The organism is Moraxella sp. CTOTU48841, from assembly GCF_032061225.1.
Classification (GTDB): Bacteria; Pseudomonadota; Gammaproteobacteria; order Pseudomonadales; family Moraxellaceae; genus Faucicola; species Faucicola cinerea.
The window spans coordinates 1-90464 of the sequence record NZ_DAMBFQ010000008.1; the positions used below are offsets into that span (position 1 = coordinate 1).

At 43.9% G+C, this 90464-nt stretch carries 72 protein-coding genes, 2 tRNA genes and 1 other RNA gene; 34 read left to right on the forward strand and 41 right to left on the reverse strand.

Annotated elements, in window-relative coordinates; translation table 11 throughout:
• Positions 1-220: 220 nt before the first annotated feature.
• Positions 221-307: transfer RNA gene (locus RT034_RS08450), tRNA-Leu, on the reverse strand.
• A 245-nt stretch (positions 308-552) separates the two neighbouring features.
• On the opposite strand from RT034_RS08450, the gene modA reads away from it, so the two are divergent.
• The gene (modA, locus tag RT034_RS08455) at positions 553-1494 is read left to right on the forward strand and encodes a molybdate ABC transporter substrate-binding protein (RefSeq protein ID WP_313015961.1); all 942 of its coding nucleotides are present in this window, start codon (positions 553-555) and stop codon (positions 1492-1494) included.
• Between the two features lie 40 nt (positions 1495-1534).
• Here modA and RT034_RS08460 read toward each other — a convergent pair whose 3' ends face one another.
• The 4 genes from RT034_RS08460 to RT034_RS08475 all read right to left on the reverse strand — a co-directional run bounded on the left by RT034_RS08460 (position 1535) and on the right by RT034_RS08475 (position 6017).
• Entirely contained in the window at positions 1535-1954 is a 420-nt protein-coding gene (locus RT034_RS08460) for an HIT family protein (RefSeq protein ID WP_313015962.1), read from the reverse strand.
• Between the two features lie 56 nt (positions 1955-2010).
• The gene (locus RT034_RS08465; RefSeq protein WP_313015963.1) at positions 2011-3369 is read right to left on the reverse strand and encodes a serine hydrolase domain-containing protein; all 1359 of its coding nucleotides are present in this window, start codon (positions 3367-3369) and stop codon (positions 2011-2013) included.
• Positions 3370-3478: 109 nt separating this feature from the next.
• On the reverse strand, positions 3479-4375 hold the full coding sequence (locus RT034_RS08470) for a MaoC family dehydratase (RefSeq protein ID WP_313015964.1): 897 nt from the start codon (positions 4373-4375) through the stop codon (positions 3479-3481).
• Positions 4376-4634: 259 nt separating this feature from the next.
• Positions 4635-6017 (reverse strand): 3-oxoacyl-ACP reductase, encoded by a 1383-nt coding sequence (locus tag RT034_RS08475; RefSeq protein WP_313015965.1) that lies wholly within the window; start codon positions 6015-6017, stop codon positions 4635-4637.
• A gap of 347 nt (positions 6018-6364) precedes the next feature.
• Here RT034_RS08475 and RT034_RS08480 point away from each other — a divergent pair, with 347 nt between their 5' ends.
• Positions 6365-7678 carry an acetyl-CoA C-acetyltransferase gene (locus RT034_RS08480; RefSeq protein ID WP_313015966.1) on the forward strand — a complete coding sequence of 438 codons (1314 nt, stop codon included), beginning with the start codon at positions 6365-6367 and terminating at the stop codon, positions 7676-7678.
• A 74-nt stretch (positions 7679-7752) separates the two neighbouring features.
• On the opposite strand, the gene RT034_RS08485 is transcribed toward RT034_RS08480, so the two are convergent.
• Positions 7753-8043: a YeaC family protein gene (locus RT034_RS08485; RefSeq protein WP_036595824.1), complete on the reverse strand. Its 291-nt coding sequence runs from the start codon at positions 8041-8043 to the stop codon at positions 7753-7755.
• Between the two features lie 357 nt (positions 8044-8400).
• On the opposite strand from RT034_RS08485, the gene RT034_RS08490 reads away from it, so the two are divergent.
• Positions 8401-10350 carry an Lnb N-terminal periplasmic domain-containing protein gene (locus RT034_RS08490; protein WP_313015967.1) on the forward strand — a complete coding sequence of 650 codons (1950 nt, stop codon included), beginning with the start codon at positions 8401-8403 and terminating at the stop codon, positions 10348-10350.
• Between the two features lie 36 nt (positions 10351-10386).
• Here the strand turns inward: RT034_RS08490 and RT034_RS08495 are convergent, their stop codons facing one another.
• The 4 genes from RT034_RS08495 to RT034_RS08510 all read right to left on the reverse strand — a co-directional run bounded on the left by RT034_RS08495 (position 10387) and on the right by RT034_RS08510 (position 14884).
• Positions 10387-11343: an AEC family transporter gene (locus RT034_RS08495; RefSeq protein ID WP_313015968.1), complete on the reverse strand. Its 957-nt coding sequence runs from the start codon at positions 11341-11343 to the stop codon at positions 10387-10389.
• 83 nt (positions 11344-11426) lie between these two features.
• On the reverse strand, positions 11427-13313 hold the full coding sequence (gene mnmG / locus RT034_RS08500) for a tRNA uridine-5-carboxymethylaminomethyl(34) synthesis enzyme MnmG (RefSeq protein ID WP_313015969.1): 1887 nt from the start codon (positions 13311-13313) through the stop codon (positions 11427-11429).
• 194 nt (positions 13314-13507) lie between these two features.
• Positions 13508-13789 carry a hypothetical protein gene (locus RT034_RS08505; protein WP_313015970.1) on the reverse strand — a complete coding sequence of 94 codons (282 nt, stop codon included), beginning with the start codon at positions 13787-13789 and terminating at the stop codon, positions 13508-13510.
• A 174-nt stretch (positions 13790-13963) separates the two neighbouring features.
• Positions 13964-14884 (reverse strand): DUF3025 domain-containing protein, encoded by a 921-nt coding sequence (locus RT034_RS08510; protein WP_313015971.1) that lies wholly within the window; start codon positions 14882-14884, stop codon positions 13964-13966.
• 300 nt (positions 14885-15184) lie between these two features.
• Between RT034_RS08510 and RT034_RS08515 the strand changes: the two genes are divergently transcribed.
• On the forward strand, positions 15185-16129 hold the full coding sequence (locus tag RT034_RS08515) for an RDD family protein (RefSeq protein WP_313015972.1): 945 nt from the start codon (positions 15185-15187) through the stop codon (positions 16127-16129).
• On the opposite strand, the gene RT034_RS08520 is transcribed toward RT034_RS08515, so the two are convergent.
• A complete protein-coding gene (locus tag RT034_RS08520) occupies positions 16126-16764 on the reverse strand; it encodes a methyltransferase domain-containing protein (protein ID WP_313015973.1) in 639 nt (212 codons plus the stop codon). The two genes, RT034_RS08515 and RT034_RS08520, sit on opposite strands and share 4 nt — an antisense overlap.
• A 90-nt stretch (positions 16765-16854) precedes the next feature.
• Here RT034_RS08520 and RT034_RS08525 point away from each other — a divergent pair, with 90 nt between their 5' ends.
• The 3 genes from RT034_RS08525 to RT034_RS08535 all read left to right on the forward strand — a co-directional run bounded on the left by RT034_RS08525 (position 16855) and on the right by RT034_RS08535 (position 19377).
• On the forward strand, positions 16855-17067 hold the full coding sequence (locus RT034_RS08525; RefSeq protein WP_313015974.1) for a DNA gyrase inhibitor YacG: 213 nt from the start codon (positions 16855-16857) through the stop codon (positions 17065-17067).
• Between the two features lie 66 nt (positions 17068-17133).
• Positions 17134-18318, forward strand: a complete 1185-nt coding sequence (locus RT034_RS08530) for an aspartate aminotransferase family protein (protein ID WP_313015975.1) — start codon at positions 17134-17136, stop codon at positions 18316-18318.
• 126 nt (positions 18319-18444) lie between these two features.
• A complete protein-coding gene (locus RT034_RS08535; protein ID WP_313015976.1) occupies positions 18445-19377 on the forward strand; it encodes a manganese-dependent inorganic pyrophosphatase in 933 nt (310 codons plus the stop codon).
• Positions 19378-19439: 62 nt separating this feature from the next.
• Here the strand turns inward: RT034_RS08535 and RT034_RS08540 are convergent, their stop codons facing one another.
• Positions 19440-20411, reverse strand: coding sequence for a TerC family protein (locus tag RT034_RS08540; protein ID WP_313016025.1), 972 nt, complete (start codon positions 20409-20411; stop codon positions 19440-19442).
• 435 nt (positions 20412-20846) lie between these two features.
• On the opposite strand from RT034_RS08540, the gene dinB reads away from it, so the two are divergent.
• The gene (dinB, locus tag RT034_RS08545; RefSeq protein ID WP_313015977.1) at positions 20847-21902 is read left to right on the forward strand and encodes a DNA polymerase IV; all 1056 of its coding nucleotides are present in this window, start codon (positions 20847-20849) and stop codon (positions 21900-21902) included.
• A 162-nt stretch (positions 21903-22064) separates the two neighbouring features.
• On the opposite strand, the gene acnB is transcribed toward dinB, so the two are convergent.
• Positions 22065-24665 carry a bifunctional aconitate hydratase 2/2-methylisocitrate dehydratase gene (gene acnB, locus RT034_RS08550; protein WP_313015978.1) on the reverse strand — a complete coding sequence of 867 codons (2601 nt, stop codon included), beginning with the start codon at positions 24663-24665 and terminating at the stop codon, positions 22065-22067.
• Positions 24666-25055: 390 nt separating this feature from the next.
• On the opposite strand from acnB, the gene lipA reads away from it, so the two are divergent.
• The 5 genes from lipA to RT034_RS08575 all read left to right on the forward strand — a co-directional run bounded on the left by lipA (position 25056) and on the right by RT034_RS08575 (position 29642).
• Complete coding sequence (gene lipA / locus RT034_RS08555) at positions 25056-26144, forward strand: lipoyl synthase (protein WP_313015979.1); 1089 nt, start codon at positions 25056-25058, stop codon at positions 26142-26144.
• Positions 26145-26234: 90 nt separating this feature from the next.
• The gene (locus RT034_RS08560; protein ID WP_313015980.1) at positions 26235-27122 is read left to right on the forward strand and encodes an alpha/beta fold hydrolase; all 888 of its coding nucleotides are present in this window, start codon (positions 26235-26237) and stop codon (positions 27120-27122) included.
• 198 nt (positions 27123-27320) lie between these two features.
• Positions 27321-27755, forward strand: a complete 435-nt coding sequence (locus RT034_RS08565; RefSeq protein WP_036598052.1) for an RNA-binding S4 domain-containing protein — start codon at positions 27321-27323, stop codon at positions 27753-27755.
• A gap of 125 nt (positions 27756-27880) precedes the next feature.
• Positions 27881-28990 carry a UDP-N-acetylmuramate dehydrogenase gene (gene murB / locus RT034_RS08570; protein ID WP_313015981.1) on the forward strand — a complete coding sequence of 370 codons (1110 nt, stop codon included), beginning with the start codon at positions 27881-27883 and terminating at the stop codon, positions 28988-28990.
• On the forward strand, positions 28965-29642 hold the full coding sequence (locus RT034_RS08575) for a YdcF family protein (RefSeq protein WP_313015982.1): 678 nt from the start codon (positions 28965-28967) through the stop codon (positions 29640-29642). Before murB ends, RT034_RS08575 begins: the two co-directional genes overlap by 26 nt.
• 1 nt (position 29643) lies before the next feature.
• Here the strand turns inward: RT034_RS08575 and RT034_RS08580 are convergent, their stop codons facing one another.
• Positions 29644-29967: a rhodanese-like domain-containing protein gene (locus RT034_RS08580; protein ID WP_313015983.1), complete on the reverse strand. Its 324-nt coding sequence runs from the start codon at positions 29965-29967 to the stop codon at positions 29644-29646.
• A 285-nt stretch (positions 29968-30252) separates the two neighbouring features.
• Here RT034_RS08580 and ccoS point away from each other — a divergent pair, with 285 nt between their 5' ends.
• Positions 30253-30483, forward strand: a complete 231-nt coding sequence (gene ccoS / locus RT034_RS08585; protein ID WP_007117308.1) for a cbb3-type cytochrome oxidase assembly protein CcoS — start codon at positions 30253-30255, stop codon at positions 30481-30483.
• 90 nt (positions 30484-30573) lie between these two features.
• The gene (locus tag RT034_RS08590) at positions 30574-31494 is read left to right on the forward strand and encodes a sulfite exporter TauE/SafE family protein (protein WP_313015984.1); all 921 of its coding nucleotides are present in this window, start codon (positions 30574-30576) and stop codon (positions 31492-31494) included.
• 408 nt (positions 31495-31902) lie between these two features.
• On the opposite strand, the gene RT034_RS08595 is transcribed toward RT034_RS08590, so the two are convergent.
• The 4 genes from RT034_RS08595 to RT034_RS08610 all read right to left on the reverse strand — a co-directional run bounded on the left by RT034_RS08595 (position 31903) and on the right by RT034_RS08610 (position 37279).
• A complete protein-coding gene (locus RT034_RS08595; RefSeq protein WP_313015985.1) occupies positions 31903-32106 on the reverse strand; it encodes an oxidoreductase-like domain-containing protein in 204 nt (67 codons plus the stop codon).
• Between the two features lie 69 nt (positions 32107-32175).
• Positions 32176-35673: a transcription-repair coupling factor gene (gene mfd / locus RT034_RS08600; protein ID WP_409566351.1), complete on the reverse strand. Its 3498-nt coding sequence runs from the start codon at positions 35671-35673 to the stop codon at positions 32176-32178.
• A gap of 329 nt (positions 35674-36002) precedes the next feature.
• Positions 36003-36521, reverse strand: coding sequence for a ribonuclease E activity regulator RraA (rraA, locus tag RT034_RS08605; RefSeq protein ID WP_313015987.1), 519 nt, complete (start codon positions 36519-36521; stop codon positions 36003-36005).
• A gap of 44 nt (positions 36522-36565) precedes the next feature.
• A complete protein-coding gene (locus RT034_RS08610) occupies positions 36566-37279 on the reverse strand; it encodes an NAD(P)H-binding protein (RefSeq protein WP_313015988.1) in 714 nt (237 codons plus the stop codon).
• Between the two features lie 351 nt (positions 37280-37630).
• Here RT034_RS08610 and rpsT point away from each other — a divergent pair, with 351 nt between their 5' ends.
• Positions 37631-37900 carry a 30S ribosomal protein S20 gene (gene rpsT, locus RT034_RS08615; RefSeq protein ID WP_065263785.1) on the forward strand — a complete coding sequence of 90 codons (270 nt, stop codon included), beginning with the start codon at positions 37631-37633 and terminating at the stop codon, positions 37898-37900.
• 164 nt (positions 37901-38064) lie between these two features.
• On the opposite strand, the gene adk is transcribed toward rpsT, so the two are convergent.
• The 6 genes from adk to RT034_RS08645 form a co-directional block, all read right to left on the reverse strand.
• Positions 38065-38721, reverse strand: coding sequence for an adenylate kinase (gene adk / locus RT034_RS08620; RefSeq protein WP_313015989.1), 657 nt, complete (start codon positions 38719-38721; stop codon positions 38065-38067).
• 261 nt (positions 38722-38982) lie between these two features.
• A complete protein-coding gene (gene ccmI, locus RT034_RS08625) occupies positions 38983-40263 on the reverse strand; it encodes a c-type cytochrome biogenesis protein CcmI (RefSeq protein WP_313015990.1) in 1281 nt (426 codons plus the stop codon).
• Complete coding sequence (locus tag RT034_RS08630; RefSeq protein ID WP_313015991.1) at positions 40263-40826, reverse strand: cytochrome c-type biogenesis protein; 564 nt, start codon at positions 40824-40826, stop codon at positions 40263-40265. The genes ccmI and RT034_RS08630 overlap by 1 nt, the downstream gene beginning before the upstream one ends.
• Positions 40823-41398: a DsbE family thiol:disulfide interchange protein gene (locus RT034_RS08635; protein WP_313015992.1), complete on the reverse strand. Its 576-nt coding sequence runs from the start codon at positions 41396-41398 to the stop codon at positions 40823-40825. Before RT034_RS08635 ends, RT034_RS08630 begins: the two co-directional genes overlap by 4 nt.
• Positions 41385-43469 carry a heme lyase CcmF/NrfE family subunit gene (locus RT034_RS08640; RefSeq protein ID WP_313015993.1) on the reverse strand — a complete coding sequence of 695 codons (2085 nt, stop codon included), beginning with the start codon at positions 43467-43469 and terminating at the stop codon, positions 41385-41387. The genes RT034_RS08635 and RT034_RS08640 overlap by 14 nt, the downstream gene beginning before the upstream one ends.
• Before the next feature lie 67 nt (positions 43470-43536).
• A complete protein-coding gene (locus RT034_RS08645) occupies positions 43537-44847 on the reverse strand; it encodes a DUF445 domain-containing protein (protein ID WP_313015994.1) in 1311 nt (436 codons plus the stop codon).
• Between the two features lie 461 nt (positions 44848-45308).
• Here RT034_RS08645 and mrdA point away from each other — a divergent pair, with 461 nt between their 5' ends.
• Together mrdA and rsmD are read left to right on the forward strand one after the other, a co-directional pair.
• On the forward strand, positions 45309-47288 hold the full coding sequence (mrdA, locus tag RT034_RS08650; protein ID WP_060994719.1) for a penicillin-binding protein 2: 1980 nt from the start codon (positions 45309-45311) through the stop codon (positions 47286-47288).
• Positions 47289-47323: 35 nt separating this feature from the next.
• On the forward strand, positions 47324-47947 hold the full coding sequence (gene rsmD, locus RT034_RS08655) for a 16S rRNA (guanine(966)-N(2))-methyltransferase RsmD (protein ID WP_313015995.1): 624 nt from the start codon (positions 47324-47326) through the stop codon (positions 47945-47947).
• A 108-nt stretch (positions 47948-48055) separates the two neighbouring features.
• Here rsmD and RT034_RS08660 read toward each other — a convergent pair whose 3' ends face one another.
• The gene (locus tag RT034_RS08660) at positions 48056-48295 is read right to left on the reverse strand and encodes a hypothetical protein (protein WP_313015996.1); all 240 of its coding nucleotides are present in this window, start codon (positions 48293-48295) and stop codon (positions 48056-48058) included.
• A gap of 395 nt (positions 48296-48690) precedes the next feature.
• Between RT034_RS08660 and RT034_RS08665 the strand changes: the two genes are divergently transcribed.
• Together RT034_RS08665 and RT034_RS08670 are read left to right on the forward strand one after the other, a co-directional pair.
• A complete protein-coding gene (locus tag RT034_RS08665) occupies positions 48691-50079 on the forward strand; it encodes a deoxyguanosinetriphosphate triphosphohydrolase (RefSeq protein WP_313015997.1) in 1389 nt (462 codons plus the stop codon).
• Positions 50080-50181: 102 nt separating this feature from the next.
• A complete protein-coding gene (locus RT034_RS08670) occupies positions 50182-50805 on the forward strand; it encodes a TetR family transcriptional regulator (protein WP_313015998.1) in 624 nt (207 codons plus the stop codon).
• Between the two features lie 98 nt (positions 50806-50903).
• On the opposite strand, the gene RT034_RS08675 is transcribed toward RT034_RS08670, so the two are convergent.
• Both RT034_RS08675 and RT034_RS08680 read right to left on the reverse strand, forming a co-directional pair.
• Entirely contained in the window at positions 50904-55697 is a 4794-nt protein-coding gene (locus tag RT034_RS08675) for a translocation/assembly module TamB domain-containing protein (protein ID WP_313015999.1), read from the reverse strand.
• A 166-nt stretch (positions 55698-55863) separates the two neighbouring features.
• Entirely contained in the window at positions 55864-59094 is a 3231-nt protein-coding gene (locus tag RT034_RS08680; protein ID WP_313016000.1) for an autotransporter assembly complex protein TamA, read from the reverse strand.
• A 129-nt stretch (positions 59095-59223) separates the two neighbouring features.
• Between RT034_RS08680 and RT034_RS08685 the strand changes: the two genes are divergently transcribed.
• Together RT034_RS08685 and RT034_RS08690 are read left to right on the forward strand one after the other, a co-directional pair.
• Entirely contained in the window at positions 59224-60546 is a 1323-nt protein-coding gene (locus RT034_RS08685) for an MFS transporter (RefSeq protein ID WP_313016001.1), read from the forward strand.
• A 261-nt stretch (positions 60547-60807) separates the two neighbouring features.
• Positions 60808-61620 carry a peptidoglycan DD-metalloendopeptidase family protein gene (locus RT034_RS08690; protein WP_313016002.1) on the forward strand — a complete coding sequence of 271 codons (813 nt, stop codon included), beginning with the start codon at positions 60808-60810 and terminating at the stop codon, positions 61618-61620.
• An 87-nt stretch (positions 61621-61707) separates the two neighbouring features.
• On the opposite strand, the gene pdxA is transcribed toward RT034_RS08690, so the two are convergent.
• Positions 61708-62760, reverse strand: a complete 1053-nt coding sequence (gene pdxA / locus RT034_RS08695) for a 4-hydroxythreonine-4-phosphate dehydrogenase PdxA (RefSeq protein WP_313016003.1) — start codon at positions 62758-62760, stop codon at positions 61708-61710.
• A gap of 313 nt (positions 62761-63073) precedes the next feature.
• Here pdxA and RT034_RS08700 point away from each other — a divergent pair, with 313 nt between their 5' ends.
• Complete coding sequence (locus RT034_RS08700; protein ID WP_313016004.1) at positions 63074-63475, forward strand: hypothetical protein; 402 nt, start codon at positions 63074-63076, stop codon at positions 63473-63475.
• Between the two features lie 78 nt (positions 63476-63553).
• Here the strand turns inward: RT034_RS08700 and RT034_RS08705 are convergent.
• A tRNA-Arg gene (locus RT034_RS08705) sits at positions 63554-63629 on the reverse strand.
• A 148-nt stretch (positions 63630-63777) separates the two neighbouring features.
• On the opposite strand from RT034_RS08705, the gene dnaE reads away from it, so the two are divergent.
• The 5 genes from dnaE (at position 63778) to cysE (ending at position 70963) form a co-directional block, all read left to right on the forward strand.
• Complete coding sequence (gene dnaE, locus RT034_RS08710; RefSeq protein ID WP_313016005.1) at positions 63778-67347, forward strand: DNA polymerase III subunit alpha; 3570 nt, start codon at positions 63778-63780, stop codon at positions 67345-67347.
• Positions 67348-67519: 172 nt separating this feature from the next.
• Complete coding sequence (locus RT034_RS08715) at positions 67520-67864, forward strand: Hpt domain-containing protein (protein WP_159374874.1); 345 nt, start codon at positions 67520-67522, stop codon at positions 67862-67864.
• 24 nt (positions 67865-67888) lie between these two features.
• Complete coding sequence (locus tag RT034_RS08720; protein ID WP_313016006.1) at positions 67889-68725, forward strand: RNA methyltransferase; 837 nt, start codon at positions 67889-67891, stop codon at positions 68723-68725.
• A gap of 48 nt (positions 68726-68773) precedes the next feature.
• Positions 68774-69922 carry an acyltransferase family protein gene (locus RT034_RS08725; RefSeq protein WP_313016007.1) on the forward strand — a complete coding sequence of 383 codons (1149 nt, stop codon included), beginning with the start codon at positions 68774-68776 and terminating at the stop codon, positions 69920-69922.
• A gap of 72 nt (positions 69923-69994) precedes the next feature.
• Positions 69995-70963 carry a serine O-acetyltransferase gene (cysE, locus tag RT034_RS08730; protein ID WP_313016008.1) on the forward strand — a complete coding sequence of 323 codons (969 nt, stop codon included), beginning with the start codon at positions 69995-69997 and terminating at the stop codon, positions 70961-70963.
• 53 nt (positions 70964-71016) lie between these two features.
• Here cysE and RT034_RS08735 read toward each other — a convergent pair whose 3' ends face one another.
• Complete coding sequence (locus RT034_RS08735; RefSeq protein ID WP_313016009.1) at positions 71017-72534, reverse strand: S41 family peptidase; 1518 nt, start codon at positions 72532-72534, stop codon at positions 71017-71019.
• Positions 72535-72557: 23 nt separating this feature from the next.
• Entirely contained in the window at positions 72558-74180 is a 1623-nt protein-coding gene (gene gpmI, locus RT034_RS08740) for a 2,3-bisphosphoglycerate-independent phosphoglycerate mutase (RefSeq protein WP_313016010.1), read from the reverse strand.
• Positions 74181-74460: 280 nt separating this feature from the next.
• Here gpmI and ssrS point away from each other — a divergent pair.
• Positions 74461-74659, forward strand: a non-coding RNA gene (gene ssrS, locus RT034_RS08745) — 6S RNA.
• 59 nt (positions 74660-74718) lie between these two features.
• Here the strand turns inward: ssrS and RT034_RS08750 are convergent.
• The 8 genes from RT034_RS08750 to hemW form a co-directional block, all read right to left on the reverse strand.
• Positions 74719-76017 carry an NCS2 family permease gene (locus RT034_RS08750; RefSeq protein WP_313016011.1) on the reverse strand — a complete coding sequence of 433 codons (1299 nt, stop codon included), beginning with the start codon at positions 76015-76017 and terminating at the stop codon, positions 74719-74721.
• Positions 76018-76236: 219 nt separating this feature from the next.
• Entirely contained in the window at positions 76237-77379 is a 1143-nt protein-coding gene (gene gspK / locus RT034_RS08755; protein WP_313016012.1) for a type II secretion system minor pseudopilin GspK, read from the reverse strand.
• A gap of 107 nt (positions 77380-77486) precedes the next feature.
• On the reverse strand, positions 77487-78311 hold the full coding sequence (locus RT034_RS08760; RefSeq protein ID WP_313016013.1) for a PulJ/GspJ family protein: 825 nt from the start codon (positions 78309-78311) through the stop codon (positions 77487-77489).
• The gene (gene gspI, locus RT034_RS08765; protein ID WP_313016014.1) at positions 78308-78724 is read right to left on the reverse strand and encodes a type II secretion system minor pseudopilin GspI; all 417 of its coding nucleotides are present in this window, start codon (positions 78722-78724) and stop codon (positions 78308-78310) included. The genes RT034_RS08760 and gspI overlap by 4 nt, the downstream gene beginning before the upstream one ends.
• A gap of 2 nt (positions 78725-78726) precedes the next feature.
• Positions 78727-79389 carry a prepilin-type N-terminal cleavage/methylation domain-containing protein gene (locus RT034_RS08770; RefSeq protein ID WP_313016015.1) on the reverse strand — a complete coding sequence of 221 codons (663 nt, stop codon included), beginning with the start codon at positions 79387-79389 and terminating at the stop codon, positions 78727-78729.
• Positions 79390-79472: 83 nt separating this feature from the next.
• Positions 79473-80174 (reverse strand): TetR/AcrR family transcriptional regulator, encoded by a 702-nt coding sequence (locus tag RT034_RS08775; protein ID WP_313016016.1) that lies wholly within the window; start codon positions 80172-80174, stop codon positions 79473-79475.
• Positions 80175-80420: 246 nt separating this feature from the next.
• Entirely contained in the window at positions 80421-81206 is a 786-nt protein-coding gene (locus tag RT034_RS08780; RefSeq protein WP_144917799.1) for a TatD family hydrolase, read from the reverse strand.
• A 78-nt stretch (positions 81207-81284) separates the two neighbouring features.
• The gene (gene hemW, locus RT034_RS08785; RefSeq protein ID WP_313016017.1) at positions 81285-82433 is read right to left on the reverse strand and encodes a radical SAM family heme chaperone HemW; all 1149 of its coding nucleotides are present in this window, start codon (positions 82431-82433) and stop codon (positions 81285-81287) included.
• Between the two features lie 198 nt (positions 82434-82631).
• Here hemW and RT034_RS08790 point away from each other — a divergent pair, with 198 nt between their 5' ends.
• Together RT034_RS08790 and RT034_RS08795 are read left to right on the forward strand one after the other, a co-directional pair.
• Positions 82632-83672: a hypothetical protein gene (locus tag RT034_RS08790; protein ID WP_313016018.1), complete on the forward strand. Its 1041-nt coding sequence runs from the start codon at positions 82632-82634 to the stop codon at positions 83670-83672.
• 210 nt (positions 83673-83882) lie between these two features.
• Positions 83883-85259, forward strand: a complete 1377-nt coding sequence (locus tag RT034_RS08795) for an MATE family efflux transporter (protein ID WP_313016019.1) — start codon at positions 83883-83885, stop codon at positions 85257-85259.
• 216 nt (positions 85260-85475) lie between these two features.
• On the opposite strand, the gene cysK is transcribed toward RT034_RS08795, so the two are convergent.
• Both cysK and RT034_RS08805 read right to left on the reverse strand, forming a co-directional pair.
• Positions 85476-86492, reverse strand: coding sequence for a cysteine synthase A (gene cysK, locus RT034_RS08800; RefSeq protein WP_313016020.1), 1017 nt, complete (start codon positions 86490-86492; stop codon positions 85476-85478).
• A 198-nt stretch (positions 86493-86690) separates the two neighbouring features.
• A complete protein-coding gene (locus RT034_RS08805; RefSeq protein WP_313016021.1) occupies positions 86691-87590 on the reverse strand; it encodes a LysR family transcriptional regulator in 900 nt (299 codons plus the stop codon).
• A 132-nt stretch (positions 87591-87722) separates the two neighbouring features.
• On the opposite strand from RT034_RS08805, the gene RT034_RS08810 reads away from it, so the two are divergent.
• From RT034_RS08810 to dapD, 3 genes are all read left to right on the forward strand, one after another.
• Positions 87723-88199, forward strand: a complete 477-nt coding sequence (locus RT034_RS08810) for a CidA/LrgA family protein (protein WP_313016022.1) — start codon at positions 87723-87725, stop codon at positions 88197-88199.
• A gap of 58 nt (positions 88200-88257) precedes the next feature.
• A complete protein-coding gene (locus RT034_RS08815; protein WP_313016023.1) occupies positions 88258-88947 on the forward strand; it encodes an LrgB family protein in 690 nt (229 codons plus the stop codon).
• A 170-nt stretch (positions 88948-89117) separates the two neighbouring features.
• Positions 89118-89939, forward strand: a complete 822-nt coding sequence (gene dapD / locus RT034_RS08820; RefSeq protein WP_313016024.1) for a 2,3,4,5-tetrahydropyridine-2,6-dicarboxylate N-succinyltransferase — start codon at positions 89118-89120, stop codon at positions 89937-89939.
• Positions 89940-90464 lie beyond the last annotated feature (525 nt).

Here is a 90464-nt window from a genome sequence, read left to right on the forward strand (position 1 = left end):
TTCTCAAGCTGTCTTTTTTATTTCTATACCAGCATACTTTTCATACCACTACCAATTTTTTTATTAGCCCCTAACAAAAGTATTAGCACTTCTGCTGGTTAACATTTAATCCATTATAGCATTATAGATTTGCTTGATAAACAATTAAACATAATATCTTAATCATTTATATAGCAATTTTAACTCAAAAAAAAAGCCCCTGTTATTAGGAGCTTTAATTTGGTACCAGTGGTCGGACTCGAACCGACACGCTTTTAAAGGCAACGGATTTTGAATCCGTCGTGTCTACCAATTTCACCACACTGGCATAGATAGATGGCTATAGCTTTTTAGTTTATCTCTAATCGGCTATGTGGGGTGGTATTTTAGCAACTTTATTTTTTTTTGCAACAACTTTTTCAGTTATTTCTACCTAAAAACAAAAAATACGTAAAAAATAATTTTTCAATAAAATCGATACGTTTTTTACACACTCACTTACTACTTTGTATAGTATTCTTGCCCGCCACTTAATCATAATATCGCTAAAACTAGGGTAAAATTTGTTAATTTATGACTTTTAATCAACCTGCTTCGATCTTTTTCAATAGGATGCTATGTATTGTCACAGCATTAATGGCGGGTTGTAATTCTTCAAATAACAATCAAAATTCAACGGCGGCCAATAACCAATCTCGCAAAGAACCTGCCAAAGCTATTTCAACCAATGCGCCTGTTGCCTCTTCACCCAAAGCGACAGAAACTCTACGTATCGCCGCTTTTTCCAATCTTCGCATGGTATTGCCTATCTTGGTATCAGATTTTAACCATAATTATCCGAATATAAAGATTCAAATTACTTTTGCGCCTAATACTGCGCTTTATAATACGGTAAATGCCAATCCACAAAACTTTGATATTTATTTATCGGGTAACCAGACTTACCCAAAGCGAATGCTTGCCAGTGTTAACGGTGTTAAATCATCGCCTTTTACTTATACCCGTGGTCAGCTAGTGCTTTATAGTCATAAATACCCCATGGACATTAGCCCTACTACCACGCTCGATCAGTTGATGCTCGACAATAAACCCTTTAGTTTAGCGATAGCCAATCCAGAGAATTTAGCTTATGGCGTGGCAGCAGAAGCCTGGTTGGTCAATCAAAACCTTTATAATAATATCAAGCCTAAGATTGTTTATACCAATGCCCTAGATGAAACTTTTGCGTTAACTGAAAGTGGGAAAGCAGATTTTGGATTTGTAAGCCTCTCGCAAGTATTGAATAAACCCAATAACATTGCCCTGCAAAATGTCAATACACTAAGCAATAACTACTTGATACTGCCTAAAAATAGTTATCCGCCAATTCTGCAAGATGGCATTATTTTGAATCAACCTGACACCAGTCAAATTTTTGTGGATTATCTAAAATCGGCAAAAGCACAAGATGTTTTAACCGATGCGGGTTTTTTGCCGATTTGTACCTCGACAACTATCTTACCTGCTTGCAAATAGGAGGTTGGGTTTTAATTATCCGCTACTTGCAAGTCGCGAATTAATTTGCAATTGCTGATTTTAATTGATTAGCCAGCGCTGCTAGACGCTCATGATCGCCTTGTCTATCTTCATGCAAGCCAAGATGATAAATACTGCTTGGAATCAAATGAACGTGGTAATGAAATACCGATTGTCCTGCCTCCGCATTATTTAACTGCATCTGCACAATACCTTGGCGATTAAATACCTTGCGCTGCGCTGCCATGACTCTTTGCGCGGTGCTAAACACTGCCGCAATGTAATCTGCTGGCATATCCGACAATTCAACGGCTTCACATTTTGGAATCACTAAAACATGCCCTTCTGCCATCGGCATGATATCCATAAAGGCAAGCGTTTTGTCATCTTCATAAACTTTATGGCTAGGAATCTCACCACGAAGAATTTTGGCAAAAATATTTTGATTGTCATACTGCATTGATTACATTCCTTTTATTGTTTAATGAGGCTAAGAAACAAGACTCAGCAATTAGGCTAAGCAAAAAAATCCAATATCGTTTCATTTAAGATAAATTGTCGATCATCACCCAGCATAGTGACATCATAATTATGTACAAAGCTGACTGCTAATGCGCGACTGGGATCACACCAAGCCATAGACCCATTATATCCCATATGTCCAAATGCATCAGACACATCATGGAACAGACTAAACACACGATGATAACCGAGTCGCCATGCCATAACTGCTGGCATGATTTTGTCAAATTGCTCATTATGTATGGTTGAAAGCGCCTTAAAAACAGCAGAATTGATTAGCGTTTTACCTTGCCAAACACCACGATTTGCAAGCATGGCGTAGACGGTAGCCAATGCTATCGCACTGGCGACACCATTTGCGGCAGGAATTTTCGCCTGTAGCGTGATAGGGTGATAATAATTAAATTGTCTGCTACCGATGGGTACTAGTGCTGACTTGTAGTCTTCGATATTGATATTAGCAGGTTGAAAATAGAGCGCGTTAATGGCTTGCGTCGTCAAAGGACTGTCCGATTGAGACAATGTTAACCATGCTGGGTAAAAAGGCAGTGATTGATAAAATTGTAGCGTTAAATCGGCATCTTGAGTGAGTAAAGGCTTAACTTGAGTCTCTTTGGCACGTATTTGACCGGCAACCTGCTCGACTTTGTCTTTGGGTACCCCAAAGTAGACTTGACCGACCAAATTAAGCGGTTGCAATAAATAATATTCTAGGGCTTGCTGCAGCGGTAATTGCGTTACTTTTTCAATCAGCCCACCCAATACCCAGCCTGATACCAAAGCACTATAAGCCGCACTAGAATCCGCATTGGAAGCCGCGCTGGATTCGGTTGATTGATTAACAGGCTGCTTCTTATTAGCTGAGCTATTACCTGAACTCTGCGTATTAGTTGGACTATTTAATGCCATTTGCTCGACGTTACTGAGCATCAATTGCCAATCTAGCATGTCTTTGGCGTGTTCGGTAATACTGACAATATTAAATAATCCTGATTCGTGCGTTAGCATATCACGCAAAGTGACGCTATCTTTGCCATTTTGGGCAAATGCTGGCCAATAGCTAGCCAGAGTTTTGTCATACGCTAAAAGATTTTGACTCACTAAAATATGAATCAACGTAACCAGTATCCCCTTACCTGTCGAAAAATTCAGCGACAAGGTGGATGGCTGCCAAGGGGTGATTTGCTGGTTAGTTTTATCAATATTTGCGATACCGTGAGCCAATTGAGTGACCGCTTTACCTTGATGAAAAATAACCAGACTGCAGCCACCTACCTTTTGATTAAGATCAAATTGTGATAACAGTTGGGCTAGGTGTTGATTGAGCGCTTGATAATCCATTAAATCCTTCATTACTTCAATAGCATCCTAAAAAATCCTGTGCTAAAAAACACCCTGCTAAAAAAATAGCCGCTTAACATTGAACCCTTATTGAAATTTTTCTGTCGCTTTTTTATCGCTATTATTTAGCCTGCGCTTGGGTGATTTTCCCTATCAAATTGGCTTTTGGTGTAGTAGCATCATACACACCAAAATCCACTTGCTCGTCACGATTATCAAATTTTGCGATAAACTCTACTTCAGAGGGCAAAAAAATCGGCAATTTAAACGTCACATCACAGGTAAAGCTCTCTGGCAAATCACCCAACGCACCCAAGCATTTGGCTTTTGTCCACATACCATGGGCAATGGCTTTTGGAAAACCAAATGCTTTGGCGGATAAAGGATGCAAATGAATCAAATTAAAATCCCCAGAAATAAAGGCATAGCGACGCCCAATATCTTCGGGAATTTCCCAAAATTCATGCATATCATTACTATCAAGTGTGGGCTTGGGTTCTACTTGCGTCGTCGATGCTTTGTGAGTCATTTTTTGACGTTTTTGGCGTGATAAATACGTCGAAGTCCCTTCCCACACCAGCTCATCTTTTTCAAAAACTTTAGTGACAAAATCAAATTGCTTACCACGATCGTGGTCGCGCAGGTTAGCAAAGCTTACCGCCATTTTAAAAATTGCGCTATCTTTAATGCGCCGATATTGGGTGACACTGTTTTGCACATGAATCAAGCCGAGCATCGCAAAGGGAAATGGCTCTTTGACCATCATGTTCATCTGTAACGACTGCGACAGCACCGCAAAATACGTCGGCGGCACGTAGCTATTGTTTTCAAAACCACAAATTCTGCGGTAATCGGCTAAGTTATCATGGTCGATTTCAAGCGTATTGACGCTATAAGTAGCATTGGGCAGCACCGCATTGGCTGATTTGTCTTGGTCGCCAATGGGTAAAAAACTTTTGATAATATTGGCATAGGTGGTGTGCGGCTTTGGCAAACGACTAAAATTTTGGTCTGACATACAGACTGTCCTTACTTTTTTACTTTTTAAGCTTGAGCCAAAAAATGGCTATTTGATTAGATAGTATTCGGGGTATATTCCATTACTTTTTATTACCGTCAGATCTCAAAATCTGAGAACTTAGTTTATTATAAACGAATGTCACAATCTAATTGTTGATTTTTTGCATAAAGCTTAGTTTAAGTTTGACTTAGAAAAAATGATGAAAAAAAATCAGTATCGAAAATATCGCTACTGATTTTTTTCAGCCCGTCAATAATTACGCACCCAACACACTTTGACCACAGACGCGGACAATGTTGCCATTGACGCCGCCCGATGCAGGGCAAGCCAGCCAAGCGATAGTTTCAGCCACATCAATCGGCAAACCGCCTTGGCTCATTGAATTCATTCTGCGACCTGCTTCTCGAATCGCAAAAGGTATCGCAGCGGTCATTTGGGTTTCGATAAATCCTGGCGCTACCGCGTTGATGGTAATGCCATTCTTTAACGTAGGCGCAGTCGCTTGTACCGCGCCAATCACGCCAGCTTTGCTCATGGCATAATTGGTCTGTCCCAAATTGCCGGCAATACCGCTAATGGATGATACACATACAATTCTCGCGTTTTCATTGAAACTGTCATGACTGAGTAAATAATCATCAATTTTTTCTTCCGCATTGAGATTGACGTTCATGACGGCATCCCACATGTTATCATCCATTTTTGCCAATGTCTTGTCACGTGTTATGCCTGCATTATGCACAATACCATCTAAGCCGCCACGTTTGGCTGCCGCTGCGGCTATTTTTTCACCAGCATCGTCAGCTGTGATATCTAATGTTAAAGTAGAGCCACCTATCTCACCTGCTACTTTTTGCAAGTCCGATTGCTGTGCAGCTACATCGACACAAATGACATGTGCGCCATCACGCGATAATACCTTTGCGATGGCTTCGCCAATACCTCGGCTCGCGCCAGTCACAACCAGTGTTTTATCTTTTAAAGGTTTTTGCCAATCAACCGTGACTGGGTTGCCTTCACCCACTCTCACCACTTGTCCTGACACATAAGCAGAACGCGGTGAGGCAAAAAAACGTAAAGTAGATTCAAGATTTTGCGCCGCATTTGGGTCTACATAGATAAGCTGGCTTGTAATACCGCGCTTAAATTCTTTACCGACGGATTTAACAAATCCTTCTAAAGCACGCTGGGCTGCTGCCTGTGCGATACTGGTGCATTTTTCAGGTGGCAACCCAATGACGATGACGCGACCTGAGCGGTCAATTGAACGCGCAATCGGATGAAAGAAGTTGTAAACTTGTTTCAGCTCATGGGTTGTGTTGATACCGGAAGCATCGAAAATAGCCACTTTAAAATACTGATTTGCGCCAAACTGCTCGGCTTCAATCTGTGCATTTTGTAAAGCATCACGCGCTGACTCATTGGCGTCTAGATAGACATCGGCTTGCACATTGGCTAATACTTTGGCAATGTCATTTGCCATCACGGCGTTCTCACTGGCCCCAAAAATGACACTGCCGGTAATAGGTGCTTGACCGTCTTTATAACGCTCAAGACTAATTGGCATTGGTAGACCCAAATTTTGGGCAATCTTACGTCCCAATGGATTTTGCACAAATTCTGAATAATGGTCTGACATAAGGACTCCTTTGAATAGTTAGTTTTGCTTAGGCTATTAGATAAGACTGAATTAAAAAGTGAGTTAAACACTCAATTAAACACAGCTGCTAAACATAGATACTGTGTAAATTTTATACCAATCAAACAACATTGAACAGTCATATCAAATAAAATTTTATTGGTTTTGTTCATTTATATAAATTATCGTTATATATATAACTTTAGGCGATATTTTTGTCTGCGTTTTATGGTAACATCACTGCAACTTAAAAAGTTTAGTTATTTTTAAAAGATTTCGTTATTTTTAAAAATTATTTGGTTAAGCTTATCCAATTTTTTTAATTGATTGCTCAAAAGGACTTTTCTATGGACAATTTTCAACACCCAACTCAACAGCCTGCTGGCAAAAAGGTCGCTATTTTAGGTGGCAACCGTATTCCTTTCGCCCGCTCAAATGGTCAATATACCAATGTCAGCAACTCTGAAATGTTGACAGCTGCGCTTAATGGCTTGGTGGAACGCTATAATTTACAAGATAAACGCTTGGGTGAAGTAGTAGCGGGCGCGGTCATTAAATTAAGCCGTGATATCAATCTCACCCGTGAATGTGTGTTAAGCACGGCGTTAAGTCCGCAGACACCTGCTTATGATGTGTCACAGGCGTGTGGTACGGGACTACAAGCCGCTTTCGCGGTGAGCAATAAAATCGCCTTGGGACTCATTGATTCGGGGATTGCAGGCGGTGTCGACACCACCTCTGACGCCCCTTTAGGCATTGGTGATGGGCTGCGTAAAGCGCTGTTAAAACTTAATAATGCCAAAACCAATAAAGATCGCTTGCAAGCGTTATTAAGCATTAATCCAAAAGACTTGATTGATGCACCGCAAAATGGTGAACCTCGTACCAAATTATCGATGGGTGAGCACCAAGCCATCACCGCACTTGAATGGGCGATCACCCGTGAAGCACAAGATGAGTTTACCTTTAATAGCCATAAAAACTTGGCACGAGCGTACGATGAGGGATTTTTTGATGATTTAATCACACCATTTAAGGGCTTAACACGCGATAACAATCTACGTCCTGATATTTCGTTAGAAAAATTGGCGTCATTAAAACCCGTATTTGGTAAGAAAAATGCCAACCCGACTATGACGGCGGGCAACTCAACACCGCTGACCGATGGCGCGTCTTGTGTTTTATTAGGAACGGATGAGTGGGCTGCAGCGAATGGATTAAAACCGCTTGCTTATCTCACCTACCAAGAAACCGCTGCAGTTGATTTTACAGGTAAAAAAGGTGTTAAAGAAGGCCTCTTGATGGCACCTGCGTATGCTGTCCCACGTATGTTGGAACGTGCCGGATTGACGCTGCAAGACTTTGATTATTATGAAATTCATGAAGCATTTGCTTCACAGGTATTGTCTACACTTGCTGCGTGGGAAGACGAAAGTTTTTGTAAAGAACGCTTAGGTCTTGATAAGCCACTTGGCGCAATTGACCGCAGTAAACTTAACGTAAATGGCTCATCACTTGCTGCAGGGCATCCGTTTGCCGCAACCGGTGGTCGCATTCTTGCTAGCACCGCTAAACTACTGGACCAAAAAGGATCGGGTCGTGCGCTGATTTCTATCTGTGCGGCGGGCGGACAAGGTGTGGTCGCCATTTTAGAAAAATAATCAAGTAACTGATAAATAAATACTTAAAAAATAGTGTAAAAAAGGCGAGATAATGCACTCGCCTTTTTTATCGCCTAACTAAATTTAATCGGTTTTTCACCGTCCTCGTCCTGCGGTTTATTTGGGTAGTGATGATCATGACCGATATCACAGTCTTCTGCCGCTTTTTTGGGACGATGAATATAGCCAGTGCGCTCTTCGACGCCCAAAAATTCATGCTCCCACACCATCACCGCTTGCATACAAGTTTGACGCTGTTCCTCCGTCAACTTTCGACCATCTTCCCATTTGCCAAGCGAAATCGCTTGACGAAATTTTTCAACAATTTCAGGCGTTAACGCTGATAAAATCGCTTGTTTATCCATGACTGAATTGTCCTTATACCCTTGAATAAATCACAATAGTTTAAAAAAATTTTGCTAAATAATTAAAAAATTATAGCAAATTAAGCGGCTAAAATCTATTTGGCAAGTTGTCTCATACGAGCCTAGCTGCCTACAATGATATGATTACAAATTGGGCAATGTTAATTTGCACACAGATATTATATGCTTTGCTTATCAAAAGTTGTGAAAACTTACCTTATGAAAATTTACCTTATAAAATAGAGCAATGCTATGAACTCTCTCAAATACAGCTATCATCGACACGCTGTAACCCGTGTTTTTAATCAAAAGAAAATAGTTTTTAATCAAAAGAAAATAGCTTTTAATCAAAAGCAGTTGGCTCAAGCAGCCTTTGTATTAAGCCTAATATCCGCTCAACATTATGCGTTCGCAGCGCCTGTATCGCCTGTATCAACTGCTCCAGTTCAGCAATTTTTGTCAGATACAGCCCCATCTACGCCGACGCCTATTACCGCTACGCAAACGCTGCAAACGGCATTGACATCCGCCCATGAGCAAAACTTAGCTTCGCAAAAAGCGTGGCTGCGGTTGTTGTATTATCCTGAAACAGTCACCACAAAACAGCCCTTTGAAAGTCGGATCAACAATCGTTTTAACTCACAAGCGAGCCAACGACAATTTTTTGCCAGCGCGCAAGGCGCCAAAAATCCCCAAGCAGAACTTGATGAAATGCTCACACAGTTATTTCACCCTACCAAAAAAAATAATGCCTCTGTCCAATGTCGCTTTCCCGCTCGTACACAGTGGCTCATTGAAAACTTAGACATCGATACCTCAAGCCTACCCCATCAACATTGTGATGCGCTCGATTCATGGCTACAAAAAATCAACCCCCAATCCGTCTCATTAATTTTTGCCAGTGAGTATTTAGATAGCCCACCGTCTGCATTTGCCCATAGTTTTTTGCGATTTGATAATGCCGACCTTAGCAATCAATACTATTTAAACTTCACCCCGAAAGTCACCGACGGTGAGCATTTTTTAAAATTTGCTTACAAATCTAGTATCGGTGGCAATGTAGGCGAATTTACCATGACCAATTATCAGCAGGGTATCAAAGAATATTTGCAAGATAATGGGCGCAATGTGTGGCAGTATCAGCTCAATCTTACTGATAAACAAGTTAAACAACTTGCCTATCGAACTTGGGAAATCAAAGACCAAAATTTGCCCTATTATCTGTTATCCGATAACTGTGCCTCTGAAATTTTGGTGTTACTAAACTCTATTTTTCCCGATAAAAATTTTTTAGTGAATGACTCCCCGATGGTTTCCCCTGCCCAAGTGGTACGCATGTTAAACCACGAAAATTTGATTCGCTCTACCAATTTTAGTCCTTCAACACCGACTATTGTGCAAGCGCAATTAAATGCCCGCAACGCGGCAAATCATCCCAAGGCTTTTAACAATACTCATCAAAATCGGGTGTTAAGTTCTCAGATATTGCCATTGCCTAGCCGCGACAATCCTGAACTGGCTAATCCTTTAAGTCGATTTGATATCGGCGTCAGTCAGCAGTCGTTTGGTGGGGTGAGTGGACGACCTAAATTAGACAGCAACCAGGCTGTCACTTTAAATTATCGCATGGTGTATCGTGATGCGTTGGATAAAATTGATGGCTATCCCATAGGCTCACAATTGACGGCATTGAGTATGGGTCTTAGCATCCATGACAACGCCGACCATCGAGATACCGTGCAACTTGAGCAGCTCGGATTATTTGATGTGCGTTCATTGCATCCGATTAATAGCGCAAAAAAAGGTATTTCATGGGGTGGCAATATTGGCTTACAGCGAGTCTTTGATGGTATCAAGGCTATTAACAGAGATGACCACAGCGTTACAGACAATCATTTGGTCGCAAATATCAGCGGTGAATTTGGTAAAAGCGTGGCAATCGGTAACGCCGCCCCAAACACAGGCGATATGCCCGCCAATATTTGCTATGGCTTGGGCACCATTGCAGCGCAGTTTGGTAAGGGCTTATATCATGGTTATCGTGCTGGGCTTGGCGTCAATATTGGGTGCAATGCAGAATTGCGTCCAAATTGGCGTGCGATATCGGAATTAACACTGCCATTTTGGTTAAGTGGCGATAGCGATAACGAAAGCTATTGGCAGCCCAAATTCAGTATTGGTAGTCAATATGATATCAATCAAACCAATGCGATTCGGGTCACCGCTAGCCGTGAATGGTTGCCGAAGTCCGACAGTATCGATAACATTGATGAGGTTGCGCTAAAATGGCTACACTATTTTGAATAATCTACTTTGAAGAATCTACGCCTAGCCAATTTTTTGCTACGCCAAGCCAAAATGGCGCAACAACGCCATGCCGATGGCTAGACTAAACATAGAAAACACGGTGGTAAATCCTAAAATATTGGCCGCTAATATTTCATTGCCGCCCATGCTGCGAGCCATCACATAACTGGCAGCAGCAACAGGCGATGTTACCATAATAAACATCACGCCCATTTGTATCGGTGATAACTGCATCAAGCCACCCACCACAACCGCTGTGATAGGCGCCACGATGATTCGACCGATGCTAGCCTGCATAGACACGCCTGTCATATTGAGCATCGACTTGATATCGAGTGTCGCGCCTGCACAAATCAAAGCCAACGGTAACGCTACGGCCGCCAATAACTCGCCTGTTTTGATGATAAATTCAGGCGGCATCGGCAGCTGCAATAACCGATAAGCAAACGCCGATACCAACGCAATAATTAACGGATTTTGCCCGATTTTTTTGGTCATGGTGATGGCCTTTTTAACCACGCCTTGGCTGCTGTTGTCATTTCTGCTTAGGCTAATCACAGACAACACATTATACACAATGGTTAAAAGACCCATATAAACCGCACCGATACTGACGCCTTGGCTACCATAGGCGTTGGTGACAGTCGCCAGCCCCATAATCGCCATGTTACTGCGAAAGACACCTTGCACAAACACACCTTTATCGCGGCTATCTTTGACAAAAAAATAGGCAAATAGCTCACCGAGAAAAAACAGCCCAAAAGTGACCATCAATCCGGCTTTAATCAAATCCACCTGCTCCGCAAAATGAATGTCACTTTTTAGAATACTAAAAAACAGTAAACATGGCAGGCAATAGTTAAAAACCATATCAGAGGCGATTTCAACAAACGACTGGTTGATGGTTTGTTTTTTTTGCATCATCACCCCCAATAACATCAGCAAGATATTGGGCAAGGTAATTTTTAGAGCAAAGAGAAAGGCAGTTAGCATAATAATTTTTTTGAGTAGAAAATAAAAAAGTCCCAAGTATGGCACATACCAATACCATGGGACTTATGTAGCATGGTCTAAAGTTAAGAGCTTAGCACTTCACGCGCTTTTTTGCTTTTTTTAATCATCATGGCTAAAAGCTGTACCGCAGCTGGCGTGACGCCGCTAATGCGACTGGCTTGGGCAAGCGTCGTTGGGCGCACTTTTTCAAGTTTTTGCACGATTTCATTGGAAAGCCCAGAGATATCATGATAAGTAAAATCGTCTGGAATCAGCGTATGTTCAAGTTTTTTCATCTGACCGATTTCAACTTGCTGACGATCGATATAACCGGCGTATTTGACACCAATTTCAATTTGCTCACCCACTTCAGCAGACACGGGCGATTCGGTCAATTCGCTAATATCATCAAATGATACGTTTGGACGTTTTAACAAATCAAGCGCGTTATTCTCTTTGGTCAGTACTTCGCCGGTTTTATCGATAAATGATTGACCCAGCGTATTAGTGGGCGTTGCCCAAAGCGAGCGTAAACGTGCGGTTTCTTGCTCAATCGCTGTCATTTTATCGCTATACACTTGCCAGCGCGCATCGTCCACCAGTCCTAAGTCACGCCCAATTTCTGTCAAGCGTTGATCGGCATTGTCTTCCCGTAGCAGCAGACGGTATTCGGCACGACTGGTAAACATACGGTACGGCTCTTTGGTGCCATGGGTGATGAGATCATCTACCAACACACCGATATAGGCTTGGTCGCGGCGCGGTGTCCAAGCATCCAGTCCTTGGGTGCGACGTGCAGCATTTAAGCCAGCTAAGATACCTTGCGCAGCGGCTTCTTCATACCCTGTCGTTCCATTGATTTGACCGGCAAAAAATAGGTTATCAATCGATTTGGTCTCAAGGCTTGGTTTAAGATTTTGTGGGTCAAAATAATCGTATTCAATTGCGTAGCCAGGACGCAAGATGTGCGCGTTTTCCAGCCCTTTCATGGAGCGTACTAAAGCCAACTGAATATCAAATGGTAGACTTGTTGAAATCCCATTGGGATAAAGTTCATGGGTGGTCAACCCTTCAGGCTCAATAAAAATCTGATGGCTGTCTTTATCAGCAAATCGATGAATTTTATCTTCAATCGATGGGCAATAACGGGGACCGATGCCTTCAATCACGCCTGAATACATGGGTGAGCGATCCAGCCCGCTGCGGATAATGTCATGGGTGCGTTCATTGGTATGGGTGATATAGCAGTTGATTTGGCGCGGATGCATGGACACATCGCCCAAATACGACATGACGGGCAGTGGTGTATCCCCTGGCTGCACGGTCATGACACTAAAATCTACCGTGCGTGCATCAATGCGTGGTGGCGTGCCTGTTTTGAGACGTCCAACCGGCAGCTTGAGTTCACGCAATCTATCCGCCAAACGGATAGAAGGCGGATCGCCTGCACGTCCACCTTTGTGATTTTCTAACCCAATATGAATAGTACCACCTAAAAAAGTGCCAGAGGTCAACACCACTGCGCCGCAAGCAAATTCAATCCCCGATTGGGTAACCACGGCTACCGCTTTGCCGTTTTCAACCAAAATATCATCCGCCGCTTGTTGGAAAATATCCAAGTTTGGCTGATTCTCTAAGGTGTAGCGAATCGCCGCTTTATATAAAATACGGTCCGCTTGGGCGCGTGTGGCACGGACAGCGGCACCTTTACGGCTATTTAACACACGAAACTGAATCCCTGCTTTGTCGGTTGCAAGCGCCATAGCGCCGCCCAACGCATCGACTTCACGCACCAAATGCGACTTTCCAATCCCGCCAATCGCAGGATTACAGCTCATCTGTCCCAAGGTTTCAATATTATGCGTCAATAACAGCGTCTGCTGACCCATGCGCGCAGCAGCTAGCGCCGCTTCTGTGCCAGCATGACCGCCACCAATCACAATTACGTCGTAGATTTTAGGGTATTTCATCGTGTCACCCATGATTCGCTTGTCAATAAAAACTGACAATTATACCATGCTTAGATGGCTATCGATTATTTTTTTATCAATGCCAATCTTTGAGTATTTAGGGTGATAACTTCGCCTCAACAATCACCAACGACATGACGAAAAAATCCAAGTCATTCGGCTTGGATTTTGATTCATTCACGCATTCATAGTTGTTATGAATCGATTTGGCTATCGCGGATGATTAGTAACTCGTCTTTTAAACTTGTGACTTTAAGTTCGTTGGCATCATTAAACACTTGAATGTTAGCGCCTTTGCTATCTTTATAATCTTTATGACGACGAAAGTTGTGCTCAATTTCAAAACGGACCACCGTCTCAAGCAATGATTGTAATTCTGCTAACGTATAATGTTCCCATTGAATTTCAAGATGGGGGGCTAATTTACCTGTAATCATACGAACTTTATTATCAATTTTGACGACTTTGGTGGTCATGCCGATGCTCCAATATTTTTATTAGTAATTATGACTGTTATCAATAAATGCGGCTGGATGAACTAAAGATTGCTTTAATGCTAACGGATTAACCGGCTTTTATCAAGCAAGATTCATAGACTGGGCAATCACCTCAACCACGCTAGCCACTGTTATAAATTGTCTGGTCACTTATCAGTCATTTAATGAAAAAATAGGCGCGCTAGACGCTCTTGGACGCCTAAAAACAGCCTCATCTTGATAAAATGCTGGTATCACATTGTCATCACTATAGCCAGGGATACCCATCACAGGTAACGGCTGAAAGCTTTTGGATGATAGCTTAACGGCATTATGCGCCAAATCTGGCATTGCCAGTTGGTGAAATAGCTTAGCAATTGCGGTATCAAGCTGGTTTCTCTGACTCGCTATAGATTGCTCAAACCAACCCTCCTCTACTAAAATCAGCAAGGTATGACTGGTGATATTTTTTCTTGGGTTAAGCAATTTTTCAAGCAGGGCATGACCAAATGGAAAAAAGGCAATGGTACGATGTTGACCCAACCAATTTGCTCTATGCGTGACTAAAGCCGTTTGCCATTTAAAGGCTTGTAACTGTTCAAGCAATAGTTTATCTGAGCTCACTACAATGCCGCCATTTTCATCAAATACGGTTAACGCATTACGCAGCGCTGTTCTAGCGTTATGAATACCATGTTGCAAAATATCTTTGGCATGAAGTTCGTTAAATACCGCTTTAGCCTGTGGAAAATTCAGCCAAATTAAACCGTTAAGCAAATCATGGTGATTGTCACGGGTTGGAATTTTACCTGTGTTGGCAATAAAACTCTCATAAGCCTCACCCTCAGGCAGACACGCTTGCTCAACAAAGCGAATGGGTAATTTTTTAAAATTGCCTATACGGCTGGCGTTTACATCTTCATATCTATCTAAACAGGCATTCAAATTTTCAACAATATTGATAGCAGGGGCATGACTATGTGTTGCATGAGGATGTTTTGCGTCAAGCTTCGGAAAATTCGGAAAATAAGTCAAATAGTGATACCAAGGTTTATCAAAATCAATGCTGACATTGGTGGGATGAGTCGATGACATAAATACAATCTGACAATATAAGAATAAGAAAAATAATCGTAGGCTAAACCAAAAATATTAGCACACTTTTGGTTAACCCTATGATAGATAATTACCACCTACCAATCATTACCAGCCAATCATAGATAATGGTTTAGATACTGTTGACCTCAATCCATAAGGATATCGCATTTTTTTGAATAGCATGCCTTGTATAACCTGTTTTGCATAATAAGCGATTTTTAGCACGATGTTGCAAAACATCATATAATAAGATACAGTCATTCAAATTTTACCACCCAGTAGAAGTAGAGTTATTACATGCATATTTTTCTAGCTCGCAATAATGTGCAAGCCGGCCCTTATACCCTTGAACAACTCAATCAAATGCTTGCGACAGGGCAAGTGTTACTCACTGATTTGATGTGGCATCAAGGAATGAATAACTGGAACACGGTCAATGCGATGACGGATGGACAATTTTTTTACCGTCCAACGATTGATGAAAGCTTGCCAGTCGATACCCACCACCGTGAGCAGCCCGCTTCTGATGAAGCCGATTATATTATTAACAACACGCCTAATCCTATATCGCCTTCAGAAGACGCTGAGAATGTTTGGGATCGCTATTCAGCGAATAACCCGCACAAATCTCCTAACCCTACCAAGGTCACATTGACCAAGAAACTTAGCTCGAACCAAGACATTGCCCATGCCAAAAAACAGTTAGACCTTGCCAGCATCGGTAGTCGTATCGCAGCAAAATTGGTAGATACCCTGCTTATGGTATTGGCGTCGTCGCCGCTGTTCATCTCCCTGTACAATAGCCCAAATTTTGATAAGTTACTCAAATGGGCAGAAGCAGGACAAACCCGATTGACGTCTGCCCAGCAGATGGAACTCATGTCAGCGTTACCTGAGCATATATTGTTGTTGACCAATATTTTGGTATGGGGCTTAATGATTGCGCAAGTCCTATTATTGATGCGCCGTGGTCAGACCATCGGTAAGATGATAATGGGCATACGTATTTTGGATCGCCAATCCAATGCCATTCCTGGATTTTTTAACTTAATCATTATGCGTGGGTTATTTACCACATTGGCTTACTCTTTATCGATTTTTGGTTTGGTTGTGTTAGTCGTTGATTTGGTCATGATGCTCACCAGCAAAGAGCGATTAAGCTTACATGATAAAATCGCCAAAACTTATGTGGTACGTGCCGATGACACCCAAACCACGCCCCTTGCGTTAAAACCTGACTAAAGTGAATTAAAATCATCAAACCGTGTGGTATAGCCATGCGGTTTTTTTATGCTCAGTTGCCAACACGCCTCACCACGCGCTAGGTATTTCACCTCAAAATGCGTGCGCTCACTATGATTGGGTACTTGGGTTTTCTCCACCGGTACTTGCCAAACCGTCAGTGCTTTATGCTCGGCTTCATCTATATAACTTTCAATATTACTGGCAAGTATAAGCTCGCCACCTGGTTTTAACCGAGACAGCAACCACTCAAAAAACGGCATGTTAAGCCAGCGTTGGTTGGGATTGTGTGGCTCTGGATTGGGATAAAGAATAAACACCCCTGACAAGCTTTGCGCGGGCACACCATGCGTGACCCAAGCAATGGCATCGGCATGAATAGTCGTTAAATTAGACAACTGCGCTTGATTCGCCATTTTTTGCATGGCTTGATATTTTTCTGCCGTACGTTCAATCGCGATGAGATGGGCATTGGCATTATCGCTGGCAAAACTCAAGGCATGCTTGCCTTTACCTGCACCGATTTCAAGAAAAATGGTGGGTTGCTGCCAAAATGTTGCGGCAAGTGGCTGAAAATCTCTGGGATGACGGATACGATCGGGTTGAAACGGTCTGGTAAATTGATGACTTAGCATGAACAGTCGCTTGATTCGCCCAAAAAAAAGGATTTATAGTATACTATGGCAAATAATCCGATACACCATTTTTAAGAATACCTTTTGTTTATGTCTAAAATCGAGCCCACCCCATCAAATACACCTGTCAAAACCTACTCCTGTCCGCGCTGCGGCAAACCCACCGTTTGGGCAGATAACCCCACCAAGCCATTTTGCAGTGCGCGCTGTAAACTTATTGATTTAGGCGCTTGGGCGAATGAGGACTATAAAGTCGGTGCAGAAGACACCCCGTTTAGTGACGAATTAGACGCTTTTAAATAACATAGATTTGATTGGTTAGTGATTGCGCTAGCTTATGACTCGCTGACTATGATTAAAGGAATCCCCATGAGCTCTTATTTACTCCCCACCTATAAACGCCAGCCCATTAGCTTTGTCAAAGGTCAAGGTAGTTACCTTTATACCGCTGACGGAACGCCGTATTTGGATGCGTTAACAGGGATTGCTGTCTGTGGACTGGGTCATTGTCATCCGCGTGTCACTGCGGCGATTGCCGATCAAGCCGCAACGCTTGTGCATACTAGCAATCTTTTTGGTATTGATTGGCAAGAGCGCGCGGGTGAAAAGTTATGCCAAGTCGCAGGCATGGATAAAGTATTTTTTGCCAATAGCGGCGCCGAAGCCAACGAAGCGGCATTAAAAATGGCGCGACTGTTTGCATCAAATCGTGGGCAAACCCAAGCCAAAGTGATTGTGATGGAAAAATCGTTTCATGGACGCACCTTACTGACCGTATCCGCTACCGCAAATCCAACCGCTAGAGCAGGATTTTTTACCTTAGATGATGATTTTATTCGTGTGCCTTTTGGGGATATTGAAGCCATTAGCCAAGCGATTGCCGATAACGACAATGTTTGCGCTGTGATGCTTGAGCCTATCCAAGGTGAAAGTGGCGTCAATACTGCGGCCAATGGCTTTGATTTTTTAAGCCAAGTTCGCAAAGTTTGTGATGACCATGACTTATTAATGATTTTAGATGAGGTGCAAACGGGCAATGGTCGGACGGGGCAATATTTCGCTTATCAATATTCATCCATCAAACCTGATATTTTGACCACAGCAAAAGGTTTGGGGAATGGTTTTCCTGTGGGTGCGTGCATGACCACGGCAAAAGCCAATGATATTTTTAGCTATGGCTCACACGGCTCAACGTATGGTGGTACGCCGCTTGCTTGCCGTGTGGTTAGCGAAGTGATTGATGTCATTGATGATGAAAATATGATGGCAACTACCCTTAGCAATAGCGCAGCGTTGATTGAACAAATCACCAGCGAGCTGGGTAGCCAAGGGGTTACTGTACGCGGAACAGGCATGATGCTAGGGGTGGTGATGCCACAGGATCGCGGCATTGCATTTGATACTTTAGTCGATAAAGCGCGTGACAATCATCATCTAATCATCAATGTGGCAGGCGGTAATGCCATTCGTTTATTGCCACCGCTCAATATGAGTGCCGATGAAACCGCCCAAATCGGTGAGCGCCTCATTCACCTTATCCAATCAGCCATGTAGTTTTTTTGCACTTAATAGTAAAGTTAGCCGATTAGTCAATATCGGCTTTTTCATCGCAAACTTGCCAGTCAACCGTTTGATTTTGACAAGATGATATAATAGCTGTGTTTATATTGGGGTAATTTTATGACAACCATTGCTGTTTTTGGGCACAAAAAACCAGATACCGATGCTATCGTATCCGCCATCGTCATGACCTATTGGCTCAATCAACAAGGTATAGATGCCAAAAGTTACCGCTTAGATGATATCAATCAAGAAACCAAATTTTTAATTGAACTTGCTAAAGTCCGATTACCAGAATTACTCACTCATCTTGAACCTAACCAACTCGCTGCTTTAGTCGATCATAACGAAAGCCAGCAATCGATTGCCAATCTAGCAGACGCCCATATTTGTTACCTTGTCGACCATCATAAACTTGGTGATTTGACCACTGCCGAACCTGCCTATATTCGATTTGAACCTGTCGGCTCTACCAGCACCATTTTATACCATATGTTTATGGAAAAGAATTTGCTGATTTCTCAGCAAATGGCGACATTGATGGCAGGTGCAATCATTTCTGATACGCTTAATCTGACAGGTCCTACCACTACAGACAGTGACAAGCAAGCGTTACAAGCAGTCATCCACCTTGCAGGGATTCACGATACAAACAGCTTTGCCAATCAATTATTCGATGCAAAAAGCAATATCAGCGACTTAACGGATGATGCGTTAGTCACTACCGATTATAAACAGTTTATGTTCTCAAATAAAAAATGGGCAATCGCTAGTATCGAAACTGTTAATCCTGATGTGGTGTTTTCGCGCATTGAGGGCATCCAACAAGCCAGTGAACTAATCCGCCAAAGAGATGGCTTGGATTATATGTTAGTTATTATTGTTGATATTTTAAAACAGCAATCTTGGGCGGTTGGTAGCAACGATGCACAAAATGAAATCATTGAGCAAGCATTTAATACCAGACTCAATGATAAATTGCTTGATTTGGGTAACTTGGTCAGCCGAAAAAAACAATTTGTGCCTACTTTAGAAGCATTTTATGCCCAATAGTCAGTTTTTAATTTACAAAAAAGGGCTAAATTGTTAGCCCTTTTTTTATTCAAAAATATTTTTTATGCTTCAACTTTACCCAAATTCGGAAACTTTATCGATAAAATCGCTGTCACTGTTAGCACGGCGGCAATAAAGCCTAACGAGATAGCCATCGGCACATGGAATACATCAAGTAGCAGCATTTTCGCGCCAATAAACACCAAGATGACACTAAGCGCATAAGGCAATAAATGGAATTTATCCGCCAAACCCGATAACAAGAAAAACATCGCCCGCAGACCCAAAATAGCCAACAAGTTTGCCGTCAAAACAATAAACGGGTCGGTAGTGACCGCAAAAATTGCAGGAATCGAATCCACCGCAAAAATCACATCCGACAATTCAACCAAGATAAGCACCACCGCTAATGGGGTAAAATACTTAACGCCATTTTTCACCAACACAAATCGCTCTTGACCTGACGCATCATGGCTGTCATCGCTGATTTTCAGATGTTTTTGTAAAAACTTATATAAGCCTGACTGCTTCGGGTCTTCTTGCTCATCGTGGTTTTGCCACATTTTTACACCCGTGTAGAGCAAAAACGCACCGAAAATATATAAAATCCAGCTAAACTCCGTGACAAGCCAAGCGCCTGCAAAAATCATCACCGTACGCATGACAATCGCACCAATCACCCCGTACAGTAAAATCTTCCGTTGCATCGCAGGCGACACCGCAAACGCCGCAAAAATCATCAACCATACAAAAACGTTATCAATGGCGAGCGATTTTTCCAGTAAATATCCTGTAAAAAACTCCCCTACTTTTTGAGTGGCGATAGCACCGCCAAAATTTTGTGCTAGATACCACCATAGACCGCCAGCGAACAGCACAGACACGCCCACCCAAATGGCACTCCAAATACCCGCTTGTTTCATCGAAACCGCTTCACCATTTTTTGGGGTTTTAAAGGTAAAAAAATCAACCAATAACAGTATCGCTACGATAGCAAAGAACACGGCATATAGCATGGGCCTGCCAATGCTCATGGGTTCTGTCATTTGATTTACTGCTGCAAGTAACATTATCGCTCCTTAGTATGCATTTACAAACTATGGTTGGCAATAAGTCAAAGGATTTTGGAAAAACGCTAAGCACAAAAAAACCTTGACTCACACCGACCAAATATGTGGTTGTGTTAAGTCAAGGTCTGGCTTACTATTTGATAATTAGCTCAATATATGGCTAAAAAATAGCTGATTTACCGGTAAGCGGCTACTTACGTAATGACGATAAATCACAAACTACTGAAGTGAGAAGTTACTCCCCTTGATAGCGATAATGTAGCAGATTACAGACTACTTATCAATTGAATTTATCAATCAGTAAATTTTGTATTTATTGGTCATGTTAGCTAGCGTCTTTGTGTTTAACGAGTTAATTAAATACTTTCCCCGTACAGTTAGGATGGTAAACTAACAACCATGCGTAAAATTATTCATATCGATATGGATGCGTTCTTTGCCAGTGTTGAGCAACGGGATAATCCTGAGTTACAAGGTAAACCATTGGTGGTTGGCGGTGATCCCAATGGGCGTGGTGTCGTCGCAGCAGCAAGTTATGAGATACGCAAGTTTGGTGTGCATTCTGCCATGTCATGCTATCGAGCGCGTCAGCTGTGCCCACAAGCAATTTTTGTCAAACCACGCTTTGAGGTGTATCGTGAAGTCAGTGAGCAAATTCGTACCATCATGCACCAATATACGCCACTGGTCGAACCTTTATCACTGGATGAGGCGTATTTGGATGTGACCGATAGCCCGCATGAAAAAAATTCTGCGACACTAATCGCCAATCGCATTCGCCAACAGATTTTGCAACAAACACAACTGACCGCTTCAGCCGGGGTGTCTTACAACAAAATGCTTGCCAAAATCGCGTCAGATTTAAATAAACCCAACGGTATTGCGGTTATCACACCTGAGCAAGGATTGGATTTTATCGCCAATTTACCGGTAAAAAAATTTCACGGGATTGGCAAAGCCACCGTCAAAATGTTGCATGACATGGGTATATTTACAGGATTGGATTTACGCAATACCCCAGCGGACGTATTAAAACAACGCTTTGGCAAACGGGGTGATTTCTTTCACCAGATTGCCCACGGTATTGATAATCGAGAGGTTAAAGCTGAGCGCAAACATAAATCTGTCGGTTCTGAGACAACGTTTTTACAAAATACCATGGATGATAAAGTCATTGTGGCTGCCCTATATCGTGAAAATAGCCAAGCGTTTAAAGATTTACAAAAAAAGCAGCGTTACGCTCGCACCATCACCATTAAAATCAAATACAGCGATTTTAGTGTGATTACCCGCTCTCATAGTATTTCCTCCCACTTTGAACAAGAATCTGATGCCCATTATTGGATTCAATGGTTATATGAGCATACCCCAAAACTTTTACCCGTGCGTTTGGTTGGGGTGACTTATTCAAATTTGCTGCAAGCTGAAGCCTCGCCACAGATGCCATTACTCTAAACCACTATAAGCCAAATTTTGCCAAGATATTTTTTAGCTAAACGTTCAAAAAATTTTATGTAAATGCTAACAACAGCAAAACCCTGCTATATTGCAGGGTCTTACTTTATTGTTATCCTACTTAATTAAAATTAGATGAGCCTAACTTTAATCTAACGATGGTTAGGTAAGCTGTGCTACGTTAATTTTATTTGCTTCTTCAGTATACTCACTCATACGGTCGAAGTTTAAGTATTTGTAGATATCGGCTGACATGCTGTTGAGCTTACCAGCATATTGTTGATATTCTTCGTTGGTAGGTAGCTTACCAAGTACCGCAGCCACCGACGCTAACTCTGCAGAAGCCAAGTACACGTTGGCACCTTGACCTAAACGGTTCGGGAAGTTACGTGTCGAAGTTGATACAGCCGTTGATTTTGGTGCGATACGCGCTTGGTTACCCATACACAGTGAACAACCCGGCATTTCAGTACGTGCGCCCGCTTGTGCATAGACATTGTACAGACCTTCATCCATCAATTGACGTGCATCCATTTTAGTGGGTGGTGCAATCCATAGACGTGTGCTTAAGCTACCCGCAGGTACTTCTTTTAACAACGCGCCCGCTGCACGGAAGTGACCGATGTTGGTCATACATGAACCGATGAATACTTCATCAATCTTGTCGCCGGCAACATCTGCCAAGGTTTTGGCATCATCTGGGTCGTTTGGACAGCAAAGAATCGGTTCTTTGATGGCGCTCATATCGATAGTGATGTCAGCGGCATATTCTGCGTCTGCATCAGCACGTAATAACGTTGGGTTGGCAAGCCAGCTTTCCATACCTTTGATACGGCGTGCAATCGTACGCGCATCGCCATAACCTTCAGAAATCATCCATTTGAGTAGGGTGATGTTTGACGTTAGGTATTCTTTCACCGATTCTTCAGACAGGGTGATAGTACAACCTGCCGCTGAACGTTCGGCAGAGGCATCTGATAATTCGAATGCTTGTTCAACAGTTAAGTCTTCTAAACCTTCGATTTCTAGGATACGGCCGTTAAATACGTTTTTCTTACCGGCTTTCTCAACGGTCAATAAACCTTCTTTGATAGCTTGGTAAGGAATCGCATGTACCAAGTCACGCAAGGTGATACCAGGCTGCATTTCACCGACAAAACGTACACGAACTGATTCTGGCATATCTAATGGCATCACACCGGTTGCTGCAGCAAACGCCACTAGACCTGAACCTGCTGGAAACGAAATACCCATTGGGAAGCGGGTATGTGAGTCACCACCTGTACCAACGGTATCTGGCAATAGCATACGGTTGAGCCATGAGTGAATAATACCATCACCTGGACGTAATGATACACCGCCACGGTTCATGATAAAATCAGGGAGTGTGTGCTGAGTTTCTACATCGATTGGTTTTGGATAAGCTGCGGTATGACAGAATGATTGCATGACCAAATCTGCAGAGAAGCCTAAACAAGCCAAGTCTTTTAATTCGTCACGGGTCATTGGACCTGTGGTATCTTGCGAACCCACGGTTGTCATTTTTGGTTCACAGTAGGCACCCGGACGAATACCTTCAACGCCACAAGCTTTACCGACCATTTTTTGCGCTAAAGTATAGCCTTTACCAGTGTCTGCAGGTTGTTCTGGTTTTGCAAAAATGTCAGACGCGCCCAAACCTAGATATTCACGGGCTTTGTTGGTCAAGCCACGACCTACGATCAATGGAATACGACCACCGGCGCGCACTTCATCGAGCAGCGTTGGTGATTTTAATTCAAAAGTTGCAAGCACTTCGTCAGAATCATGTTTGGTGATTTTGCCGTCATGTGGGTAGATATCAAATACATCACCCATGTTAAGTTTGCTAACATCCACTTCGATAGGTAATGAGCCCGCATCTTCCATGGTGTTGAAGAAAATCGGTGCGATTTTACCACCCAATACCAGGCCGCCAGCACGTTTGTTTGGCACGCCTTGGATGTCGTCACCCATTAACCACAATACCGAGTTAGTCGCTGATTTACGGCTTGAACCGGTACCGACCACATCACCCACATATGCCAATGGAATACCGTCTTTTTTCATCTCTTCGATTTGTTTCATCGGACCAATCACGCCGTCTTGGTCTGGCACAATGCCTTCACGCGCATTTTTTAACATGGCTAATGCGTGTAGGGGGATGTCTGGACGTGACCATGCATCTTGGGCAGGTGACAAATCATCGGTATTGGTTTCACCGGTGACTTTGAAGGTTTTGTAAGTGGCTTTTTTTGGTACTTCTGGACGGCTGGTGAACCATTCGGCGTTTGCCCAAGATTGTAACACTTCTTTGGCTACTTCATTGCCCGCTTCCGCTTTTTCAGTGACATCATTAAAGGCATCAAATACCAATAAGGTTTTTTTCAGCGCGTCGCCCGCAGCTTTCGCCAATTCTTTGTCGTCTAATGCTTGGATTAATGGTTCTACGTTGTAACCACCTTGCATATGACCCAGTAACTCAATCGCTTTTAGTTTTGAAATCAGTGGCGAAGTGGTTTCGCCTTTAACGATGGCCGCTAGAAATGCCGCTTTAACATACGCTGCTTGGTCAACCCCAGGTGGAATACGGTTTTCTAATAAGTCTATAAGTGTTTCTTCTTCACCGGCTGGTGGATTTTTTAATAATTCGACCAAATCAGCCGTTTGCTGTTCGTTAAGTGGCTGTGGCACAATACCCTGTGCCGCACGATTTTCGACGTGTTTACGATAGTTCTCTAGCATGAATCGTCCTCATAGTCATGTAAGATTATTGTGTTAACCATGCGTCTGAAAGCCCTCTTCACAACACAGTTGAATTTTGAAATGGCTACTAGCCAGCATGGCTTTGGCTAAAAAATTTAACCCTTCTAATATACTTGAAATGTGATGAAATGTTAATGAGAAAATACGTTTTTGTTAACATAGCCATTATTTTTTAAAGAAATAGCCCAATAATTTTTAATAAATGCGTTTGAGCCGATTATCGCTTTTTTTACTAAGATGAAAAATAACTTTGGCTCTGTACTTTAAACAACAAAGCTTATCCCAAAATAGTTTAAATTCGTCAGCATAGATTTCTGTTATAATAACCCCCTAAAATCTGCTAAATGAATTTAAGGATTAATCATAGCAATGACCGACACTGTACAAACTTTTGCCCCTTCAACGCCGCACACCGATAGACCCATCGCTCGTGACAAATCAAATTTCGATAAGCCAAAACGTCCTGAAGTGGGTGAAAAACTACGTGGCCATGATAAAGTTGCCCGTATTCCGATTAAAATCATTCCAACGGTAGAAACCCCAAAAAAACCTGACTGGATTCGCGTCAAACTGTCATCGCCGAGTGAAGTAGCGCGCATCAAGTCAACCTTGCGTGAACAAAAGCTGTATACGGTGTGTGAAGAAGCGGCTTGCCCTAACCTTCCCCAATGTTTTGGTGATGGCACCGCGACCTTTATGATTATGGGTGATATTTGTACCCGTCGCTGCCCATTTTGTGATGTGGCGCATGGTCGCCCCAATGCGCTCGATGAGCTTGAGCCGATTCACACCGCTGAGACCATTGCTGGTCTAGGATTAAAATATGCGGTGATTACCTCGGTTGACCGAGATGATTTGCGTGACGGCGGCGCGGAACATTTTGCCAATGTCATTAAAGAATCTCGTCAGTTAAGCCCTAATTGTTTGATTGAGATTTTAGTCCCTGATTTTCGCGGTCGTGAGCAAGTGGCACTTGATATCTTAAGTGACACAGCACCTGATGTATTTAACCACAATATCGAAACCGTGCCACGTTTGTATAAAGCGTTTCGCCCAGGGTCGGATTATCAGCATTCATTACAGCTGTTAAAAGATTACAAAGCGCGTCGACCTGATATTGTCACCAAATGTGGTTTTATGGTGGGTCTTGGCGAGACTGAAGAAGAAGTTTATGCCTTACTTGATGATTTAAAGGCGCATGATGTCGATTTAATTACCATCGGTCAATATTTGCAGCCAAGCAAATCGCACGCCCCAGTTGATAGATTTGTGCATCCTGATGAATTCGACCGTTATACTGCACACGGTAAAAAATTGGGCTTTGCAAATATTTGGGCAGGTCCGATGGTGCGCTCAAGCTATTTTGCCGATCGTCAATACTATGGTGAGCCTTGCCCGCGCCCTACCCGTGGTGCCAATCCGTTATCAGAAGCGGACATGAAAAAATCAGGCTGTTGATTTGTGAATTTGTGCGTTGATTTACAGCCGTCATTAGACGGCTTTTTTATGCTACCCTAATTATAAAATAACACTCACAGGAAATTTGCGATGAATAACAACTACACATTCTATCTGCCTAAGGTGACGCCCGTTGCTACGTTACTAATCGTGCATGGCATGGCAGAACACCAAGGGCGCTACCAAACCTTTGCGCAATTCTTAGCAAATCATGATATTGCGGTGTTGACCTTTGACCATTTAGGTCATGGACAGCAAGCCTATGACAATGGTTGCTTAGGCTATATGGGTAACCCCAATCCTGCTGAGTTGATGATTGACAATGTGATGAACCATGCACAGTTAATCGCTGAAAAATACCCTGATATCCCCCATTTTATCTTGGGTCACAGTATGGGGTCATTTATCGTTCGCTGTATTTTGCAGCGCTATGGTGAGCGATTTGCGGGCGCAGTAATTATGGGTACCTCAGATTTTAATCCATTGGCAAATTTGTTTGTGCCTGTAACCAAAAACCTTAATCACTTTACCACGCGGCGCACCAATCCGGTATTGGATAAAATTTTAAACCAATTTAATAACCTACCCTTTAGAAAAGAACCCGATTTACAAGGGTTTAATTGGCTCAATTCAGATCCCAAGCAAGTAAAAGCCTACCTTGATGACAAGCTTTGCGGCTTTCAGTTTACCAACAATGGCTATTTTGCGCTCATGTCGTTGATGCAAGCAGGCACCAATAAGCATTGGTATCAACAAGTACCCAGGCAGTTGCCGCTGCTATTTGTCAGCGGAAAAGATGACCCTGTTGGGCAGATGGGAAAAGGGATTCCGCGTATTGTCAAACGTTTGCAAAAAAATAATTTTCCCTCGGTTAGCATGCAGCAATATGAAGCGATGCGCCACGAAATCTTGCTAGAGCCTAATCACCAACAAGTGTATGACGATATTTTGACTTGGCTCACTCACCATATCGATTAGCTTAAAAAACCCCTGAGTCTCACTAATGAGTGTGACTTTTCAGTGTTTAAGCAGCGTTTTATAACTGTCATGATGAATAGACTATTAGCCTCGTTTTGACACGCCAGTTGTTTGTTAGAAATATCGATGTGATATATTGAAAGATTTGAAAAAACAACCATTTAATCTAAAGTTATTCATGCAGTTAAGTTATAGGAAATGTCATTGAGTACAACTGATAAAATTAAAGTGCGTTTAGATAAATGGCTATGGGCAGCAAGGTTTTATAAAACTCGCACCCTAGCCAAGGAAGCGATTGAATCGGGACGGGTACACCATTTTGGCAATCGCGTCAAAGTCAGTAAAGAAATAGCGGTGGGTGATGAATTGACCATTCGCCAAGGGTCAGCCAATCATTACACTCAAAAGACGGTCAAGGTGCTGGCGCTGTCCGAAGTGCGCGGCAATGCCACTGCCGCCAGTGTGCTCTATCAAGAGACCGATGCCAGTATCAGTCAACGAGAATTTTTCACCGAACAAAAAAAACTTGCCAATCTTGCCCGCCCCGATCATCGCCCAAATAAAAAACAGCGTCGTCAGCTGAGCCGTTTTAGGGATATCAACCATTTTGGCAGTGATGAAGAAGGTTTTTAATTGGCTGTCATGAGGTCATAAAAATCGCAATTTTCCCTGTCATATTTCGTTATAATAAGCACTTTATCATTGCACTAGTCATTGCACTGGCGATGAGCAACTCTGCCGATTATTAACGATATTTTATGACCAATTTTTTTGAACCTAACCCTGTGCAGGCTAATCCTAGCTATGTGGATATTAGCGCATACAATACCATGGCATTAGCTTGTCAAGCCAAACAATTCATTCGTTTAACTCATCTGTCTGATATTGAGCCGACTTTTAAGCAACTGGCAGCCCATCAACAAGCATTTGTTGTGCTATCTAATGGCAGTAATATCATTTTGCCCGAAGTGTTGGACGCGGTTGTCGTGTCACCCAGTCTTCAAGGTAAAACTGTCCTGTCTGAAGATAGCCAAACGATAACCCTTGAGGTGATGGCTGGCGAGGATTGGCATACGCTCGTGCTAGACACGGTCAATCAAGGTTGGTATGGACTAGAAAATTTGGCGTTAATCCCAAGCTGGGTGGGTGGTAGTCCCGTGCAAAACATCGGTGCCTATGGGGTACAAGCTGAAGATGTGATAGAGAGTGTAAAAGCGTTTCATATACCGAGTTTAACGTGGCATCATCTAAGCAAAGCTGATTGCCAGTTTAGCTACCGTGACAGCCTGTTTAAACAGCAAGCCGGGCAATGGCTCATTACCAGCGTCATTTTTACCCTCAGTAAAACTGCCAAACCCAATACCCAGTACGGCGATGTGGCAAAAGTTGCACAGCACTATGCTAGCCTAGCGGGTCGCAATGAAGTCACACCCGTGGATACCATGAACGCCATCATCGACATTCGTCAAAGTAAACTGCCCGATACCAACGACTTGCCCAATTGTGGCAGCTTTTTTAAAAACCCCATCGTCGCCAAATCTCAAGTTGACCAGTTACTTCAGAGCTATCCCAATCTGGTGCATTATCCTGTCAAAGATGCCCAAGGCAATTTGACTGATTACTGTAAAGTTGCCGCTGGCTGGCTTATTGACCAATCAAGGCTTAAGGGTAAAGGCATTGCACCGATTTTAACGCATGTAAAACAAGCCCTAGTCTTGACTAACCATGCGCCAAAAGTTGCGACGCAGCGTGATGTTGCCAAAACTATGCAATTTATACAGCAGACTGTATTGGATAAATTTGGGATAAAATTGGAAGCTGAACCGGTTTGGATTGAATCTGATGGTAGCATTCGCCAAGCTCGTTAATTATCTTGAGCGATTTTTTTCAACCATCAAACGGATTTTGACCGTTGTGGTATTGGTGGGGTGTTTAATCACACTCAGTTTTTTCACACCCCTGTTTTCTACCATTGTATTGTTTATCTTAGATTGCTATCGCCTGCCAGAATCGGCGGTGAGTGTCAATCCTGCAACGGCGATTGTGGTGTTAGGTGGCGGATTAACCAATAACCAACAAAATGAGATTGTGATTAATCAATTTACCGAAAGTCGATTGATTAAAGCCAGCCAAGTGTATCAGCAGACTGGCTTACCCATCATCGTCAGTGGTAAGGAGGCGCCATGGATGGCAAAATGGCTACAAAAAAAAGGCATTATGTGGGTTGTGGCAGAAAAAAACAGCTTTAACACCTGTCAAAATGCAAAATACACCGCAGAAATGGTCAATGTCAAACAGGCAATTTTGGTGACAGATGCGTATCACATGAACCGCTCAAGACGGCAGTTTGCCATCAATGGCTTGGCAACTATTCCAAGTATCGCCCCCTTACCAAAGGCAAATGATTGGCAGCACTTTGATCAGAACCTGCAGCATTCAAGACGTGCCTCATATGAATTGTTGGCATTCGCTCGCGATCTTGTCAAACCCCAATACGACTGCCAACCGACCAATAAATAAGTTATTTTTGAATCTCTACATTGGTGTAGCCAGCTGATTGTAAGGCAGACTTGGCTTGTTGGGCACGACCGCCTCCACGACTATACACTTTAATGGTATCTGATTTTGCAATGCCTTGCGCCGTTATTTTGGCAAGTAATTCATTGTGTGGAATGTTAATGGCACCTGCGGGATGATTCACAGAATACTCTTCTGGGGTACGTACATCAATGACCACTGTCGCAGCGTTTGCTGTTGGCATCAATAATGCGCCCACCATGACAGCCGCTCCTAAGGCAAGCAACTGTTTCTTTGAAAGCTTAAAGATTTTAGGCATCAACATCATAATTTCCTTGTAGAATTTTGAGTTTTAAAACCAAGTTAAACCTCAATGTTTAACCCACTATAATTATAGCATTCATTGTTCGCACTCAAATCACTGAGTTGCTTTGATTTGCAACCCATGTGTTTGTTTTGTAAGCATACATTCGGCTATTGGATGACTCTTTGATTACTCATGAATTACTCAGGCCACGCTGCGACATTTTGCCGCATTTATTTATGCCAAAATAAGCGTATAATGGTTTTTTTAACTTAATTCGTTTGTTACGCCAAGTAATGGGGATGCACGATGCAAAGCATGTATTTTTTGATTCCTATTAGTCTAGTGCTATTTGTATTGGGTATTTTTGCGATTTATTACGCCATCAAATCACGCCAATTTGACGATTTGGACAATGAATCTCAGCGGGTCATTTTGGATGACAGACAATTTCGCCGCGAACAATTGGGGCAAAATCCCGCCAAGCCTTCATCTTCTCATCCCCCAAAAATACAAGACCCTACTGACGAGCAAAAATAACGCGTTGGTGTTATCTTTCTTCCTGCTGATTTCTTTCTATTGATTTATTTACTTTTTTTGAAAAATTTTTAGACTTTTTTGGAGCATTTTATGACATGGGCATTATTTTTGGCAGCCTTTAGCATGGGGCTGTTTGGCTCACCGCACTGTCTGGGTATGTGCGGTGGCATTGTGACGGCGTTTGGGCTGTCTATGCAGCATGTATCTGATAGCAAAAAAAATGGCTTGATTTTGACGTATCATTTCGGACGCCTCATCAGTTATGCCTTGCTTGGATTGATTGCCAGCGTTGTTGGGGTGGCAATCTTTCAGTCCATTATGAGTAATAGTGCGCCAAGAATTGTACTGGGTGCGGTATTGGTGTTGATTGGGCTTGCGATGCTTGGGTTACCGCTGTTTAATCAGTTAGAAAAGTTCGGGATGCGCTTTTGGCAATCGCTCGCCCCGATACGCAAAAAAGTGTTTCCGATTGATAGCTTTGGTAAAGCTTTGTTTGCTGGCCTGCTTTGGGGGTTTTTGCCGTGTGGATTGGTGTATGGTGCGCTCATGATGGCGATTGCTGGCAACAACATCGCTACAGGGGCGGCTCTGATGTTTGTATTTGGGCTAGGTACGATGCCGATGTTGATTGCCACACAAAAAACTGTGGGGATGCTACAGTCGAGTATTAAAAATTTTCGCCTTCGCCAAATTAATGGGGTGATTATGATGTTGTCTGGGCTTGCGGTGATTTTTATCCCGATGATGATGCACCATAACCATAATCATGGTTCACATAATCAAGGTTCACACAGTCATGCCATGAATGAGACGAGTATGCACCATGATATGTCGACGATGAATCATTCTGCGTCTAATCCTGCTTCGACTACTATGCCTATCAACCATAATATGAGTGATGATATGAACCATAATATGAGCCATAACATGAATCACGACATGCACAATATGCAGGATATGGATAAGCACCATGAGATGGCGATGCCTGCCAGTACCAGTCATAATCACTAGTCACTAATCATTCATTTATATTGCCCAAAAAAAACAAACCTCTTAATCGGTATATTAAGAGGTTATCGGTTGCGAATTTTCACGTTTTACGCCTAACTTGCAGTTTACATTTCTACCGCGTCATCGCCTTCGTCAAGATAGATGATATCGGTTTCATATTCAAACGCTTCATTTAACATATCTAACATTTTTTACTCCTATCCTTCTTTATCCAATATCCCATAGTGGTGGATTTTTTATTAATTTTAGGGCTTCTGCCATTTTTTAGTTGTTTACTTACTATTTTACGTTATCAATGCAACTTCATAACGTCATGATATTTAACGTGAGTTTGATGACATTAGCATGAAATTCATGTGACAGGAATATGAATTTACAAAAAATTACTTTTATTGAAGAATACTCCAGCTATTGAGCAGGTTTGTCGGTGTCGTAAGTAGTTTTAGGCACGCTTTTGAGTCGCTGTTGCTGTCCATCATAGGCTTGTTTTTGAACGCGGTAAATTTCATACACGCATAGTTCTTCGCAGCCGTTGTCGCAACATTCCCAATCTTCAGGATAAGTAGGTTCTTCAATTAGGCGTTCGCCATTAGGTAATTGATTTTCCATCATTTTCTAAATCTTCTTTTTCGCTATAACACGCTTATGATGAGCCAATAATTATTTATTATCAGGTCATCATCACGCTTTTAAAGATAATTTCTCTATGAGATTTTTTACCGCGTCAATCCGTCCTTCTGGTGTGGCAAGGGCTTTGTCATCCATCATTTTTAGCCCTGTCGCGCCATTCATTTTAAATTTTTTCGGATTCGATTGAATAAGCCCAATAATCGTAATCGCTTCTACTGGCGTACTGGGCGAAAACTCAAAGGTGACTTGCCGCTCATTGCCATCAATTTTGCTAATCTCCAGCGCTTCAGCCAGTAAGCGGATTTGGTGAATAGCAAATAAATTTTTGGTCGGCTCCGGCAAACTGCCAAAACGGTCTAGCATTTCGCTGCGAATGCTAATTAGGCTGTCATAGTCTTCAGCATTGGCGATTTTTTTATAAAACAATAACCGCTGATGCACATCACCCAGATAATCCTCAGGAATGAGTGCCGACAAATGCAGATTAATGTCACTGGTTAGCGATAAGGGGGTGTTTAAATCAGGTTGTTTACCTGCTTTGATGGCTTTGGTGGCACGGTTTAACATATCCATATACAGGTTAAAACCAACCGCTTGCATATTGCCGCTTTGGTTTTTGCCCAGCAGCTCGCCTGCCCCACGAATCTCAAGGTCTTCACTGGCAAGCATAAAGCCTGCCCCCAATGTGTTGGCACGGCTGATAGCATCAAGCCGCTTTTGGGCGTCGCTCGTCAAGCCTTTAATAGACGGCACAAGCAGATAACAGTAGGCTTGGTGATGACTACGCCCGACTCGACCCCGCAGTTGGTGAAGCTGGGCTAGCCCAAATTTATCGGCACGGTTAATGATAATGGTGTTGGCATTGGGGATATCAATGCCTGTTTCGATAATGGTAGTACACACTAGCACATTGTGTCTTTTGTGGTAAAACGATTGCATGATTTGCTCAAGCTCTCGTTCTTTCATCTGACCGTGAGCCACTGCCACCCGAGATTCGGGCACAAGCTCTCGCACGGTTTCTGCCATGCGCTCAATGCTCGCCACATCGTTATGTAGTAAAAACACCTGTCCGCCACGCAATAATTCACGCAAAATCGCTTCTTTGAGTAAGTTATCAGATTTTTGCATGACAAAGGTTTTAATTGCCAACCGTCTTGCCGGGGGCGTGGCAATAATCGACATGTTTCTCATACCCGATAACGCCATGTTCAGCGTACGTGGAATGGGTGTTGCGGTCATCGATAGTACGTCAACATCCGATTGCATGGCTTTGATACGCTCTTTATCTCGCACGCCAAAACGGTGTTCTTCATCAACAATCATCAGACCTAAGTTGGCAAACTTGACATCTTCTTGCAAAATACGGTGGGTACCGATGACGATATCCACTTGCCCATTTGCCAAATCTGCTAAAATTTTGTCGTGTTGTTTTTTGGTGCCAAAGCGGGAAAGCGACTCAATACGAATGGGCCAATCGGCAAATCGATCCAAAAAGTTGTCTTCGTGTTGCCCAGCAAGCAGTGTCGTCGGTACTAGCACTGCCACTTGATACCCTGCTTGTACCGCAATAAAAGCGGCACGCATTGCCACTTCGGTTTTACCAAAACCGACATCACCGCACACCAACCTATCCATTGGCTTATTTTGCTTCATATCAAACTTCACCGCCTCAATGGCATTGGCTTGGTCGGGCGTTTCTTCAAACGCAAATTGACTGGCAAATAAGTCATATTGGATTTGGTCAATTGGGAAGTTAATGCCCACTTTGGCATCACGGCGGGCTTGCACGTTGAGCAGTTCCGCCGCCACATCATGAATTTGGCTGAGTGCCTTGGCTTTGGCTTTATCCCATTTACCGCTACCTATGGTATGAAGCGGTGCGGTTGCCGAGTCGCCACCCGCATAACGGCTGATAAGCTGCAGATTTGCCACAGGCACATACACACTGGCATCATCGGCATAGGTGAGATGGATGAACTCTTGCAGTTGTCTATCAATCTCAAGGGTAATCAAGCCTTGATAACGCCCAATACCAAAATCAATATGCACCACAGGGTCGCCGATATTAAGCTCACTGACCGATTTAACCAAAAATTCATCAGACACATCGCTTTGGCGACGGCGGCGAGTCTGTAACACCTGCCGTCCAAACAACTGGGTTTCTGAGACAATCGCAAACTTATCGGGGAGTAACGCGCCTCGTTCAATCGGTGCAATGGTCAAGGCAATCGCAGTACTATGCGACTCATCCATGTTTGCAAGAAAATCGGTCAATCCTGCAACACTTTGTAAATTAAAGCGTTTTTGCAAAAGCTCCGATAAAATCTCACGGCGACCCGCAGTTTCGGCAACCAATAATATCGGTTTATCAAACTGCTCGCGAAATGCCATCAGTCTTTGTAGTGGCTCAGCAAGTTTATGGTCAACGGTTAAATCAGGGGGTGTGTCAACCAATGCATTGATTGCCCCTGCTTTGGTCTCATCGATTGGTTGTTCGCTGGTGATAATGCGAGGATATTGGGCAATTTTTTCGTTAAAGATATGTTCTGCCAGATACAAATCTTGCGGTGCCACAATCGGTTTTTCGATATCGTGCCTGCGGTCATTGTAGCGAGTTTGGATTTGTTGCCAAAAATTTTGGTAAGCCGTCTCTATTTGATTATCGACAATAAACAAGCTATCTTTGGGCAAATAACTAAAAAAATCTGAGCCATTTTGCCAAGTATCCGTGTCAAAAAATAACGGCTGATAATACTCCACCCCCGCGGGTGCAATGCCGTTCATCACATCATTAAACAGCTCAAAACGGCGGGCAGATGTGTTGGCAAAGGTGCTGGCAAAATTGGCGCGAAACGTTTCTTTACCCTCATCCAGGGGAAATTCTCGCGCCGGTAAAATCTGAAAACTGGTGATTTTACCGATGGTTTCACCCGATTTTTTTTGACTATTGATAAACTTGACATATTGATGGGGGTCACTGTCTTTTAATTCGTCCAAATCTGCTTGGGTCAAGCTACGCTGGGTTTGCGGGTTAAAAAAACGGATACTCTCAATCTCATCATCAAATAAATCAATGCGGACTGGGAATGGCTGACCAATGGCAAACAAATCAATCACGCTACCACGCACAGCAAATTCCCCAGGCTCAAAGACGTTATCTACCGCATGATAGCCCGCGGTTGCCAGTTTTCGACGTTCGGTTGCCACATCAAAGGTGTCACCCACTGACAAATCAAAGTGTTGACCCAATAGCCATGATGCAGGGGCGACACGGTGCATTAAGGTCTGCACCGAAATCAGTAAAATACCATCAGTTGGCATATGGGTAAGCAAATGAATCCGCTCAGAGACAATGTCATGGTGCGGTGACAGCTCGTCATAGGTAAGCGTTTCCCAATCAGGAAACACATGGGCATCGACCCCACTAAATGCCAACTCTGTTTCAAGCTGATTGAGCTGATTTTGGTCACGGGTCACGACGACTTTAAGTCGGTTTTGCTGACCGCTATCGCTACTGGTGAGGCTGGCGAGCCATAAGGCTTGGGTCATGCCTTGTAAGTTGCCCAGCCATTTTTTGTCATGCTTAGCATTGTCAAACAACGATTGGTTGAGGCGAAAGGAAAGTTGAGACAGGGGGTGTGTAACATTCGTCATTGTTATCGGTCTTTTGGTTATAAGTCTTTTGAGTTAAAAAGGCGAAAAATAATGACGTTATTGTGGGGGTTTTTGAGGCCGATTTAAAGCAAAAAATCAGCCAAATTTAGCGGATGTTCTATTCAATCTTAAATGCTTTTAACGTGGGGTATTATCGATATAGCAAAGTTCATAAACCAGTGCTAACCACGGCGATTTTAAACAGATTTTTCATCATAATATCCCTAGTCGATTAGTGATTTTTGACTAAGAATGATACCGTTATTATCCGCATACACAAAGTCGCCATTATTTATCATGATTCCGCCAAAATTGAGCGTCACACCCACATCGCCCACACCCTTGCGATTGGATTTGCGGGGAATGGCGCCGAGCGCTTGTACGCCGATTGGCATTTTGCCCATATCATCCACATCTCGCACACAGCCATACACAATCACGCCAGCCCAGCCATTATCAACGCCGCTTTGTGCAATCATATCGCCTAGCAAGGCACAGCGCATTGACGCCCCACCATCTACCACCAAAACCTTGCCATTGCCTTTCTCATCTTTGCCATTCGTGGCTAACAGCTCTTTAACCCGGCTATTGTCTTCAAAGCATTTGACGGTTACCACTTCACCACCAAATTTTGTGTTACCGCCATAGCTAAAAAAGCGTTTGCCTTCCATGTTGGGTGCACAAACCTGACACTCTGGATTATCATCTAATAAATCGCAGGTAATAAAATTTTGTAACGTCATGTCGCTCATCATCGTTCCTTAAGTCAATCGTGTTTTTGGGAAGGTTAGTTTCTAAACCGCGTCATCGCTAGCATTTCGCCGTTACTGATAACTTGGGTTTTTTTGGCAGTATCGACGCGATTAGCAGATTTTTCATAAGTATGTTTGATGTGCCAATTGTTGCTCACCAACGCCATTGCCATCGCCACCCTATCGGCTTCTATGGGACGGACAGGCAGTTTTTTAGGCACAATAGGTTTGATGAGTTTGTACGCCGTCTGCGCGATGGTTTCAAGTTTACGATCATCGTGTTTGCCAAGCAGCAAAGAGGGACGAAAAATTGCTAATTCTTGAAACCCTAAATTGTCAATCGCCGTCTCAAGCTCACCTTTGACACGGTTATAAAAAAAGCGACTTTCAGCATTGGCGCCCATCGCCGATAACAAAAAAAACCGCTCTACGCCTTTTTGTTTGCAAGCTTTTGCAAATGCCACATTATAGGTAAAATCGATTTGTCGAAAGGCGGCTTCACTACCCGCTTCCTTAATGGTGGTACCCAGACAGCTAAAAGCATCGGTGTCTTTACCAATCGACAGCGCAGACACAAATTCATGCATTTGATTAAAATCTTTGAGCTGGTAGAAATGCATCGAATCACTCAACCCTTTTGGCTGAGAGCGCGCAATGATAATGACCTTTTGATACAAACTGCCAAGTTGAGTGAGTAATGAATTGCCTACCAAGCCGGTTGCACCGATGATTAATGCTGTGCGCTGCATAAAACAATGACCTCAGTATGAATATTTTTATGAGTTTTGAATGTCATTTTATTTAATCACAGATAATTAAAACTTTCACCTACAAATACGTTTTTTTCAGCGTTGATGAGCATTGCCCGCTGGTTTTTTCGCCAATAGACGAAATACGCTGAATAATCTGCCGAATAAGTTGTTATTGTAGCGTGAGTTTGCTAAAATAGCGGGCTTTAAATCCGCTTGATATCGTTAATTGTGTTTCCGTGTCTAGTGATTCAAGGATTCAAGCAACCCTAACTACCCGTATCTGTAATAAGCGAATGGCTGCTCACTTACTAACAGATCGATTTATATTGCAAATCCAAGGAGATTTACGTGGCAAATTCTGCACAAGCTCGCAAACGCGCTCGTCAAAACGTTAAACGTCGTCAATTAAAAGCATCACAACGTTCTATGGTTCGTACTTTCATCAAACATGTGGTAAAAGCCGTTGAAGATAAAAACTACGATGCAGCGACTGAAGCTTACAAAAAAGCAGTTCCAGTGATTGACCGTATTGCTGACAAAGGCGTGATTCACAAAAACAAAGCAGCACGTCATAAAAGCCGCTTAAACAAAGCAATTAAAGCCCTTAAAACTGCTTAATTGTTTGTTGCATTAAAAAAGCCAATTCACATTGAATTGGCTTTTTTATTGAGACTGATTTAGTTATAAAACTGATTTACTTATAAAAAAAGCTGAAATCGAAATTTCAGCTTTTTTTATTTAGCTTACCTAAAGCCCATTGATGCGTTTCATCATGGTTTTAATTATGCTTTTAACTCAGCAAGGACTTGTTCACTGACTTTATCAATCGCTTGTGTACCATCAAATTTGGCATAGCGTGGCGCGTTTTGACCCGATTTTGCCAAGTCTTGATAAAAACCAACCAAGGCTTCTGTTTGGTTATGATAAGTCGCTAAACGATCGCGGATGGTATCTTCTTTATCGTCATCACGCTGAACCAATTCTTCACCGGTTTCGTCATCTTTACCTTCCACTTTGGGTGGATTATAGACCACATGGTACACGCGACCTGAAGCAGGATGAGAGCGACGGCCTGATAAACGAGACACGATGTCTTCATCAGGTACTGCAATTTCTACCACGTTATTGATGTGTACACCTGCATCCGCTAACGCTTGCGCTTGTGGAATGGTACGCGGAAAGCCATCAAAAATGCAGCCGTTGGCGCAATCTGGCTGCGCAATACGGGCTTTAACTAGGTTGATAATTAAATCATCTGAGACAAGTCCACCGGCATCCATGATACTTTTGGCTTGTTTGCCAAGCTCAGTACCTTCTTTGATAGCGGCACGTAGCATATCACCTGTTGAGATTTGTGGAATATTAAATTCCTTGGTGATGATTTGTGCTTGGGTACCCTTACCAGCGCCAGGTGGCCCTAAAAGAATAATACGCTTCATAAACCTATTCCTTAAGTCGAAATTATTAAAATCGCCCTATCTCATTACTGCAATAGCAAAAAAGACCCACAAATGGTGTGTTCGAATAACTAACAGTTTTGAAATACTGGGTTAACAATACTCGTTAACCGCTAAAATCTCAAGCAATTTTTGCAAAATAATTTAAATTGATAGGGGTATTAAAAATAAAAATGTGGCAAGCTTTAATCCGCCCTCTATTCAATTACGCCCGTATTCAATCAAGAGATTTTTTATAACGATTTAAGGCACGATTTTATCAATCAATACCGTTGTCGAGTCAGCTGTCTTTTCTAGCGGTACGGGGTTACTCGTCAAGTCGCCACTTTGCGGCATGGCGTCACCTGAAGCACTAACCCGGGCGGTAATCACCAAGGGCTCATTCGTGCCAATCGCCGAGCTTAAGGTCATGGTCGGCATGATGCTATCGTTATCGCTGATGTTGATTGCCATACCATTGATGGTTAAGCTATCTGCTGACAGTTTTTTGGCAGCAACAGGGGGACCACCTGCCATCTTGCGCACATTAACAAATAAGCTTTCGCCTTTTTTTACCCGCCCTAATATCTCAGGGGTGACTTTGACATTGACTGTAATCGCCTGTTCGCCTTGGGCTTCCCGCTGATTGATAGTCTGCTCAAGTTCAGATAAGCTGCTTAAGGCTTGGGTATGATCGCCAGGACGCGCTTGGATTTCGGTGCGTAGTAGATCTACCCATTTTCGAGACTGCGCGTAGTTGCCCGCTCGCATTTCGCCCATTGCCATTAGCATTTGTGCGCCTTGGTGTTTGGGACTTTTGGCTAGAATATGCTCAACCACTTGACGGGTTTTGTCATCCATTACCCCGCCTTGGGTAAAAAAGCTAGTTTGGGCGTAGGTGATGGCGACTTTTTCATCATCAGGATTGAGACGATACGCCCTTGCCAAGGCTTCAATTGCTTGCTCGGGTGCTTGTAAGGCTACAAACACTTCAGAGAGACGAAACCAACGCAGCGGATCGGTGGCATGATGATGCACGTTGGTTTGCATGGCACTAATGAGTCCCACGCTGTCTTTGGTCGCCCATTCAGGTGGCGTATCGATTTTTGCGGTCAGCAAATCATCTGCGACTTTTCCCAAGCGATTTTGTGCATCCCATAATTGATAGACGGGCGTGCGGTCGGCAATCATCACATAAGCCATCGCAGATAACAGCGGAATCCAGATGATAACTATCAGACGGCTTTTCCAATTGGGGGTAAAATTGCTGGTATCTTGATTGTCACTGATGTCTAGTAATTGACGCTCTAACGCCAGTTTTTGGGTTTGATAAGTCGCCTCATCGATTTGACCATCGCTAAAGTCCGCCTCCAGTTCTACCAACCGTTGTTTAAATACTTCAATATTGAGCGTTAGTAGCTGATTATCAGCGCGATTGGCAATAGCGTGATGGTCGTGGGTTTGCAACCAAGGTAACAAAATAAATACCGCAAGCGTGATAGCAAACAGAAGCGCGACAATGATAAAAATAATTAGCGTTGACATTAATTTTCCTTAGCCGCTGCTTGATTGATTTCACTAGTTTTAGCACTGGCAGCATTATCATTGGCGTTTAACAAGTCTTGTAACCGCTGTTGTTCGGCGGCTGAGAGTGGCGCATAACCCTCTTCTATGGGATTAGCGATGACAGCGGCAAGTTTTGACGAATTACGGTTACGAATAAACCAAGCCAGCATCACAAACACCAATAACACAGGCGGAAAAAACCATAAAATCCAGGTAGATGGGCGCACAGGTGGTTTGTAGCTAATAAAGTCACCGTAGCGCTCATTCATATACTGGCGAATTTCAGCGTCGGAACGACCGTCTTTGACCATGTCATAGGTCTTTTGTTTTAGATCTTGTGCAATTGGCGCATCGGAACCTGCCAAGTTTTGGTTTTGACATTTTGGACAACGAAATTCTTCAATAAGCGCACGATATTGGGCTTCTTGGCGCGGGTTGTCAAATTGGTAGGTATCAATATTTGCCCACGCAGACATGGATAACCCTGCGACTAGCAACACCACACCCATCAGGTGGCGAATTTTTGCAAATATGATACTCATTGGCACACCTCACGGATTTTAGCATCGGCGGCTTGTTCACGCAGCGCTGTCATACAAGGCAATACTTGCTTGTTGTAGCGCTCTTCGTTGATTTCACCCAAGATATGCTGGCGCACATTGCCCTTGCCATCAACCACAAATGACTCTGGCACACCCGTCAAACCCAAATCAATGCCAAAACTCCCTTCTTTATCTTGCACATTGAGGGTAAATGGGTCTTCATGGGTGTTGAGATAATCGAGCGCGTCTTTGGTTTCATCTTTATAATTGACCCCAACAATCGGTACACCTGCTTTTGACATTTGCAATAAAAACGGGTGTTCAACTTTACAAGTCACACACCAAGATGCCCATATATTGAGTAGAAATGGCTGTTTGGGTAGCTGTGCTTGCGTAATCATTTGTGATGGGTTACCCAAAGACGGTAAGCTAAAACTTGGCAAAGCGCGATTGAGCGAGGTGTTGGTCACTACCGTGGTATCTTTGCCCAACCGCGTATAAAACAGCGCAATGATAATCAAAAAAAGCACCAAAGGAATCAAAAACCAAAGTTGTCTTTTACGCATTGCCATGAGCACTCTCCTCACCTAACTCACTGTCATTTTTTACTAACACGGGGGCGATTGCCGCTGGGGTGTTAATCGCTGCCAAATTCCCCGACTTGTCATCACTTATATCAGCAAGTCTAGGCAGTTTACGATAGCGTTTATCAAACATACTTAAAATCGCACCGAGCGCCAGCACAAAACCACCCCACCACACCCAGCGTACGCCAGGTTTGATATAGATACGCACCGCCCATTTAGTGGCATTGGCTTCACTTTGATTGGCGTCCAAAATAGGCTCTCCCATTGCCATATAGATATCTCTTAATGGGTTATACTGGATAGAAGCTTCGGTCATGGGCATTTGACTGACCACATAATGGCGTTTTTCTGGATAAAGGGTGGCGACTATTTGGTTATTTTTACGAACACTGACCACCGCTTGGGTGGCATCAAAGTTGGCGCCGCGGATTTTTTTTAGCTCATCCATCGTGAACTGGTAGCCCTGTACTTCAACCGATTGGTTTTTTTGCATGGCAATGTCTTTTTCGATACTTAAGCTTGTGGTAATGGCAATGCCCATCACGGATAGTAAAATACCCAAATGCGCTAGCTGCATTCCCCAATAGCCCATGTGCAGACGTTTCAGCCCAGCGCCCAGCGAGCGCGCGTTACGGGTTTTGTCTTTGATATCAATCACCATCCATACCAACACCCATAAACACAGTGCCGCTGACATAAAGATGTTGATATTGATGCCACTCACCAAGAAATAGCTTAAAACCCCGGCTAACACAAAACAGCTGGCTAAAATCGCCAAGCCTATACCCAACAATGGACGAGTGTCTTTTTTCCAACGGCTGACCGGTCCAATGGCTAAAAACAACAACAATAACCAAGTTAACGGCACAAATAACGCATTAAAATAAGGCGCGCCCACCGATACTTGACCCAGTTTTAACGCATCGGCCAGCATTGGATAAAGTGTGCCAATGACCACCACGATGGTTGCGACTAATATAATAATGTTGTTGATGACCAATAATGTCTCACGAGATTTGAGCTGATAATGGCTTTCTTGGGTCAAACGCCAACCGCGCCACGCAAACATCGCCAGACCGCCACCGATTACCACGCCCAAAATCACTAGGATAAACAGACCGCGGGTGGGGTCTGCGGCAAATGAATGAACCGAGGTAATGACCCCCGAACGTACCAAAAACGTACCCAATAAACTCAAGGCAAAAGTGAAAATCGCCAACATAATCGTCCAAGCTTTGAATACGCCGCGCTTTTCGGTAACTGCCAATGAGTGTAATAATGCCACCCCACCGAGCCAAGGCATAAAGGACGCGTTCTCCACAGGGTCCCAGAACCACCAGCCGCCCCAGCCAAGCTCGTTGTATGCCCACATTGAGCCAAACACAATCCCTAATGTCAAACAGCACCAAGCCGCTAGTGTCCAAGGACGCGACCAACGCGTCCACACCGCATCTAACCGACCTGCCCACAATGCTGCCATGGCAAAGGCAAACGGTACCACCGCGCCCACATAGCCCATATACAGCATCGGCGGATGAAAGATCAATCCGGGGTCTTGCAGTAGTGGATTCAAATCTTTGCCATCCACGGGGATGCTGGGTAGACTGCGATTAAAAGGTGACGACACAAAAATCACCATGCTTAGCATCATCATTTGCACAAAGGCTATAATCACCAACACGCGTGCGCGCATGGCAAGCGGCAGGCTTCGACTAAAAACGGCTACCGCCGCGCCCCAAGTGGCCAAAATGGTGACCCACAATAACAGTGAACCTTCATGCCCACCCCACGTGGCGGATAGGCGATAGTACCAAGGCAGCAAAGAATTTGACTGATTAGCGACATAAATCAACGTAAAATCATTGGCATAAAACCCATACATCAGGCACAAAAATGACGTACCGGTTGCCAAAAACTGAGCAATGGCAAAACTTCCCGCCAGTCGTTGCCAAGCAGGTTGGTGTTTAAACACCCCCACTGCTGGCAAAATAACCTGTAAAATGGCAATCACCAAGGCTGAAATAAGCGCAAAATAGCCCAATTCAGTAATTAACATACCCACTGCTCCTATCGCTGTAGTGGTTATCACACTGTAGAATTTTCACCAAAAAAAATGGGTCAAATTAATAAAACACCAATATCAAATGTATCCAGCCCGCCAAAAACCCTGTCACACCGCCCAAAATAATGAGCGTTAATTCATCTTCACGAAAGGCAGGACGCAACAGATTTTGAAATTCATTGGGCGTCAATGCGCGAATACGGTCTCGAAACAGCCCAAAGATTTTTTCTGCGCGGCTAAGGTTAAGCTCAGGATTACTCATCGGCACCATGGTCGCTGCAATTGACTTATCAATAATCACGTGTCTGAGCTGACCAAATTCTTTACGACCCAGACCAAATTTCAAGCTTGTTTGAATCACCTGTGATTCCAAAATTGGGTTTAGGTGTTTTTTAATCAGTTCACGCGTTTGCATCGCACGGCTGCCATACATCATTTCATACATGATATTTTTTAGCGTGACCAAATCTTTGACCACAATCTCAGCAAACACCTCAGAGACCTCAGGCTGACGTTTCATAAAACCACCTTGCCAGTTAAATTGCCCCATATGCGGTTTTTCAAAGCGGATAAATGGCAGCGATTTGCTAAAACTAAAAAATTTGGGATAGCGATAATAATGCGGCTCAATTGGATTAAATACCATCCAGATGGCAATCCAGTTGGTCAACAGCCCCCAAATCGCGGCAAAAAACGGCACCGTCCAATGCTGCGGCACAAACCAAAAAATCGCCATCTGCAAAATACCAAATACAAACCCAATCAGCGCACTGATATGCCAAATAAAATTAATCTCTTTTTGACCTACCTTTAAAAACATCCGCACCATCAGCGCACGGTCGCTTTCCATCTTGTTGACAATCATCTCGCGCATATCAACCAAGTTTTCCACATTGTAGGTCAAGTCGAGCACCAGATTTTTCATGATAGCTGGCAATTGCTCGTGTCCATACGCATAGATACGGCGTTTGACAGCAAAAGGCAGATTCGCCCATAGCGTTGCCGAGCGCTCATTCATAATTTCATCAATCAGCAAATCCAAGTTTTGGTTCATGGTTTGGCTGATAAAATCTGCCACTTCTTCAGGGTGCATGGCTTGGAAAAACTCATCGAGCGAGCCAAGCTTGGATAAAGTTTGGTCAACAATAATTCCTGAGATTTTACCCGCTTTGCGTGGCACAATGCCCTGCCAGCCGATACCGCCGCCTGGAAATCCTTGAATCTTAATGCCCCAAAAATGAATGGGATAAAATAGCATCTTGAGCGCCATCCATACATGCGCCCAAGTCACGACTGCTGTCACAAATGGAATGGTCAGCATGGCGAAAAATTGCGGATGGATTGCAAGCTTGTGCCAAATTTCTGCAAACATATCAAAAAAGCTCACATGGTGAAAAAGCTAAAATCAAAGGACCATAAAACCGAGATGACATTACAAGGTTTGCTTGACAACGTCTGTAGTATGGGTGCGTTAATATGGGTGCGTTCAAACCGCTAGATTTTAGCACAGAAAGATATATTTTACCTGAAGAAGTTATATTTTTAGCGGTTTTGCGTCCCTATGTTATCATCCATATTGCCGTCAATGCGGCTATCATAATTTGATACGTTTGTTTTGACAGCAGCTATTAGTTATTTGCGATTTTGGCAGGATTTGGGCATGCTTATTTGCCATGTTTTATGCTAGTATATCGCTCTTAAATTTTGACTTAAGCCATCAGATTTAAGCCACCCATATATAGTAGCTGGGTGATATCCCTATATTTGCATTAAGCTAAACATTCATCGCACCGCGACCCTTTTTAAAACCGTTCTAATTGCTGTTACCCGCTTATGAAACCACCCCATTCTTCAGATATGCAACGTGAAAATCTTATCTTTCGCCGCCGGGTAATTTTGGCATCGGTGTTTGTTTTTTTGGGCTTGGTTGGCTTGATTGTACGCTATGCTTATCTACAAATTTATACCCATGACCAGTACGTCACCCAGTCTGACAATAATCGTATCAAGCTGGTTTCTGCACCGCCCAGTCGCGGCTACATTTATGACCGGAACGGCGTGATTTTGGCAGATAACCAGCCTGTTTTTACCGCTGTCATCAGTCCTGATGAAATTGACAATCCTGACAATACCTTGGCACTACTCACCCCGATTTTTCAGTTGACACCTGAAGAAATCAGTGAAGCTTCAAAAGCCCTTAAAAAAAGTAAAAATGAACCTGTCACCATTAAAATTGGACTTACCGAACAGCAAGTTGCCCAGTTTAGTGAACGCAAACCGTTTTTTAAAGGCGTGACGATTCAAAGTAAACTCACGCGCACCTATCCCTACAGTGACTTATTTGCCCATGTGATTGGCTATGTTGGGCGTATCAGCGACAACGATAGTAAAAAGTTGGATAAAAAGCTGTATGCAGGCACCGATTTGATAGGTAAAACAGGGATTGAAAAATATTACGAGTCGCTGCTACTGGGCAAACCCGGTTATCAATCAATTGAAACCAATGCCTATGGCGATATCATCAAAAAACTCGATACCAAACCACCCATTCCCGGCAATGATATTTATCTAAGCCTTGATTATGGGTTACAAAAATTGACCAGCGATTTGTTAAATGGTAAACGCGGCGCAGCGGTAGCAATTGACCCCAGCACTGGCGAGATTTTAGCCTTTGTGAGCAATCCAAGTTTTGACCCCAATCCCTTTATCACTGGAATTAGTAGCAGAGAATACAAGGCACTGCAACAAGACCCCGACATGCCACTGTACAATCGCGCGCTACAAGGGCAATACCCCCCGGGTTCTTCTATCAAACCGATTGAGGGTTTGGCAGGGATTCATTACGGCATAATGGGATGGGACAGTAGTATTTATGATCCGGGTTATTTTAGTCTGCCTGGCGATAGCCATAAATTTCGTGACTGGAAAAAATCGGGTCATGGTAACGTCAATTTGCATAAATCCGTGGTCGAATCTGTCGATACCTACTACTACAAGCTGTCTTATCAACTGGGTATTGACCGGCTTCATGATTGGATGACGCGTTTTAATTTTGGTAGTAAAACGGGCATTGATTTGCCGGGAGAAAAAACCGGGGTCTACCCTTCTACTGAGTGGAAAATGAAAACCTATAAAAAAGCCTGGTTGCCTGGGGAAACCATTTCTGTGAGTATCGGGCAAGGGTATTTTTTGGCGACACCCTTACAGATTGCCAATGGTATCGCCATGCTAGCCGGTGATGGACAGCATTTAACCCCCCATCTGCTCAAAAAATCCACCGGTGCCGAACATGTCACCCCTATTGAAAAGCCCGATGGGAAAATTCAATACAACGGTAACCCCAATGATTGGCAGCGTATGCACCTAGCCATGGAAGATGTGGTCAAAAAAGGCACAGCGCATAATATCTATACGCCAACTTATCGCATCGCTGGCAAAACAGGCACAGCGCAGGTCAAATCTATTGCACAAGGTAAACGCTATAACGAAGCCGCGCTTGACTCGCGTCACTGGGATCATGGCTGGTTTGTTGGTTTTGCCCCAGTAGAAAACCCGCAAATTGCGATTGCCGTCATCGTAGAAAACGGTCGGCATGGTGGCTGGGTAGCACCGATTGTGCGTAAAATGATGGATTACTGGCTCATTGATAAAATCAAAAAACCGATTGTGCCCCCATCGCCTGAAGAACTTGCCAAAATCAACGCCGAAAAACAAGCCGCCAAATTGCAACGGGCAGCGTTAGTTTTGTCGGGTAAACCTATTATCGCAAAACCCAATACCGCCAAACTCCCTGCGGTGGGTGGCGCTGACTAACGTAATGTAGATGTCCAAACTATGACTTTCAAACTATGATGTCCAAAATTAGCAAACGAGCCAATAAAGCCACCAAATCCCCACATATTTCTCACGTCCGTATCGTTGGCGGCGAGTATCGGCGGCGTTTGGTGGCGTTTATCGATGCCGATGGATTGCGGCCGACCCCTGACCGTGTCCGAGAGACGCTATTTAACTGGCTTGCCAATGATTTAGTCAATGCCAAGGTACTTGATTGCTGTGCTGGTAGTGGGGTGCTCGGTTTTGAAGCCTTGTCGCGGGGTGCCAAGCAGTTAACTTCTATCGAGCCTAACCATGAGCAATTTAGGCAAATTAAAGCCACCCAAGCCATGTTAGGGATTGCTGATACAAAAATTGTGACAATGCAAGCTACGATACAACACGCCTTGCCCCAACTGGCAACTACTGAGCCGTTTGATGTGGTATTTATCGACCCGCCTTATCAACTCGCGTTATGGGATACAATTTTGCATGGGTTAATAAACCATCAGTTAATCCATCCGCAGTCATTACTGTATATCGAAAGCGATCAAGATCATAGCCACCTGTTAGAATCTTTTACTGCGTCACTCGTGCCACTCAAATATAAAAAAATGGGGCAAATTTTTGCCGGCATTTATCAGCTCAAGACGCTTTAATTCAAAGCATATCAATTAAAAGCATTTTAATTTAGCCATTAAAAAACCGACTGGATTAACCCAGTCGGCAGATATAATAACCATTCACGCCTAATAGCAAACCCACTATTAGCTTTTAATGCATATACCCACTTGTACGGCAGAAGCAGACGGACATAAATATTTTGATGACTGTCCTTTTAAGTTGTTAGCTTCATACAGATAGCTGACCCCTACCACCATCAAAAATGTCACCACGAGCGATAACATAATCACCAGTACAACACTATGAATGTTGATTTTGGAGTGATGGCGCGTCATTTCTACACTATCATCGGTGCCTTTAGTATCGTTCACTTGATGGATCATAACTTGTATCCTAAAAAATTTGAAACTTAACTGTCTAAATTTCATCGTGTTACTTAGCAACTATCCATATACGACATAGACCACATAGAATAAAACCTATGCGTGGTAGTGCTATAAAAGCAATTTACAAAGGTAATCAAACATTACATTTATCTTATATTGATTACATTCTACAATGTATTTGTTACTAAATTATAACAATAATAAAAAATTACACAATTGTTTTATCAGAAAAATTCCTATTTGGTCATTTTTTTGCGATAAATGGTATAGTGTCATCAAACTTTTGAAAAAATATTCATCCAAACTGGTTAATAATCAATTATCTAGCTAGAATCAATTAGCTAGTTAGTTAATCCCATCCACCCCATTTTTCTGTAAGACTGAAAATAATAATGAAAAAAAATACACACAAGCAATGGCAAGCGCTGTTATCTGCCAAACCTATCTATCATAGCAATCAGTTTACCCAATCCAAGACGTCAAGGACGGCATTTCATAAGGACTATGACAGGCTGGTTTTTTCGCAATCTTTTCGCCAATTGAATCAAAAAACCCAAGTGCATCCGTTAACCCATGAGATGGGCATTCATACCCGCTTAACCCATTCGCTTGAAGTATCTTGTATTGGACGCTCGCTAGGGATGATGAGCGCGGAGAAACTCGGTAATGACTTGCCAAGCGGCTTTACGATTTCGGACATGGGAGTCATTGTGCAGGCAGCTTGTTTGGCACATGACATCGGTAATCCCCCATTTGGGCATGCAGGTGAGCAGGCGATTCGAGATTGGTTTTTTCAGCCTGCGCAGCGCCAGTATCTAAGGCGGCTTACCCCACGCCAGCGAATAGATTTATTAGCGTATGAAGGCAATGCGCAAGGCTTTCGACTGCTGACCCGTAACGAGCATCATCCTGATGCAGGTGGCATGCGCTTGACAGCGGCAACACTGGGCGCTTTTATGAAATACCCTTATCTTTCTACACCTATCAATTCAGTCAGTGACAGTGACTCACTGCCCTCGCCGCTGACGCTCAAGAAATTTGGCTGTTTTGAAAGTGAAGCGCCGTATTTACAGGATTTGGCGGAGCAGCTGCGACTACCCAAGACCCAAAGGGGTTACGCGCGGCATCCATTGGCTTATTTACTAGAAGCCGCCGATGATATCTGTTATGCGCTGATTGATTTGGAAGATGGGATTTTACTGGGTATGTTAGCGTATCATGAAGTTGAGCCACTGCTGCTCAAACTCGTCGGTAAACGGCTTGGCGTACCGCCTGAAGTCACGACCAATGCGCCTATCAGCCAAAAATTAGCCGCGCTACGAGGACGAGCAATGCGGCGATTGGTGGACAAGGTCACTGATGCCTTTGTTGCCAATCAAGCCGCCTTATTGGCAGGTGAGCTGACGGGCAGCTTATTTGACTACTGCCCCAATAACGTACGCAGTAGTATCAGTGAGGCCAAAAGCCTAGCCAATACCCGTATTTTTCAACATCCGAGCAAAGTACGGGTTGAAATCATGTCGAACCGCTGTTTACATACGCTACTTGATGCGTTTATGCCGCTGGCGTTGACGGGTGATTCCACAGACAGTATTTCTCAGTTTGAGCAATTACGACTGCTTAATCTATTAAATGCCCATTTAAGCAATGTTAGTCGGCAATTAGGGGATGATGTTTATCAAAATATATTGTGTATTTTAGACATGCTGACTGGCATGAATGATCATGAAGCCTATCGGCTCGCGCAAGCGTTAAAGGGCAATTGGTCGGTGAATATTTAAACCTCATCGCTCAGCTTCAAATCGTCAATCGTCAACGATTGTATATTTGGCGTTTTCGGCTTAGAATATTTTTCCTTGTTTAACCCGCTGATTGGATACCTAATGACTAGCCGTGACTTGCAAAAACGCCAAACCCGTCAAGCCTTTTTTCAATCGGTGCTTCAGTTATCGAGGTCAGGGCATGCGTTTTCGTCGATTTCACTTCGCCAGATTAGCCGCGAAGTGGGCGTAGTGCCAACGGCTTTTTATCGCCATTTTCAGGATATCGATGAGCTTGGCACCTGCTTAGTCAATGAAGAACTCGGTCACACGCTGCAAAGTCTGCGCGATCATTTGCAGCTAGGTCGCACCCGAACGCATGAAGGTCAAATTGCCTCAAGCGTGCGTTTCTTTTTGGAAAGTGTGGAGCACGCGTCATTGCACTGGCACTTTATTGTCTCTGAACGCTATGGTGGCAACCAAGCTGTGCAAAATGCACTCGATGAGCAAATCAGCTTGTTTGCGCAAATCATGACCGATGATTTGGCGATGCAGCCTGCCTTTGGACATTTAAATCAAGAAGTACGCCTGCTGATTGCGGATATGGGCGTGAATATGTATTTTTCTTGGGTGTATAAATGGCTCAAATTTGACCCCACAGAGGTACAAGGTAAGCAAGAGTATCTCAATCGCTGTATCAAACAGGCGCAAGTGCTGTTTTATGGCGTCCGTAATTGGTGCCCTTAACAAAAACTTAAGCTAAAAAACAGTTAAACCAACAGACAGTTAAATCAAAAAAAGGCTGAGCATTGACTCAGCCTTTTTTATTACTATTTGTTAACCCGTTAATAGCGCCAGTTATAAATCAAATCGACAGAGTTATTGATGGCGGATTTAGCTTCAATATACAAGCGCCTTGTTAATTGATAACGCATACTGAGCTCAGGCTGCGAGGTGAACACGCCTACCCCATACCGTATAAACAAGTCCGGCGTGATATACCCCGTTAGACTCACCAAGGTGTCATTGCCCGAGCCATTGGCGTCTAACGTTAAACGCTGCAACCCAAACGCCCGACCAATTTGGTTGGTAAATTTGCGCGTCCCGCTTAAGCCGTAGCTTAACCCTGCTGCGGCAATGGTATTGTTGACGCGGTTTCTAAAGTCTTGTTCGTTGGTATTTTGACCTGAATTGTTATTTAGGCTACCCGTCACCAACGCATTCATCGCCTGCTGTTCACTGAGTCCGCCATTATTAAACACGGTAATATTTGGCGCACTGGTGCTGCCTTTGACTTTGACACCCACTTGTACGCCTTGCACGTCTTTTACTGCCTCTACGTTTAGCAGTGGTTTCATCACTTCACCATTGAACCGAACTTGCGCAAAGTTTAGAGTCAAGCTTTGCCCAAATACTTCGACTTTTGAGCGGCGTGATACTTGCACCACCCCTTCTGCTTTCATGGTGCCTTGACCGCGCTGGGTAATATGCAGCGCACCCGCCAATGGCAAGCGTGCCCCAAAACCTTGGAAGCTTACGCGCTCGCCGAGATCCACACCCACATCTGCGTTGATGCTCCAGGGTTGGGTGACTTTTAGCACATCATCAATCTGCCCCATCAAGCGTCTATCAATCACGTTAACATCTGGGGATTTGCTGACCACATTGCTTGTGGTTTCAGGGGGGCGAATGGTGGCGCGAGGCACATCAATCACGCCTACGATATTCACGTAGCGCTGGCTAGGTTTGACAATCACATCAAAAATTGGATTAATAATGGCAGTAATCTCAGGTGGCTGACTCACTTGCAGCGCTTTACCTTGCAACTTCAGCTTGGCCTGCAGCTCATGTGTCCAGTCAACTGTACCAGTAATGGTACCTTGACCATCGCCTGCACTGGCAAAAGACCCATCAATAGAGGCTTGATTGCCTGCCACGTGCGATAATACATTAATCTTATCAAAGCGCATCGGCACGCCTGTGATGCTAAGACCGGCATCCTGTAACTCAATATCGCCCACAAATTTGGGCTGCATTAATGAACCACTGATTTTACCTGCCACTAGACCGTTACCTGTCAAGCGTTCAAACGATGGGAAGAAAGGTTTAAATACCGCCAAGTCAATATCTTGAAAAACAACGGTGCCTGAAATCGGTTTTGACTGTATGTAGGGATTGACAGTGGCGTCCAAATAACCATTGCCCGCGCCATTGGCTGTTTTGATATCTGCGCGAAGTTTTAGCCCTTCTGCGGTTGAACGCGCGATGACACTGATACGCTCATAGGCAATGGTCGTTGGATTTTCTTCAGGGGTTTGTGCGGCGGTACCAAATACGCCGTTATCGGTAAAGAAGCTGGCATTGATGCTGGGTCGTTGGTTCTTCTGCCAATGAACGAGTGCGGTGCCGTTGAGTTTTCCTGACCAAGCGATATCACGCGGCATCACCACAGAGAAAATTTGGCTATCAATTTGTTGCACGCTGACATCGACATTGCCTTGCCCATTACTGACCACAAGGTTGTTTTTTAGACACAGACTGCCGTTTTGCCCCACCATTTGCCAGCAGTGTGCCGCCATTTGTACATTTAGGTTTTGCCAGCCAAATAGCATTTGGGCGGGTTGTAACTGTTGCAACTTGGCATATTTGGTACCAATTTGTCCATTACCGAGCAGACCCGACCACTGTTTTTTGGCAAGATCGATACGACCTTTGAGCGTCGCTTGTACTTGTCCTTTGGTACTATCTGCTTTGACATCCAAGGTGTGATTGTCTTGGGTACCGTTAAAATACAGTTGCAAAGAGCGCAGCGGTTGATTAGCGATATTGATACCCGTTGCAGTCAATTGCAACTGACTGGGTGATTTGGCAAGATTGACCAATTTGCCGGTGATTTTGGCATCGAGTACCACAAAGTTTGGCAGTGAAATGTTACGCCCAACTAAATCCACATAGATGTTAGGCAGGGCTTGGTTGTTATCTTGGGTTAAGATAATGCCGCCTTTAACGATACCTTTTAGCTGCGGCATTAGCTGATTGAGTGTGCTGATATCGACACTGGTCACCAGTTGGTTTTGGTTGCCATTGGCGGTGATGCGATTGCTACCCCATTGCACCAATAGATTATTGGCTTGCAGACTTTCAATAAGACGGCGGATGTGTCCGTATTTTTGACCATTGGCGCTATTTTCAATGACTTGACGCAGACTAGTTAGGTCTTTTGGCAAATTCAGTTTTGCGGTCAACTGACCCGTCGCCAATAACGGTTGGTTTTTTAGCCTGCCTGTGAGATTCATATTGGCGATATGAATGTACTGAGCGCCTGCCCGCCAATAGCCATCGGTATTGATGGTACCGGTGATTTGGCTTGGCAGACTTGGCACAAAATAGCTGGCATCAAAATTTTTCATGTCAGCATTGATATGCCAGCCGGCACCATTGGTCATATCGATGCTACCGTTGGCATTGATATAGCCTTCTTTACCTTGATGACTAAATTGATTAATTTTGAGCTGTTGTGGCGTGCCTGCAATGTCAAATTTAAACGAGCCTGCGGGTACGTTTGGCGCATTGAGGCTACCATTAAATTTGGCGGCGATATAAGATAACTTATTGCCGAGTAGATCGGCACGTACTTTGCCTGCGCCTTTTAACGCTAAGTGTTTTTTGCTATTGTTGGCGCCCAATAAATCCCCTGTCATGTCAATTTGGTTGATGGTGACATCATGACGGGTCACGACTGTTTGATTGGCTTGGCGAATCTGTTGCAGGGTACCGCTGGCAACCACATTGCCCGTCAAGTCTTGCAGCGGGATGCTATTTAAAATGCTGTGGGCATTTAAATGATTGGTTTTGGCATTGATTTGCCAAGCTAACGGCTGATTGCCGCTCGCTAGTTTAATTTTACCATTGCCTGCCAAATTACCTGCCACGCCTTGGTACAGCAATTGAGTGATGTCAACTATCTGACCTGATTTGTTGACATTGACTTGATAATTACCGCTTGGGGCTTGATTGAGCTTTAGGATATTGGCATTGACTTGGGCTTGTACACTACTGGGTCGCTTGCCGTCTGCCGGCTGAAAAATCACGTGCGCTTTGCCATTGGGACTGTTAAGCTCGCCAATGCTCGGTAGATTGTGACGTATCAGCTGTTGCCAATTGGCATCGATAGTATAAGGTTTATGGTTGCCTTTGGCTTGTCGGATATCGGCATTGATAATTTCACCGTCATCTTGGCGCAGATTTGCCCGTACTTGCATCGGCAATTTATCGGTTGCCACATCATAGACGATGCCCAATTTGCCTGTTAAAGTCTCTGGCGCATACGGTGCGATGTCTTTTGATAACAGCTGACGAATCTTAAAGCCATTACCCGTATTCATCAAGGCAATACGGGTGCGGTCATGCCAATCAATCGTACCTTGACTCGTCAATGTGCCTTGCGTGACTTTAGCCGTGAGGTATTCGATACTGAGTTTTTGATTGGCAATCACGCCGCGACCTTGGTAATGCCCATCGGGGATATCTTTGGCAGTCAAATCAGCATTGATACGCAGCTGTATATTATTGGTCACCCCTGTCGCGGTCGCTAAGCCATTTTTAAGATGGATGTTTTGACTGGTGGCATAGGGCAATAACACATCTTTCCATTCAAGTTTGGCATTAAATGGCGCGTTTTTATCCATCGGCTGCGCCGTTAAATGCCCAGTAACATCCGATTTATTGTATTTACTCTTTATATCCGCGGTCAAAAATTTCAAACTGCCTGTGGCATGGGTATCAAGCGCGTCGACATACACTTTTGACAATGAATTGACAATAACCAGTCCTGTCACATCCAGTGGATAATCCTGTTGCAGGTCAATTTTGCCTTTGATTTTATCAACGCTTAATAAATTGTTATACGCCAATTTGCCTTCGCCAACCGTGATTTTAGTATCATACCAAGTAAAATTTTGGACATGCGCTTGTTTAAAATCGATGGGGTCGCGAGTCACTTGCTGATAGCGCACTAAATTTGCTTTTACGTCATCTAAAGTTAAGTTAACAGGCAGTGCAATGCGTGGGTAATCAAAGGGTTTATTGGAAGGTGGTTTTTTGTAGGTGATGACCATGCGATTGATGTTGGCTTCACGCAAATGTACTTCTTTATTGATAAGGGCGCGCCAGCCAATTTTGACATAGGCTTTATCAACGGTGACTTCAACATAATTTTTTGGCGGTTTATCAGGAATTTTAAGATCGTAAACCCAAATGCCATCGCGAAGATTGCCTTTACCATATTTTAGACTGATACCTGTTTCTTGAACGATGGCGTTGATAAGTAACCGTGTGCCCCAAGACGTGCCGACGGCATAATAAGCCCCTAGCATCACTAAGATTAAAATAAGCGCTAGCACAATGGCAATTTTGGACACAAAACCAAGCGGATACCAACGTCGTAGCCAACGTGCATCTTTTTGTGCTGGGTCTAAATCATCACTGATTGCCGTATCCGAGTTTTTTATGTCTAAATCTTTTGCTGCCAGATTTTTAACTGCTGGATTGTTATCTACCAACGATTTATCGTCAGGCTTAGTGACATCTGTATCTGTGACATCTTCGGGCAATGAGTCGTTGTTATTATCGTCTTTCATTAATATCGCAAATCAATCGTTGGCTAACTACAAAAACACAGGTTGTATGCGCTGTATATGTATATCGGCGGTATATTGGATAAACCTTACATACTAGCAAAGTTTTATCCAAAAATCTTGACTAAAAACCTTGCATAAAATAACGCAGTGATTTTTAGCCAAACTATTATAGCGGTGAACCAATAAAGAAGTGTAAACGGACATCGTTGTTATCCCCTGTCAGACCTTTTGCCACATCGAGTCGTACCAAGCCTATCGGTGATTGCCAGCGGATACCTGTACCAATACTGACCGCCGTTGCGTTATCATATTCGCCCGTTGTATCATACGCATTACCAAAATCAGTAAACACAGCGCCACGAAAGCTCGGTCTAAACTCATAGTTATACTCTGCCGACCCTACCGCTAACGCATCACCGCCCACTAAAAAATTTTCGCCGCCATAGGTCGGTCCTAAACTATCGGTATTGTAGCCTCGGATGCTAGAATCACCGCCTGCAAAAAAGCGTGAACGATAAGGCACATCATAAAAATCACCGCTATATAGATAGCCCAAATCCAGCCGCCCGATTACTTGTTGTTTGTTATCTTTGCCAAAAGTATACATCCCCGTACCACCCGCACGTAGAATGGCCATATTGGTGTCACTTAGCACCCCTTTAGCACCGACTTCAAGCGAATAACGTTGGCTATAACCCCACGTTGGCGTCAGCATATTGTCTGCTACCGTTTTATTGATTGCATAACCTGCCAACAAGGCTTGTTGGGTATAGTCCGATGCGTAGTTGTTAAAAGGATAAGGCAAACTATCGGTGCTATATTTTTCAGGGTCGACGGTCAATTTATCGCCGCGGTAGCGCAGTGAATAGGTGCGATTCCAACCACTATCATGATAAATATTGCGGGCAATACTGGCATAGACCGTGTCCGCTTCAAAGGTGTTGACTAGGTCATCAACTTCTTTGTGCTGATAGCCGACTGTGCCTGTCAGCTTATCGTTGAGGGGATGCTTGTAGGGTAAACTGGCATTAAATTCCACCGCTTGATCGACTTTGGATAACGCCACTGATGCCCCAGTCTGCAGACCACTTCGATTAACCAAGTTGTTTTGGTATTTACCGGTCAAGCGCACGCCCACATCCGTTTCATAACCCAAACCCACTTGTGCCTCATGGGGTTTGGTGGCATTGAGTACCACATAGGTTGGGATTTGCTTTCTTTCATACACTTGTCGTGGCGTGAGCTTTGGTATGACTTGGTCTTCTCCTGGTTTAATGGGTAAGTCTTTGTCTTTGTCCAGTTTTTTTGCCGTTTTACTGACCGCATTGGCAATGACCACCAGCGGATTTTTACTTTTATTTTCGGCCTCGGGTGATAACTCCATATCTTCGGGTGCCGCCAATAAATTTTTGGCTTTTCGGCTAATGGCATTGAGACGTTGTTCGGTCGAATCATCGACTTCAAATTGAATCGGCGCGATATCATTGGGGTCTTGCACCTGATTGACGGTTTTTTGCGTCGTGCTATCGACAGTACCTGCGGATTGAAGTTCAGCTGAGTTACTTTGAGCTGATTTACTTTGAGATGCGAGACTTTGATCGGTTGAATTGGCGGGTAAAATACTGGCTGATGTATCAGAAGTGTCCGCGGTATTGTCGGCTGTGGTATTGCTACTGTTAGCAGTGCTGAGCGTCGCCGAGCCAGATTGTTCAAATGCGATATCGCTTGCTGCTTCGTCTGATGGCATGACGACATCCACATCCACCCCATTAAAATAACGGGTGGCAGTCAAATTGTTGGTAAATTCGCTGACAAAGGGTTGATAGTAGGCATCGCCTTTTTGGTACGTCATTAAGGCTTTGATCAGCTTTGGCTTTAAAGGCAGTTTATCGGGGTCATCGGTCAAATTGCCTTGTTTATCAATACTATATATTTTTACATCATCAAAGTGATAGCGAGTTTTTGTGTCATAAATTAGGTCAACATCGGCGGTATTGTCCGGCAAAATAATATCCACCGAACTATTGAGCCATTTGGCATCAAAGTAACCATTGGTCTGCGCGACGCCTTCAATCGTGGCCTTTGTGGCTTTATAGATACCATGACTAAACACATCCCCTTCTTTGGGCGGGATTTCTTTTTCTATCACGGGATACACCGGCAGCGCGTTATCGCCTTCCCCGCCTTCACCACGGATATCAATGATGCGATTTTGCACGATGACGGGCTTGCCGACCTCTAAGCTGACTTGAATATTGTCTTTGCCTAAATGTTTGAAAGCGATTTTAGTGTCATAAAAACCCACCGCCTCTGCCGCATCTTTGGCAATTTGGCGTAATTTGTTCACACTGGCATTAAAATCCGACACCGATTCGACGGTCACTTTTTCCAATGCCGCTTTGATATTACGCGCAGGCTCGAGTTTGGCATCTGCATTGGCAAAGCTGATATCAATATAGTTTAGCCCTTCGCCGCGACCAATGATTTTGTTCTTCAAGCGCGCTACGATGCCTTGCGGCTCTGCTGTCACGGTTGAGTTGGCTTGTGGGGTGGTCAATGCCGCTGTTTGCTGTTGATAGGCGGGCAAGTAATCATTGGGATTGATGGTGTCGGTGGATTTGATATTGCTGGCATCATTGGCGACGCCTTGATTACTAAGATTCTGATTAGCAATATTTTGGTTAGCGATATTTTGATTAGATAAATTGGTTTGCTCGCTCACCTTTTGATTAATCGCGTCGACATTCTGTTTTTCGTTGGTTAGCTGCTCAGTGATTTGTGCTTGCGCCTGAGTGTTCATGGTTGCCATGGGTGCAGGCTTGCTATTGTTGATTTGATTGGCAACCGACTGCGGCGTGGCTTGATCTAATGCTTTACTGTAGCCGACACTAGGTTGGTTTTGTTTCAACGTCGCCACAGGTTGGTTAAAATTATTAAAGTCTGCCAAAGTCTGATTATCGAGTTGTTGACCAATTTTATCTTCAACGCGCTGCTGATTGAGTTGATACAGATAAGGCTGAGCGGTGTTGGCATCAGTAGTGATGCTATCTTGCGCAGTTACCGCAGGCGTGGCATTTTGCGTTGCCGTGGTGCTCTTGCTGTCATTGGCGGTGGTCTGCGCTGCGCTGCTAGTGGTTAGCGTGCTATTCGTTGCTGAGCTATTAGCTAAACTATTAACAGTAGCTGACATTATTGGCGTTTGTGCCCCCCAAGCAGGCCCCACACCCACACTAACCAAAGCAATCGCCAACCGTATGGGGGTCAAGCGAAATACGCTAGACTGGGCGGGGCTTTGACAAGGATTGCACGATAGTGGACAGATGTCATGAAAAAAACTAAACGGGTTATCGGTCAATGCGGTTGACTGACGATAGGGTAGCAAATTTATTGGTTTCATGATAAAAATCAAATCCTTGAGCGAGCACTAGGCGATTTTAGCATAAACATTTTACTAACCAAACATTTTCCCAACCCTTTGTAAAATATTTGTTAAGATAGGCATCATCAGACATTTCTAGGATTGCTCATGAGTACCCAATTTGCGCTTTTTAAATACAAACGGTTTAGTGCCATGTTTGCCACCCAGTTTTTAGGGGCATTTAATGACAATGTATTTAAGCAAGGTTTGATTCTGGTACTGACCTTTATGGCAGCGGCGAAATTGGGGATACGTGTCAGTTTGCTCAACAATTTGGCGGCGATGCTGTTTGTGTTGCCGTTTTTTTTGTTTTCCGCCTTGGCGGGGCAAATCGCTGATAAATATGAAAAATCTTGGCTGACAAGGCTGATTAAAATCCTTGAAATCGTCATCATGGTCGTTGCCGCATTTGGGTTTGTGTTTGAGATTTATCCGCTATTATTTGTTGCGTTATTTTTGATGGGTACCCATTCGACGTTTTTTGGTCCTATCAAATATGCTTATCTACCCCAAGCCATGACCACCGATGAGCTGGTAGGAGCCAATGGGCTGTTTCAAATGGGTACGTCACTGGCTATTTTGACAGGGATGATGCTGGCTGGCGTATTGATGAAATTAGACAGTCCACTGTTTTGGATATCTGGGGTGACGGTTTTTGTGGCGATTATGGGCTACTTGGCTTCTCGGTTTATTCCCATCATGACTGCGCCGCAACCTGATTTGACCATCGACTGGAATATCTTTCGTACTAGCTGGCAAACCATTGCCAATCTATATCGCTTACCGATTATGTGGTTTACCATTTTGGGTAATAGTTGGTTTTGGTTTTATGGTGCTACGTTTTTGACCCAAGTACCTGAATTTAGTAAGTCTATTTTGCTAGGCGATGAAAGCGTCGTGATATTTCTATTAACGCTGTTTTCTGTCGGTACGGCGCTCGGCTCACTGTTATGTAAAACGCTGACCAAAAACCAAGTGAGTTTAAAGCTGTTGCCGTTTGGGATTGCAGGATTGACGATTTTTGCGATTGACTTGTATTTCACGCTTTCAGCGATGCATTTGCCGCCACTCGCCAACAACGCACACTATAGTATCGGTATGATTTTTGCCACGCAGGGTGCTATGCGTGTGTTTGTCGATTTGTTTTTATTGGGTTTCTCAGGCGGTATTTATATCGTACCTTTATATGCCTATATGCAAGCTTATTCACCGGAAACCAGCCGTGCTCGCATTATCGGTGCCAACAATATTTTAAATGCGGTATTTATGGTGGGCTCGGCGATTTTTTCGATTGTTTGTTTGACGCTAGTTAACGTGAGCCTGCCGATGCTATTTGCGATTGTCGGGGTGATTAATTTGGTCATGGGCATTTGGCTATTTTTAAAACTAAAAAAATATAGCCCTTCCAAGCCCATTATGATTCATGAATAACACTCTATCGCCCTATTTAATCGCCCCGTTAAATAGTCCGTACAAATAGTTAGAATGCTAGGCAACGGATGGATGGCAAACAATGGATAAATAAGGGGTTTTGCGTCATTTTTTCATTTGAGTCCAAAATGTTGCTATTTGTTATCGTTTGGCAAAGAAACGTTGTTCTAGACTCGAGTTACTTTGTAACCGGTTAAAAGTTAGTTACTATAACCTGACTTGTTGTAATTTTTTTTGTATCACTTGCTAGGAATGACTGTTATGTTTGCCACTTATAAAACAATTTGCACGCCCAAACTGGTAAAACTCAGTGCGATAGCCTGTACGGCGGTATTGATGACCGCTTGTGCTTCACAAAAGATCACCACCGTAGACAAACGCCCTGTGTATGTACGGGGTGTGCCCAACTATTATATTGTCAAAAGCGGCGATACTTTAAGCAAAATCACCTCTATTTATGGATTGGATTATCGTCGGGTTGGCGCGCTCAATGGGCTCGATAGCAACTATACCATTTATCCAGGACAACGCTTGATTTTAACCTCAGCAAGTAGCCCCACTTCTTATCGCCCAACAACCATACGCCCGGTGACAGTCAACCAATCATCCCGCCCATCTAACCCGACTTATTACCCGCCTAGACAAGTCAGTAATTTATCAACCCCATTACCGATGCCAAACCAAGTCATCGTGCCAACCAGCAGCCTGTCACAAGGTTGGTTACGTCCTACCACTGGCAATTTATTGCGACCGTTTAACCAACAAACAGGTACGCTAGGTATGTGGTTTGGCGGACAAGCGGGCGCAAATGTTGTCGCCAGCCAGCCAGGTACGGTGCTGTATGTCGGTAGTGATTTGCCAGAATATGGCAAATTGATACTGATTCAGCACAACAGCGACTACATTAGTGCCTATGCGCATTTGGGAAGTTTCGCTGTACAAGAGCGCCAAACGGTGCAAGCGGGCCAAACCATCGGTACCGTTGGAACGGACAATAATTTGAATCAACCTGCTGTAGAGTTCCAAATCCGTTATCGGGGTACGCCAGTGAACCCTGCCAGCTATTTAAAATAATCAAGCAGCTATTTAAAATAATCGCAATAAAAAAGCCAATCCATGACGATTGGCTTTTTTTGTGAGCGTAATTATCGGTGAGAATGATTAGAGGGCAATCGCGGTCGCCATGTGATTGGCATAGCCAATGGCATGATACAGACTATCGGTACTCGCTTTGCCTGAGCCTGCCAAATCCAGTGCCGTGCCATGATCGACTGAGGTACGAATATAAGGCAACCCTAAAGTGATATTCACCGTTTCGCCAAACCCATGTGATTTGAGCGGCGCCAGTCCCTGATCGTGATACATGGCGATAATAGCATCGGCAGTGGCGATATGTTTTTGGGTAAACAAGGTATCAGCTGGCATCGCCAAACTAATATCGACACCTTGATCGCGATAGTGCTGTAACACAGGATTGATGATGTCAATTTCCTCTCTGCCTAGATAGCCGCTTTCCCCAGCATGAGGGTTGAGTCCACAGACCAATATTTTTGGGTGAGTGAGACCAAATTTTTGCTGACAATCATGGATGACAATATCAACGGTTTTTGCCACTTCTTCGTGGGAAATCGCATCGGCGACCGCACGCAGGGGCAAATGGGTGGTGACTAACGCCACTTTCATCAGGTTATTGGCGAGCATCATCACCACTTTATCCAGCCCCGACTGCTGCATAAAAAATTCGGTATGCCCCATAAAATCTGGCAACACAGTCATAATCACCGATTTTTGCAGTGGCGCGGTGACAATGGCAGCGACTTGTCTGCTGATGGCGAGCTTATGCGCCAGTTGCAGCTGTGCGATGACCATCGGCGCGTTATGCGGATTTAGCTGTCCTGCTACCACAGGTTCTGCTGTCGGCACATCCATCACCAAAATAATGTTATCGGATGATGGTTGCGCAATTTGCGGTAAATCTTTTAACTCATATAACTCATCCATCGCTAACTGTTGAATCAATAATCCGTGTTTTACCGCGCCTTTCTGTTTGAGCTCACTATACCTTTCTTGTAGCGCATTGATATCTGCCAACAAAATGACAGCGCGATTGGGCAGATTTAATTGCTGTCTGTCGGCAAGCATCAATATGATATCCATGCCAATACCCGCAGGTTCGCCCGAAGTAATCACTAAAGGAAGACTTTGAATGGTCATTTTTATACCTTTTGATAAAAACTGATAAAGCTATCAGTTAATATTTTATGAATTTATTACCAATGATGCGGCTTATAGTTAACTTGAAAAAACAGTTTCATGCTCATGAGTTTAACTAAAACCCTGATTACACAGATGATTGTTAGCGATTACCAATGGTTTGATTAAATGAAATCTAATTATTTGGGTAATGTTAAGTAAGTATTGTATACCCAATAAGTTTGCTATTATTAACTTAATTTAAATCAGTGTATAATAGCACTACACTTTACTGTCAATCCTGTATTTTACTGTTGTTATCAATGGAGTCCCTATGGCTACCTACGAACATATTAACCAAAAAGTTGAAAAAATGTGTCAGCAATCTGAAGATTTTTCAATTCGCGTACCACAAGTCATGCAGCGCCGCATCTATATGATCGCAAAACAAAACCCCCTCAACAATGCCAAAGAAATAAAAGAAATGGAACGTATGGTGACTGAAAAACCCATCGCATTTTTTGAATCTTGGACGCAAATGGCTTGGCAAGCGCTCGTTGCCCAGCAAAATATTGGGCAATTAATGTTATCAAACTGTATGAAATTAAGCTTGGGTCAACCGATTTCCTTGGAAAACTTCTTTTATGCTGTCAACCAAGAAGCCCTGCATGTATTGGAAAAAGGGATGCACCCTATCTATAGCCGCGTGGCAGCCAATGCCAAACGTTTAAGCTAAGTTTTACTTTTTTAAGCCACACCCAATATTTTTTTATTGGGTTTTTTTATTTTTATAGGTTTTTGATGTCAAAAAAACTGGTACGCCCAGCGGGACTTGAACCCACGTCGGTCGCTTAGGAGGCAACTGCTCTATCCAGTTAAGCTATAGGCGTAAAGGTCTGCTATTTTATCATATTAAATCGTAAATGCTTAGCATCCACTGATACTTTTTAGGCATTTTGTTGCTGATTTTGTAGGTTCGCAGTTTGGCAATTCATAGTATAATAGTGGGCTAAAGATGAACCGCAATAAAGGCAATCCATGGCATTTGTACACTTTGGTATTCACACCGAATTTTCTATCACTGACTCGATTGTACGCATCAAAGCGCTGGTCAAAGCTGCCAAAGCCGACAACCAACTGGCGCTTGCCATTAGCGATTTATCAAACCTGTATGCCACGGTCAAATTTTATAAAGCTTGCTTGGATGCCGGTATCAAGCCGATTATTGGCTCTGAAGTCTGGCTTGAAAATGATAGTACGACGGTAACGCTACTTGCCAGCAACCAAGTCGGCTACAAGAATTTGACCAATATCGTGTCAAAAGGCTTTGTCGATGGTCAAGTAATGGGCAAACCGATTATTCAGCGTGACTGGATTTTTGAGCGCAGTGAAGGCGTGATTGTGCTGTTCACCGAAAAATCAGACGTCGGTCAAACCATGTTATCAGGTCACCCAGAAAAAGCCGATAGCCTACTACAACAATGGCAAACCACATTTGCCGATCGTGTCTATTTTGCCATTAAACGCACCCAACGCGCCAATGAAGACCGTTTTATCGAGCAAGCCATTCGCATGTCCAATGCCTTTGATGTGCCTATCATTGCCCATAATGACGTGCGTTTTTTGACAGACGATGATTTTGAAGCGCATGAAGCACGGGTGTGTATCGCCAATTCGCAAGTGCTTGCCGACCCCAATCGCCCACGTGATTATTCCTCTGAGCAGTATTTAAAAACCCAAGATGAGATGACTGCCCTGTTTAGTGACATGCCAGAGGTAATTGACAATACCTTGGATTTGGCAAAACGCTGTAACGTCATTATTCCTATGGGTCATCACGATTTACCCGAATTCCCCATTCCCGAAGGCGATACCATTGAAACTTTCTTTCGGCGCACCGCCCAAGAAGGTCTAGAAAAACGCCTTGAAAAACTCTACCCCATCGAAAAACGCGACGACAGCTGGGCAGAAAAACGTAAGCCGTATGATGCGCGTTTGGAGTTTGAACTCACGACGATTTTGAATATGGGTTTCCCCGGTTATTTCTTAATCGTGATGGACTTTATCCGCTGGTCAAAAGCCAATGATGTGCCTGTAGGTCCTGGTCGTGGCTCAGGCGCGGGGTCGTTAGTGGCGTATTCGCTCAATATCACTGACTTAGACCCGCTAGAATATGACCTACTGTTTGAACGGTTTTTAAACCCTGAGCGGGTATCCATGCCAGACTTTGACGTCGATTTTTGTATCGAAGGGCGCGACCGCGTCATTGATTATGTGGCGCAAAAATACGGACGAGAAGCGGTATCCCAAATCATCACCTTTGGTACGATGGCGGCAAAAGCGGTGGTACGTGATGTCGCGCGCGTTCAAGGTAAATCGTATGGTCTTGCTGATAAAATCTCCAAACTTATCCCCAAAACCCCAGGTATTTCGTTGGCTGAAGCGGTTGAAGCAGAACCGCAGCTCAAAGATTTGCTTAACAATCCTGACAACATGGATTATGAAGATGCCAATGAGATTTGGGAAATGGCGGTACGGCTCGAAGGGATTACCCGTGGTGTTGGTAAACATGCAGGGGGCGTACTTATCGCGCCGACCAAAATCACCGATTATAGCGCAATCTATTGTGATGAAGAGGGTCATCCCGTCAGTCAGTTTGATAAAGACGATGTGGAAGCAGTTGGCTTGGTAAAATTTGACTTTTTGGGTCTGCGCAATTTAACGGTAATTAATGCGGCGGTTAAAAATATCAATGCGCGCCGCGCTAAAGAACAACAGCCACCGCTTGATCTTGAGACTTTACCCTTAGACGATAAGCCCACCTACTCCCTGCTACAAGATGCCCATACCACCGCTGTGTTCCAGCTTGAAAGTACCGGCATGAAAAAATATTTGGCCAAGCTTAAACCGACCAATATTGAAGACGTTATCGCCATGTGTGCGCTGTACCGCCCAGGTCCACTAGATGCCGGGATGGTCGATATGTACATTGACCGTAAACACGGCCGCGAAGAGGTCATCTATGACCATGACCGACTTGAGCCGATACTGGAAAATACCTATGGGGTGATTGTCTATCAAGAACAGGTGATGCAAATCTCGCAAGCGATGGCAGGCTATAGTCTAGGCGGTGCCGATATGCTACGCCGCGCGATGGGTAAGAAAAAACCCGAAGAAATGGCAAAACAGCGCAGTATTTTTGTGGAAGGGGCAATTGACCAGGGCATCGATGATAAACTTGCAGGCGGCGTGTTTGATTTGATGGAAAAATTTGCCGGCTACGGGTTTAACAAATCACACTCAGCCGCATACGGTGTATTAGCCTATCAAACCGCCTATTTAAAATACTACTACCCTGCCGAATTTATGGCGGCGGTCATCACCTCGGATATGAATAATACCGATGGCGTGGTGTTTTTTATCAATGATTGCCGCGAAAATTTTGGTTTAAAAGTAGAAAACCCCAGCGTTAACCACTCTAAGTGGGCGTTTGTGCCGATCAACCCGACGACCATTGTGTATGGGTTAGGCGGTATTAAAGGTGTCGGTGAAGGTGCCGTAGAGTCTATCGTGGAAGCGCGAAACGCGGGCGGTGAGTTTACCGATTTGTATGATTTTTGCCGCCGTGTTGACACACGAAAAGTCAATAAACGTACCCTTGAAGCATTGATTAAAGCAGGCTGTTTTGATAGTTTTGCGCCAAAGTTACGACCTGATTTGCCTGCGAATGAAGCTTATCACATCCGTGGCGCGTTACTTGCCGAATTGCCAAAAGCGGTACAAGCAGCCGAGCAACAGCGTAGCAATGACAGCCTAGGGATGATTGATTTATTTAGCGATATACAAGAAGTCACTGCGCCACCACCGCTGCCTCGTGAGCCTGTCTGGACAGATGCTGAGCGCTTAAAAGGCGAAAAAGACACGCTAGGACTTTATCTCACCGGTCACCCGATTGATAGTTATCGCGATGAGTTAAAACGCTATACGCCAAAGACATTGGGCGACTTGAGCGAAACCAGCTATGGCGAAACCGTATTTTTTGCAGGCTTGATACTCGATGTGGCAAACTTTGGTAATCGCTCAGTGATTACCTTAGATGACGGTACAGGTCGTATCGAAGTGAGTTGTTATGCCGAGCGCTTTGCCCGCGTGAAAGATAAGCTTAAAGTGGAAACCGTGGTGATTATCGACGGCTCTATTCGTGAACGCGATGGCACGTTTTATGCCAGCCTACAAGAGGTAATGACCTTAACCGATGCGCGCAAACGCTGGCTCAAAAAAATCAGCATCAAAATTGCAGGTCATGATATGGCACTGTTTGAACAAATACAACAATTGTTAGCAACCGCCAATCACTCAACAATTCACTATTTATCGCATCAGTTTAATCACCCTGCCGATAATGCCCAATTTGTGGACAGTCAGCCCGCCAATGCATTGGCTCAATCGGGTCAATTAGGGGTACCGATTAACCTATGTGTGTATAATGATTATGCGATTGCCCATCTTAATATGCCAACGCATTGGCAAATTGTGCCGACAGAAGAGAATTTTGGCAAACTCAAAAGCTTGGTCAATGAAGAAGATTTGCATTTACATTTTAGTTAGCGTCTGATTTTGGTGAATTTGTCCGATAAACCCATCATGCGATAAACGTTTGTATCCCTTAAACTGACTTTCATCAAAGTTTTGATAAAATTCAATGAGATATGGGCTAAAATAAGCCAATCAAATTTAATCAATGATGTTTTATTCAATGTCCCATCAACAGGAAACTCATATGACTCAGCCATCCCATATTAGCCTACCCCAGTTTGAAGAATTAAGAGCGTTACTTGACGAAGATTTTGTCGATTTGATTCATACTTATATGCAAGATAGTTTACAACGTTTATCGGAAATGGAGACAGCGTATGCCAATTTAGACAACCGTTTGGGGTATAATGCAGCGCACGGCTTAAAAGGCGCTAGCTCTAACCTTGGCGCAACCGAGCTGACCGAACTTTGTTATAAACTGCAAGAAATCTGCCGCACAGGTCATATCCACCAACATGAACAATTGATTGAAGAAATCAAAGCGGAATGCCATGCAGTGAATGACCAAATACAATCGCTTATTGCGTAACGACTGGCTAAAATTTGACAACCCATGGTAACGACTGACACTAACGCTTCCCAGCAACCCTTCTCAACCCTTGCGGCATTTTTAGCCGGTATTCGCATTGTGATGGTGAATACCACCTTGCCTGCCAATATTGGCTCTGCCGCCCGCGCCATGCACACCATGGGTCTAACACAGCTCACGGTAGTGGCGCCTAAACTACCGATTGACGAAGATGCCTATGCCCATGCGGCAGGTGCCAAAGCAATTTTAGATGCTGTGACTATTTGCGACACCCTTGAGCAAGCCCTGCAAGATTGCCACTGGGTGATTGCTACCAGTAGTCGCCAACGCCATATTCCAAGACCCGTATTATCGCCCCGACAAGCGGCTGAATTGATGGTCACTAATTTTCACAACCTTGACGATATAATCACAGTCTCTGCGCATCGCAATTGGCAACTTGCTATTGTGTTTGGTCGTGAAGATCGGGGTTTAACAAATGAAGAGCTGCAATTGGCCGACTACCATATTCAAATTCCTGCCAATGCTGAGTATGGGGTATTAAATGTGGCGGCTGCGGTTCAAGTGATTGCCAGCGTTTTTTACGAAACCGCCGAATTGGCATTGACGGCAAAAACAGCGGCTGAAAAATCCATTGATTTGACTTTTCGCCAACAGTGGGATGAGCCGCCTATCTCAAATGAGCAGCGTTTACAGCTAGAAAATAGGCTGTTGGCATTGCTGGAGAATTTAGATATCTACAATCCCGCCCAATCTAAAGTGATGCCTCAGCGTATTAATCGACTTCTTAGTAGGTTACAGCTTGATATTAAAGAATATCAGTTGCTCCAAGCCACCATCGCAAAATTAATGAAACGATAAAGCATTACTCAAACGATAAATTATTAACCCGTTAAGCGCTCAAAGTTTATGTCTGCCACTGTTTTGCTTGCTGTTGTGTTTGTGCTGAGCTTAACGCTTGTCACTTGGCTCCTCAATCAACTCCCCCAACGGATGATTGTAGGGTTTGATGCTACCCATCGCCATTCCCCATTAGATGGTATCCGTGGCATTTTAGCGCTATCAGTGTTTACTCATCACTTTTTTAAAAATTATTTCTTTCAAACGACGGGGCGCTGGCAGTCACCCAATATTGATTTTTTTACCAACTTGGGTAGTGTGCCGGTATCGCTGTTTTTTTTAATCACCGGATATTTATTTTTTGGTAAGCTCAAACAGCCGCGGATGGATTGGCAATATCTTTATCGCTCTCGGCTGCAGCGCATTGTGCCGCTGTATTTATTTTTGGGCATTTGTATCGTCGCTATCTATTTCACCCAGCAACATCTGCCGTTACCCCTGTCTGAATGGCAGCAATGGACGCTGCGTTGGTTAAGCTTTAACAATCAGTCGCTTAAAAATTTTTACGCTTGGCCGCTGGTCGCGGGCGCGGCTTGGACGCTACTTTATGAGTGGGGTTTTTATTTTAGCCTACCGTTACTGTTTTTATTGGTGCATCCCAAACAACTAAGCCATTGGCAAAATATCGCGATGCTGATGATAAGTTTGCCTGTGTTGTATTACGTTTTCACACATACTATTATCAAGCTGTATGGGTTATTTTTGTTGGCTTTTTTTGCAGTTTGGCTGCAAGATTTTTTTAAAAATTTATTGGCAAAATTTCCTGTGGTTTTTGCAATCGCTTTATGCCTACTAACCCTGTTTATTTTATTTGAAACATCGGCGTATTCTTATTGGCAAATGCTACTTTGTGGCTTACTGTTTTGTTTTATCGCCAACGGTTTTACGTATTTTGGCGTGTTATACCAACAAGGTCTAAAGGTCTTGGGTGAATTAAGTTATAGCTTATATCTGACCCATGGTTTGGTCATGTATGTATGGTTTAATTTATTACACTTGCATGACTTTAGCCAATCGATGACAGCCTATGTGTGGACGTACCCGCTGGTGTTGGTATTCGTTGTTATGTTTGCTGTTATAGGCTACAACTATATTGAAAAACCTTTGATGCATCGACCTAACTCTCGCCGTGATACCACAACAGTATTGCAATCATAGCCAATCATAGCGTAGCTTAATGAGTTCGTGATATCATAATCCCTTAAAATTTTTATAAAATCGGTAGTCAGTATGTTGTCCGTCATCCAAAATTTATCCAAAAAAACCCAGACCATCAAAGCAGAATTACAAGAGGACATCCAAGCGGTGTTTGACCGTGACCCTGCGGCACGTAACACCCTTGAAGTGCTGTTGACTTATCCTGGCGTCCATGCGCTATTGATTCACCGCGTCGCTCACAGTATGTGGCAACACAATAACAAAGGCTTGGCACGGTTTGTATCCTTTGGTAATCGATTTTTGACCGGGATTGAGATTCACCCTGCAGCAAAAATTGGGCGTCGATTTTTTATTGACCATGGCATGGGTGTGGTCATTGGTGAAACCGCCGAAATCGGTGATGATGTTACCTTGTATCATGGCGTCACGCTTGGCGGGGTATCATTAAATGAAGGCAAACGCCACCCCACGCTGGAAGATGGCGTGGTTGTCGGTGCAGGTGCCAAAGTATTAGGCGGATTTACCGTGGGTAAATATGCCAAAATCGGCTCCAATGCTGTCGTTGTCAAAGAAGTGCCTGCCGGTGCGACCATGGTAGGCGGTGCCGCGCGTTTGATTCATGATAAAACCAAAGCAGAGCAAATGGGGCTTGATAGCTTGGCAAATAATGGGGTAACCCCAGCTGACGACTATATCGAAAAAACCGTCATCAAAAAAACAACCGATGCTGAGCAGATGAAAGCGGTTGAACAAACCTCTATCAACACATCCGCTACCCATGAGGAAGATTGCAATAAAATTAAGCTAGAGCAAGCGGGTGTTTTTCATCAATATGGGATTGACCCCAACACCCCAGACCCTGTGGCAATGACTTTTATCAAAATGCTCGAGCACATTCGCCAGTCTGAAGCGCGCCTTGATGAATTGCAAAGTGCGATGTGCAGATTGGATCCAAATTTCTGCAAAAAACAATATACCAAACTTGATGTGAGTGATTTGGATGCCGTTGATCCGCAATTTTTTATGGAAGATGAATTATAAAATAAATTCCACCTGATATTAGATATTATTGGGTGACTGCTTAGGTGGTTAGCTTAAAAAGACTGGGGCGTTGGTGTAGGTTTAAGTAAAAATTGATTGCTTCGTTTGGTGGTTTGCAAATCTGCTAATACCTGATCTTGCCAACTCGTTTCTGCCCCAGTCAGAGCCACATCGGGTTTGACGCCTACGCCATCAATTTTCTCGCCTTTACTTGAGTAATAATGCGCGACCGTTAGCTTTACCGCTTCGTTGTCATTGATGGGTACAATGCTTTGGATAGAGCCTTTACCATAGCTAGTTTCGCCATACACCTTGGCACGTTGGTTGTTTTGTAGCGCACTGGCTAATACTTCAGCCGCCGAAGCAGAATAACGATTTTGCAACACCACCAGCGGTAAGTCCGCAAATTGGGCTTTGCCGTGCGTGCGCATCACCTCTTGTATGCCTTGCCGATTTTTAATCTGCACAACCACTTTATCGTTCATAAATAAGCTTGCGATATCATTGGCAGCTGACAACACGCCACCTGGGTTATTGCGCAAATCCAGTACCAGCACGCTAAAGGGCTGATTTAATTTGGTAAGTGCCATTAAAAATTGCTGCTGGGTATTGTTTTGAAACACGGGGATTTGTACCACCGCAACACCATTAATGATGTTAGTACTCATGGCTTGTTGTTGTAACAAGGTTCTTTGCACCACCACCAGATGTTTACGACGACCTTTATCCGAGACTAACAAGCGAGCCGTTGTCCCTGCAATGCCTGTCAGCAGCTGATCGACATCTTGTGGGGTTCGCGTGCTGTCCAGCTTATTATCATTGATTTGATGCAAATAATTGCCGCGCTGAATACCAGCTTTTGCAGCAGGCGAGTTGGGCAGCACGTCATCAAACACCCAGCTATCTACATCGGCATGAAAACTGACACTCACGCCAATACTGCCAATATCGCCTTCGGTAAATAACCTTAAGTTTTCAAACGCGTTTGCATCCAGATATTCAGAATAAGGATCGAGCGCCGCTAAAGTGCCTGCCATCGCATTGGCAAACAGCGATTCATCATCGACATTCGTCACATAGTTTTGACGGATGATATCAATCATTTTGACAAATTTTTCGACCGTGACGGGTGATACTGCCCCCAACGCCACTTGCTGGATTTGCTCAGAGGCTGGCGCGATGGGCTGAGTCGCTGGATTTGGCTGAGTGGCGGGATTAGCCACCATAGGTGTGTTTGACGTAATATCCACTTCCCCGCCATCGTCAGCGCCGTCATCCGTCAAATTATCGTCATCAGCGGCATCTGGTACACCATTAGGTGCATTCACTACACTAACGGGCACGGTAGTAGGATTAGTACCCGCAATCGCCTGAGTGATTGCAGGTTTTAATGCCGTTTTATCGGTTTTTGCCGCAACTGAGGCAGCAGAAGTAACAGGTGATTTGACAGGCGCACTGACAGTCGGTCGGTTAGCAGCATAACTCAATGAACCTATCCCCCATAATGCCAGCGCGATAACGTGTCTTTTGAAAGTAAGGCTGGATAGTGGTTTGAGACGCTGCATTACCATACGATAGTTGCACCCATTAACTGTTAGTTTGCTACGATTAAGCTTTCACCTGTCATTTCGGCAGGTTTGGCGAGGTGCATTAAGTCCAATAATGTTGGCGCGACATCTGATAGCTTACCACCTGTGCGAATGTGCACGGTATTAGGCGCTTGCTCATTGACATAAATAAATGGCACTAGCTCTGTGGTATGCTGGGTGTGTACCTGTCCGCTATCATAATCCTGCATTTGTTCAACATTGCCATGGTCAGCGGTAATCAGCAAATGGCCATGATTGGCAATCACACAATCGGCAATGGTTTTTACACAGTTATCTAACGTTTCGACGGCTTTGACAGCGGCATCGAACAAACCTGTGTGCCCTACCATATCACCATTGGCATAATTCACAATCAGTACATCATACGCACCGGAATTGATGGCATTGGTCAATTTTTCAGTGACTTCTGGCGCACTCATTTCAGGTTGTAAATCATAAGTAGCAACCGAAGGCGAGTTGACCAAAATCCGATGCTCCCCTTCAAACTCTGCTTCACGCCCACCACTAAAAAAGAAAGTCACGTGCGCGTATTTTTCGGTTTCAGCAATGCGCAGTTGGGTTTTGCCTTGCGCTTGCAAATACTCGCCCAAGGTATTGGTCAGCGATGTCGGTTCAAAGGCAATACTGGTCAAGCTATTGTTTTGTAACTCATCGGAGTATTTAGTCAGCATCACAAATTTTGACAGCGTTGGCAGTTTTTCACGCCTAAAGCCGTCAAAATCAGCGGACACCAGTGCTTGGCTAATTTCGCGGGCGCGGTCGGCACGAAAATTCATAAAAATCACACTATCATTGTCTTGGATAGTACCAAAGTCAGCGTTTTGATTAGCATAACGCACCCAAGTCGGTTTGACGAACTCGTCACTTTCACCTGCGCCATACGCTGCGCTAATCGCTTCAGCACCTGATTGCACCACCCGTTCTGCTTTGGCTTGGGTCAGCAAATCATACGCTTGCTGTACCCGATCCCAACGTTTATCCCGATCCATCGCAAAGTAGCGACCAATGAGACTGACCAAATAAGCCGTGCCCTCATATTGCTCATTAAGCGTGGCAAGCGCTTGTTCTAATTGTGCAACATAATTGTCAGCACTTTTAGGGGGCGTGTCACGACCGTCCAAAAATGTATGGATAAAGACCTGCTTTGCACCCTGCTGCAATGCCAACTCCACCATCGCGACAATATGATCTTGATGCGAATGAACCCCGCCATCCGATAACAATCCCATGATATGCACATTGGCGTTTCGGTCATTAGCAAGCTTTACCGCTTCGGTTAATGCAGGGTTGCTAAAAAATTGCTGTTCGCGGATTTCTTTGTGAATACGGGTAGAGTCTTGGTACAAAATACGACCTGCCCCCAAATTCATATGCCCGACTTCAGAGTTACCAAACTGCCCTGCAGGTAAACCCACGTCTTCACCTGACCCTGAAATCAACCCATGGGGATAATGCTGATACAAATAATCAAGGTTTGGAGTATGCGCCGCGGCAATGGCATTATCACGCTGATCTTCGCGATGCCCAAAACCATCTAAAATCATCAACACATGAGGGATTTTTTTGACCGTCGATTGATGGGTAACCGAGTTAGATGCTTGATTCATTGTTGCCTCTAGAAAAGCTAAAATAAGGAAAATACGAAACTAGTATTAAAAAAATTTTGAAAATTATAGCATAGCTCGCTCCATCTCTTTAACCCAGATTTTGCGTGATTCTGTTAACTGCAAAGCCTGTTAAATGCTAAGCGAGATGATGAGAACAAAAAACCTTGTGATGTGTTTTGAAGGTTTCAATGATGTTTTGACCGTCAAGTGTGATTAATTTAATCAATCATTGAATTAACGAGCGAGCTTTTGCATCATTTTAGGTAATCTGCTACAATACATGCATCTGGGGTATTCGCCAGTTTATGGTTTTACCTGAGCTGATAATTTATATAAGGGTATGCGTTCTTTTCACTTGTTGTGCAAGCCTGCATCCAGCTATGCTGCGATGATTCAGGAAGCCTTAAGAGTGGTTGCCATACCCACCCTGAACGTTACAGTTCATGGGTTCACATAGACAGCGGTACTCTGGACCAAAATTCAATAAAAAACCATCTAACCCAATTCGGTTAGATGGTTTTTTTTGCTCAGCCATTGATTAACTTAAAAAAACCAATTTTGCCAATAAAATCACCGTTAACACCCAAACCGCAGGGCTAACTTCTTTATAGCGTCCACTCACCAATTTGGCAATGGTATAGGTGATAAAACCTAACGCAATCCCATCCGCAATTGAGAAGGTAAGCGGCGTCAACAGCAGCACTACCGCGACAGGTGATGCTTCGGTCAAGTCATCCCAATCAATCTCACGCAGCGTAAATAACATCAATACCGCGACATAAAAAATCGCCCCTGCCGTTGCATACGCAGGAATCATCCCAGCCAATGGGGCAAAAAATAACGCCAATAAAAACAACACGCCCACCACAATGGCGGTCAAACCGGTGCGTCCACCTGCTGCCACCCCTGCGGTGCTTTCTACATAGCTCGTTACCGATGAAGTCCCTAGCAATGAGCCTGCCACAGCCGCCGTTGAGTCAGCAAACAAGGCTTTACCTAGATTCGGGATTTGACCGTCGGTAGACATTAATCCCGCTTTTTTGGTCACGCCAATTAATGTGCCTGATGTATCAAATAACACCACAAATAAAAAGGCAAAAATCACGCTAACCATACTCACATCAAGCGCGCCTGCAATATCTAACTGCATAAAGGTCGGTGCAATCGATGGCGGCATTGACACAATCCCTGAGTAATGGGTTTCCCCTGCCAACAAGCTAATCACCGTCACAATTAAAATTGACAACATCACTGCCGCAGGGACTTTACGCTGCACAAATACGACAATCAGAAAAAAACTTAAAATCGCCATCGCAGGACCAAAATCGGTGAGTTTGCCCATGGTCACAAACGTGGCGGGACTCGCCACAATGATGCCCGAGCTTTTAAGCGCAATAAATGCTAAAAACGCCCCAATCCCTGCCACGATACCTTGTTTAAGGGTATAGGGAATCGCGTTGATAATCCATTCACGCAGTTTAAAGGCACTAATTAGCACAAAGAGCAAGCCTGAAATAAATACCGCGCCCAACGCCACTTGCCAACTTTTACCCATCCCCAAGACGACAGTAAAGGTAAAAAACGCATTCAAACCCATGCCAGGTGCCAATGCCACGGGCAAACGCGCAATCAATCCCATCAAAAAACAGCCCAGCGCTGAGGCTAGACACGTCGCTACAAATACTGCCCCTTTATCCATCCCGGCTTTTGCTAGCATGTCGGGATTGACAAAGATAATATAAGCCATGGTCAAAAAGGTTGTCAGACCTGCCAGAATTTCAGTTTTTATCGTTGTATTGCGGCCATCTATGCCAAAATAGCGCTCGATTACATTCATCTATGTTCACCCAATTTATTCATCCAATTTATGCGTCTAGGTTGCATCTGTATCCGTTGTGTTGACAACGCTTTTGTGCCCGTTTTCTGCCCCATCGTCATTCAACAACGCCCAAGAAAAACCCCTTATTTTACCCTAGAATACGCCAGCAACAAATAACTGATTAAAATAAATACAAAATAACTGGGAATTTTGAAGCCAATTTATTGCGCTGCTGCATTATTGGGCAAAGGGTAAAAATTGGCGGTTGTAAGTGATGAGTTGTGGTGGCGTGTTATTTTGTGTGTTATTTTGCGTATTGACTGGTGCTGGCATGGGTGTCGCTGGCACACCAGAAGCAGCTGCTGGGTCATTGTCAGCTTTAGGTAAAATCTTAGCGATTTGGCTATGCAAAAAAAGCTGCTTGTCGTCACTTTTGACGCTGACAACGACGCGAAAACTTTGACTTTGGGTGGATAACAGCTTGGCGATGCGTGCTTTGTTACGCTCGTCAATGTTGGCAAAACTTGGCACGGCCCATAATTGACTCAAGTTTTGCACCGGTAGATTGTTTTCTCGGGCATTCGCCCAATTGATGATTGCTGTATCGTCGATTTGGTGGGTAGCTGCCACATTTGAAGCTGCGCTAGTGTCTTGCCCAGATTGTGAGTTGTCATCGCTGTCCGAACGGTTTGAGCCTTGCGGATGGTTGCCGTTGGTTGCGGTGGGTGAATTCACCAGTATGCTTAATAGTTCGGGCTTCACTGTGTTGATATTCATGGGCAGATAATATGGCACTGCGGTCAGATAAGGCGCTAATTTTTGCAATCCTTCGCTATCCATACCACGCACATGTTGCAATTCATTGACTGAGATAAAAGGCTGGTTGGCAATACCCATCGCCATTTTTTTGCCCGTACTTTGATAATACGCTGCTTCTGCGCCGCCATCGGCACGGGTGTCACTGTCTGGGTCTTGCCAATCGAGCACCGCCATCGCAATATTGGGCGATAAGCCATTGGCTTGTAACAGCGCTTGAAAAAATGCCAATGCCGTATCATCCACTTTGCCATCGTGATACAGGTTGTTCACATTAAAACGGCTGGCATCATCGTCGATTTTAATGCTGACTTTGGCTTGATTCATGGTTTGCTCAGCTATGGGTTTTGCCCAAGCGTCTGCTAAACTATCGACTTGGTTGACTTGGCTGTCTTGCGCGATCAAATTGGTCGCCATAGCTTCCCCTGCCAAGGCATATTCCCTAAGCTGCCCTTGACCTTTGGTCAGCTCAAATTCTCGAATCATTACTTTTTGATTGGCAAGCATACTGCCTGCCACGATGGTAATCGCCACCACCAACAACAAAATAGTCAGGAGTGCCATCCCTTGTTGCCCATGCCGATATGGGTGGCTTGCTATGGCAACATTTGCAAAAATTTTAGATGGAGTGCGGTTTGTTGGCATGGTTTACTTGGCAGAATTTGATTGCATTATGGGTTCGGTGCGTTTGGCGGTGTGTTTGGTAACGCAAATCGCCAAGTAATCGGCTCGCCTTGGTAACTAAAACTAAGCTCGATGCCGCGTGGTAACTGCTGATAAGGCGTTAAATCTATACTGTTTTGCAAATTGCCATTTTGATCTGTTGCGTTATCAGGCGCGTTAGGGAGCGGGTTGGTTGAAGCATTGGCCGTTTGATTGGTCTTTTTTTGCGCTTGTATTTGCTGAACTTTTTGCAGCGTGGCTTCATCTGGAAACACACTCACCGCGTCAGGCGTCAATGCTCGCCAGCTGGCGTCCTTGATCCCTGTCAATAACACACTGGTTGCAGTGGTTTCATTGTTGTCGTCTAACTGATAAAAACGCTGTTTTGTCAGTGTTTCACCTGCCAACGAATATTGTATTTTTGCTAGCATAGGTGATGGCTGATAACGCGGATCGGGCGCAGCAAAACGGATAAAACTCATTTGTGAGGCATTTAATACAAAGGTTGGCGTCATAGTGCCACTATTCGCCGATGCCGTATTATTGGTATTAGCATAGGCAGTCGCTGATACGATTGGCACCGCCACATAATTGCTGGTTTGTGCCAAATCTTGCGACAGCTGTAAATAAGCATAATCCAGCTGTGATAATGATTTTTGATGTTGGTAGCCGCGCTCGCGACTTTTGGTCAGACTATCCATAATCTGCCATCCCGCCAATGCCAGCATCGCAAAAATCACCAACGCAATCATCAGTTCGATTAAGGTAAAGCCTTGCTGAGATGATTTATGTGCTGCTGTTGCAGGCGAGGAATGAATAGAAGAAGGGCTCACGGCGTTGTTCCCATATCCTTTACCAGCACCGCATCAATATCCACCACGTCTTTTTTTGGTGTGCCATCAACAATAGGCGCGACGCGAATATGAATGGGTTGGACAAAGCCTTGACTGGTTTGTATGGTTTGCGGTGAGATGACCACTTGCCATTGACGACCTTGCGAGGTGATTTGCCGAGTATCAGAAGCCGCGAGCCAAGTTTTTTGTACTCGTAATTCTGCCAACATGTTTTGCGCCACATAATAGCCAAAGGTTCGTGTTTTCATGTTATCCACGGACTGTACATAACTGCGACTGGCTTGGCTGGCTGATATCGCAACCACCGCCAAAATCGCTAATGCCACCATGACTTCAAGTAACGTAAATCCTTGCTGATGTTGCCTGATAGCCAGTCTATTTGAGATAGCCATGGTCATTTTGCCACCTCGATTGCCCCAGCTTGGTTGACGATGATGGGATTGCCAACCGCAAAGGTTTGTTTGTCAGCATTGGTTTTTTGGATGCTGATTTGCACGGGTGTCGCCTCGCCTGTCCCAAACCACACCACAGGCGGTGCTTCGCTGCCGCTTAACCAGTTGGCGGTGGGTTGGGTATTCTGGGCAGTGGTGGTGTTAAATGGGTTATCCAGTGGGCGGATTTTGACGTCAAGGTTGTCTGGCACATCCAGCGGTGGGATTTGTTTTTCTATCACCCATTGGGGTGGCGCAGGTTGTGAGGTTATGGCGGTGTTGGCAGAGCGAAGAGCGGCTTGAGCGCTAGCATAGGCATTTTCTAATTTAACCACCACCAGCTGATTGGGCGCGTCATTTTGCGGCAGTTTGATTGCCAGCCCATAGGGCTGCATGCGTTCTGTTGATAACAGGCGTACATAATCAAGATTACTGGTCAGACGCTCATAAAATGCCGTGTTTCTGCGATTTTCGCTACCCCCCACCGATAGGCTCATCATCCCAGCAAAAATAGATAAAATGACAATGACCACCATGATTTCGATTAAGGTAAAACCTTGTTGCCGACCCATCGCACTGGGTGCGGGAGTGAAAGTTTTACAAGACCGACCAAACAGCAATCGCATCGTCATGCACTCAGACAAAACAGGGATAGTTTATAAAGCTTAACCGGGGGTGATGATAGTTAACTAGTATTCTTTGATATTTACTATTTGACATTGCGCGGCGTCAAGTTTGACTCAGTCTGTGAATTTGCTGTATGAGTAGCAGCGTTTGATTGACTCGCCCCAGTAGGCGCATCGAATGATTGTACCGCAGCAGGGTATTGCTTGGGAATGTCTAAAATATGCTGAACCAAGGCAAAACGTAAAGTATCGCGGCGACCGAGATAGCGTTGGTAAAAACTAGAATTCAGCAGTCCTGCACCGCCTTGACCCATCGCCCAAATGGTTGACAGATAGTCTCGGGTACTCATGGTACTGTGTAGCGATTGCAGGTATTCAGCCGTGGTATTGATTAATCGCTTCATGCGTTCACGGCGAATTTCATACAACTGCGAAAAAAGCTTATTAAGCCCTACGGCAGAATTGGCTAAGCGCTCTTCGATTTGGTTGAGTAATATGGCTTTTTGCGGATTAATCAGTTGAAACAGCGTAAGACGTGCCACACCTGCGGCAGGACAATCGCCGACTTCACTGAGCGCAAGTAGTTGCTGCTCATGACGGATAATGATGCGTAAAAACAATTCATCTTTGCTGGTAAAATGCTTGTATAGCGTACCTTTGGCTAGGTCTAGCTGCTCGGCTAAACTATCTAGGGTGATATCGCCTTCCCCAGACTCTAATAGCAACTGCTCGGCAACTGCTAATATCACTTCTTCACGATTTTTGAATTGTTGTTGACGACTCATTGATTACTCCATCAGTCTGTTCTAGTAGCCCCTATTGTTGACGAGACCCGTTACATCAACCCATCTACGCACAACTGTTAAATGATAAAAAAATGCCCGCTTATTAACCCAGCTTAATAACCTCGCTTAGTAACATAGGAGCAAGGTTGTTACGTATGATACATGACTGATGAGTCATTGCCAAATGTTTTATCACATAAATTTTATTACCTACTTAATAAAGTATAAAGATTTCGTTAACTATTTTTAAGCATATTGATGTAATAATGCGTCAAAATTTTGATGGGTTAAGTGCGCGAACTCATCCACTGGCATGTCATAATGCTTGGCGAGAAAATCCGCCACATAGGGTACAAAAGCAGGCTCGTTAGATTTGCCGCGTTTGGGCACTGGCGCAAGATAAGGGCTGTCGGTTTCAATCAAAATGCGATCTTTAGGCAGTTTTTTCGCTACTGCTTGTAATTCAGTGGCGTTTTTAAAGGTCACAATCCCTGATAAAGATATATAAAAACCCAAGTCCAAGGCTTTTTTGGCGGTCTCATAATCTTCTGTAAAGCAATGAATAATGCCATGCTCGGCTTTTTCTGCTTTTAATAAATCCAATGTATCGTGTTTCGCCTCACGGGTATGGACGATAATGGGTTTTTTTAGGTGCTGACTGGCATGGATATGGCGGGCAAAGCTGGCTTTTTGCTCTATGCTGTTTTCTGTTGACCAATAATAATCTAGCCCCGTCTCGCCAATCGCCCAAACATGCGGCTGATTTGCCATTTCAACGAGTGTCTCAACTGTGGCACTTTTTAGCATAGCAATGTCTTCGCAGGGATGCACGCCCACACTCATCCCCAACGTTAGCCCGTCAATTTTCGTATTGATAATCTCATAAATAGCATCGTATTCATCCAGCTCACACATAATCGCCATAATCCGCTGCACATTGGCATCCTTTGCGGCTTGTAAGGCTTGACGGATATCACCTTGATATTTTTCTAAGTCCAAACGGTTTAGGTGCGCATGGGTATCGGTAAACATATCACTCTCTTTTTTTAATTGATTGACGCTTAAATAAGGCTGCGGCGCATAAATTCAATCAAATGTGCAGTCGAAGCGTTAGTCATCGGGTAAAAATTCTTGCAACACTTGGTTTAAAAATAAAAACCCTTGCGCTGTGCAGTGGATATGGTCACCGCTTAACTCAACCAAACCACGATTGTGTAGTTTTATCAATTGCGGCTCAATGACTGACCATGCCAAGCCTGTTCTCTGTGTCCAAAACTGTTTGGGCACGCCATTTTTTAGCCGCAGCCCATTCATCATAAATTCAAACGGTAAATCAGACGGCTCGATGGCTTGCCAACCTATCGCCGACTGATTAACCCTATAATCTTTTGGTAAGCGAGATTTACTAAACCGGTAAATGCCATCAGACCGCGTGACTTTACCATGCGCGCCTGCCCCAATCGCCAGATAATCGCCAAACTGCCAATAGTTGAGATTATGCTGACTGGGCTGAAAATCTACCTGCCTTGACCATGCGGACACTTCATATTGTACAAATCCATTGGCTTGCAAAAGCTGAGCGCCTTGCTCAAAAATATCCACCAATATCTCGTCATCGGGCAAAATCGGCGTATTGCGATAAAACACAGTATTGGGCTCAATGGTGAGCTGATACCACGAAATATGCGAAACGCCCAAATCAATCGCTTGCTGCAAATCGCTCAGGGCATCTGCCAATGTCTGGTTGGGCAAGCCATGCATTAAGTCGACATTGAGCTTTTTGAACCCTGCTTGCTGGGCGTTTTGAACAGCTGAAATGGCCTGCTGCGGGTTATGAATCCGCCCCAAGGCAGCAAGTTTTTGGGTTTGAAAACTTTGTACGCCAAGCGACAACCGATTGATACCCACCGCTAAATATTCATGAAATGGCGCATGCTCCACGGTAGCAGGATTGGCTTCCATGGTGATTTCACAATCGTGCGTCAGTGTTAACTGGGCATTGATGCCCGCAAAAAGCTGCCGATATTGCGCAATCGGCAGCAGCGATGGCGTACCGCCCCCAATAAAAATGGTGGAAATCTTGCGCCCTTGTACAAAGCTTAGCTGGGTTTTTAAATCGTCTAATAAGGCATCAACATAGCCTACAAAATCAATCGGTGTACGGCTTTCATGTGAGTTAAAATCACAATACGGGCATTTTTTAACACACCAAGGAATATGGATATAGAGCGACAAAGGGATAAGGTTTGGATTTGGCATTAATCAGTAACTAATTCATTTGATTGATAATTTAACACGCTATAGCCAATAATTTTTTGATGATAATCGTTACTATTTGGCTATACTTTAAAAAATAACAATGGTAGCATAGCCCCAAACTTTTATTTTGATTTTATTTAATAATTTATCGCTATTAGTTATTGCTATTTCATCTATTATCAAGGAAGGATTGTCATCATGTCATATACCCAAGCGCCTTGTAAAAAAGCGTTTTATAAAATAGGCATGCTAACTGCGTTCACCATCGCCCTATCTGCGTGTGGTGGCTCAGGTAGTGAGACTGTCGACAATGCCCTAAACGATGCCAATGAGAGTTATAAAAACATTGCAACGGATGTCCGCGATGCCTACAAAAAAGTCGAGGATAAATTAACCAATAAAGAAAAAAGCATGGCAGAGATTTTACAAAGTATCTTTTTGCCCGAAGACAGCTTAGATAATTTTTTGGACAAAATCACCCCAGAAGGCGGTAAAGGGGGGTTGTATGTTGGCTATTTTGTAGAAGACAACGACAACGAGCCCAATGATAGCGACCTGGGCGTGGTGTATTTTGATATTGGCAATGATTATGCCGCCTCGGTGTATGGTCAAATGAGCTATCAACAAAAAACTTGCCAAGACCCAAACACCTTAACCACAGAAAAAAACGCTATTAAAACTGACCAAAAGATGGGTGGTGTGCTGTCTGGTACACTCGACCCAGCAGCAAAGCTTGATAATACGGTTCTTAAATTTTTACAGTTTGACGAATTAAAAACCTCTGTGGCGGGCATGCCATTTAATGGCGATTATAATAGCAATCAGGATTATTGGGATGGTCAATATAGTTATGAGATGGGTGTCGATTTTGGCAAACAATTATCTGACAATAAAGACGGCTGTGATGTCAACTATACCTTAGGCGGCGATGGCGATTTTAAAGTATTGCCCCTCACCGCTACTATCGGCAATTTAGGCGTTAATCTTACGGGGACAGGTAGTACCCTAAACCTCAATTGGACTGCGCCTGCCAACACCGCTCGCACGCTTGTCACCCAAATCAACTTGGATAAAGCCACTGACCGCGGTATGGGTTTTGTACGCACCAACCAATTAACCTATGGCACTACTTTTACCCCCTTTGTGGATGCCACCAAAGCCAATTATGCGTTTGTGGTACAGACCTTTGATGCGACTAATAAACTCACAGGCTATCAAGCCATGATTAAAGCGCTTTAAAAGCTATTGTTGTAAAAAAGCCTTTATCAAATTGTGGCGACATTTGATAAAGGCTTTTTTATGTTGACGCTATCACAATCAAACGCTAACTTTTTTTGACCTGTTAATTTGCTAACCTGTTAAACAATAAATTAAACAATAAAAAATCATGCCGCAAAATCTGTTAAACTGCCGCCTTTATTGAATTTTCAACGAATATTTGGTCATTACATGCTGTCAGCTATTGCTCGTCAAGACTTAAAACAATTATTTGTCTTAACCTTACCTATTTTAATCACCCAGATTTGCCAGTCAGGGCTTGCCTTGGTGGATACCTTACTCGCTGGTCAAGTCTCCGCGCTAGATTTATCGGGCGTGGCAATCGGCGCGGGTATTTGGATGCCCACGTTTTTGCTGGCGGTTGGTATTTTGCTTGCCACCACGCCATTGATTGGGGAAGCGATTGGTCAACAGCAACTACAAAAAGTGCCGTTTATCACCCAACAATCGCTTTGGCTGGCGCTTATCATCGGTATTATAGGGTTTGTGGCGGTTAATCAGCTGCATTATTTGTTTGATTGGATGAAGGTACCGAAGGATATTCAGCATATCGCGCAAAAATTCTTGTTTGGTATTTCTTTTGGGTTTCCTGCGGTCTGTCTATATACCTCGCTGCGCTGCTACACCGAAAGCTTAAAACATCCCACCGTGGTCATGGTGATTAGCCTGATTGGTTTGATTTTAAATGTGCCGCTCAGCTATGCGTTTATTCATGGCGTCACCCTAGGCAAAACTGTGCTGATTCCTGCCATGGGCGGTGCGGGCTGTGGTTTTGCCTCTGGGATTGCGTTATGGATAAATTTACTGATGTTGGTAAGCTATTTGACTTTAAGCCCCCAGTCAGATTTTGCCAATCAACGGTTTTTTGCCAATTTTGCCGGTATGAATTTTGCTCAGTTGCGTCAGCAATTATCAATTGGCATTCCCATTGGTATGTCGATTTTTTTTGAAGTAAGCGCCTTTAGTCTAGCTTCCATTATCATCAGCCCACTGGGTGAAATCGCGGTGGCAAGCCATCAGGTCGCGTTGACGATTTCATCGCAGTTATTTATGTTCCCTTTCTCAGTCGCGATGGCGCTCACCATCATGGTGTCAAATCGCTATGGCGCCAAAGATTACCGAGAGCTTAAACGCATCAAGCTCATCGGCATTGCTGTAGCTACGTCATTTGCGGTGATTAGCATGTTGTTAACTGCCATTTTTCGGCAAACCCTGCCAACTTTCTTTAGTGAAAACCCGCAAGTGATCCAGCAAGCCGCGCTGTTGTTATGGTTTGCCACCGTGTATCAGTTGTTTGACGCCTGGCAGGTCAATTTTGCGGGGATTTTGCGCGGTATGCAAGATACCACAGTGCCGATGTTTATCACCTTGTTTTGCTATTGGGTGGTGGCGATTCCGCTGGGTACCTATTTGGTGCGCCATACCGATATGGGGGCTAAAGGATTTTGGATCGCGCTGGTTGCAGCGCTGGGATTGGCGTCACTACTGTTAGGGACGCGTTTATTACGTCAGCAAAAACGCTTAAAAATGGCTTGGCAACAAAAATAAGTCAGTAATAAAAACGACTTGAAAAGAAATGAGTGACAATGATTGAAAAACTCGCTTAGGCTATTTATTGTGGATTATTCTTTATAGGTCATGGGTTGATGACAATATTTGGGTTATTCAACCGATGATTTTATAGATATTTTAAATTAAAAAATAAAGTAAAAATAAATTAAAAAAGGGCTAACTAAAGCCCTTTTTATCGTTCATGAAAGCTTGTTAATTAAAGTTTTCGCCAGTGAAGATACCATCAAATAGCACACTCGTTAAATAACGCTCACCACTGTCTGGCAGAATAACTACAATGGTTTTGCCTTGCATCTCAGGGCGGCTTGCTAGTTGATACGTCGCCTGCAGCGCTGCACCGCAAGAGATACCACATAAAATACCTTCTTGGGTCATCGCCCGTCTTGCCCATGCAATCGCATCATCGCCAGTTACCGTGATGACTTCATCAAGCAAATCAAGCGCAAGATTTTTTGGGATAAAGTTGGCGCCAATCCCTTGGATTTTATGCGGACCTGGGGTGATGGGTTTACCTTCACGCGTCTGGGTAATAATCGGTGATTCCGCAGGTTCAACCGCGACGGTATAAAGCGGCTGATTTTTTATTTGTTTAAAATAACGGGCGATACCCGAAATCGTCCCGCCTGTACCCACGCCTGCCACTAGTGCATCGACCTTACCCGCGGTGGCATTAAAAATCTCAGGTGCGGTGGTTTTGACATGGGTGTCTGGGTTGGCAGGGTTATCAAATTGTTGCGGCAAAAAGTATTCGCCAGGATGGTTGTCATGGATTTCTTGCGCAGCTTCCACCGCGCCTTTCATACCTAGCGAAGGTTCAGTGAGCACCAAGTGTGCGCCCAACGCCGCCAGCACTTTACGGCGCTCCATACTCATCGAGGCGGGCATGGTCAGCGTGATTTTATACCCTTTGGCTGCTGCCACAAACGCCAACGCAATCCCCGTGTTACCGCTGGTGGGCTCGATGATTTGCATACCTGGCTTTAATAGCCCTGCTTGCTCGGCGGCTTGCACCATGCCCGCACCGATTCGGCATTTAACCGAAAACGCCGGGTTACGGCTTTCGATTTTGGCAAGTACGGTCACCCCCTGTGGCATGATATGATTAAGATGCACCAGCGGCGTGTTACCAATAGCATCGGCATTGTTGGCATATACCGCTGTGCCAAGGTTGGCGGGTGCGGTGTAGTGATCATCAGGTTGTTGTAGCATAAGTATTCCCTTTTTTTGAGGTATTGTTGAATGATTTTACGTCAGTGATTTTGCGGTGTCTAACGCCATTTGGTAAATTCCATATATCAAAAAGCATTAACACACGGGTCTATAATACAAGGCTGTAACACAAAGCCGTAACACGGTGCGATAAGAAAGTTTATCAAATGTTTATAGCTTGTCGATTAAACTTTCCCATTAAATTTTATTATCAGCTTGGCGCTGTACTACATTTAACCAAGCTTGCATCGCTGGGGTCAACGGTCGGTGTTTTCGCCATGCCACCACCATTTGCCAAGTCAAATTGGGCTGGACAAGCGGCAGGCAAACCAGCTGTTTGTCATCGAGTTTATCGGTGTAATATTTGGGCAATAGCGTCACCCCCATGTTTTTTTTCAACAAAGTTGTCAGTAGTTGCCATTGGTTGGTGTGGCAAACGATATTGGGTTCGAAGCCGAGTTTTTGGCACTCTTCGACAATCATTGAGGTAAATGACGAATGGGACGCAAACAACATTAACGACGCATTTTTTAAGGATTTTAAAGTCACTTGTTTGATGGTATGGCCCATATGCTGCCGGTGTGCCACCATCATAATGGGATAATCGCATACTGGGATACAATCAAAGTCCTCTTCAATCGGTTGCATCAAGGTACACACATCAAGCGTATCATCGAGCAAGGCTTGTTTTAACGACTCTGCGCCATCTTCTAGCAAAGACAGCTCAATATGGCGATAGGATTGATAAAACTCAAAAATCGCATCGCTCAACAACTCACCCCCGAGCGGTGACAACCCTAGCCGCAGCTGCCCGCGATCCATGTGCTGATATTGTGTCACCGTCTGCTCAAGGTAGCCGACTTGTTGTAACACCGTCTGCGCCTGCTCATATACCAATGCACCAATTTCGGTCAGCGCAATGTCCCGCTTGCGGCTCATCAGTTGCTTATCAAAAAGCGCCACGCCCAGCGTATCTTCCAAATTGGAAATGGCTTTGGTGACGGTTGGCTGCGTCAAACTCAATGTATCGGCAGCATGAGAAAAGCCGCCGGTCTTCACCACAGTGATAAAGCATTGAAGTTGTTTTAAGGTCATCATATTTCTGAACTGCCCAAAATAGCTTTATAGATTTTACGCATAATTTTAAAAATATTATTCATATTTTTTGTTAATGGGTTTTTTATACTAGATATCTCAATTGTTGATGACTTGTTTACCATGAAACGCGCTATGAATCTTCCAACTTTTCAGCAGATTTTCCCCCATAAACTGTTACCTCATAAACTGCTATCCCATAGAATAGACCCTATGTTACAAAAGCCACTGGTCAAAATTTTACTGCAAATCGCCCTCATTGGTGTGGTATGGGGCTTAGCTGACATCCTCAAAAAATTATTCAACCTTCCTATGTCATCTGGCATTGTGGGGCTGTTTTTGATGCTGGGATTACTATTGACTGGGGTCATTAAACTCGACTGGGTCAATGTCGGCGCGAAATTTATCTTGGGCGAGTTGGTGCTGTTATTTATTCCGCTGATGATGTCGATTACCCAATATCAGCAGTTATTTTTTGCTAAAGGTTGGCAGCTGATGATTACCATTGTCGTAAGTACGGCACTGGTGATGCTCAGCTCTGCTCTCACTTTTATACTAGGCAATCGTGTGAAACGCGCGTTGTATCGCCGCACGCACCATGCCCATCACTAATCAAACTTATCAAGACTCATATACTATTAATCATTAATCATACCAATCGTAATTTACTATGAATATTATCTCTATCGGCTGTTTACTTTGGACTATCTTGGCGTATATTTTAGCAAAGCGGGTGTATGCCCGTTTCCCAAAATTTTGGCTCAATCCTGCCATCACGGTGGCGACGGTAACGATTGTATTGATGATTGTGTTTGGGATTTCTTACCAAACCTATTTTGCCGATACCGCTTGGATTGTTGAGTTATTGGGCCCTGCAACCGTGGCCTTTGCCATACCGATTTATCAGTATCGTCAATTGATTTACCGCTATGCTGCCGTGCTTGCGGTGTCGATTGTGGTGGGTATGTTGGTGGGTATTGCTAGCATCATGGTGTTTTCTCGCGTGTTTAAATTTGATGCCACCCTCACCTACAGCTTGATGGCACGGTCAATCTCTACCCCATTTGCGATTGATTTGGCGCAGCAGATTCATGGTTCAGCGGCGCTCGTCTCGCTATTTACCTTAATTACAGGGGTGGTCGGCATGGTGATTGGCGATATGGTACTGGCCTGGTCAAAAATCCGTTTTCATCTTGCCCACGGCGTGGCATTGGGTAATGCGTCACATGGTTTTGGTACTGCAAGAGCCAGTCAGCGCCATGAAAGCGAAGGCGTGATTGCCAGTCTGACGATGGTATTGGCAGGGTTATTTATGGTGTTTTTTGGCCCTGCGCTGATTCATTTAATGACGGCTATTTAACCCATGCTTTTTAAGCTATTTAATACATGCCTTTTAATACGTACCTTGATTTTACAACACCTCAAAGCTAGCTACTCATGAAAACTTGCCAAAATGACGTATTAATATTTGCCAAACAAAATAAAATTAGCGACAATGACCTACCTTTTTTTGGATTGTAGGAAAAAATTATGTCATTACAACAGATTATTGAAGATGCGTTTGAAAACCGTGCCAACTTCAACCCCAATGACGCCACCGACGATGTGCGTGCTGCCGTCAATGATGTGCTCGCCCAGCTCGATGCGGGTACCTTGCGTGTGGCAGAGAAAAAAGACGGTGAATGGATCGTCAACCAATGGGTCAAAAAAGCGGTATTATTATCCTTTCGTCTGAACGACAACCGCATCATGAATGGCGGTCGTGACCTGCAGTTCTTTGATAAAGTCGAAACCAAATTTTCAGACTGGGGCGATGAACAATTTGCCAAAGCGGGCGTGCGCGTGGTGCCACCTGCCGTCGCGCGTAAAGGCTCATACATTGCCAAAGGCGCTATCTTGATGCCATCTTACGTCAATATCGGCGCCTATGTCGATGAAGGCACAATGGTCGATACGTGGGCGACAGTGGGTTCATGCGCCCAAATCGGTAAAAACGTGCATCTATCAGGCGGGGTCGGCATTGGCGGTGTCCTTGAGCCGCTACAAGCCAACCCAACCATCATTGAAGACAACTGCTTTATCGGTGCGCGCTCAGAAATCGTTGAAGGTGTGATTGTTGAGGAAGGCTCGGTGATTTCGATGGGCGTATATATCGGTCAATCAACCAAAATCCTAGACCGCGAAACAGGCGAAATCAGTTACGGCCGTATTCCTGCAGGATCGGTAGTCGTGTCGGGCAGTTTGCCAAGTAAAGACGGTTCACACTCGCTTTACTGTGCGGTAATCGTGAAAAAAGTTGACGCACAAACGCGTAGCAAAACATCTATTAATGACTTGTTGAGAATGGAATAATATCAAGCTTTAATAACTATAGAGAGTGTTTCGAGTAACTTCGTAACACTCTCTAATTTTTTATACTTAAATAAACTCAAAGTCTAGAAATTAAAGATGTAGTTAAATCCGCCAAAAATGTTGAGTTAAAAATTGGTGGGATTAATAGTTATTTCTTTGATACTGCCTTGGCTTATAAGAATTTTGAAATTTATATAGATTTTAAAATTAATGATAATTTCTTAAATAATGACTGGCTACATCGTATTGATTGGCGATTTTTTGATGAATTATCTAACTTTAATAGAATCTTCCTAATTTTTACACCCTCTAACTTAATCTTATATCTAAATCGCACTCTGATAAGTCTTGATATACTCAACAACATCGAGCCTGAAATTAAACAATCTGAATTTGGTTCGTTCTTCATTTCAGATAATAAAGAAGAAGTCCTTACATTGATTTTTTCATACATAAAAAAATTTTCTATGATTAGGTTGTGTTGAACATTTAATATACAAAAGAACATAATGAGGAAATTTTGAT

Excerpts from the sequence above, each read along its gene's own strand:
- modA (WP_313015961.1), top strand. The coding sequence starts at position 553 with ATGACTTTTAATCAACCTGCTTCGATCTTTTTCAATAGGATGCTATGT.
- RT034_RS08460 (WP_313015962.1), bottom strand. The coding sequence starts at position 1,954 with ATGCAGTATGACAATCAAAATATTTTTGCCAAAATTCTTCGTGGTGAG.
- RT034_RS08465 (WP_313015963.1), bottom strand. The coding sequence starts at position 3,369 with ATGAAGGATTTAATGGATTATCAAGCGCTCAATCAACACCTAGCCCAA.
- RT034_RS08470 (WP_313015964.1), bottom strand. The coding sequence starts at position 4,375 with ATGTCAGACCAAAATTTTAGTCGTTTGCCAAAGCCGCACACCACCTAT.
- RT034_RS08475 (WP_313015965.1), bottom strand. The coding sequence starts at position 6,017 with ATGTCAGACCATTATTCAGAATTTGTGCAAAATCCATTGGGACGTAAG.
- RT034_RS08480 (WP_313015966.1), top strand. The coding sequence starts at position 6,365 with ATGGACAATTTTCAACACCCAACTCAACAGCCTGCTGGCAAAAAGGTC.
- RT034_RS08485 (WP_036595824.1), bottom strand. The coding sequence starts at position 8,043 with ATGGATAAACAAGCGATTTTATCAGCGTTAACGCCTGAAATTGTTGAA.
- RT034_RS08495 (WP_313015968.1), bottom strand. The coding sequence starts at position 11,343 with ATGCTAACTGCCTTTCTCTTTGCTCTAAAAATTACCTTGCCCAATATC.
- mnmG (WP_313015969.1), bottom strand. The coding sequence starts at position 13,313 with ATGAAATACCCTAAAATCTACGACGTAATTGTGATTGGTGGCGGTCAT.
- RT034_RS08505 (WP_313015970.1), bottom strand. The coding sequence starts at position 13,789 with ATGACCACCAAAGTCGTCAAAATTGATAATAAAGTTCGTATGATTACA.
- RT034_RS08510 (WP_313015971.1), bottom strand. The coding sequence starts at position 14,884 with ATGTCATCGACTCATCCCACCAATGTCAGCATTGATTTTGATAAACCT.
- RT034_RS08515 (WP_313015972.1), top strand. The coding sequence starts at position 15,185 with ATGCATATTTTTCTAGCTCGCAATAATGTGCAAGCCGGCCCTTATACC.
- RT034_RS08520 (WP_313015973.1), bottom strand. The coding sequence starts at position 16,764 with ATGCTAAGTCATCAATTTACCAGACCGTTTCAACCCGATCGTATCCGT.
- RT034_RS08525 (WP_313015974.1), top strand. The coding sequence starts at position 16,855 with ATGTCTAAAATCGAGCCCACCCCATCAAATACACCTGTCAAAACCTAC.
- RT034_RS08530 (WP_313015975.1), top strand. The coding sequence starts at position 17,134 with ATGAGCTCTTATTTACTCCCCACCTATAAACGCCAGCCCATTAGCTTT.
- RT034_RS08535 (WP_313015976.1), top strand. The coding sequence starts at position 18,445 with ATGACAACCATTGCTGTTTTTGGGCACAAAAAACCAGATACCGATGCT.
- RT034_RS08540 (WP_313016025.1), bottom strand. The coding sequence starts at position 20,411 with ATGAGCATTGGCAGGCCCATGCTATATGCCGTGTTCTTTGCTATCGTA.
- dinB (WP_313015977.1), top strand. The coding sequence starts at position 20,847 with ATGCGTAAAATTATTCATATCGATATGGATGCGTTCTTTGCCAGTGTT.
- acnB (WP_313015978.1), bottom strand. The coding sequence starts at position 24,665 with ATGCTAGAGAACTATCGTAAACACGTCGAAAATCGTGCGGCACAGGGT.
- lipA (WP_313015979.1), top strand. The coding sequence starts at position 25,056 with ATGACCGACACTGTACAAACTTTTGCCCCTTCAACGCCGCACACCGAT.
- RT034_RS08560 (WP_313015980.1), top strand. The coding sequence starts at position 26,235 with ATGAATAACAACTACACATTCTATCTGCCTAAGGTGACGCCCGTTGCT.
- RT034_RS08565 (WP_036598052.1), top strand. The coding sequence starts at position 27,321 with ATGTCATTGAGTACAACTGATAAAATTAAAGTGCGTTTAGATAAATGG.
- murB (WP_313015981.1), top strand. The coding sequence starts at position 27,881 with ATGACCAATTTTTTTGAACCTAACCCTGTGCAGGCTAATCCTAGCTAT.
- RT034_RS08575 (WP_313015982.1), top strand. The coding sequence starts at position 28,965 with ATGGTAGCATTCGCCAAGCTCGTTAATTATCTTGAGCGATTTTTTTCA.
- RT034_RS08580 (WP_313015983.1), bottom strand. The coding sequence starts at position 29,967 with ATGATGTTGATGCCTAAAATCTTTAAGCTTTCAAAGAAACAGTTGCTT.
- ccoS (WP_007117308.1), top strand. The coding sequence starts at position 30,253 with ATGCAAAGCATGTATTTTTTGATTCCTATTAGTCTAGTGCTATTTGTA.
- RT034_RS08590 (WP_313015984.1), top strand. The coding sequence starts at position 30,574 with ATGACATGGGCATTATTTTTGGCAGCCTTTAGCATGGGGCTGTTTGGC.
- RT034_RS08595 (WP_313015985.1), bottom strand. The coding sequence starts at position 32,106 with ATGATGGAAAATCAATTACCTAATGGCGAACGCCTAATTGAAGAACCT.
- mfd (WP_409566351.1), bottom strand. The coding sequence starts at position 35,673 with ATGACCCAAGCCTTATGGCTCGCCAGCCTCACCAGTAGCGATAGCGGT.
- rraA (WP_313015987.1), bottom strand. The coding sequence starts at position 36,521 with ATGACGTTACAAAATTTTATTACCTGCGATTTATTAGATGATAATCCA.
- RT034_RS08610 (WP_313015988.1), bottom strand. The coding sequence starts at position 37,279 with ATGCAGCGCACAGCATTAATCATCGGTGCAACCGGCTTGGTAGGCAAT.
- adk (WP_313015989.1), bottom strand. The coding sequence starts at position 38,721 with ATGAAGCGTATTATTCTTTTAGGGCCACCTGGCGCTGGTAAGGGTACC.
- ccmI (WP_313015990.1), bottom strand. The coding sequence starts at position 40,263 with ATGTCAACGCTAATTATTTTTATCATTGTCGCGCTTCTGTTTGCTATC.
- RT034_RS08630 (WP_313015991.1), bottom strand. The coding sequence starts at position 40,826 with ATGAGTATCATATTTGCAAAAATTCGCCACCTGATGGGTGTGGTGTTG.
- RT034_RS08635 (WP_313015992.1), bottom strand. The coding sequence starts at position 41,398 with ATGGCAATGCGTAAAAGACAACTTTGGTTTTTGATTCCTTTGGTGCTT.
- RT034_RS08640 (WP_313015993.1), bottom strand. The coding sequence starts at position 43,469 with ATGTTAATTACTGAATTGGGCTATTTTGCGCTTATTTCAGCCTTGGTG.
- RT034_RS08645 (WP_313015994.1), bottom strand. The coding sequence starts at position 44,847 with ATGTTTGCAGAAATTTGGCACAAGCTTGCAATCCATCCGCAATTTTTC.
- mrdA (WP_060994719.1), top strand. The coding sequence starts at position 45,309 with ATGAAACCACCCCATTCTTCAGATATGCAACGTGAAAATCTTATCTTT.
- rsmD (WP_313015995.1), top strand. The coding sequence starts at position 47,324 with ATGATGTCCAAAATTAGCAAACGAGCCAATAAAGCCACCAAATCCCCA.
- RT034_RS08660 (WP_313015996.1), bottom strand. The coding sequence starts at position 48,295 with ATGATCCATCAAGTGAACGATACTAAAGGCACCGATGATAGTGTAGAA.
- RT034_RS08665 (WP_313015997.1), top strand. The coding sequence starts at position 48,691 with ATGAAAAAAAATACACACAAGCAATGGCAAGCGCTGTTATCTGCCAAA.
- RT034_RS08670 (WP_313015998.1), top strand. The coding sequence starts at position 50,182 with ATGACTAGCCGTGACTTGCAAAAACGCCAAACCCGTCAAGCCTTTTTT.
- RT034_RS08675 (WP_313015999.1), bottom strand. The coding sequence starts at position 55,697 with ATGAAAGACGATAATAACAACGACTCATTGCCCGAAGATGTCACAGAT.
- RT034_RS08680 (WP_313016000.1), bottom strand. The coding sequence starts at position 59,094 with ATGAAACCAATAAATTTGCTACCCTATCGTCAGTCAACCGCATTGACC.
- RT034_RS08685 (WP_313016001.1), top strand. The coding sequence starts at position 59,224 with ATGAGTACCCAATTTGCGCTTTTTAAATACAAACGGTTTAGTGCCATG.
- RT034_RS08690 (WP_313016002.1), top strand. The coding sequence starts at position 60,808 with ATGTTTGCCACTTATAAAACAATTTGCACGCCCAAACTGGTAAAACTC.
- pdxA (WP_313016003.1), bottom strand. The coding sequence starts at position 62,760 with ATGACCATTCAAAGTCTTCCTTTAGTGATTACTTCGGGCGAACCTGCG.
- RT034_RS08700 (WP_313016004.1), top strand. The coding sequence starts at position 63,074 with ATGGCTACCTACGAACATATTAACCAAAAAGTTGAAAAAATGTGTCAG.
- dnaE (WP_313016005.1), top strand. The coding sequence starts at position 63,778 with ATGGCATTTGTACACTTTGGTATTCACACCGAATTTTCTATCACTGAC.
- RT034_RS08715 (WP_159374874.1), top strand. The coding sequence starts at position 67,520 with ATGACTCAGCCATCCCATATTAGCCTACCCCAGTTTGAAGAATTAAGA.
- RT034_RS08720 (WP_313016006.1), top strand. The coding sequence starts at position 67,889 with ATGGTAACGACTGACACTAACGCTTCCCAGCAACCCTTCTCAACCCTT.
- RT034_RS08725 (WP_313016007.1), top strand. The coding sequence starts at position 68,774 with ATGTCTGCCACTGTTTTGCTTGCTGTTGTGTTTGTGCTGAGCTTAACG.
- cysE (WP_313016008.1), top strand. The coding sequence starts at position 69,995 with ATGTTGTCCGTCATCCAAAATTTATCCAAAAAAACCCAGACCATCAAA.
- RT034_RS08735 (WP_313016009.1), bottom strand. The coding sequence starts at position 72,534 with ATGGTAATGCAGCGTCTCAAACCACTATCCAGCCTTACTTTCAAAAGA.
- gpmI (WP_313016010.1), bottom strand. The coding sequence starts at position 74,180 with ATGAATCAAGCATCTAACTCGGTTACCCATCAATCGACGGTCAAAAAA.
- RT034_RS08750 (WP_313016011.1), bottom strand. The coding sequence starts at position 76,017 with ATGAATGTAATCGAGCGCTATTTTGGCATAGATGGCCGCAATACAACG.
- gspK (WP_313016012.1), bottom strand. The coding sequence starts at position 77,379 with ATGGCACTCCTGACTATTTTGTTGTTGGTGGTGGCGATTACCATCGTG.
- gspI (WP_313016014.1), bottom strand. The coding sequence starts at position 78,724 with ATGGCTATCTCAAATAGACTGGCTATCAGGCAACATCAGCAAGGATTT.
- RT034_RS08770 (WP_313016015.1), bottom strand. The coding sequence starts at position 79,389 with ATGCGATTGCTGTTTGGTCGGTCTTGTAAAACTTTCACTCCCGCACCC.
- RT034_RS08775 (WP_313016016.1), bottom strand. The coding sequence starts at position 80,174 with ATGAGTCGTCAACAACAATTCAAAAATCGTGAAGAAGTGATATTAGCA.
- RT034_RS08780 (WP_144917799.1), bottom strand. The coding sequence starts at position 81,206 with ATGTTTACCGATACCCATGCGCACCTAAACCGTTTGGACTTAGAAAAA.
- hemW (WP_313016017.1), bottom strand. The coding sequence starts at position 82,433 with ATGCCAAATCCAAACCTTATCCCTTTGTCGCTCTATATCCATATTCCT.
- RT034_RS08790 (WP_313016018.1), top strand. The coding sequence starts at position 82,632 with ATGTCATATACCCAAGCGCCTTGTAAAAAAGCGTTTTATAAAATAGGC.
- RT034_RS08795 (WP_313016019.1), top strand. The coding sequence starts at position 83,883 with ATGCTGTCAGCTATTGCTCGTCAAGACTTAAAACAATTATTTGTCTTA.
- cysK (WP_313016020.1), bottom strand. The coding sequence starts at position 86,492 with ATGCTACAACAACCTGATGATCACTACACCGCACCCGCCAACCTTGGC.
- RT034_RS08805 (WP_313016021.1), bottom strand. The coding sequence starts at position 87,590 with ATGATGACCTTAAAACAACTTCAATGCTTTATCACTGTGGTGAAGACC.
- RT034_RS08810 (WP_313016022.1), top strand. The coding sequence starts at position 87,723 with ATGAATCTTCCAACTTTTCAGCAGATTTTCCCCCATAAACTGTTACCT.
- RT034_RS08815 (WP_313016023.1), top strand. The coding sequence starts at position 88,258 with ATGAATATTATCTCTATCGGCTGTTTACTTTGGACTATCTTGGCGTAT.
- dapD (WP_313016024.1), top strand. The coding sequence starts at position 89,118 with ATGTCATTACAACAGATTATTGAAGATGCGTTTGAAAACCGTGCCAAC.